This window comes from Pandoraea pneumonica, from assembly GCF_049918595.1.
Taxonomy (GTDB): domain Bacteria; phylum Pseudomonadota; class Gammaproteobacteria; order Burkholderiales; family Burkholderiaceae; genus Pandoraea; species Pandoraea pneumonica_A.
This window is the reverse complement of record NZ_JBNCRZ010000004.1, coordinates 684,948-775,698: the sequence shown is the minus strand read 5'-3', so window position 1 is coordinate 775,698 and position 90,751 is coordinate 684,948. Positions and strand designations below refer to the sequence as shown.

General features: G+C 62.4%; 80 protein-coding genes, 2 tRNA genes and 1 pseudogene (1 of these 83 running past the window's edge). 38 read left to right on the top strand and 45 right to left on the bottom strand.

All coding sequences use genetic code 11. The annotated features are described in order from the left end of the window. Positions 1-244 precede the first annotated feature (244 nt). Entirely contained in the window at positions 245-1,255 is a 1,011-nt protein-coding gene (locus ACPWR9_RS20095; protein ID WP_426330740.1) for a serine/threonine protein kinase, read from the top strand. Positions 1,256-1,323: 68 nt separating this feature from the next. Here the strand turns inward: ACPWR9_RS20095 and ACPWR9_RS20090 are convergent, their stop codons facing one another. Continuing rightward, entirely contained in the window at positions 1,324-1,782 is a 459-nt protein-coding gene (locus tag ACPWR9_RS20090) for a metal-dependent hydrolase (protein ID WP_426330741.1), read from the bottom strand. A gap of 397 nt (positions 1,783-2,179) precedes the next feature. On the opposite strand from ACPWR9_RS20090, the gene ACPWR9_RS20085 reads away from it, so the two are divergent. After that, positions 2,180-2,908 carry a transporter gene (locus tag ACPWR9_RS20085; protein WP_426330742.1) on the top strand — a complete coding sequence of 243 codons (729 nt, stop codon included), beginning with the start codon at positions 2,180-2,182 and terminating at the stop codon, positions 2,906-2,908. A gap of 160 nt (positions 2,909-3,068) precedes the next feature. Then, a tRNA-Met gene (locus tag ACPWR9_RS20080) sits at positions 3,069-3,145 on the top strand. Between the two features lie 116 nt (positions 3,146-3,261). Here the strand turns inward: ACPWR9_RS20080 and ACPWR9_RS20075 are convergent. Then, positions 3,262-3,657, bottom strand: coding sequence for a VOC family protein (locus ACPWR9_RS20075; protein WP_426330743.1), 396 nt, complete (start codon positions 3,655-3,657; stop codon positions 3,262-3,264). Between the two features lie 160 nt (positions 3,658-3,817). Between ACPWR9_RS20075 and ACPWR9_RS20070 the strand changes: the two genes are divergently transcribed. From ACPWR9_RS20070 to ACPWR9_RS20060, 3 genes are all read left to right on the top strand, one after another. Further along, positions 3,818-4,159, top strand: a complete 342-nt coding sequence (locus ACPWR9_RS20070; RefSeq protein ID WP_426330744.1) for a zinc ribbon domain-containing protein YjdM — start codon at positions 3,818-3,820, stop codon at positions 4,157-4,159. A 188-nt stretch (positions 4,160-4,347) separates the two neighbouring features. Then, positions 4,348-5,895: an FAD-dependent monooxygenase gene (locus ACPWR9_RS20065; RefSeq protein WP_426330745.1), complete on the top strand. Its 1,548-nt coding sequence runs from the start codon at positions 4,348-4,350 to the stop codon at positions 5,893-5,895. Next, positions 5,892-7,661, top strand: a complete 1,770-nt coding sequence (locus tag ACPWR9_RS20060; protein ID WP_426330746.1) for an ATP-binding cassette domain-containing protein — start codon at positions 5,892-5,894, stop codon at positions 7,659-7,661. The genes ACPWR9_RS20065 and ACPWR9_RS20060 overlap by 4 nt, the downstream gene beginning before the upstream one ends. Positions 7,662-7,721: 60 nt before the next feature. On the opposite strand, the gene ACPWR9_RS20055 is transcribed toward ACPWR9_RS20060, so the two are convergent. Beyond that, on the bottom strand, positions 7,722-8,513 hold the full coding sequence (locus ACPWR9_RS20055) for an HAD-IIB family hydrolase (protein ID WP_426330747.1): 792 nt from the start codon (positions 8,511-8,513) through the stop codon (positions 7,722-7,724). A gap of 107 nt (positions 8,514-8,620) precedes the next feature. On the opposite strand from ACPWR9_RS20055, the gene ACPWR9_RS20050 reads away from it, so the two are divergent. From ACPWR9_RS20050 to ACPWR9_RS20035, 4 genes are all read left to right on the top strand, one after another. Continuing rightward, positions 8,621-8,998: a nuclear transport factor 2 family protein gene (locus ACPWR9_RS20050; protein WP_426330748.1), complete on the top strand. Its 378-nt coding sequence runs from the start codon at positions 8,621-8,623 to the stop codon at positions 8,996-8,998. Positions 8,999-9,028: 30 nt separating this feature from the next. Next, complete coding sequence (locus ACPWR9_RS20045; RefSeq protein WP_426330749.1) at positions 9,029-9,850, top strand: AraC family transcriptional regulator; 822 nt, start codon at positions 9,029-9,031, stop codon at positions 9,848-9,850. A 122-nt stretch (positions 9,851-9,972) separates the two neighbouring features. After that, a complete protein-coding gene (locus ACPWR9_RS20040; RefSeq protein WP_426330750.1) occupies positions 9,973-10,398 on the top strand; it encodes a cupin domain-containing protein in 426 nt (141 codons plus the stop codon). A 232-nt stretch (positions 10,399-10,630) separates the two neighbouring features. Continuing rightward, on the top strand, positions 10,631-10,879 hold the full coding sequence (locus ACPWR9_RS20035; protein WP_426330752.1) for a hypothetical protein: 249 nt from the start codon (positions 10,631-10,633) through the stop codon (positions 10,877-10,879). A 15-nt stretch (positions 10,880-10,894) separates the two neighbouring features. Here ACPWR9_RS20035 and ACPWR9_RS20030 read toward each other — a convergent pair whose 3' ends face one another. From ACPWR9_RS20030 to badH, 12 genes are all read right to left on the bottom strand, one after another. After that, positions 10,895-12,103: a CmpA/NrtA family ABC transporter substrate-binding protein gene (locus ACPWR9_RS20030; protein ID WP_426330754.1), complete on the bottom strand. Its 1,209-nt coding sequence runs from the start codon at positions 12,101-12,103 to the stop codon at positions 10,895-10,897. 9 nt (positions 12,104-12,112) lie between these two features. Further along, entirely contained in the window at positions 12,113-12,688 is a 576-nt protein-coding gene (locus ACPWR9_RS20025; protein ID WP_150681075.1) for an ANTAR domain-containing response regulator, read from the bottom strand. A 53-nt stretch (positions 12,689-12,741) separates the two neighbouring features. Continuing rightward, entirely contained in the window at positions 12,742-13,506 is a 765-nt protein-coding gene (gene cobA, locus ACPWR9_RS20020) for a uroporphyrinogen-III C-methyltransferase (RefSeq protein ID WP_426330755.1), read from the bottom strand. A 52-nt stretch (positions 13,507-13,558) separates the two neighbouring features. Then, a complete protein-coding gene (locus ACPWR9_RS20015) occupies positions 13,559-16,333 on the bottom strand; it encodes a molybdopterin-dependent oxidoreductase (protein ID WP_426330757.1) in 2,775 nt (924 codons plus the stop codon). Continuing rightward, a complete protein-coding gene (nirD, locus tag ACPWR9_RS20010) occupies positions 16,330-16,671 on the bottom strand; it encodes a nitrite reductase small subunit NirD (RefSeq protein WP_426330759.1) in 342 nt (113 codons plus the stop codon). The genes ACPWR9_RS20015 and nirD overlap by 4 nt, the downstream gene beginning before the upstream one ends. 10 nt (positions 16,672-16,681) lie before the next feature. After that, positions 16,682-19,177, bottom strand: a complete 2,496-nt coding sequence (nirB, locus tag ACPWR9_RS20005) for a nitrite reductase large subunit NirB (RefSeq protein WP_426330760.1) — start codon at positions 19,175-19,177, stop codon at positions 16,682-16,684. Positions 19,178-19,518: 341 nt separating this feature from the next. Further along, on the bottom strand, positions 19,519-20,973 hold the full coding sequence (locus ACPWR9_RS20000; protein WP_426330761.1) for an MFS transporter: 1,455 nt from the start codon (positions 20,971-20,973) through the stop codon (positions 19,519-19,521). A 47-nt stretch (positions 20,974-21,020) separates the two neighbouring features. Beyond that, positions 21,021-22,190 (bottom strand): acyl-CoA dehydrogenase family protein, encoded by a 1,170-nt coding sequence (locus ACPWR9_RS19995; protein WP_426330762.1) that lies wholly within the window; start codon positions 22,188-22,190, stop codon positions 21,021-21,023. A 53-nt stretch (positions 22,191-22,243) separates the two neighbouring features. Further along, the gene (gene aliA / locus ACPWR9_RS19990; protein ID WP_426330763.1) at positions 22,244-23,887 is read right to left on the bottom strand and encodes a cyclohexanecarboxylate-CoA ligase; all 1,644 of its coding nucleotides are present in this window, start codon (positions 23,885-23,887) and stop codon (positions 22,244-22,246) included. 67 nt (positions 23,888-23,954) lie between these two features. After that, complete coding sequence (gene aliB, locus ACPWR9_RS19985; RefSeq protein ID WP_426330764.1) at positions 23,955-25,109, bottom strand: cyclohexanecarboxyl-CoA dehydrogenase; 1,155 nt, start codon at positions 25,107-25,109, stop codon at positions 23,955-23,957. 29 nt (positions 25,110-25,138) lie between these two features. After that, positions 25,139-25,921, bottom strand: a complete 783-nt coding sequence (gene badI, locus ACPWR9_RS19980; RefSeq protein WP_426330765.1) for a 2-ketocyclohexanecarboxyl-CoA hydrolase — start codon at positions 25,919-25,921, stop codon at positions 25,139-25,141. 69 nt (positions 25,922-25,990) lie between these two features. Then, entirely contained in the window at positions 25,991-26,758 is a 768-nt protein-coding gene (gene badH, locus ACPWR9_RS19975) for a 2-hydroxycyclohexanecarboxyl-CoA dehydrogenase (protein ID WP_426330766.1), read from the bottom strand. Positions 26,759-26,903: 145 nt separating this feature from the next. On the opposite strand from badH, the gene ACPWR9_RS19970 reads away from it, so the two are divergent. The 6 genes from ACPWR9_RS19970 (at position 26,904) to ACPWR9_RS19945 (ending at position 32,789) form a co-directional block, all read left to right on the top strand. After that, positions 26,904-27,440, top strand: coding sequence for a MarR family winged helix-turn-helix transcriptional regulator (locus ACPWR9_RS19970; RefSeq protein ID WP_426330767.1), 537 nt, complete (start codon positions 26,904-26,906; stop codon positions 27,438-27,440). 162 nt (positions 27,441-27,602) lie between these two features. Next, complete coding sequence (locus tag ACPWR9_RS19965; protein WP_150680473.1) at positions 27,603-28,076, top strand: MarR family winged helix-turn-helix transcriptional regulator; 474 nt, start codon at positions 27,603-27,605, stop codon at positions 28,074-28,076. 3 nt (positions 28,077-28,079) lie between these two features. After that, positions 28,080-30,089, top strand: a complete 2,010-nt coding sequence (locus ACPWR9_RS19960; RefSeq protein ID WP_426330768.1) for an FUSC family protein — start codon at positions 28,080-28,082, stop codon at positions 30,087-30,089. Continuing rightward, positions 30,086-30,295 carry a DUF1656 domain-containing protein gene (locus tag ACPWR9_RS19955; protein ID WP_150686086.1) on the top strand — a complete coding sequence of 70 codons (210 nt, stop codon included), beginning with the start codon at positions 30,086-30,088 and terminating at the stop codon, positions 30,293-30,295. Before ACPWR9_RS19960 ends, ACPWR9_RS19955 begins: the two co-directional genes overlap by 4 nt. Beyond that, a complete protein-coding gene (locus ACPWR9_RS19950) occupies positions 30,292-31,275 on the top strand; it encodes an efflux RND transporter periplasmic adaptor subunit (RefSeq protein WP_426330769.1) in 984 nt (327 codons plus the stop codon). The genes ACPWR9_RS19955 and ACPWR9_RS19950 overlap by 4 nt, the downstream gene beginning before the upstream one ends. 17 nt (positions 31,276-31,292) lie before the next feature. Then, entirely contained in the window at positions 31,293-32,789 is a 1,497-nt protein-coding gene (locus ACPWR9_RS19945) for an efflux transporter outer membrane subunit (RefSeq protein WP_426331092.1), read from the top strand. 288 nt (positions 32,790-33,077) lie between these two features. Here the strand turns inward: ACPWR9_RS19945 and ACPWR9_RS19940 are convergent, their stop codons facing one another. The 3 genes from ACPWR9_RS19940 to ACPWR9_RS19930 all read right to left on the bottom strand — a co-directional run bounded on the left by ACPWR9_RS19940 (position 33,078) and on the right by ACPWR9_RS19930 (position 35,415). Next, complete coding sequence (locus ACPWR9_RS19940) at positions 33,078-33,341, bottom strand: DUF4148 domain-containing protein (protein ID WP_426330771.1); 264 nt, start codon at positions 33,339-33,341, stop codon at positions 33,078-33,080. 278 nt (positions 33,342-33,619) lie between these two features. After that, positions 33,620-34,387, bottom strand: a complete 768-nt coding sequence (locus ACPWR9_RS19935) for an autoinducer binding domain-containing protein (protein WP_426330772.1) — start codon at positions 34,385-34,387, stop codon at positions 33,620-33,622. 134 nt (positions 34,388-34,521) lie between these two features. Continuing rightward, entirely contained in the window at positions 34,522-35,415 is an 894-nt protein-coding gene (locus ACPWR9_RS19930) for a LysR family transcriptional regulator (RefSeq protein ID WP_426330773.1), read from the bottom strand. Positions 35,416-35,540: 125 nt separating this feature from the next. On the opposite strand from ACPWR9_RS19930, the gene ACPWR9_RS19925 reads away from it, so the two are divergent. Further along, positions 35,541-36,716, top strand: a complete 1,176-nt coding sequence (locus ACPWR9_RS19925; RefSeq protein WP_426330774.1) for an MFS transporter — start codon at positions 35,541-35,543, stop codon at positions 36,714-36,716. Here ACPWR9_RS19925 and ACPWR9_RS19920 read toward each other — a convergent pair. Continuing rightward, positions 36,628-37,569: a LysR family transcriptional regulator gene (locus tag ACPWR9_RS19920; RefSeq protein ID WP_426330775.1), complete on the bottom strand. Its 942-nt coding sequence runs from the start codon at positions 37,567-37,569 to the stop codon at positions 36,628-36,630. The two genes, ACPWR9_RS19925 and ACPWR9_RS19920, sit on opposite strands and share 89 nt — an antisense overlap. A gap of 134 nt (positions 37,570-37,703) precedes the next feature. Here ACPWR9_RS19920 and ACPWR9_RS19915 point away from each other — a divergent pair, with 134 nt between their 5' ends. Beyond that, positions 37,704-38,300 carry a nitroreductase family protein gene (locus ACPWR9_RS19915; protein WP_426330776.1) on the top strand — a complete coding sequence of 199 codons (597 nt, stop codon included), beginning with the start codon at positions 37,704-37,706 and terminating at the stop codon, positions 38,298-38,300. 104 nt (positions 38,301-38,404) lie between these two features. On the opposite strand, the gene ACPWR9_RS19910 is transcribed toward ACPWR9_RS19915, so the two are convergent. The 3 genes from ACPWR9_RS19910 to ACPWR9_RS19900 are packed head-to-tail and all read right to left on the bottom strand — an operon-like array spanning position 38,405 to position 44,291. Further along, positions 38,405-39,898, bottom strand: coding sequence for an efflux transporter outer membrane subunit (locus ACPWR9_RS19910; protein ID WP_426330778.1), 1,494 nt, complete (start codon positions 39,896-39,898; stop codon positions 38,405-38,407). Continuing rightward, positions 39,895-43,041 (bottom strand): multidrug efflux RND transporter permease subunit, encoded by a 3,147-nt coding sequence (locus tag ACPWR9_RS19905; RefSeq protein ID WP_426330780.1) that lies wholly within the window; start codon positions 43,039-43,041, stop codon positions 39,895-39,897. The genes ACPWR9_RS19910 and ACPWR9_RS19905 overlap by 4 nt, the downstream gene beginning before the upstream one ends. 2 nt (positions 43,042-43,043) lie before the next feature. Then, positions 43,044-44,291 (bottom strand): efflux RND transporter periplasmic adaptor subunit, encoded by a 1,248-nt coding sequence (locus tag ACPWR9_RS19900; protein ID WP_426330781.1) that lies wholly within the window; start codon positions 44,289-44,291, stop codon positions 43,044-43,046. Between the two features lie 304 nt (positions 44,292-44,595). On the opposite strand from ACPWR9_RS19900, the gene ACPWR9_RS19895 reads away from it, so the two are divergent. Beyond that, positions 44,596-45,468 (top strand): LysR family transcriptional regulator, encoded by an 873-nt coding sequence (locus ACPWR9_RS19895; protein WP_426330782.1) that lies wholly within the window; start codon positions 44,596-44,598, stop codon positions 45,466-45,468. Positions 45,469-45,523: 55 nt separating this feature from the next. Here the strand turns inward: ACPWR9_RS19895 and ACPWR9_RS19890 are convergent, their stop codons facing one another. From ACPWR9_RS19890 to cfa, 13 genes are all read right to left on the bottom strand, one after another. Further along, the gene (locus tag ACPWR9_RS19890) at positions 45,524-46,924 is read right to left on the bottom strand and encodes a histidine-type phosphatase (RefSeq protein WP_426330783.1); all 1,401 of its coding nucleotides are present in this window, start codon (positions 46,922-46,924) and stop codon (positions 45,524-45,526) included. 17 nt (positions 46,925-46,941) lie between these two features. Beyond that, positions 46,942-49,095 carry a TonB-dependent siderophore receptor gene (locus ACPWR9_RS19885; RefSeq protein ID WP_426330784.1) on the bottom strand — a complete coding sequence of 718 codons (2,154 nt, stop codon included), beginning with the start codon at positions 49,093-49,095 and terminating at the stop codon, positions 46,942-46,944. Between the two features lie 254 nt (positions 49,096-49,349). Continuing rightward, positions 49,350-49,766, bottom strand: a complete 417-nt coding sequence (locus ACPWR9_RS19880) for an ExbD/TolR family protein (protein ID WP_426330785.1) — start codon at positions 49,764-49,766, stop codon at positions 49,350-49,352. After that, positions 49,767-50,543: a MotA/TolQ/ExbB proton channel family protein gene (locus ACPWR9_RS19875; protein ID WP_426330786.1), complete on the bottom strand. Its 777-nt coding sequence runs from the start codon at positions 50,541-50,543 to the stop codon at positions 49,767-49,769. A 33-nt stretch (positions 50,544-50,576) separates the two neighbouring features. Continuing rightward, positions 50,577-51,383, bottom strand: coding sequence for an energy transducer TonB (locus ACPWR9_RS19870; protein WP_426330787.1), 807 nt, complete (start codon positions 51,381-51,383; stop codon positions 50,577-50,579). Between the two features lie 291 nt (positions 51,384-51,674). Further along, the gene (locus tag ACPWR9_RS19865) at positions 51,675-52,619 is read right to left on the bottom strand and encodes an inositol monophosphatase family protein (protein ID WP_426330788.1); all 945 of its coding nucleotides are present in this window, start codon (positions 52,617-52,619) and stop codon (positions 51,675-51,677) included. Continuing rightward, positions 52,616-53,740, bottom strand: coding sequence for an ABC transporter ATP-binding protein (locus ACPWR9_RS19860; RefSeq protein ID WP_426330789.1), 1,125 nt, complete (start codon positions 53,738-53,740; stop codon positions 52,616-52,618). Before ACPWR9_RS19860 ends, ACPWR9_RS19865 begins: the two co-directional genes overlap by 4 nt. Then, on the bottom strand, positions 53,737-55,557 hold the full coding sequence (locus ACPWR9_RS19855) for an ABC transporter permease (protein WP_426330790.1): 1,821 nt from the start codon (positions 55,555-55,557) through the stop codon (positions 53,737-53,739). The genes ACPWR9_RS19860 and ACPWR9_RS19855 overlap by 4 nt, the downstream gene beginning before the upstream one ends. Continuing rightward, the gene (locus ACPWR9_RS19850; protein WP_426330792.1) at positions 55,541-56,725 is read right to left on the bottom strand and encodes an ABC transporter substrate-binding protein; all 1,185 of its coding nucleotides are present in this window, start codon (positions 56,723-56,725) and stop codon (positions 55,541-55,543) included. The genes ACPWR9_RS19855 and ACPWR9_RS19850 overlap by 17 nt, the downstream gene beginning before the upstream one ends. Before the next feature lie 33 nt (positions 56,726-56,758). Further along, the gene (locus ACPWR9_RS19845; RefSeq protein WP_426330793.1) at positions 56,759-57,778 is read right to left on the bottom strand and encodes a LacI family DNA-binding transcriptional regulator; all 1,020 of its coding nucleotides are present in this window, start codon (positions 57,776-57,778) and stop codon (positions 56,759-56,761) included. 182 nt (positions 57,779-57,960) lie between these two features. Then, complete coding sequence (locus tag ACPWR9_RS19840; RefSeq protein ID WP_426330794.1) at positions 57,961-58,536, bottom strand: acetate uptake transporter; 576 nt, start codon at positions 58,534-58,536, stop codon at positions 57,961-57,963. Continuing rightward, complete coding sequence (locus ACPWR9_RS19835; protein ID WP_426330795.1) at positions 58,536-58,730, bottom strand: hypothetical protein; 195 nt, start codon at positions 58,728-58,730, stop codon at positions 58,536-58,538. Before ACPWR9_RS19835 ends, ACPWR9_RS19840 begins: the two co-directional genes overlap by 1 nt. Continuing rightward, positions 58,731-59,873, bottom strand: coding sequence for a cyclopropane fatty acyl phospholipid synthase (gene cfa / locus ACPWR9_RS19830; RefSeq protein WP_426331094.1), 1,143 nt, complete (start codon positions 59,871-59,873; stop codon positions 58,731-58,733). Between the two features lie 331 nt (positions 59,874-60,204). On the opposite strand from cfa, the gene ACPWR9_RS19825 reads away from it, so the two are divergent. Both ACPWR9_RS19825 and ACPWR9_RS19820 read left to right on the top strand, forming a co-directional pair. Then, complete coding sequence (locus ACPWR9_RS19825; RefSeq protein ID WP_426330796.1) at positions 60,205-60,846, top strand: HD domain-containing protein; 642 nt, start codon at positions 60,205-60,207, stop codon at positions 60,844-60,846. Between the two features lie 51 nt (positions 60,847-60,897). Continuing rightward, positions 60,898-62,358: a catalase gene (locus tag ACPWR9_RS19820; RefSeq protein WP_426330797.1), complete on the top strand. Its 1,461-nt coding sequence runs from the start codon at positions 60,898-60,900 to the stop codon at positions 62,356-62,358. 108 nt (positions 62,359-62,466) lie between these two features. Here the strand turns inward: ACPWR9_RS19820 and ACPWR9_RS19815 are convergent, their stop codons facing one another. Further along, entirely contained in the window at positions 62,467-63,396 is a 930-nt protein-coding gene (locus ACPWR9_RS19815; protein ID WP_426330798.1) for a LysR family transcriptional regulator, read from the bottom strand. A 160-nt stretch (positions 63,397-63,556) separates the two neighbouring features. Here ACPWR9_RS19815 and ACPWR9_RS19810 point away from each other — a divergent pair, with 160 nt between their 5' ends. The 9 genes from ACPWR9_RS19810 (at position 63,557) to ACPWR9_RS19770 (ending at position 72,521) form a co-directional block, all read left to right on the top strand. Continuing rightward, entirely contained in the window at positions 63,557-64,690 is a 1,134-nt protein-coding gene (locus tag ACPWR9_RS19810) for an iron-containing alcohol dehydrogenase (protein WP_426331095.1), read from the top strand. Between the two features lie 71 nt (positions 64,691-64,761). Continuing rightward, positions 64,762-66,279 (top strand): aldehyde dehydrogenase (NADP(+)), encoded by a 1,518-nt coding sequence (locus ACPWR9_RS19805; RefSeq protein ID WP_426331096.1) that lies wholly within the window; start codon positions 64,762-64,764, stop codon positions 66,277-66,279. A 78-nt stretch (positions 66,280-66,357) separates the two neighbouring features. After that, positions 66,358-66,816, top strand: a complete 459-nt coding sequence (locus ACPWR9_RS19800; RefSeq protein ID WP_426330799.1) for a cupin domain-containing protein — start codon at positions 66,358-66,360, stop codon at positions 66,814-66,816. Positions 66,817-67,040: 224 nt separating this feature from the next. Beyond that, entirely contained in the window at positions 67,041-68,381 is a 1,341-nt protein-coding gene (locus tag ACPWR9_RS19795; RefSeq protein WP_426330800.1) for an MFS transporter, read from the top strand. 273 nt (positions 68,382-68,654) lie between these two features. Then, entirely contained in the window at positions 68,655-69,629 is a 975-nt protein-coding gene (locus ACPWR9_RS19790) for a CobW family GTP-binding protein (protein ID WP_426330801.1), read from the top strand. A 76-nt stretch (positions 69,630-69,705) separates the two neighbouring features. Continuing rightward, complete coding sequence (gene nthB / locus ACPWR9_RS19785; RefSeq protein WP_426330802.1) at positions 69,706-70,446, top strand: nitrile hydratase subunit beta; 741 nt, start codon at positions 69,706-69,708, stop codon at positions 70,444-70,446. Between the two features lie 26 nt (positions 70,447-70,472). Continuing rightward, positions 70,473-71,096, top strand: a complete 624-nt coding sequence (gene nthA / locus ACPWR9_RS19780; protein WP_426330803.1) for a nitrile hydratase subunit alpha — start codon at positions 70,473-70,475, stop codon at positions 71,094-71,096. An 8-nt stretch (positions 71,097-71,104) separates the two neighbouring features. Continuing rightward, positions 71,105-71,488 (top strand): nitrile hydratase accessory protein, encoded by a 384-nt coding sequence (locus tag ACPWR9_RS19775; protein WP_426330804.1) that lies wholly within the window; start codon positions 71,105-71,107, stop codon positions 71,486-71,488. Then, the gene (locus ACPWR9_RS19770) at positions 71,463-72,521 is read left to right on the top strand and encodes a HoxN/HupN/NixA family nickel/cobalt transporter (RefSeq protein ID WP_426330805.1); all 1,059 of its coding nucleotides are present in this window, start codon (positions 71,463-71,465) and stop codon (positions 72,519-72,521) included. Before ACPWR9_RS19775 ends, ACPWR9_RS19770 begins: the two co-directional genes overlap by 26 nt. Before the next feature lie 63 nt (positions 72,522-72,584). Here ACPWR9_RS19770 and ACPWR9_RS19765 read toward each other — a convergent pair. After that, positions 72,585-72,661, bottom strand: a tRNA-Arg gene (locus ACPWR9_RS19765). 228 nt (positions 72,662-72,889) lie between these two features. On the opposite strand from ACPWR9_RS19765, the gene rocD reads away from it, so the two are divergent. Then, a complete protein-coding gene (rocD, locus tag ACPWR9_RS19760) occupies positions 72,890-74,104 on the top strand; it encodes an ornithine--oxo-acid transaminase (protein ID WP_426330806.1) in 1,215 nt (404 codons plus the stop codon). A gap of 20 nt (positions 74,105-74,124) precedes the next feature. On the opposite strand, the gene ACPWR9_RS19755 is transcribed toward rocD, so the two are convergent. Beyond that, entirely contained in the window at positions 74,125-74,454 is a 330-nt protein-coding gene (locus ACPWR9_RS19755; RefSeq protein WP_150680495.1) for a DMT family transporter, read from the bottom strand. A 158-nt stretch (positions 74,455-74,612) separates the two neighbouring features. Here ACPWR9_RS19755 and alaC point away from each other — a divergent pair, with 158 nt between their 5' ends. After that, entirely contained in the window at positions 74,613-75,830 is a 1,218-nt protein-coding gene (alaC, locus tag ACPWR9_RS19750; RefSeq protein WP_426330807.1) for an alanine transaminase, read from the top strand. Positions 75,831-75,875: 45 nt separating this feature from the next. Here alaC and ACPWR9_RS19745 read toward each other — a convergent pair whose 3' ends face one another. Beyond that, positions 75,876-76,667, bottom strand: coding sequence for an AraC family transcriptional regulator (locus ACPWR9_RS19745; RefSeq protein WP_426330808.1), 792 nt, complete (start codon positions 76,665-76,667; stop codon positions 75,876-75,878). A 98-nt stretch (positions 76,668-76,765) separates the two neighbouring features. Between ACPWR9_RS19745 and ACPWR9_RS19740 the strand changes: the two genes are divergently transcribed. After that, entirely contained in the window at positions 76,766-77,545 is a 780-nt protein-coding gene (locus tag ACPWR9_RS19740) for an alpha/beta fold hydrolase (protein ID WP_426330809.1), read from the top strand. Here ACPWR9_RS19740 and ACPWR9_RS19735 read toward each other — a convergent pair. From ACPWR9_RS19735 to ACPWR9_RS19720, 4 genes and pseudogenes are all read right to left on the bottom strand, one after another. Then, the gene (locus ACPWR9_RS19735) at positions 77,514-77,930 is read right to left on the bottom strand and encodes a PPC domain-containing DNA-binding protein (RefSeq protein ID WP_426330810.1); all 417 of its coding nucleotides are present in this window, start codon (positions 77,928-77,930) and stop codon (positions 77,514-77,516) included. The genes ACPWR9_RS19740 and ACPWR9_RS19735 overlap by 32 nt on opposite strands. Next, positions 77,927-78,463 (bottom strand): hypothetical protein, encoded by a 537-nt coding sequence (locus ACPWR9_RS19730; protein ID WP_426330811.1) that lies wholly within the window; start codon positions 78,461-78,463, stop codon positions 77,927-77,929. The genes ACPWR9_RS19735 and ACPWR9_RS19730 overlap by 4 nt, the downstream gene beginning before the upstream one ends. Next, a pseudogene (locus tag ACPWR9_RS19725) lies at positions 78,460-80,061 on the bottom strand (acyl-CoA synthetase); the annotation flags it as partial. The pseudogene ACPWR9_RS19725 and the gene ACPWR9_RS19730, both read right to left, overlap by 4 nt. A 64-nt stretch (positions 80,062-80,125) precedes the next feature. After that, positions 80,126-81,292 carry an acetyl-CoA acetyltransferase gene (locus ACPWR9_RS19720; protein ID WP_150680501.1) on the bottom strand — a complete coding sequence of 389 codons (1,167 nt, stop codon included), beginning with the start codon at positions 81,290-81,292 and terminating at the stop codon, positions 80,126-80,128. A gap of 643 nt (positions 81,293-81,935) precedes the next feature. Between ACPWR9_RS19720 and ACPWR9_RS19715 the strand changes: the two genes are divergently transcribed. The 3 genes from ACPWR9_RS19715 (at position 81,936) to ACPWR9_RS19705 (ending at position 85,692) form a co-directional block, all read left to right on the top strand. Continuing rightward, entirely contained in the window at positions 81,936-82,955 is a 1,020-nt protein-coding gene (locus ACPWR9_RS19715; RefSeq protein ID WP_426330812.1) for a TRAP transporter substrate-binding protein, read from the top strand. A 15-nt stretch (positions 82,956-82,970) separates the two neighbouring features. Further along, the gene (locus ACPWR9_RS19710) at positions 82,971-84,833 is read left to right on the top strand and encodes a TRAP transporter large permease subunit (protein WP_426331098.1); all 1,863 of its coding nucleotides are present in this window, start codon (positions 82,971-82,973) and stop codon (positions 84,831-84,833) included. A gap of 103 nt (positions 84,834-84,936) precedes the next feature. After that, a complete protein-coding gene (locus ACPWR9_RS19705) occupies positions 84,937-85,692 on the top strand; it encodes an SDR family NAD(P)-dependent oxidoreductase (RefSeq protein ID WP_426330814.1) in 756 nt (251 codons plus the stop codon). 12 nt (positions 85,693-85,704) lie between these two features. On the opposite strand, the gene ACPWR9_RS19700 is transcribed toward ACPWR9_RS19705, so the two are convergent. Continuing rightward, complete coding sequence (locus tag ACPWR9_RS19700; protein WP_426330815.1) at positions 85,705-86,649, bottom strand: LysR family transcriptional regulator; 945 nt, start codon at positions 86,647-86,649, stop codon at positions 85,705-85,707. Positions 86,650-87,040: 391 nt separating this feature from the next. On the opposite strand from ACPWR9_RS19700, the gene ACPWR9_RS19695 reads away from it, so the two are divergent. Further along, positions 87,041-88,081, top strand: coding sequence for a sigma-54-dependent Fis family transcriptional regulator (locus ACPWR9_RS19695; RefSeq protein WP_426331100.1), 1,041 nt, complete (start codon positions 87,041-87,043; stop codon positions 88,079-88,081). 902 nt (positions 88,082-88,983) lie between these two features. After that, a complete protein-coding gene (locus tag ACPWR9_RS19690) occupies positions 88,984-90,147 on the top strand; it encodes a porin (RefSeq protein WP_426330816.1) in 1,164 nt (387 codons plus the stop codon). A gap of 118 nt (positions 90,148-90,265) precedes the next feature. Here ACPWR9_RS19690 and ACPWR9_RS19685 read toward each other — a convergent pair whose 3' ends face one another. Beyond that, positions 90,266-90,751: the final stretch of a gamma-glutamyl-gamma-aminobutyrate hydrolase family protein gene (locus ACPWR9_RS19685; protein ID WP_426330817.1), read on the bottom strand. It continues 945 nt past the right edge of the window; only the last 486 of its 1,431 coding nucleotides appear in the window; its start codon lies beyond the right edge, outside the window; it ends in the stop codon at positions 90,266-90,268.

Below are 90,751 nucleotides of genomic sequence, written 5' to 3'. Positions count from 1 at the left end.
CTAACCACCGGGCTTTCCAGCCCGTCGCATCTTCCTGCTTCGCCGCTTTCGCTGCGTCGCTGTCGTTGCGAGAGACGAGATATTAGTCACCTTCTTCGATGCGCGCAAGGGGTTTGTGAAATTATTTTGAAAATGCCGGAATTCGAGTGCATTTCCCATCCCCATCGCTGGGTCACTCGCCCACTCTCTCTATATAGAAGAGCCAACACGCCCCGGCATCGATGCCTTTGGCACAATAGCGGGCATGAACTCCGACCTCTCGCAGCAAGCCCCTGGGTACACCCATCCGTTCTCGGCACTTCTCCCCGATACGGTGATTACCGCCGTGGAACATCTCGGCAGCTATAGTGATGGGCGACTGCTCGCACTCAATAGTTATGAGAACCGCGTCTACCAAGTCGGCATGGAAGACGGCCCGCCACTCATCGCGAAGTTCTACCGCCCCGCCCGCTGGACCGACGCCGCCATTCTGGAAGAACACGCTTTTACGCAAGAACTCGAACAGCGTGAAATTCCGGTCGTGGCGCCGCTCGCTATCGACGGCAAAACACTGCATCACTTCGATGGTTTTCGTTTTGCCGTCTTCCCCCGGCGCGGCGGTCGTGCGCCGGAGCTTCAAGATCCGGATACGCTCAATTGGCTCGGCCGCTTTCTAGGCCGCATCCACGCGGTCGGTGCGACGCAGCCGTTCGCGCATCGCCTGACACTCGATATCGACACGTACGGCCGCGCGCCCGTCGACTATCTCTGGACAAGCAACTTCATCCCAACCGACCTGCGCGACGCTTGGCGCAGCATCGTTGATCTGGCGCTGGCAGGCATCGCGCGTGCCTACGACCGGGCGGGAGACATCAAACTGCTGCGCGTTCACGGCGACTGTCACGGTGGCAACGTGTTGTGGACCGATGCCGGCCCGCACTTCGTCGACTTCGACGACACCTGCATGGCGCCCGCGATGCAGGATCTGTGGATGCTGCTCTCTGGCACGCGCAGCGAGATGACGATGCAGCTCGACGAGGTGCTGAGCGGCTACGAAGACTTCGCCGAGTTCAACCCGCGCGAACTCCACCTGACCGAAGCCCTGCGAACCCTGCGCCTGCTCCACTACAGCGCCTGGCTGGCACGTCGCTGGGATGACCCCGCGTTCCCCGCGGCATTTCCGTGGTTCAACACGCAGCGCTACTGGCAAGACCGCATTTTGGAGTTACGCGAACAAGTCGCCTTAATGGATGAGCCACCACTCGTCTGGCGCTAGGCGCAATGCGGCGAGCCCCAAGCCGCCACCCAAGACGCACCCGACGTCCATGACTTACATCGTCGCGCTCACCACCACCGCCACATGGCGACGGCGAGCGCGGCGGCGACGCACCACTCGGCAGACGATCCCGTCGTGACATAGAGCGGCGAACGAAACCGCGTTCGCAGCGGCCAGCAAAGCGGCACGCCCGAGGGCGTCAGCCAGTCGGCAAGCAAGTGGGACAGATATCCCGCGCAAAGCGCCAACGCCCACGGCGGCACGTGCCCCCATCCGTAAACGCACGCAGCGACGAACAGCATCAACGGCAACAGCGAATGCGTCATGCCGCGATGGCCGAACACGCTGGAAATCGCCAACGACACGGGAGCCAGCCGCTTTCCCAACATACTCTTGGGATGATCGATATCGGGCAACAGCGCACCGACAAGCGTCAAAGGCCACGCGTGAACACTGGCGGCCCAACCGGTGCGGTGCATCAGCCACGTCGCGCCGATACCGAAAATAAGATGACTTCTGGCTTGCATGAGGAAAGAAAGAGGGGGAAGACGCGACGCCCATCGTCAATGCGCCCCATTTTGGAAATGGATTGCGATGACAGCGCCAACGCGCACGAGCGATTGCCTCGCGCGAAGGGCCGCGGAGTCTACCACCGCCCCGAGCGGCTTCCTACGACGTTTTCACCGTGACGCAAGTTCCGAAGACACATTGGGATGACATCTTCGTGACTCGCGCAACAGCGGCATGCAAGGAATCGCTCATGTCATTTAAACGCGGTTGACGCTGCCCAGCGCCGCCACGTACGATCCGCCCGATCATTTTGTTTTCCAATATCTGATCCCCAGCGCCACGCCGAGCCAGCCCCGGTCGTGTCGACGCCAAAAATCCAACGTCTGGCCGCCCGACGACCAGCCGGAGTTTTCGATGAAGAAGCTTCTGATCCTTGCCGCTGCCCTCACTCCGCTTGCTGCGAACGCGATGAATCCGCTCGTGACGGACGACACGGGCACGCAGGACACCGGTAACTGGCAGTTGGAGCTCAGCAGCGAGTGGACGTCGCTCGTCAACGCGCGCCAACAGCAATGGAATTCCACGCTGACCTATGGCGTGCTGCCGAATCTCGACATTGCCGTGCAGGCGCCGTATCAACGCAATCGTCCTGACGGTGCCAGTTGGACGAACGGATTCGGCGACCCGCAACTGCAAGCCAAGTGGCGTTTTCTGGAGGGCGAGAACTGGAGTCTCGGCCTGAAGCCGTTCGTGACGCTGCCGACGGCAAGCCACGATCGCGGCCTTGGCAATGGTCGCGTAACAAGCGGCGCGAACCTCCTGATGCAGTACGACCTCGATCGTTGGACGTTTCTTGGCAACTTGGGCTACACCTGGAACGACAATCGGGACGGGAATCGAAAGAGCTTGTGGAACGCGTCCGCTGCCGTGTTGTTCAACGTGACGGACAAACTTCGCCTGGCGCTGGATATCGGCAACCAAACGAATGCCGATACCTCATCGACGACGAGGCCGGCGTACGCGCTGGTCGGTGCGATCTACAGCCCGACCAAGGATCTCGATATCGACGCCGGTTACAAACGCGGCCTGAATCCGGTATCGATCGGGCACTCGGTGCAGGCTGGGGTGACGATTCGCTGGTAACGCCTAGGCGCGATCGGCGGCTCATTTTTACCGCAGCGCGACATGCGCGAAATGCGCGAGAAATGCGAACGTCGCGCACGAATTTACGGGTGTCCTTAAAATAAATTTCATAAACGTTTGACAGGATGCGCGTTATTCCCGTATTATTCTTCTTCTCAGACGCGGGGTGGAGCAGTCTGGCAGCTCGTCGGGCTCATAACCCGAAGGTCACAGGTTCAAATCCTGTCCCCGCAACCAAATACGAAAAGCCCGTTGATCGCAAGATCAACGGGCTTTTGTTATTCCGCGGACGACATTGCGCTCGCTAGCCTTCACTCGCGAACGTATTGCCCCGCCGGACGGGACAACGGCCATCATTCACCGGTATCGTCCGCCCCAATCTCCTGCGCCACGACAAATCGATGCCCGTCGGGGGTCGCTACGACGAATTCCCGCATGCGGTAGGGCCGGTCCGTTGGCGGCGAGAGCAAGATCGCGTCCTTGAGCGCAAACGCCTTGTACAACGCGTCGACGTCGTCCACTTCCAGATAGGCGAAATAGCTGTGATCGCCGATCTGCGATGCCGGTGGCGTGTCGGGGCAAGCGCCCAGCATGATGCGAACGCTGCCTCGCGAGACGAGACGCCAGTCCGACGCCTCCGTCCACGTCACCTGAAAACCAAGCACGTCGCGAAAGTACGCCGCGCTGCGGTCAATGTCCTGAACCGCAAGGACAGACGCAAACGGGCGCAGGGTATCGATGTCGGGCATGTTCACTCTCCTTCCTTGAGTCGAATCACATCACTGGCGGCGGGCAATCGAACCGCCTCGTCAAACGGCGCTGCGAGAATCGGCAGCCATACACAGCGTTATACTCTCGCGCTTCTGTTCACGCGCTGGTTCATCCCAGCGGCCAAAAGGATTACCTCCCATGAGCACATTGCCTCCCTGTCCGAAATGCAATTCCGAATTCACGTATGAAGACGGCGGCCAGTACATCTGCCCGGAGTGTGCGCACGAATGGTCGGCACAGGCTGTCGCAACGAGCGAACCCACTGAGAAGGTCTACCGCGATTCGACCGGCACCGTCTTGCAAAACGGCGACACCGTGACCGTCATTAAAGATCTGAAATTGAAAGGCTCGGGCGGTGTCATCAAGATGGGCACCAAAGTGAAAAATATCCGCCTGGTCGACAGCGACCACGACATCGATTGCAAGATCGACGGCTTCGGTGCCATGAGCCTGAAAACAGAGTTCGTCAAAAAGGTTTAACCAACCAATTCACGTGCGTGGCCATCGTGTCTGCCACCGCATCAAACCCCAGCCAGACATAAACACCCGCGGCGGCCTCAAGCGCATAGCGTAACGCTGACCAGGTGGACTTCACGCAACACGGGATGCCTATAATCGCCGAAACGATCGATCACAGCGTCACAAGATAACGCAACGAAGGACTCCTCTTGATCTACGACGTCATCATCGCTGGCGCTGGCCCCGTCGGCTTATTTCTCGCCTGCGAGTTGCGCCTGGCGGGGGTTTCGGTGCTCGTGCTGGAACAAGCCGCCACGCCGGACTCGCCATTGAAGCGGCTGCCGTTCGGATTGCGCGGCCTGTCGATGCCGACGCTCGATGCCTTCTACCGTCGCGGCCTGCTCGACGAGATCACCACCCCGCAGCGCACGAAAGACGGCGCCAAAGATGCGCCGAGCGCGCCGCATTGGATGCAGCAAGCGCGTCGCCCGGGTGGTCATTTCGCTGGCATCCAATTCTTCCAAGACAACATCGACACGTCGAAGTGGCAGTACTTTCTGCCCAACCCGGCGGGCACCAGCGTGGCCGTCGAGATGGAACACATCGAATCTGTATTGGCAGCACACGCCATCGCAGCAGGTGCCGACATCCAACGCGGCAACGGCGTCGATGGCTTCACTCAGACCACCAATGGCGTCACCGTGCACGCGGGCGGCAAGGCATTCGAAGCAAGATGGCTCGTCGGTTGCGACGGCGCACGCAGCGCGGTGCGCAAAGCGGCCGGTATCGAATTCGTCGGCACCGATCCCGAGTTCACCGGCTATTCGGTGCAGGTCGAGATGGTCGATCCCGACAAACTCACGCCGGGCCGTCACTACACGCCCGCGGGCATGTACACCTACCAAGCGCCGGGCACCGTCGCGATCGCCGACTTCGACGGTGGCGCCTTCCATCGCACGCAGCCGATCACCCTCGAGCATGTGCAAACGGTGCTGCGGCGCGTATCCGGCACCGACGTCACCGTAAGCAAGCTGCGGCTCGCAACCACGTGGACCGATCGCGCGCATCAAGCCGCGACCTACCGCAGCGCCCGCGTGCTGCTCGCAGGCGACGCGGCACACATCCACTCTCCGCTCGGTGGCCAAGGTCTCAATCTGGGACTGGGCGACGCCATGAACCTCGCATGGAAACTGGCCGCAACCCTGCGCGGCCACGCACCTGCCGATCTGCTCGACACCTATACGAACGAACGTCACCCGGTCGGCGCGCAGGTGCTCGACTGGTCGCGCGCGCAAGTCGGCATCATGCGGCCAAGCCGGAGTTCGCGCGCGCTCGAAGCGATCCTGCGCGATCTCATCGACACACGCGACGGCGCGACCTACTTCGCCGAGCGGGTGTGGGGCGCGTTGCTGCGCTACGACCTCGACAGCGACCATCCGCTAGTGGGCCGCAGCGCCCCGGACTTTGCCCTCGTCGACGGAACGAAACTTGGCGCACGGCTCGCAACAGGCAAAGGCTTGCTGCTGGACTTCGACGCGCACGCTTCGACACAAGCCCTGATAAGCCGCTGGCGGGACCGAATCCACTACGTCGGCATCGACGCGCAGGACCGCATGGGATTGCGCGCACTACTGATACGGCCCGACGGCTTCGTCGCTTGGGCCGGTGACACATCTCCCGCGTACGATCACGCCCTCGACCACGACGCCATCGCCCAAGCGGCTACGCGATGGTTCGGCACCCCGGACGACGCATGACAGCCCCCGACGCAAAAGACACCCCGGACACCCCGCCCCCCCAAACCACCGCCCCGGCCATCGGCCTGGGCAGCGCCGCCCGCGATCTCTATCGCGCGCTGTGGCATCACGCCGCGGGCGTGCGCCCGCAAATGCTCGGTGCCGCCGCCCTGCTGTCGGCGGCCCAGCTCTTGCGACTGACCATGCCCTGGCTAGCTGCACAGGCCATCAACGCGCTCCAGCAGGACAACATGTCGCTGGCGGGCCGCTGGATTCTCTATCTCGTCGGGATCTATCTGCTCTCTTGGCTGCTGCACGGCCCGGGCCGCGTGCTGGAGCGCAACGTCGGCGTACGCGTGCGCTTGCGGCTGGCCGATCAGCTCTACGCGCGCATCGCCGCCGCCCCTCTGGTCTGGCGTGACGGCAGACATTCGGGCGAACTACAACACCGCGTGGTGCAATCGAGCCGCGCGCTGTCCGACTTTGCCCAGAACCAGTTTGGTTACCTGCAAAGCGCGTTCAACTTCGTCGGACCGCTGGTCGCACTCGCCCTGCTCTCTAACACCAGCGGCGTCATTGCGATCACCGGCTACGTCATCATCGCGATCATCATCCTTCGATTCGACCGCGTGTTGATGCAGCTTGCCCGCGCCGAGAACGATGCCGAGCGTCGCTACGCCGCCGCGTTGCTCGATTTCGTCGGCAATGCCGGCACCGTCATCGGCTTACGCTTGCAGGCCGCCTCACGCAAAGTGCTCGGCCGCCGCATGGACGCCGTGATGGTGCCGCTACGTCGCACGGTGCTCGTCAACGAGGGCAAATGGTTCGCCGTCGACCTGCTCGGCATGGGGCTTACGTGGATTCTGGTCGTCGTGTACGTGCTGCAATCGCGCCAGCCGGGCCAGGCGATTCTGCTCGGTACCGTGTTCATGATTTACCAGTACGCGCAGCAGGCGGCGACGGTGGTCGGTGCGATGGCGTCGAACTTCCAGAGCTTTGCGCGCATGCATACCGACTACGGCAGCGCCGAGCCGATCTGGCAGGCGCCTAGCGACCCCGATGCCGCCGTGCCCGCCGTCGACCCCGGCGCGACATGGCAGACGCTCTCGTTGCACGGTGCCACATGGCACTACGCCAACAATGCGCGCGGCGGGCTGCATGACATCGATCTCGTACTGCAACGTGGCTCACGTGTGGCCCTGATCGGCCCGAGCGGCGGTGGCAAGAGCACGCTGCTGCGCATGCTTGCAGGCCTCTATCCACCGCAGCAAGGCGAATTGCGCAGCGATGGCACGCTCATCGAATGGCCGGAACTGCGCACGCTGGCCACGCTGATCCCGCAAGAGGCCGATGTCTTCGAAGCCAGCGTGAACGAGAACCTGACCTTCGGCGAGCCTGCCGACGAGACCGCCGTGCAGTCGGCCGTCCATACCGGTGCTTTCGACGACGTCTTGCAACGCTTGCCCGACGGGCTCAATAGCGCGCTAAGCGAGCGCGGTGGCAACCTCTCCGGCGGACAGCGTCAACGACTGGCCTTGGCGCGCGGCGCGTTGGCGGCGCAGGGAAGTTCGTTGCTGCTGCTCGACGAGCCGACCAGTGCGCTCGACCCGCAGGCCGAAGCCCGCGTCTTCGACCGCATGGACGCGGCTTTCCCGTCGGCCTGCATCGTGGCCTCGGTGCACCGGCCGAGTCTGCTCAGCCGCTTCGACACGATTGTCGTGATGGAAGCTGGCCGCGTGGTTGATGTAGGTCCACGCGATGAAGTGCTGGCTCGGCGCGGCCACTAAACACGCCGCGGGCCGAAGCGGAGCGCGACGTCGGTCTGTCATCGACGCATCGAGCCCGCGTCAGTCCGCCGCTGACTCTCGCGCTCGCAAAATCGCGTCGGCAAACTCCACGAACCCCGCCCCGCCCGGCCCCTGCGTCACCCACGCGGGCGGCACGGGCAGTTGCGGCAGATAGTCGACGACGGTGCTCACCCCGGCCGTGTGTTTGAAATACGCGAACATTGGCGCGTCGTTGGTGGAGTCGCCGGAATAAGCGACGACGTCGCTGGCCGCTTCGGCATCGACGCCGAACACCTCGACCAGCACCCGCTTCGACATCGATAGCTTGTCGTAGCCGCCCAGCCAGCCCAAGACCCACAGGTTGTTGATCGTGGCATCGGCCCCGGCATTTAACAACGCGCTGACAATCTGCTGATCTTGTTCCGTCCCCGAGCGCCGATACGCCAGACTGGTCAGCCGGAACGCCTGATCGTCGGCCCGTCGTGCCTCGGGAATCGCCGCCTCAATCGTCGCGGCGATGGCCTGAAGTCGACGCTGAACATCGACCACCCGCTCATCGGCATGCCAATACGTCCGCGTCACACTATGCCCATCCGGCCCTCGCGTAAGAAACAGACCGCCATTCTCGGCAATCACGCCGTCAACGGGCCACATGCGCGCCATCTGATCGCACCACCCGGCAGGCGCGGCGGTCACCGGAATCACGCGGATTCCGCTATCCTGCAAGCGCTCGAGCGCCGAATAGGTGGCGGCCGCCAGCCGCCCTTGGTAAGTCAGGGTCTCGTCCATATCGGTCAGCACGAATTGGACAGTGGAAAACTGATGGCGCGGCGCTAACGACAATGTCTGCATGATGCAATTCATCCGAGGTAGTCCCTGGGATTATGCAGGCCGATGCCAAACGCGTTCTTCCCGCCGCGGGAATCGTTATCAGCGAAACGACTAAAGGACACCCGACCATGGACGACGACCAGACCATTGCCGCCATCACCGCGCTGGAAGCCAAGCTGCGGGCGGCCATGCTCACAAGCGATGTCGACGCGTTGAACGAATTGCTCGACGACGATCTGGTCTTCACCACCCCGGACGGGTACGTGCTCTCCAAGGCGGAGGATTTGTCTGCGCATCGCGACGGGCAGCTACGTCTGAAGCAACTGGACGTCTTCGACACGCAGATCCGCCGAATCGACGCCCTGTTTCTGACCACAACCAAAGCGACGCTGGCAGGCCAGTACGGCACGATGGCATTCGACGGCACCTACGCCTACACACGCTTGTGGCGCCCACATGGGTCGACGTGGCGGGTGGTGGCTGGGCAAGCCGCGAAGATCGGCTAATTGGCTATTCGGCAGATAGGCACGCTCCTCATGCAAAAACCGTCCAAACCCGCCGACTGGGTCAAGCGCGCCACGCCGATCGACGGCGTCGAGCGCATCGAAGCGTGGTTCCAAGGCAATGCCTACGCGATGCATCGCCACGACACCTACGCCATCGGCCGCACGCTAGCGGGTGTACAAAGCTTCAATTACCGGCGCGACCGGCGCGACAGTCTGCCGGGACACACGATGGTGTTGCACCCTGACGAAGCCCACGATGGACAGGCGGGCACGGACGAGGGTTTCCGGTATCGCATGCTCTACGTGCAGCCGTCGGTCTTCCAAGAGGTGCTCGGCGGACAGGCGCTACCTTTCGTCGAAGGCGGATTGTCGACCGACCCGCGTCTGGCAGCAGCGACCGAAACATTACTCTTGCAAGTCGGCGACACGCTCGAGCCGTTGGAACAAAGCGACGCGCTCGCGGAACTCGCCCATGCACTCGCCATCGCAGCAGGCACGCCCCACACCGGGGGCAAGGGCGATTATTTCGCCGCCCGTCGCGCGCTCGACTATCTGCACGAAAACTGCACGCAGGCCGTCACACTCGACGCGCTGGAAACGGCGACCGGTCGGGACCGCTGGAGCTTGTCGCGCGATTTCCGCCAGTTTTACGGCACCAGCCCGTATCGCTATCTGACGATGCGCCGACTCGACGTGGTGCGGCGGCTGCTGATGGCTGGGCAACCGCTGGCGAATGCCGCCGCCGACGCGGGTTTCGCCGATCAAAGCCACATGTCGCGGCACTTTCTCAAGACGTTCGGCCTGACACCGGGCCGCTGGCTTCAGGCCGCCCACCGCAAAGCGGGCAGCTAAAGCCAACGCCGCCGCGCCGCCCGCCGCACCCGCCAAAACATCCCCACCCCGCACAAACGTTCAATACGGTCGCTGCCCGGGCGCGTACGCTCGGCATTTCCCCCTCACGACCGGAGACAACGATGTCCGCCCCACAAGACAACCTCTCGGCCGCCCCGACGCAGCGCGGGCAGTCGCAGGCTATCGACCCGATAGCCAAAATCTCGCGTATCGACGGCCACTGGCAGCCCCGCGTCGTCGCCGAGATGAACGACTACCAGTTCAAGGTCGTGAAGGTGATTGGCGACTTTGTTTGGCACGCCCATGCCGATACCGACGAAACCTTCATCGTGCTGGACGGCGAACTCCACATCGACGTGCGTGACGCCGACGGCGAACGCACGATTGTCGTGCCCGCCGGCCAGATGGTGGTGGTGCCGAAGGGGATGGAGCACAAGCCTTTCGCGCCCAGCGAGGCAAAGCTAATGCTGATCGAGCCGCGTGGCGTCGTGAATACGGGCGATGGCGATGCCGGTGAACGGACGGTGGCGAACGACCAGTGGATTTGACGCCATCGCATTTTGTTCAGATTTCACAACAGATGTTTTCCAATCTGCGTATTTATCCGTCGCGCGTGGTCTCTTAAACTTGCAGTCATGTTGCGAGACGGGAGGAGGCGCCCGGGCTTGCATGACTTCCGGCGTACTAACTAGCAGCTAGTGCGCCGGTTTTAGTTGAACCCCCTGCCGTCTCCATGGCGCGTGCCGCGAGTGCGGTGCGCCCGCACCACACACGACGGTCATGACAAGAAAAATTGCATTAGCGGCCTTCCTTGCAATCCCGGGGTCCTTCGCCATCCTCGCGATTGCCTTGCTGCATCCCACGCTCCGGCGCGAACTTGCCCGCGCGGCTGGCCTCGAGCCGGTGTTCGCGAACCTCTCGCGTCAATTGGTGCTGTTCGCACTGGTTTGCCATTTGCACCTGCATCATCGCCAAGGCATGCGCGCCCTCTGCACGCAAGGTGCCGATTGCGACGCTTTCGCGCGCTGAATTACGTCGCACGAATTAGGTCGACCGAATCGGAAACCCATCAACGTAGCCGCGCAAGTCACCGTCCGGCCCCCAGACGGTTTCGTCCCACACTCGGCCATCGCATAACACTTCCTGCATCGGCGCTGACGCCACCGGAACCCCTTCGGCTCGCGCCGCCGCCTCATAAAGCGCAATCTGGTTGACCTGCGCTGCGGTGCGGGCCGCCGACGCGAGCGCCTCGTCACCTGCCATCCCCCAGCGGCGATATTGCGAGATGAACCACATGCCATCCGACAAACGCGGATAAGTGACCGAGCCGTCATCGAAGAAGCTCACCGGCAACAGCGCATGGCGTCCCTGCAAGCGCCCGAAATCCCCCAGCAGACGCGCAGCGATCAGGTCGCGCGGCGCACCGACCCACGCCGGTTCAGCCAGCCACCCGGCCGCCTCTTCACGATGCCCCGGCATATCGAGCCAACGGCACGCACTGAGTAGCGTGCGCACCAGCGCCAACGCCGTCTTCGGATACCGGGTCACAAAATCTCTGCGGCAAGCGAGTACCTTCTCGGGGTGGTTCGGCCAGATGTCGCTCGACACCGCTACCGTCCGCCCGAGCCCACGCGCTTGCGCCACCGCATGCCACGGTTCGCCGCAGCAAAAACCGTCTAGCCCGCCCTCTTCCATCGCCGCCACCATATGGGCGGGCGGAATGACGATGCGCGCAATCTCCGAGAGCGGATCGATCCCCTGCGCGGCAAACCAGTAGTTGAGGAACATCGCGTGCGTGCCCGTCGGGAACGTCTGCGCGAATACAGGCGTGTGATCTAGCGTCGCGAGCGCATCGCGCAAACTACCGGTCTGCGCCATCGCGTCGGCCAGCGACGGCGTCACCGTCACCGCTTGCCCGTTCCGGTTGAGCACCATCAGCACCGCCATGTCCTCACGCGGTCCGCCAATGCCCAACTGCACCCCGTACACAAGGCCGTACAGCGAATGCGCGGCATCGAGCTCGCCCGTGAGCAACTTGTCGCGCACGGCGGCCCACGACGATTCGCGGCTTAGCTCCAGCGTGAGTCCATGCTCGTGCCCAAGCTCCAGTCGCTTGGCGACCACGAGCGGCGCGGCGTCCGAGAGCGCCACGAAGCCCACGCGCAGGTGGCGCTTTTCCGGCGCAGTGCCTGATGTCGCACCTAGCGTGTCGGCGCGCCCTGCGCCGAAATCCATCCATGATGACGTCGACATGAGCAGTGTCTATCCCAGTAATTCGGCGATCGAGACGAGTTGGCGCGCCACTTCGACAAGTTTCTCGCCCTGATCCATCGCCCGTTTGCGCAGAAGGGCGTACGCCTCCTGCTCGGAAATCCTGCGCCGGTCCATCAGCAGACGTTTGGCCCGGTCAATGAGTTTGCGGTCGGCCAGTTCGCTCTCGGCCTTGGCCAGCCGCGCACGCAACTTCTCTTCGTGCGCGAAGCGGGCGAGCGCCACTTCGAGAATCGGTGCCAGCCGGTCAGCGGCGAGCCCTTCCACCGAATATGCCGTTACGCCAGCATCGACAGCCGCGCGAATGAGCGACTGATCGCCGTCGGCTGAGAACATCAATACCGTGCGAGGCGCGGCAGCGTTCATCACGGCGAGTTGTTCGAGCGTGTCGCGCGACGGCGATTCGGTATCGATGATGACCACGTCCGGGCGTTCGCTCTCGACCACACGCGGCAACGCCTGCGGCTTGGCCACCTCGGCGAGCATCTCGCAGCCCAGACGTGCGAGCGCCGCCCGCAAGTCGCCAATGGGCTTGTCGGTATCGGTCACCAACAGCACGCGCAGCATGCTGGGCGACGCACCCGGTGGAATATCCGTAGCGTCAGTCACGATGTAGTACTTTAGGCCGCTTGAGCGATAAACGAAGTGGTGCAGGCACCCGCCTCCGGCACGGCGACCGCCTCACCGACCGCGCCGCCAACGAGCAATATAGCCGGACTGGCGAAATCGCCCGCCCTCACGTCCTGTGCCAGCCGCCCGAGCGTCGTCACCAACCGGCGCTCGTGTGCCGTGCCCGCCCACTGTACGGCGGCGGCCGGTGTTGCGGCATCGAGATGCGCGAGCAACGTTTCGCTCAGCGTTTCCACGCGGTGCACGCCCATGTAGATCGCCAGTGTCGTGCCCGTCGCGGCGAGCGCCGCCCAGTTGGGCGCCGTGCCGTCCTGCCGGTGCGCAGTCACGAACGTCACCCCCGCGCAGTGATCGCGATGCGTGAGCGACATGCCAAGCCCGGCGGCCGCCGCGAACGCTGCCGACACGCCGTTGACGATCTCCACCGCCACCCCAGCGAGCCGCAGCGCGCGCATCTCCTCGCCAGCACGGCCAAACATCAGCGCGTCGCCGCCTTTGACCCGCACCACATGCGCGCCGCGCCGGGCCAGCCGACACATCAACCGCTCGATGAACGCTTGCGGTGTCGAGCGGCAGCCGCCGCGCTTGCCCACGGCAATCACGCGCGCCTGCGGGGCGAGCGTGGCGATGTCCGGGTTGGCCAAATCGTCGACCAACAGCACGTCGGCCTCGCTCAGCACTCGCGCGGCGCGCAGCGTGAGCAGATCGAGCGCGCCGGGGCCCGCACTGAGCAGGGTCACTTTGCCGAGTTTCATGATCGTTCTCCGTCAATTCTGCTAAGTCCTGTGGGTAATGAACGGCCGTCGCTTACACGGCACCGGCAGTCGCCGGATGCTCGGGGACGACCGGTAACGCCTTGGCGCTCACGCACATGCGCTGCAATTCCGGCACGCACGATCCGCAAACCGTGCCGCAGCCGAGGGTTGTTTTGAGTTGTGTTACGTCGGCACCGGCCCCAATCGCCGCGGCGATGCTCGATGCCTTAACTTGTTTGCATTGGCACACCGTGCGGTCGCGCGATGCGCTGAGCGTTGCGGCACTGTCCGCCACGAAGACGGCATGCCGTGCGCGTGTCCACGGCGTGCCCTCGCGCACCCGTGCGAGCAACGATGTCGATCCGGCGATATCCGCTTCGCTGCCCGCCACGAGCACGCCCTCGATCACCGCACCCTGCCACGCCACGCGCTTGGTCATCGCGCGGCGCGCATCGCGGTATTCGAGCAACGCGTCGTCGCGCGGCAATCCCAACGCCGTATGCAAGCGTTCGAGCCAGTCGGCATCGGCCTGATCGTCGGCCGCCGACACGACCAAGCGGTCGTCGCCCTCAAGACGCACCGTCGCGAAGCGCCGCTCGGCAAGCAACGGCTGCACGGCCGCGTGCAATTGCAGTGCATCACCACGACATACCGCCGACACCCGCCACGGCAGCGTAAGCGGATCGACACGCACGGCCGCGTGCTTCAGTTCCGGTTGTTTCGAATACTTGTCGACGGCGCCCGTCGTCGTGTCGTTGACACCGCCGCCGCCGAGGAACTGGCCGCTCCAATGCATCGGCACGAAGACCGTGCCCGAGGCCACGTCGTCGCTCACCGCGAGCAGCAATACGCGTTCGCCGCGACGGCTCGACAGCCGCACAAAGTCCCCAGCACGCAGACTCCGCCGCGTTGCATCGGTCGGATGCATCGTCAGCGTCGGCTCGGGCGCATGGTCGAACAACTGCCCCACGCGCCCCGTGCGGCTCATGCCGTGCCACTGATCGCGCAGCCGTCCGGTAATCAGGCGGAACGGATGACGCGCGTTGATGGGTTCTGCGACCGGTTGATATTCGAATGCGTGAAAACGCGCGCGGCCATCTCCCGTGGCAAACACGCCGTCTTCATAGCGACGAGCCTGCCCCTGCGACGCGCCTGCTGGATACGGCCACTGCTGCGGGCCACGTTGCTCAAGCAATGCGTAGTCGAGTCCACCGATATCGAGATCGCGCCCGAGCGTGAGTTGTCGATGCTCATCGAAGATCGCTTCCGTCGAATCGAAGACGAACGGCTCGACCGGCGCGTCGAGCTTCGGTGCGAGACGCCGCGCCACTTCGCTCGCAATCCACCAGTCGGCACGTGCGGCACCGGGCGCATTGACGGCTGCACGCACGCGCGAAATACGTCGCTCCGAGTTGGTCACCGTACCGGTTTTCTCGCCCCAGCTCGACGCGGGCAGTAGCACGTCGGCAAAAGGCACGGTGTCGGTCTGACGAAACGCTTCTTGCACGACGACGAATTCCGCAGCATCGAGCGCCTCGCGCACGCGAGCGCTGTCGGGCATCGAATGCACAGGGTTCGTGCAGGCGATCCAGATCGCTTTGATGCGGCCGTCGCGCACGGCGTCGAACATCTCGACCGCAGGCAGGCCCGGGCGGTCCGACAGCCCTTGCACGCCCCACAATTGTTCGACTTCGGCACGATGCACCGCATTGCCAATCTCGCGATGGGCGGCGAGCATCGTCGCCAGACCGCCCACCTCCCGGCCACCCATGGCGTTGGGCTGTCCGGTGAGCGAAAACGGCCCTGCCCCAGCACGCCCGATTTGCCCGGTTGCCAGATGCAGATGAATCAACGCGAGATTCTTCTCCGTGCCGTGGCTCGACTGATTGAGCCCCATGCAATAGAGCGTGAGCGCCGCCGGGCTCTCGCCAAACCAGTCGGCGGCCTGACGCAGCGCCGACTCCTCGATGCCGCACACATCCGCCACGAGTTGCGGCGCATAGGCGCGCAGCACTTGCTTGAGCGCATCGAAGCCCTCGGTGTGCGCGTCGATGTAGCGGCGGTCGATGCGGCCTTCCCAAATCAGGTGATGCAACATGCCGTGGAACAGCGCAACATCGGTGCCCGGCACGATGGGCAGATGCAGGTCGGCCATCGCTGCCGTATCGGTGCGGCGCGGGTCGACGACAATCCAGCGAATCGACGGATCGGCGGCGCGGGCCGCTTCCAACCGGCGGAACAGCACCGGATGCGCGTAGGCCATGTTGCTGCCGGCGAAGATCACCGTCTTTGCCGCTTCGAGATCGTCGTAGCAGGTGGGCGGGCCGTCGGCGCCAAGCGCCATCTTGTAAGCACTCACGGCGCTCGACATGCACAGCCGCGAATTCGTATCGATGTTGTTGGTGCGCACCAGCCCTTTCGCGAGCTTGTTGAAGACGTAGTAGTCCTCGGTGAGCAGTTGACCCGACACGTAGAACGCGACGGCGTCCGGCCCGTGCTGCCGGATGATCTCGGCAAAGCGCGTGGCGACGGTACTCAATGCATCATCCCAAGTGGCAGGGAGACGATCGCCCTTGCGCGACGCGCGCATCTCGGGCATCAGCACGCGTCCGGCCAACGACTGGGCAGTGAGCGGCAACGTCATGCCTTTGCTGCACAAGCGCCCATAGTTCGCCGGATGTTCCGGATCGCCCTGCACGCCGACGATGCGCTCGCCGTCGCTCTCGACCAGCATGCCGCAGCCCACGCCGCAATAGCAGCAGGTCGTCTTCGTCACCGTCGTCGCAGGTGCCGGGATGGACGCGGAAGCCGGGGGCAGGCGGTTCATGTTTCGCAAACCGCTTCGTCGAACGACAACAACACGCCGTTGCCGTCGAGCCGCACGGCAAATCGCTGCGCGCAGCCCACATCGGGCGCACACGCCTCACCGGTCGCCAGATCGATATTCCAAGCGTGCAGCGGACATGTCACACGCTCACCGTGCACGATGCCCTGCGAGAGCGCGCCGCCCTTGTGCGGGCATTGATCGCGTAGCGCGAAAACCTTGTCGCTCTCAGTGCGAAAGAGCGCAATGTTGCCGTCGGGATGCGGCAACACACGCGTGCCCAGACGCGGAATCGCGTCGATGTCGCACACGTGCAGCCAGATCGGTTGAGACATTTCCATGGCGTTGTCCTCAGACGGTGGCGGGAGTGGCGGCCGCGACAGGAGCGGCGATGGCAGGCAGCGACGCAATCGGTGCAAGCGGCTGATACTCGCTCGCCTGCTTGCCATCGATACGGGCTTGCCACGGGTCGGGCAGCCCATCGAGTGCGTAAAGCAAGCGTTCGTAAAGCGCGCGACGATTGGCGGCGTCCTGCACCACGCGCTGCTTCACGTAGTCGAGTCCCACGCGCGCAAGGTAATGCACCGTGCGATCGAGGTAGTACGCTTCTTCGCGATAAAGCTGAAGGAACGCGCCGGTGTATTCCTTGACCTCTTCGGCGGTCTTCACCTTGACGAGGAACTGCGCGACTTCAGTCTTGATGCCGCCGTTGCCGCCCACGTACAGTTCCCAACCGGAATCGACAGCGATCACGCCGACGTCTTTGATGCCAGCCTCGGCGCAATTACGCGGGCAGCCCGACACGGCCAGCTTCACCTTGTGCGGCGACCACATGTTCGCGAGCATCGTTTCGAGATCGATCCCCATCTGCGTGCTGTTTTGCGTGCCGAAGCGGCAGAACTCGCTGCCGACGCAAGTCTTCACCGTGCGAATCGATTTGCCGTAGGCGTGCCCGGATGGCATGCCAAGATCGCGCCACACGCTCACGAGGTCTTCCTTCTTCACGCCGAGCAAGTCGATGCGCTGCCCGCCCGTGACTTTCACCATCGGAATCTGATACTTGTCGGCGACGTCGGCAATGCGGCGCAGTTCGCTCGCGTTCGTCACGCCGCCTTTCATCTGCGGCACGACCGAGAACGTGTTGTCCTTCTGGATGTTCGCGTGCACACGTTCGTTGACGAAGCGGCTTTGCGGATCGTCAACGGCCTCTTTCGGCCACGTGCTGAGCATGTAGTAGTTCAGCGCCGGGCGGCAGGTGGCACAGCCGTTGGGCGTGCGCCATTCGAGGAAGTCGTACGCGGCGCGATGCGACGTCAGACGATGCTCGCGCACGGCACGGCGCACGTCGGCGTGCGACAAGTCGGTGCAGCCGCAGATCGCCTTTTCTTTCGGCGTGGCGTCGTAGGTCGAGCCCAGCGTGCTCATCAGAATCTGTTCGCATAGGCCAGCGCACGAGCCGCAGGAGCTGGCCGCTTTCGTGTGCTTTTTCACCTCGTCGAGCGTGAACAACCCTTTCTCGGTGATCGCCTTGACGATGGTGCCTTTGCACACGCCGTTGCAGCCGCACACCTCGTCGGTGTCGGCCATGGCGGCCGCGCGGCTTTGCCCTTGCGTGCCAACGTCGCCCACACTCGATTCGCCGAACATGATGCTGTTGCGCAACTCACCCAACGCACGCCCTTCGCGCAACAGCTTGAAGTACCACGCGCCGTCTGCGGTGTCGCCGTACAGGCAGGCACCTACGAGCTTGTCGTCACGAATCACGAGTTTCTTGTAGACGCCGCCCGCGGGGTCGGACAACACGATTTCTTCGGTGCCTTCGCCGCCGAGAAAATCGCCCGCCGAAAACAGATCGATGCCGGTGACCTTGAGTTTGGTCGAGAGTACCGAGCCGCGATAGCTGCCGATGCCCATGAGCGCGAGGTGATTCGCGCAGACTTTGGCTTGTTCGAACAATGGCGCGACAAGGCCATACGCCACACCGCGATGGCTCACGCATTCACCGACGGCATAGATGCGAGGGTCGTAAGTCTGAAGCGTGTCCGAGACCACGATGCCGCGCGAGCAATACAAGCCCGCCGCCTCGGCGAGCGTCGTGTTGGGACGGATACCGGCGGCCATCACCACAAGGTCCGCAGCGATTTCGTCGCCGTTCGCGAAGCGGACCGCACGCACTGCGCCGGACGTATCGTCTTCACCATCGCCCAAAATCGCCGCTGTCTGATGCGACAGGCGGAAACTCAGCCCGCGTTCTTCCAACGACTGCTGCAACAGCTTGCCTGCCGTGGCATCGAGTTGTCGCTCCAGCAACGTCTCGGCCAGATGCACCACGGTGACGTCCATGCCGCGCAGCTTCAAACCGTTGGCGGCTTCCAACCCGAGTAGCCCGCCGCCGATCACCACCGCGTGGCGCTTGACCCGCGCCGTCTCGATCATCGTTTCGGTATCGCGGATGTCGCGATAGCTGATCACGCCGTCCAGATCCTTACCCGGCACGGGCAGGATGAATGGGCTGGAGCCGGTCGCGATCAGCAGCCGGTCGTAAGGCGCTTCGGTGCCATCGGCACAGCGCACCACGCGGCGCGGGCGGTCGATTTGCGTGACCTCTTTGCCCAGATGCAGCGTGATGCCTTTTTCCGCATACCAATCGAGCGGATTGAGCACGATGTCGGCAAACGACTGTTCGCCGGCGAGCACGGGCGAGAGCAGGATGCGGTTGTAGTTCGGATGCGGCTCGGCACCGAACACGGTGATGTCGTATTGATGCGGTGCGATTTCCAGCAGCTCCTCGAGCGTGCGGATTCCGGCCATGCCGTTGCCGATGACGACCAGACGAGGCTTGCGCATGTTGATTGCTCCTGTGGCAGCGCCCGAAAAACAAAACGGCGTCCGTCCGTGCCGCAGCACGGAGGGACGCCGTTGTCCTGTGGGTACAACGCAGGCTTGCCCCTGACGTCGCACCGGTATCGATGCCGGCGACGCCTTTGCCGCTGGCGTTAGTGCTTACGCAACAAGCATGCCAGCGAGCTCAGAACTATCGGCAAAGCGTTGCCGAATAAGGCGAAGGAGGGAGAACAGAGCAGACGACATGCTCGCCAGCGCGGTCTCGGTGCTGCACCGCAGCAGTGCATGATGCACGACATCCGCACCACGATGACGCGACTGGCCCACGATCCGGCATACGCCGATCAGCGCGTCATCCGTGGCGAATGTCCGCTCACTTGTGCGCCCGCGTTCGCAGGCAAGCGCGCACCGTCGATCAGACCGAGCAACGCCAGCGCGCCCATCGCGACGAAGGTCCAGCGAAAGCTCGCCGCGCTGTAGGGGCTGGCGCCGGCCACTTCGGTCATCTTGAGCACGAGTGCGCCGAGCGCGATGCCAAGACCGGAGGTCATCTGTTGCAATGCCGAGAACAGCGTGGAGGCGCCGCTCATGTCGTCGGGCGGCACGTCGGCAAAGCCCATCGTCGCCAGCGTGGTGAACTGCACCGAGCGGCAGATGCCGCCGAAGAGCAAAACGAGCGAGGTGATCCAAAACGGCGTCGTCGCGGTGAGCAACGCACACATCGCAAAACCGATCGCCACGAGTACGCCATTGCCGAGCAGCACGCCGCGAAACCCGAAGCGTCGCATGATCGGCGTGGTCGCGGGCTTGATGCCGAGATTGCCCGCGAACAGCGCCAGCATCAACAAGCCGGAGGTGACCGCGCTCATGCCGAACGCCAACTGGAACATGAGCGGCAACAGAAACGGCGCACTGCCGATGGCGATCCGGAACAGCGAGCCGCCCCACACCACCACCGCGAATGTCTGAACACGCATCGCGCCCAGATTGAGCAGCGGGTGCGGCGTGCGCAGAAAGTGTCGCACCGACCACGCCATCGCGACGCCCCCGATGACGAGGCACGCAATGACCATCGGCCAATCGGCGGGTGTGCGGCTGGCTAGCTCCACGCCGAACATCAACGCGCTGGCGCCGACACCGCTCGCGACAAAGCCCGCGAAGTCGAACGGCTTACGTTGCCCCGGTGACGGTTTGACCAACCAAAGCGCCGCCGCAAACGCAGCGATGCCCAGCGGCACGTTAATCAGGAAGATCCAATGCCAGCTCCATGTCGACGAGATGAAGCCGCCCAAGGCGGGCCCCAGCACTGGCGCGGCAAGACCTGGCCAAGTAATGGTGGCGATGGCGCGAACGAGCGCCGGTTTGGGGGTATTGCGCAAGACGACGAGCCGCCCGACAGGCACCATCATTGCCCCGGCCAGCCCCTGCAAGACGCGGCAGATCGTGAACATGCCAAGACTGGTGCTCATCGCGCAAAGCACCGACGCGATCGTGAACAACGCAATGGCCGACGGAAACACGCGGCGCGGCCCGAGCCGGTCGGCGAGCCAGCCACTCGCGGGAATAAACGCCGCGAGGGCCACCAGATACGCGGATAACCCGATGGAGAGCGCGGAAGGTGCGACGCCGAAGTCGTGCGCCATCGCGGGCAACGACGTCGTGATGATCGTCGCGTCGAGGTTCTCCATAAAGAAGGTCGACGCGACGAGCAACGGCAATGCCGTTTGCGAAACGGTCCGGGCGGGCTGCGCCGGTGGCAGGGATGACGATTGCGGGCCTTGCGATGACGAATCGGACACGACGGCAGCTCTTGGGGGCAGCGAACGCCAGCGAGTGTATTACAAGCTCAATCGTCCTGCATCAGCGCCCGGCCGATGATCAGTTGCTGAATCTGCGTCGTGCCTTCGTACAAACGCAGCAGGCGCACGTCGCGATAGAAGCGCTCGACCTTGTACTCGTTGATGTAGCCCGCGCCGCCGTGCACCTGCACGCCGCGATCGGCCACGCGCCCGACCATCTCCGTACAGAACAACTTCGCGCACGACGCCAGCATGCTCACTTCAGCATCACGCTTGCCTGCCGGTTTGGCGTCGTAGCGCTGCGCACAGTCCTGCACCATCGACCAGCCCGCATAAAGCTCGGCCTGACTGTCGGCGAGCATGGCCTGCACCAGTTGAAAGTCGCCGATGCGTTGCCCGAACTGCTTGCGCTCGCGCGCATAGGCAACCGCTTCATCGAGAATGCGTTTCGCCATGCCGCACGAGAGCGCGGCCACATGCAAGCGGCCACGGTCGAGCACCTTCATTGCTGTTTTGAAGCCCTTGCCCGCCTCGCCACCGATGATATTGGCGGCAGGTACGCGCACACCATCGAGCACGACGTCACAGGTTTTCGTGCCGCGCTGGCCCATCTTCTTGTCGGGTTTGCCGAGCGAAAGCCCCGGCGTATCGGCCGGAACGATGAACGCCGAGATGCCCCCCGCCCCTTCGCCGCCGGTGCGCGCCATCAGCGTGAACGCCCCGGCGCGCGGCGCATTCGTAATGAAACGCTTGGTGCCATCGATCACATAGTGCTCGCCGTCGAGCACGGCACGCGTCTTGAGCGCCGCCGGGTCGGACCCGGCATCTGGCTCGGTGAGCGCGAACGACATGATCAGATCGCCACTGGCCACGCGCGGCAGCAACTCGCTTTTCTGCGCTTCGGTGCCGTCCATCAGAATGCCCTGCGAGCCGATGCCGACGTTCGTGCCGAACACCGAACGGAACGCCAGCGACGTTTGCCCGAACTCGTACGCGACACGCACTTCCTGCGCCATCGACAGACCGATACCGCCGTATTCCTCGGGGATCGACAGGCCGAACAGGCCCATCTCCTTCATGTCGTCGACCAGCGCTGCCGGGACTTCGTCGTGTTCTTCGACGTCGTTCTCGGCGGGCATGAGCCGCTCGCGAATGAAACGTTGCACGCTCGCGAGCAGCAGCTCGAACGATTCGCTATCCAGTCCTTTCGATGTCATAAGCCGTATTTCCTCGATGCCTGTCCCGGCGACGATGCGTAGCGCACGGGCTCTCAGGTGCCCGCTTGCAGCATCTCGCGCAATTTGAATTTCTGTATCTTACCCGTGGGCGTGGTCGGCAGTGCATCACGCACTTCGAGCCGCTCGGGCCAGTACTGCCGCGCCACTTTATGCGACGCCAGAAATGCCGTGAGGTCGGTCAGATCGATGGCCTGCCCCGCGCGCGGCACCACCATCGCGCACGCGCGCTCGCCCAACCGTTCGTCCGGGTACGCGACGATGGCCACGGTCGCGACAGCCGGATGCCGGTACAGCAACGCTTCGATCTCGACCACCGGAATATTCTCGCCGCCGCGAATGATGACGTCCTTGCTGCGCCCGGCGATGCGCACGTAGCCCGTGGCATCGAGATAGGCGAGATCGCCAGTGTCGAACCAGCCCTGCGCATCGGTGCCGTTCCACTGTGCGCGTTTCAAATACCCGCCGAAGTTCGAACACGAGCGCACGAGCAGGCGTCCCGTCTCCCCCATGGGAACGTCTTGATCCTGCGCGTCGACCACGCGCAGTTCGACGCCGGGTAGCGGGCATCCGTCCGTGGTAGACGCGCGGGTATCGTCATCGTCGAGCCGCGTGAGCGTGACCGCGCCGTTCTCCGTCATGCCCCAGGCGGAGACGATCTTCGCCCCGAGTACGTTGCGCGCCTGCTCGACCACCGGCCCCGGAATCGGTGCCCCAGCGCACAAAAATGCGCGCAGGCTCGGCACCGGCTCGCCGCTCGCGGCAACGGCTTTGGTCAGGTCGGCCAAAAACGGCGTCGACGCCATCGTGAACGTCACGCCGTATTCACGGATTAACCGCACGGCGTGGTTCGGGTCCCATACATCGAGCATGACAGCGCTCGCGCCCAGCAAGACCGGCATCATCAGCCCGTACATGAAGCCGGTTTGATGGGCCAGCGGCGAGCCCATCAGAATGACGTCGTCTCGCCCCAGCCGCATGCGATCGGCGTAAGCCACGATATTCGAGAACGTGGTGTTCGCGCTGTGCATCACACCCTTCGGTTCGCCCGTCGTGCCCGACGTGTACATCAACTGCATCACGTCGTCGGGCCGCGCCCGGGCGGCTCGCAGGGTGGCGCGTTCGGCGTCGTTTGCCGCAGGTTCGCCCGACATCATCAGCGCGTTAAAGCTGTCGTCGCTATCGGTGTCGCCCACGACGATCACCTGCGCGAGCGACGGCAAGTCACGCTGTAATGCGCGCGCCATCGCCGCGTGATCGAAACCCCGGAATTGCTGCGGCACGATGAAGACCTTCGCCTCACCATGACGCAGCATGAACGACAGCTCTCGCTCGCGGAAGATGTGCATCAACGGGTTGAGTACCGCACCGAGTCGTGCGCACGCGAGATACGCCACCGCAAACACCCAGCCGTTCGGCAACTGACACGCCACGACATCGCCGCGCCCGACACCTCGTCGCAGCAGGCCGAGGGCAAGACGTTCGGCCGCATCGGCCAATGCGGCGTAAGTGAGCTGCGTGGTCTCGCCGGTGGCGGTGGACACTGCCGTGAGCGCCACCTTGTCGGGAAACGCCGCGAGCGCAGCGTCGAGGGCATCGTTAATCGTCCGCTCGGGCCACCAGCAGCGCGCCACGCTTTGCTCGCGCCGAGGGGGTAGCAACACCGCATCAAATTCCATCGCTTCGTCTCCTGTCTGTCTCTCGTTCTCGTTTTCGATGATGCTGGATGATGCTGGGCAATACGGCTTAGATCGGCACAGCCTCCCGCCCGGCTCGGGCGCGCGCGATGATCGTCTTCATGATCTGTGCCGTGCCGTCGCCAATCTGAAAGCCCAGCACGTCGCGCAGACGCTGCTCCAGCACGCCACGGTCGTAACCGCCGTGTCCGAACATCAACAGACATTGGTGAATGGCGTCGTAGGCGAGCTTCGGCCCCCACCACTTGCACATGGCCGCTTCTGCGCTGTGCGGCAACCCGCGATCCTTGAGCCAGAGCGTTTGCAGACACAGCAGGCGCGCGGCTTCCACCTGCGTGTCGAAGTCGGCGAGCGGATGCGATACGCCCTGAAACGCCGAGAGCGGTTTGCCGAACGCTTCGCGTTGCGCGACGTAATCCCACGTCTCGTCGAGCGACGCGCGGGCCACGGCCAACACTTGCAATCCGATAAGCGCGCGAGAGAAGTCGAAGCCCTGCATCACTTGAACGAAGCCCTCGCCGGGCGCGCCAAGCACGTGGTCGGTGTCGACGACGACGTTTTCGAAGAAGAGCGACCCGCGCCCGATCGCGCGCTGGCCATGACAATCGAAGCGTTGCCGCGTGATACCCGGCTGATCGAGCGGCACAAGAAATGCCGAGACGCCACGCGCGCCTGCCGAGATTTCGCCGGTGCGGGCGAAGACCACGGCAGCATCCGCCTGATCGGCGGCGGAGATCGACGTCTTCTCGCCGTTGAGCACATAGTGCGTGCCGTTGAAATCGGCGCGCATGCGCAGGCTTGCGGCGTCCGACCCACCACGGGGCTCGGTGAGCGCAATGGCGAGCAGCGTCTCGCCGCGCGTGAGCTTCGTGAGCCACGGCGTGACGACCTCCGGCTTGCCGTGGTCGGCCAGAATCTGCCCGTTGAGCGACGCGAGCAAATTGATGTACGACATGCTCAGGTCGGCACGCGCAATCGACTCATGAATCACACCGGCGGCGAGTCGCCCCATCCCCTGCCCGCCATAGGCTTCAGGCAATTCAGGCGCGATGAGACCCATCTCACCCATCTCGCGCATCAGTGCGCGGTCGAGCACTCGGGTTTTGTCGCGCTCGAGAAAACCGGGTGCGATGCGGTCCTGCGCGAAACGCTGGGTGTGTTCGGCTAACGCCATCAGGTCGTCGTCGAGATACGGGTTGTGCATAGCCCTGCTCCTTCTTTCGATGACGGCGCTTACTTGGCGTACTTGCGGAAGTCGGGTTTGCGCTTTTCTTGAAACGCACGCACGCCCTCGCGCGACTCTTCCGTCTCGTAATAGAGCTTGAGCGCGTACATCCCCATGCCTGCGATACCCGCCTGCTGCGCGGTGTCCATATTGAAAGAGCGCTTCGCGATGGCAATGGCCGTGGGGCTGCGCTCCATGATTTCGTCGCACCACTTCTGCACTTCGGCATCGAGTTGCTCGTGCGGCACCACGGTGTTGACGAGCCCCATGTCGAGCGCTTCGGCGGCGGTATAGCGGCGGCACAGATACCAAATTTCGCGGGCTTTCTTCTCGCCGACCACGCGTGCGAGAAACGCCGTGCCGAAGCCCGGGTCGACTGAGCCGACTTTCGGACCGACTTGCCCGAACACCGCTTTCTCCGAGGCGATAGTGAAGTCGCACAGCGTGCAGATCACGTTGCCGCCGCCAATGGCGTAGCCCTGCACGCGGGCGATCACCGGCTTCGGGACGTCGCGAATGGCGTTATGCAGTTCTTCCATCGGCAGGCCGATGGTGCCCCGTCCGTCGTACTGCCCTTCGTGTGCGGATTGATCGCCGCCCGTGCAAAACGCCTTCTCGCCAGCGCCCGCCAACACGATGCTGCCGATCTCGCGGTCGTAGCCCGCTTTGTTGATCGCGTGAATCAGTTCGTCGCAGGTCCGCCCGCGAAACGCATTCATCTTGTCGGGGCGGTTGATCGTGATCCATGCAGCGCCATTACGCACTTCGTAGCGAATGTCTTCGTAGTTCATCGTCTTGCTCCACGCCGGGGCGCGACGGCCTCGGCAGATGTCAGTGACTTGATGGAAATGAGGGCCAGGTCAGCCGTTCATCGTCAGACCGCCGGACACGCTCAACACCTGACCGGTAATGAACGCCGCGTCGTCGCAGGCGAAGAAGGCAATCGCGCCGGGGAGATCGTCCGGCTGGCCGATACGGCCGAGGGGAATCGCCTTGGTGAAGGCTTCGACGAGTTTTTCGGGATTGCCCGCGCCTTCCTTGTAATCGGCGAAGAGCGCCGTATCTGTCGGCCCCGGACACACCACATTGACCGTGATGCCGTGACGCGCATGCTCGCGGGCGAGCGTTTTCGAGAAGGCGACGATCCCGCCTTTACACGCGGCGTACACCGCTTCCCCCGACGAGCCGACCCGGGCCGCATCGGAGGCGATATTCACGATGCGTCCGCTGCGACGGGCGATCATTGCAGGCAATACCGCGTGATGCATATGCAGGGCACCCACCAGATTGATGGCGATCAGGCGCTCCCACTCTTGCGGCACCGTCTTGGTAAAAGGCTTGAAGATGTCCCACCCGGCGTTATTAACCAGCACGTCGATCGGGCCGAGTGCCTCCGCAGTCGCCGCAACAGCGGCGTCGACTTGCTCGCGCACGGTGATGTCGCAGGCAAACGCGTGCGCCCGGCCGCCCGCTGCCACAATCTCGCCCGCCACGCGCTCGGCAGCGCTCAGATCGCGGTCGAACACCGCCACCCCCGCCCCCTCCCGCGCCAACCGGTGCGACGTCGCCCCGCCGATACCGCCCCCACCGCCCGTCACAATGACGGTCTTGCCTTCGAAGCGCTGCATATCTCGTCTCCAGAGTTGCCAGCGGGCACGGTATCCTTGCTGACCTCGCAGGTATCACGCCCGCCCATCAAATTACGTCAACATATTGACGTATACTAGACATCACTTTGGCGATACGCAAGCGCTCGGCAGCGGAGTCTTTGATATGGATAACCCTAAGAATAAACTGGATATCACGCGCATGGAGCTGGCCAATCGGCTCTTCTTCCGGCTCTACCAATGCGCAAACATGTTGCATAAAACTGGTACGCGCGCGGTGGAGGATCTGGGTTTGACGACCCAGCAATGGGCCGTACTCGGCGCGCTCTCCCGCCCGGAGGTCCCGGACGGCATGAGCGTGGGCGATCTCGCGCGCTATTTGATGGTGAGCCGACAAAATCTGTCCGGACTGATTAGCCGAATGGAACGCGACGGCCACGTCGCCAGCGCGCCGGATGGACGGGATCGTCGCTCTCGGCTCGTCACGATGACGGAACACGGTCACGCGGTTTGGCACCGCGAGGCCGTGCCCCGCATTCACGACTATTACGGGCAAGCGCTCGACGAATTCTCGACCGGCGACATCACCCACACGCTCCACTACCTGCTCAAGCTCCTCGACAACATGAAGCAGATCGACGAGGCGGCAGGCTCGGAAAATGGGACGAGCGAGGACGGTGAAATCACCCGTCCGCAAAAATAAAACAGCCCCGCAGCGCGAAATATACGCGCTGCGGGGCTGTTTCTTTAGCCTACTCATCGGCTGAAAACCCAATGCTGGAAAGGACTTACGGGCATTCCTTCGTCTTGAGCAATACCGTATTAACTAGCATCCTAATTATTAGTTAACATATAATCTTTCTCCATGACCTCCCTAGAATCGCTCCGCTTCGCTTTCACCAGCCACTTGTTGCTGGCCGGTAAGCAGTGGCGCCAGTTATCGCAAAGCGCAATCGTCGAGTACGGCATTTCTGCCGCCAGCGCCGGGCCGCTGCTGTTCATCCGCCGTCTTGGCCAGGGTGTGCGTCAGGTCGAGCTTGCCGAATATGTCGGGCTCGAAGGCGCCTCGCTGGTTCGGCTGCTCGATCAGTTGTGCGCCGCCGGGCTCGTGCTGCGCGAAGTCGATGCCAGCGACCGGCGCGCCAACGCGCTGCGGCTGACGGAGGCTGGCGAAGCGCTCGCCGAAAAGCTCGAAATCGAACTCAGTCAGTTGCGCGCGAAGGTGTTTGCCAACGTGCCGCGCGAAGATTTCGAAGCGGTGCTGCGCGTGTTCGAAATTCTCTCCAGCGCGACCGGTCCCGACGCGACCATTCTCGCGATGGAGCCCCCAAAGAAGTAAACCGTGCTCAATTGGCCATCCTCACGCGACTGGATTTTCTCGATCAAGGCGTTTATCGCCTCGATGCTGGTGCTGTACATCGCCCTTGCGCTCGGTTTGCCGCGCCCCTACTGGGCGATGGCCACGGTGTATATCGTGTCGCATCCGCTCACTGGCGCGACGCGCTCCAAGGCGCTGTACCGGGTGCTTGGCACGCTGTTGGGCGCCGCAGCGTCGATCGTCTTCGTCCCGGCGCTGGTCAACACGCCTGAATTGTTGATGGCTGCGGTCGGTCTGTGGACCGGCACACTGCTCTATATCTCGTTGCTCCATCGCTCGCCGCGCAGCTATGTGTTTCTGCTCGCGTCGTACACGTTGCCGCTGATTGCCCTGCCCGCTGTCGGCACGCCCGATGGCATTTTCGATATTGCCGTCGCGCGCTCGGAAGAGATCATTCTCGGCATCGTCTGCGCGAGCGTGGTCGGTGCCATCGTCTTGCCCACGAGCGTGGCGAAGGTGTTGCACGACCGCTCGGGACGCTGGCTCGTCGACGCTGCACGCTGGACCATGGACATGCTCTCGGCCGACCCCGACGGCAAAGCCGCGCGCCACATGAGCCGCCATCGCATGGCCGCCGACATTCTGGCGCTCGATCAGTTGATCAGTCAGCTTTCGTACGATGCCGACACCTCGGCGCGTGTGCGCGATGCGCAGGAACTGCGCGGGCGCATGACGATGATGATGCCAGTGCTCTCGACCGTCGCGTCGCTCGTGCAGACGCTTCGTCAGCATCCGCAAGGTGCCCCCGAAGCGCTCGAAGCCAAGATGGCCGACGTGGTGGCCTGGCTGCGCGAAGGCGCGCCGTCGCCCGCCCCCGCGCATTTGCTTCAGCCAGTGCAAGCCGTGCAACCGGCGGGCGAAGCCTCCGATTGGTATAGCGCGCTCGTCTCCGCGACCGAAGACCGCCTGCGCTCGCTGGTGCAACTCTGGCAAGACTGCGTCGCGCTGCAACGCCGTTTCGGTCAGGCCGACGATGCGCCGGAATGGAAGCCAGCTTTCCCTTATTGGGAACTAGGCGGCGCCCGTCACTACGACCACGGTCTGCTGCTGTTCTCGACGATCTCTGCGGCGCTGTGCACGTTCTTGATGGGCATGGCGTGGATCTATACCGGCTGGAACGACGGTGCCGCTGGCGTCTCGCTCGGTGCTGTGGCCTGCTGTTTCTTCGCCGCCATGGACGAACCCGCGCCGTTCATCCGCTCGTTCTTTTGGGCGACGGCCGTGTGCGTGGTGTTTGCCGCCGTGTACGTGTTCTTCATCCTGACGAACGCCCACGACTTCGGTCTGCTCGTCGCGATGTTTGCCGTGCCGTATCTGCTGCTCGGCACATTCATTCCGCAGCCGCGCTTCACGATGGTGGCGATGCTCGTGGCGGTGAATACCGCGAGCTTCGTCGGCATTCAGGGCGGTTACAGCGCCGACTTTTCGGCGTTCTTCAACAGCAACCTGGCAGGTCTCGCCGGGGTGTTGTTCGCATTGCTCTGGACGTTACAGACGCGCCCCTTCGGCACGCGCGTCGCCATGCGGCGGCTGATTCATTCGAGCTGGCGCGACATCGCGAAGAACGCGGTGGGCCGCTCGGTCGCCGAACACGGCCGTCTGCGTGCTCGCCTGCTCGACCGCCTCGGTCAGTTGGTGCCGCGACTGGCCGCCAGCGAGAGCGAAACGTCGAGCGACGGCTTTACCGAAGTGCGCGTCGAACTCTCGGCGCTGGCGTTGCAGCGCGAGCTGCCGCATTTGAATTCCTCGCAGCGCGATGCCGTACAGGCCGTGCTCACCGACGTGGCGCGCTTTTATCAGTCGCGACTCGACGAACAAGTGAGCGAGCCCGACGTCACGCTGCACGACAAACTGCTGGGCGCGGTGCGCTCGTTGGTGGCTCATAGCGATCAGGCTGCGCGCAGTGCGCGCGCCTCGCTCATGGACATCCACGTTGCGCTGTTCCCGACCACACGACCTGAGAGTGCCCAATGAGCGGAGAGATCGACATCTACGGCGTTTTTGTGCCGATGCTGCTGGCCCTGATGATCGTGGCCTTCGTGCTGACAGGTGCGCTGCGCTTCGTGCTCGCGCGCATCGGCTTTTACAAGCTGGTCTGGCACCGTTCGTTATTCAACCTTGCTGTGTACATCATTGCGCTGGGCGGCATTGTCGCTATCGTGCGCGCCTGTCAATCATGAAACTGAAACTTCGCTCTCTTGGCCCCGTCGTTTTGACGCTTGGCGTCTCCGTCGTTGCGGTCTTCGTGCTCCTGCATTTGTGGGACTACTACACCGTCGCCCCGTGGACACGTGACGGCCGCATTCGCGCCGACATCGTGCAGGTCGCCCCCGACGTCTCCGGCCTCATCACCGACGTGGAAGTCAAAGACAACCAGCCCGTGCATCGCGGCGACCTCCTCTTCGTGATCGACCGCGACCGCTACACGCTGGCGCTGCAACAAGCCGAAGCCAACGCCGCCGCACTGCGCGCCACGCTGGCACAATCGCGCCGCGAGAACGCCCGGAATCATCAACTGACCGAAGTTGTCGCGAAGGAAGTCGTCGAAGCCGGTCAGGCGAAGGTGGAATCGGGTGAGGCCGCGCTGGCCCAAGCCACAGCCGCCGTGCAGCTCGCCAAGCTCAATCTCGAACGCACCCGCGTGCTGGCACCGGCCGACGGCTACCTGAACGACCGCCTGCCGCGCGTGGGCGACTATGTGAGCACGGGCCGCCCGGTGCTCTCGATGGTCGATGCCAACTCGCTGCATGTGGAAGGCTATTTCGAAGAAACGAAGATGCGCGGCATTCACATCGGCGACAAGGTCGAAGTGCGCCTGATGGGCGAGCGTCATGTGCTGCGCGGTCACGTGCAGAGCATCGTCGCGGGCATTGAAGATCGCGACCGCACCAGCGGCGCGTCGATGCTGCCGAACATCAACCCGACATTCAACTGGGTGCGTCTTGCCCAGCGCATTCCGGTGCGCATTGCACTCGACGATGTGCCCAAGGACATGCGGCTCGTCGCCGGCCGCACCGCGACGGTGACCGTCGTGGAAGATCAGCGCGGCAAATCTAAGGAAGGCAATCCGTCGAAGGCTGCTGAGGCCACCACCAGCGCTGCGCAGACGCAAGTCGCTGCCGCGCGCACGACCGGTTCCCTTCAGGGAGCTCAGCAGTGAAAACGAGATTTTTGTTGATGAGTGCGGTGGCCGCTGCCGCTGCACTCGTCGCCGGATGTACCACCGTCGGCCCCGACTACCATCTGCCGGAAAACTCGGTGATGCGCTCGGCGCAAGCCAACGGCCCGATTGCCACGGCGAATCAACGCGCCGTGTCGATCGGCGAGGTGCCCGACGACTGGTGGCAACTCTATGACGACGCGAAACTCGACGCGCTCGTGAAGCACGCGCTGGCCGCCAATACCAATGTGCGCGTCGCGGTCGCTAACGTGCAGCGCGCCATTGCGATGTATCACGAAGTCGAATCGGAAAACCTGCCGCAAGGCGGTGTGGAAGCCAACGCGGCGCGTGCACAGCTCTCGGGCGAGAGTTTCCTTCAGGAAGAGAAGCTGCCGGTCATCAACCTGGCCGCCGCCGCACTGTCGATCTCGTATCAGATCGACTTCTTCGGCAAGCTCGCACGAGCCGATGAAGCCGCCCTCGCTGCGGCCGAAGCCAGCCATGCGGCCCTCGATGTGGCCCGCGTGAGCGTGGCCGCCGAAACAGTGCGCGCTTACGTGCAAAGCTGCGCGGCCAATCACGAATACGACATCGCGAACGATCAACTGAAGTTGCAGGAAAAGAGCGTGGCGATCACGCGCAAGCTGGTCGACGTCGGCCGCGATCAGCCGACCGATCTGCTGCGTGCACAGGCACAAGCCGACACGCTGCGTGCTGCCCTGCCCCACTTCAAAGCACAGCACGAAGCGGCCACGTACCGGCTCGCCGTGATGCTCGGCAAGGTGCCCGGCTCGCTCGATGCGAGCGTGACCGAGTGCCGTCAGATTCCGCAACTCAAGCAAGCATTGCCGGTTGGCGACGGCACGGCGCTACTCAAGCGCCGCCCCGACGTGCGTCAGGCCGAGCGCGAATTGGCCTCGGCCACTGCGAAGATCGGTGTTGCCACCGCGGACCTGTATCCGTCGATTCGCATCGGCGCATCGGTAGGCGCAAGCGGCATGCTCGAACACTTCGGACAAGGCCGTACGGAGCAGTGGAGCGTCGGCCCGATGATTACGTGGTCGTTGCCGACCAACGGCGTGCGCGCCCACATCAAGGGCATGGAAGCGGGCGCCGATGCCGCACTGGCTCACTTCGACGGTGTGGTGCTCAAGGCGCTGCAAGAAACGCAGACGTCGCTCTCGGCGTACACCCACGAACTGGAGCGCGACGACGCGTTGCGCGACGCACGCGACAAGTCGCGGCAGGCCGCCGATCAGAACCGCCAGTTGTATCAGGCCGGACGCGCGCCTTACCTCACGAGTCTCGACGCGGATCGCACGCACGCGAGCACGGAAGCGGCGCTGGCCGCCTCGCAAACTCAGGTGGCGATGGATCAGATCAACCTGTTCCTCGCGCTTGGCGGCGGCTGGCAATCGAGCGCTGCTGCCGATGCCACGTCGCTAGCCGAGTCGCATGCAAAGCAAAACGCGGCGAAGGGCACGTCTGAAGCCTCGGAAGTGAAAACGAACTAAACCTGCTGCGCCCATGCGGCGCTGGATGCGAAGTCCAAATACCGAAAAGCGGATGCTGTCGAAAGACGCATCCGCTTTTTGTTTCGTCGCGATCACGAGAAAGGGAATTGGTGCCCCAGAAACACACAAGCCCCGTCGGGAACGAATCCTCGGGCGGGGCTGTGGTAATTGACGCGGTACGGCGTCGGGGCGATTCGCGCGGCGCGGGCGGGACCGTCGTGGTCAGGCGGGCCGTCGGCGAATCAGGTACAGCGTTTACAACACATCAAACTGACAACGTGCGCTGGCTTAGTTGGTCATCGGTTGCGTTGCGACACCTTGCTGCGCTGCTTCAATTTCGGCCGTACGTTTTTGCAATTGCACCGATTGTTCGTAGGTGTACGGGAAGTTGAATTCCGTCACCGGCGAAAGACCGAGTTCACGCGCCGCTTGCAGTTCAGCGCGCACATGCGCACGTGTGACACCACCGGTTTGTGTCTGATCGGCGAATGCCGAGCCGGCAGCCATGGCAAAGCCAACGAGCGCGACGGCAGTCAACAGGTTCTTTTTCATGGAAAACTCCTTTTATCGTTAATTTGTCGCTCAGGAACCGAAAACCGCATGCGAATCAGCTTTCGTCCTGAGTAAATTATAGTTTTCCCCTAGCAATGAGCCAGCCCGAATGCGACAACACACTGTTTCGCAAAAGCTGTTAAATCGCGTGGAATTGGGAACTAAATGGCGCGGAAATGGCGCCCAAATTGCAGATCATCGACCGCGAGATGGCATCGATCTCTCGAAGATCGAGCCATCTCGTCATGCGGGAATTGAAGGGGCAGTTTTCCGGAAAATCAGGGGGCGATTAAACCGCTGCTAATTGCAGCAGCAATCGCCTGATGCCGGTTCACAGCGCCGAGTTTGCGCTTGGCGTTATTGATGTGGAAAGTCACGGTGTGCTCGGAGATCTTCAGAATCAGGCCGATCTCCCACGCCGTTTTCCCGCGCGCAGCCCACAGCAAGCTTTCGACTTCGCGCGGGCTCAGCTTGCCCGCGCTGCGACTCGCCACCCACTGCATGTCGAGTTGTTGCACGGCCTGATGGAAATACAGCGCGCTCAGATAAATGTCGCCCATCATCCGCCCTTCATGCTCGGCGCACTCCTCGGGCGATTGTGGTGTCGCTGCGGTGAAAATCGCACGCTCGCCCGCCGCCCCATAGAGCGGAATCGTCACGCCACACCCCAGCCCATGCTCGCGAGCATCCGCGAAAATCGGATGTGGCCGTTTCTGTGTGAGAAACGAGCGCCAGAGAATGGGCAACGGGGAGAGGTTTGCCGCGATGAGCACCGGGTCGACTTCCGCGTATCCCGCGACCTGGTAACGCTCGATCCACGCGCCTGGAAATGTCGTGAAGATGTGGCGGCTCGGCATGCCCTCGGCGGTAATGCGCTCGTCGCCTGCGTGGAACGCCGCCGCCTCGCGCTCGCGGCGCGGCAGCAACGGTGCATAGAACAACGAGTGATAACCCAGTGCGTGCGTCAGTTGCTGAAATTCCGCGTCAAGCGCCTCGACCGAGCGGGCGCTGAGGAGCCCCTCATATCGGTAAAGATTGTGATGCATTTCGAATTGCACGTTCTTGTTAGATGCCGATGTTCGCGCATTGTAGTCCGAGCTTCGCATTTTGCGGATAGTTATTTTGGGCAGTAAAACAACACGCCTTGTTGACGTGGACTGCCAATTATTAACATGCGACATCATGTCGCGCTGCCCAGACCTTCAAGCGCTTGCAACACACGGCGAAGTCCCGGGGCCAGCGGTTTATCTTGACGTACCACGATCGCCAGCGTGCGGGCGAGATCCGGCGTCAATGCAGCAATGCGCAAACCTCGCCGATGGTGCGCGGCACTCACTGCCATACGCGGCACGATGCTATAGCCCAGTCCGGCCGCCACCATCTCTTTGATGGCTTCGATACTCCCCAATGCCATCACCGGACGAATGCGCAATCCCGCCTGCAAAAACCACTCGTCGATCAACAGGCGCGTGCTGCTCCCCGACTCGAACGCCACCATGGGGGCCGCGGCAAGCGCATGCGGTGTGATTTCCTCCGGCCACGCTTGTTCGCTCAGCGGCGCGATGGCGACAAACTCGTCGCGCAGCACCGGCGTGATATGCAAGCTGCGCCCGGCGGCAGGCAACGTGACGAGTCCCACGTCGAGACGGTTTTCCGTCACCGCTGCCACCACGTCGTCGGTGTTGCCGGTGCTCACGCGAATGTCGAGTGCCGGATGCCGCTTGCGCATCGTGCGCAGCATCGGCGGCAACAAGTGGATGCAGGCGGTCGCGCCGGTGCCAATGGCGACTTCGCCTGCAATGCCTTGTGCATGTGTGGAGAGCGCCTGCAAAGCCTCTTCGACGGCCGCGTCGATCCGGTGTGCATGTTCGAGCAATGTCAGCCCGGCGGACGACGGCTTGAGCCGCTTGCCCACGCGCTCGATCAAGCGCACGTTCAGGCGCTGTTCCAACTGCCGCACCTGAAGGCTCACGGCGGGTTGCGACAGATCGAGACGATCGGCCGCAGCGGAGAAGCTGCCCGCGTCGATGACCTCGGCAAAGGTATGCAGTTGATCCAGATTCAGGCGTCGCATCTCAAAGTTTCCCTTATGGATCGAATAAGATGCCAAGACTTTACCAAGAGATGGCCTGCGCGCACTATGACAAGCCTCCGCCTCTCATTCGTTGCCGCCCATCCCGGCATGCTCCGGACATCGCCATGCCCACCGTCGTCACGCTAGGTCTCGCACAGCTCATCAACTGGGGCGTGAGCTTTTATCTGCCCGGTGCATTCGCGTGGCGTATCGTGCACGCCACCGGCTGGGCGCAGACGGTCGTATTTGCCGGGCCGTCGCTCGCCATGCTCGTGATGGCGGCCGTCTCGCCGTACTCTGGTCGCTGGCTCGAACGCTTCGGCGGCCGGCGCGTGATGTGCGCGGGCACGCTCATCTGCTCGGCGGGTTGTGCGGTGCTTGCCACCAGCACGACGCTCGTACAGTTCTTTGCCGCGTGGTGTTTGCTCGGCGTTGGCATGCGGCTATCGCTCTACGACGCGGCCTTCGCGACGCTCGCCACGCTCTACGGTGCAGCCGCCCGCCGCCCCATGACGCAGATCACGCTAATGGGTGGATTTGCCACGACGGTTTTCTGGCCGCTGGGGAATTGGCTGGGCGACGCATGGGGTTGGCGCGCAGGCGTGTGGGTCTTTGGCGGGTTCGGTCTGATCGCATGGGGCTTGTTGCGCAGCCTGCCGCCGACGCCCCCGCGCGGGGTCACCGCAGGCGAGCGCCCCGCAGCGGCCACCGCCTTGCCGTGGCGTCCTGCCCTGCTCTACGGCGGCGTGATGGCGCTGGTCTCGATCTTGTCGTCGGGTCTGGCTGCGCATTTGACGTCCTTGCTCGGCGCCTACGGCTTGCCTGTCGGCCTCGCGGCGCTATGGGGTGTGGGGCAGGTTTGTGCCCGCATGTTGGAATGGCTGCAACCGCGTCAGGCAAGCGCGGTGAAGCTCAACGTCGTGGTCGGATGTGGCTTGCCGCTGTGCTTTGCGTTGGGGATCGCGGGAATGTCGTCGCTGATGGCGGCCGCCGCATTCATCTTTTTGTACGGCGCACTCAACGGTCTGGCGACCCTGTTGCGCGCCAGCTTGCCGCTCGAACTCTTCGCCCACGGGGCCTATGCCCGTGCGTTAGGTACGCTGTTGACACCGGCATTCGCCTTCGCAGCGCTCTCGCCATGGGGTTACGCGCTGGCGAGACAGCAATGGGGCGACCTCGCGATTCTCTGGGTGTCGCTCGCCATCGGCCTGCTTATCGCGTGTGCGGCGCTAGCGCTGCTGCGTCTGGCGCAGCAAGTGCCTGTTCCACAAACGCCCGCAGAAACTCGATCCACGACTTGACCTTCGCGTCGAGATACAGCCGCGACGCGTACACGGCATACACGTACGTGCCCTGCAATTCGTAGTCGGGCAGCACGCGCACCAGCGCGCCACTTTGCAGTGCGGGCAATGCCGAGAGCAACGGCACCGGCCCCACGCCGCATCCGCTGATAAGCGCCGCCGCCAGCGAATCGGCGGTATTCACACGCAGACGGCCCGTAGGCACAGCGACTTTCACGCGGCCATCCGGGCCTTCGAAATGCCAGTGATCGACCGAATAGTGCGGCGCGACGAGCCGCACTTGCGTGTGCTGCGCCAGTTCGTCCAGTGAGCCGGGCGCGCCGTGCATTTCAAGGTAGAGCGGCGCAGCGCACAGCACCGATGCCATGCGGCAGATACGCGTGGAGACGAGGCCGGAGTCTGGCAATTGCGATGTGGCCAGTCGCAGCGACACGTCGATATTCTCTTCAAGCAGGTCGGGCACACGCGACGACAGCAGCAGGTCGGCCTGCACGTCGGGGTATTGCTCAAGAAAACGCGCCAGCGCGGGGATAACGAACACTTGTCCGAAGCTTGCCGGGGCGTGCAGGCGCAGCGTGCCACTTGGCGCGGCCGAGGCGGCCCCTGCTTCCGCCTCGGAGACGTCGACCATCGCGATGATGTCGCGGCAGCGCGCCAGATAGCGATGACCGGCGTCGGTCAGTGCCAGCTTGCGTGTCGTGCGATGCAATAGCCGCGTGCGCAGGTGCGCTTCAAGCTCCGAGACGGCCTTCGATGCCTGTGCCGTGGTCATGTCGAGCGCGCGCGCCGCACCGGCAAAGCTCGCCGCATCGGCCACGCGCACGAAGATCCGCATGTTCTTGAGAGTGTTCATGGAGCGTCATGATATATGCACGTGCCGCGATATTGGTTGGGATCGTGGCGTCGGCTTGGTATGCTTGCGGCCCGTTGCACTGTCTTCATCCTGCTCCACCCAATTTCACCCACTTCGCTTACGAGACGCTCCGTATGACCGATACGACACCCCGCCAAGCCGACCATCCGATCGATCCACAATTCGTGGCCCGCTGGTCGCCGCGCGCGTTCACCGACGAAACGCTGCCCGAAGCCACCCTGAACACGTTCTTCGAAGCCGCCCGCTGGGCCCCCTCGGCGTATAACGCGCAGCCGTGGCGCTTCGTCTATGCGCGCCGTGGCACGCCGCGCTGGGTGCAGTTCGTTGGTTTCCTCAACGAATTCAACCAAAGCTGGGCCAAGCACGCGGCCGCCATCGTCATCGTGATCTCCAAGTCGACACTGACGCCGCCGGGCTCGCAGCAAGAAGTCCCGGCAACGACGCATGCGCTGGACACCGGCGCGGCGTGGGGCTACCTCGCACTGCAAGCCTCGCTCTCGGGCTGGGCCACGCACGCAATGGCCGGTATCGAACACGACAAGATCCGCAACGAACTCGATCTGTCGTCGAAGTACACCATCGAGGCCGCTATCGCCATCGGCCGCCCGGGCGACCCCGCCACGCTGCCGGAAGGCCTGCGTTCGCGCGAAGTGCCGAGCCCGCGCGAGCCGCTCGCCAAGATCGCCGCAGAAGGCCGCTTCGCGTTCTGATGCGTCGACCGGCGGCGTGAAATTCGCCGCCCGCCAGATGTGAAAAACCCCGCCGGGTCTGTCGAACCGGCGGGGTTTTGCTTTCACAACGCACTAGCCATCGATCACGACGCCGATGGCTCAGGCTCCCAGCCTCCACCCAGCGCGCGATACAGCGCCACATGATTGACCAGCACCCGCTGCTTCACGTCGATCAACTGTTGCGCCGCCTGGAACTCGCTGCGCTGCGCGTCGAGCAATTCGAGATAGCTCGCCACACCGTTCATGTAGCGGCGCTTGGCGAGCCGCAACCGCTCACGCTCGCCGTCCGACACCCGCTTCTGCGCCTGAAACTGACGCGCCAGTTGCGACTGTGCCGCCAGCGCATCGTCGACTTCGGCGAAGGCCGTCTGAATGGTCTGCTCATAAGTCACCACCGCCATTTCCTTGCGCACTTCCGCAAGGTTCAGGCCTTGAATATTGCGGCCACCGTCGAAGATCGGCACGGTGATTTGCGGCACGAACGACCAGACGCCGGAGCCCGCCCCGAACAGATCGGCAAAGCGCGTGCTGGCCGTGCCGATGTCCGTGGTGAGCTTGATCGACGGGAAGAACGCTGCACGTGCTGCGCCGATATTCGCATTGGTGGCGCGCAACTGCGCTTCCGCACGGCGAATGTCCGGACGACGCATCAGCAACGACGACGGCAACCCGGCGGCTACCGGCACCACGAAGGCATCGTCGAGCGTGGCGGCCGACACCGGACGCGTGCTGACATCGCCCGTGAGCACCTGCAATGCATGCACAACCTGACTGCGCTGACGCTCGCGCTCGGCAAGCGCCGCGCGGGCGACTTCGACTTGCGTCGTTTCGGTGTTCAGATCGAGGTCGTCGACCAGCCCGCGTTCGGCCCGCAAGCGAATCACGCGAATCCCTTCCTCGCGCGCCGCCAACACTTCGCGGGCGTAGTTGATCTGCTCGCTCAATGCCACCAGACCGATGTACGACGTGGCGACTTCGGCGACCAGACTGACCTGCGCCGCGCGCTGCGCCTCCTCGCTGGCGAGGTACTCGTTGAGCGCCGCATCCTTCAGACTGCGCACACGCCCGAAAAAGTCGAGCTCGAACGCGCTCACGCCGAGCGTCGCGCGCAGATCGTTGGCGACATAGTTGCCGGTCGTGCCACCGTTGCCGTCGGACGTGCCCGCATAGCGCTGACGCCCGAACGTACCGCCCGCTTGCACGCTCGGCAGCAGGTTGGCGGCTTCGATGCCATACAGGGCGCGCGCTTCCTGCACGCGCAGCGAGGCCAGCCGCAAGTCACGATTCTGCGAGAGCGCCTTGCGAATCAGGCCTTGCAGGCCCGGGTCGGTGAACACTTCCGCCCAATCGGCGTCGGCGCTCGGCGCAGGCGTGAGCGCTGTTAGCGAACTGAGCGCCGGCGACGCTACGCCAGCACCCTCCGGCGCGGCCTCGAAAGTCGTCGGCATCGGCGCCGCCGGACGCTCGTACGTCGGTGCTAGCGTGCAACCGGCCAGCATCGCAAACAAGGCGAGCGATGCCAGCATGCCCGTGCGGTTCAAGGTCATCCCGCTAGTGCGGGGTCGAAACTTCGTCATACATTCCCCTCGGCGGCCGACGTGACATCACGCGATGCATCCGCCTGATTCGGATTCGGGCGGCGCACGAAGCGGCCGACCCACAGGAAAAACAATGGCACGAGGAAGATCGCGAGCACCGTGGCCGACATGATCCCGCCCAGCACCGCCACGCCGATAGCACGTTGCGCACCAGAGGCGGGGCCCGTTGCAATGGCCAGCGGGATTACGCCGAAGCCGAAGGCGAGCGAAGTCATCACAATCGGGCGCAAGCGCAGACGGGCCGCTTCGATCGCCGCCTCGACCCAGCCCATGCCGTGCTTCACCAAGTCGTTGGCGACTTCCACGATCAGAATCGCGTTCTTCGCCGACAGCCCGATGGTCGCGATCAAACCGACCTTGAAGTAGATGTCGTTCGGCATGCCGAGCAGACTTACCGCCCCCAAGGCGCCGATCACGCCCAGCGGCACCACCATGATGACGGCGGCCGGAATCGCCCAACTCTCGTAGAGCGCCGCAAGCGCGAGGAACACCACCAGCACCGACAACGCGAACAACATCGGTGCCTGTGCGCCGGAAATGCGCTCTTCGCGCGACTGACCGCTCCACTCGTGACCGATGCCCTTCGGCAAGTCGGCCATCAACTGCTCCATGCGCGCCATGGCTTCACCACTGCTCTTGCCCGGAGCCGATTCGCCCTGAATCGTGAACGACGGGTAGCCGTTGTAACGCTTGAACTGCGGCGCACCGAGCTTCCACTTCAGCGAGACAAACGCCGAGAGCGGCACCATCTCGCCATTGGCATTGCGCACGCGCAAGTTGCCGACGTTCTCCGGCGACACGCGCTGACGACCGTCGGCCTGCACGATCACGCGGCGGTTCTCGGCACCGAGCATGAAGTCGCCCACGTAGTCCGAGCTGAACATCGTCGCGAGCGTGGTGTTCACTTCGTCCATGCTCACTTTCAGCGCTTCCATCTTGCGACGGTCGAGCGTGACGTCGATCTGCGGCACATCGCCCTGACCGGCAAAGATCACGTTCTTGAGCACCGGGTCTTCCACTGCCTGCTTGAGCAATTGGTCGCGTGCAGCGATGAGCGTTTCGTTGCCGACACCCGCGCGATCTTGCAAGCGCAGGCTGAAGCCGTTCGACGACCCCAGTTCCGGCAGCGCCGGGCTGTTCATCGCCAGCACCATGCGATCGGGCTGACCGCCGAACTTGGCGTTCACGCGATCGACGATGGCATTCACACCGTCGTGCTTCGACGTGCGCTCATGCCAATCTTTGAGCGTGACGAACAACATGCCGCCGCCCGGACCCGCGCCGAACTCGTTCCAGCCACCCAGCACGAAGACGTGTTTGACCGGCTCGTCCTTCATCAGGTAGCTCTCGATACGCTTGAGCGCCGTCATCGCTTCCGGCAACGTCGCGCCTTGCGGCTCGGAAGCCATCACCATGAAGCTGCCCGTGTCTTCCTCAGGAATAAAGGCCGACGGCAGTCGCATGAACGCCAGCGGCACGGCGATGAGCACAATGCCGTAGACCACAACGGCACGCCACGGACGACGCAGCGTGTTGCTGACCGTGCGCGTGTAGCGCTCGGTGCCTAGTGCGAACGTGCGATTGAACCAGCCGAAGAAACCGCGCTTCTCGTGGTGATCGGCCGAAATCGGGCGCAACAACGTGGCGCACAGTGCAGGCGTCAACGAGAGCGCGAGGAACGCCGAGAAGCTGATAGACACCGCGAGCGTCACCGCAAACTGACGATAGATGTTGCCCACGGCGCCCGAGAAGAACGCCATCGGCACGAACACCGTCACCAGCACGACCGTAATACCCACGATGGCGCCACTGATCTGCCGCATGGCTTTGACCGTCGCGGCGTACGGTGGCAGCCCTTCCTCGACCATGATCCGCTCGGTGTTCTCGACCACGACGATGGCGTCGTCGACCAAAATGCCGATGGCAAGCACCATGCCGAACATCGTGAGCGTGTTGATCGAATAGCCCAAACCGAGCAGCACGCCGCACGTGCCGAGCAATGCAACCGGCACGACGAGCGTCGGAATCAACGTGGCCCGCAGGTTCTGCATGAACAAGTACATCACCAGGAACACGAGCACGACCGCTTCGAGCAAGGTCTTGAAAACCTTCTGGATCGATACCTTCACGAACGACGCCGTCTCGTACGGAATCTGATACGACACGCCTGCCGGGAACAGGCTCGCCTGCTCATCCATCACTGCGCGCACAGCCTTCATCACCTCGATGGCATTCGACCCGGCGGCGAGCTTGATACCCATGGCCGTGGCGGGTAAGCCGTCGACGCGCGACGAGTAGTTGTAATCCGACGCGCCCAACTCCACCCGCGCCACATCGCCCAGCCGGATGGCCGAGCCATCGGCACGCACGCGCAGCGGAATATTGGCGAACTCCTCGGGCGTAGACAGCGCGCTGTCGGAGACCACATTCGCGTTGATCGGCGCAGCGGTAGGCGTAGCGCCTGCGCCGAGATCGCCGATGGTCACGCGCGCGTTATAGGCGCGCACTTTCGAAACGATGTCGGAAGCCGTCAGATCGAGGGCGACCAGCTTGGACGGATCGGGCCAGATGCGAATGGCCTTTTCCGTGCCCCAGAACTGCACCTGCCCGACACCGGGCACGCGCTTGAGCTGGTTCATGACCTGCGCAGCGGCGATCTCGCCTAGGTCGAACTCGTCGACCGACGGATTGCTCGACGAGAGCGTGACCACCATCTGCACGTTGTCCGCCGCACGCTCGACCTTCACGCCGTAGCGACGCACAACTTCCGGCAGACGCGACTCGATGGTCTTCAACCGGTTCTGCACTTCGACGGCGGCCAGATCGAGACTGGTGCCCTGCTTGAACGACAGGCTGATCGAGGATTCGCCGTTGCCGCTCGATGCACTCATGTACATCAGGCCCGGCGCGCCATTCATCTGACGCTCGATCACGGCCGTCACCGAGTCTTCGACAACTTTGGCCGACGCGCCCGGATAGCTGCTCCAGATACTGACGATCGGCGGCGCGATGTCGGGGTATTGCGCGACCGGGAGTGCCCGGATCGACAGCAGCCCGACCAGCGTAATGATCAAGGCGATCACCCAGGCAAAGACCGGGCGATCGATAAAGAAACGAGCCATGATTAATGCGTCTCCGCTTGGGAGGCCGGTCCGGCGGCATTGGCGCCGGACGCGGATTCAGGTTTGGCTGGCGAGGCCGCGGGCGCGGCGGCAACCTTCTGCGCGCCGTCGGCCTTCACCTTGACTTGCATGCCGTCGGCAAACTGGGCCACGTTGTGCACGATCACTTGTTCCCCGCCCTTGAGACCGTCGGTCACTAGCCAGTCGCGACCTTCGATCGCCTCGGCGCGCACCTTCGTGTCGTGCACCTTGCCCTGCGCATCGACCACGCGCACGACGGCACCGTCGGCGGTGCGCAGCAGCGACTCGCGCGGCACGCGCACGATGTTCGGATTAACCGCGCCTTGCATGCGCACTTGCACGAACGCGCCGGGCAGCAATACGCCGTCCGGGTTCGGCAGCAATGCACGCATGGCGATGGTGTCCGTGCCCGGATCGACCGCCAGATCGGTGAACAGGAGCTTGCCCGGCAAGTCGTATTCGCGGCCGTCGGGCAGCGTGACATGCACCTTCGGTGCCGCCGCTTCGTTGCCGTTTTGCAACTTGCCCGCGCGCAGATCGCGCGTCATGGCGTACACCTCGGCAGCTGGCTGCGAGAAGTTCACGTAGATCGGATCGATCTGCTCCACTCGCGTGAGCAAGGTAGGCGAATCGAGACCGACCAGCGCGCCTTCCGTCACCTCGGCACGGCGCACACGCCCTGCGATCGGCGAAACGACATTCGTGTAACCCAGATTGAGTTCGGCGCGACGGACTTCCGCACGGGCGGCAAGCACGTCGGCCCGGGTGCGGGCTTCGGCAGCGCGCGACTCGGCGTCTTCACGCGCACTGATGGCGCGCTCTTCGAGCAGGCCGCGATAGCGCTCGATCTTGTCTTTCGCGGAATCGTGTTCAGCCTGCGCCTTGGCAAGCGCGCCACGTGCGGCATCGAGCGCGGCCGAGAGCGGCTGCGGGTCGATGCGGAACAGCACGTCGCCACGCGCGACCTTCTGCCCTTCCTGATAGCGGCGCTCCATGACGACGCCACCCGCGCGAGCGCGCACGTCGGCACTGCGGAAGGCCTCCAGGCGTCCCGGCTGTTGCGTCGTGAGTGGCTCGGCACGGCGCTCGACCGTGCGCACCACGGCTTCGGGTGTGGCGTCGGCCTTCTCTTCTTTGCCGCGGTCAGTACAAGCTGCGAGGGCGAGTAGACCCACGAGTGCGCCCGTTAGCATTCCGAAACGGGCTCGGTATTCGATTTTTGATGACATGTAAAAACGTTGGATTTACGACATCCGGTCGGGGGGGTGCCGACACCGCGTTGGGAGCGCGCCGTCGGCCCGGGAGCAGGGCCGGTGATGGGGAACCGGGTACCTGCGTCTCTTCATGGGTCGCCGTGGATGGCAGGTGCGCGTCGCGCGAAGAGGTCTGAACTGAAGACCGCCGGACCGGGGATCCGGTCGTCTGCCGCCTCGCCTGTTTCGGCGTTTCAAATTGGCGTTTCACTAGGAGAACCGCGATTCTGACGTGAAATCGATGTTAGAAAAAGTTGGAACCTATCTATAGAATGGATGGATGAACTGGACAATTGAACAATTGCGCTATTTTGTGGCGGCAGCCGAAGAGGGATCGATATCGGCTGCCGCGCGTCGTTTGGGTAAAGCGCAATCGGCCGTTAGCACCGCCATCGCACTGCTAGAAGCCGATCTGGGGTTCGAGCTATTCGACCGCAGCCGCCGCAACGCCCGCCTGACCGATCAGGGCGACGTGATGCTGCTCGAAGCCAAGGAGTTGTTGCGTCAGGCCGAGGGCTTGAACCATCGGGCCAATGCGCTGGCGTATGGCGAGCAGCCCCAGTTGTCGCTCGCCATCGACGAAGCGCTGCCCTATCAGGCGGTGAGCGAGCTCATTCGCGATCTCGCACATCAGTTCGCCTACCTGGAGCTGACGCTGCTCAACGGCACGTCCACCGAAGTGGCGGAATACGTGGAGAAGCAGCGCGCGGATATCGGCTTTCACGTCGACCGTGGCGCGATTTCGTCCGCGCTCGGGCACAAGTACGTGGGTTCCGCCGTGCAGGGCGTGTTCGTCGCGGGCGACCATCCGCTCGCTTTTCGCGATCAGGTATCGCGTGGCGATTTGGCGAGATACCGGCAAATTCTGTTGCAAATGGACGACATCACGCCGTTGCAGCTCAGCCCGTCGATCTGGCGGGCGGATAGCTCGTACGTGATCGCCAGCATGGTCGTCGACAAGCTCGGCTGGGCCGTGCTGCCCATCGACATCGCGAAGTACGAAGACCTGCACGAATTGCGCTGCGACGATTTGGGATTGCCGCAATTGCCGGTGCGCATGGTGTGGCGTTTTGGGCGCGAACCCAATGACGTCATGCGCTGGTGCGAAGGGCGCTTTGGGGAATTGCTGCGGGCAAGTGCGGGCGCGCAGTGATGCCTGCATCGGAAAAACGGGCGACACGCATCGTGCCGCCCGTTCATGCACCGATTTACTTTGCGTCGACGTAAGCCTCGGGCGCGATGGCCGTGCGGTCAATGACGCCATTCGTCAGCGACTTGAACTGCCCTAACGTCATCCATTCGCTGCCGGCGGACTTCGGTTGATACACCGCCCGCAACGGCGGATTGCCTGCATCGAGTGGCGCGAGATTGCGCGTCTGATCGAGACTCTGCGCAACATACGACACGCGCACGAGACGCTTACCGTCGCGCTGACGAACGAAGCGTTCGAACATCAGCATGCCGCCCGGCACCACGTCGTTATCGCGATACGCGCCCAGTTTCCAGTCGAAGCCGAGCATCGCCCGCACCTGCGAGATGTTGGTGTCATGCGCCACAAACACCGTCAGCCGCGCGGGCGGCGGTGCGCCTTTCACGGGTTTAGCCGTCGCTGCGGCCGGTGCCGCCTCAATCGCCATCGCCACCTGACTTAGCAACTGCGATCCGCCCCGGCGCGCGAGATACGGCGTGTGATTGACCAGATCGTATTTGGCGCTGCGCAGGCCCATCAAGCGGATGACATCGACCTCGCCTTTCACATGCCCGAAGGCGATGCGTTCAAGCGGCCACCCGTCCGCGTACTGCATGCGAATGGTCTCGCTCATGCTCGCACCGACCGACACCGGACCGGTGAGGCCGATCTTCCCGCTGTCCTTCACGCCCCACGCCTTCGCATACAGACCGCATGCCTCCGCACCGCGCTTAGCCGCGCAATCGGCCGGTACACCAACCGCCTCGACCATTGCCGCCACATCGGCGTCGTACTTCTTGCGCGCCAGCTCAGGATCGCCGCCCATTGCACGCAGGATGGCGTCATGCGCAAGCTTGGGGTCGGGCGTACCTAGCCCGATCTCGCCGCCGTGGAACAGCGTGTCGGCGGCGTTCGTGGTGTGCTTCACCGGCACACCACAACCGGGGAACATGCCGTCGAGCAAGGCTTTCGCGGTCGCCTGAGTCCGTGCGGACGGGCTGGTCCAAACAAAGGTTTCGCTCGCCCCGGCGCAGGCGCCTTCGCTCAGCAGCCCTGCACGGTTAAGCGTGCCGCGCTCCCATGCGCCCAGCAACGTCACCGCCTTGTAACCGTGCGGCGTCAGTTGTCCGTCGGCGACTTCGAACGCGGGCCATGGTTGTGCGGAAGCCGCGTCCATCTTCGGCGTGTCCGTGGCCGCGCGCACCCCGTGACGCATCACGATTACCGCGCGCTCCAATTGCATGCCCGAAGGCGCCCACGCAGTGCCCGGCGCAGCGGTTTGCGCCGATCCAACGGAAGCCGCTGACGTCGTCGACGCAGCGCCCGCCCCCAGAGGCACGAACGCCACCGCCAACCCACCGGCGATGACCCACGCCATCGCCCCCCACCCTGCACCGTTCACACGGCAAGTTGCTTGCATGGCGTTCTGTCTCCCGATCAGAAGTCGATACGTGCGTTGAGGCTAAGCGTGCGCGGTGCACCGACCTGGAGGTAGTTCCCCTGGTAGTACGACCAGTAGCGGCGATCGGTCAGGTTGGTCACGTTGGCGCGCAGCGTCACGAGCTTGCCATAGACACGCGTGCGATAACCCACACCGGCGTCGAGCAGTGCCGACGGGTTGATGTAGTTGACGTTACCCGAGTCGATCGCCATGCCGCCGAGGTAGCGAACGCCGAACTGGAAGTACAGGCCTTGCACCGCGGGAACACGCCACGTGGCCTGGAACGCCGCCTGCCAGTTCGGGGCACCGACGGCACGCTTGCCGTTCACGCCTGCCGCCGCGTTCACGTACTTCGAATCGAGGCCCATCACGCTTGCATCGAGCGTCAGACTGCGCAGCACGTCGACCGAGCCGCCCAGTTCAAAGCCTTGATAGCGCACCTTGCCGTCCTGCACGAAGTAGTTCGCGCTGTTGACGTACTCTGCCCCGCGCTCCACACGGAACAGTGCGGCCGTGGCACGCCAGCGGCCTTGATCCGTCTTCACACCCACTTCGTACTGATGGCTCTTGATCGGGGCCATTTGCTGATTGGCGTTCTTCGTCGTGCTGTCGGCGGTGCCGCCCTGCTCCAGCGATTCGACATAGCTGGTGTAGAACGTCAGGTCGCTGCGCGGCGAATACATCAGCGCTACCGTGGGCGTGACCGGCGACGCGTGGTAGGTCGTCGCCGCTGCGGTTGCCGACGCATGCGCGATTTCGTCATACGTCTGGTAACGCACACCGGCGAGCAACGACCACGAACCATACGAGATACGGTCGCTCGCGAAGATCGCGCGTTGCGTCAGCTTGTCGTCGCCGTACGTGCCGCCGCTGAAGTTGATGTTGTTGGCCGAGTAGATCGTCGGCGAGTAGAGATTGCCGTTGCCGACCACGACCTTCGGCGTGTTCACCGACTTGTTCGACAGCAGCACGAGGTTGCTCGCGCCGAGCACCACCTCATGCGTAAGCGGCCCGGTCTTGAACTTGCCTTCGACCGTCGCCTGCACTTCGTCGAACTCGTAGCTGTGATACTCGGCGCTAATGCGGTCCGAGTAGTCGCCCTTGTTGCTCGAAATGTAGTACTGATCCTTCTTGTACTGACGCACCGAATCCGAATAGCGATACGCCACCTTGGCGACCCACTCCGGCGCGATTTTGTACTGCACGCCGAGCGTGGCCATTTTGTAGGTCACGTCGGTGTAGGAGCCGTTGCTGTACAGCTTCGAGCGGCCCGAGATCGGGTCGGGCACCGAGTACTTCGGGCTGGTGATGATGTCGACGCCGCCCGACGTGCGACGTTCTTGCCACATCGTATCGAGCGTGACGGTCAGGTCGTTGGTCAGTCGCGCGTCGAGACCGAGGCCGACCGACGTGCGGTTGATCTTCGCGCTATCGGCAGCGGCATTGCCTTCTTCGTGCACCGCGTTGAAACGGTAGCCGAAGCGGTCGTCCTTACCGAAGCGTCCGCCCGTGTCGATGTGCTCCTTCCACACGCCGTCTTCACTCCAGCCCTGGTCGTAGCTCAGCGTGAACTGTTCCGTTGCGCGCTTGGTGACGTAGTTGACGATGCCGCCCGGGCTGCCGAAGCCGTACATGAAGCCTGTCAGGCCCTTGAGCACTTCGATGCGGTCGAACATTTCCAGCGGCATTTCCACGCCACGGTTTACGCTCGCGAGGCCGTCGATCTTGTAGCCGTTGAGGTCGTCGAGCGGCAGACCGCGCACGGCGAGCGTAGCCGGGTGCGTGCTGTAGCTAGTACTAATCGACGTGACGGATGCGTCGTACTTCACCGCTTCCGAGAGGATGTTGGCCTGACGGTCTTCGATCTCTTCACCGGACACCGACTTGATCGAAAACGGCGTGTCGATTTCGGCGTGATCGCCGAGCGCACCGGCGCTGGCACTGCGCTTGAGGCTCGTGGGCGACGTGATCTGTGCGGCAGAAACGTTCACTTCCGGCAGCGTGGCTTCACTGCCTGCTGCGGCCACCACCGTCGTAGCCGCCGCGTCGGCTTTGGCCTGCGCTTGGGCAGCGAGCGGCAACAAGCCAGCCAGACAGAGCCCGGCGGCGACGAGGCGCGCGTACAGCGTGGAAGTATGGGGAGACATCATGGAAGCGCTCGCGGCAGCGGGCTGGCGATGCGTCAGGCGTTGCAATAGGTCGTGGCGCATGGTGATCGAAGTGGGTGTGCGTAAGGTTGTGGTCATCTGGCAACCGGCGACGTTTAGCTCGCTGTCGGCACCGGCGCGGGCGTGCAAACGCCCTCACCGGTGCCGCAGCAGCGGCCGGTATGCCTTATCGAAATGGGGAAACAGGTGACTGCTAGTCGCTCGGCGGCGAGGGGCGAATTCCGGCCGTCGGGCCTTCAGCGTTTGGCCGCCTCGCTGACGAAACCGATCTTCGCAAGACCGCCCGATTGCGCCGCCGACATCACTTGCATGACGTCCTCGTACGGCGTCTTGCGATCCGCCCGAAGATGCAACTCCGGTTGCGGTTGGGCACGAGCGGCGTCGGCGATCAAGACGCGCATGCCATCGACATCGACAACGCGGTCATTCCAGTGAATGGCCCCGGTTGCATCGATGGCCACATCGATCGTCTGCGGCTTCACCTCGGCGGGTGCCGATGCAGCGCGCGGCAGATCGATCTTCACGGCGTGTTGCAAGGCGGGCATCGTGATGATGAAGATCACGAGCAGTACCAGCATCACGTCCACGAGCGGCGTGGTGTTGATCTCGGGATTGAAGTCGTCTTCGACTTCGCCGGGCATGGTGCCAGCCATTTACGCGGCCTCCGGCATCGCTTCGCGACGGCGGGCTTCCTTGGCCGTCGCAAGCGTGGTGGTGTCGGCACCGGCGTCGATTCGCTCGCCGCCTTCCGGCAAACGCTGTCCGACGACGATCATGTCGTGCAGTTCGTACGTGAAGGCCGACAACGCTGCCACCGACGTCTTGTTGCCGCGCAGTAAGGCGTTGTATGCCAGCGATGCGGGAATGGCGACAGCCAGACCGAGCGCGGTCATCACCAACGTCTCGCCGACCGGCCCGGCGACTTCGCCGATGCTGGCTTGCCCCGACGCGCCGATGGTCATCAACGCGTGATAAATGCCCCACACCGTGCCAAACAAGCCAATGAACGGCGCGCTGGAGCCGACCGTTGCCAACACCGGCATGCCGCTTTGCATGCGCACCTGACGGCGGGCAATACGTTCGCGCAATGCACGGGTCAACCAATCCGACAGCACCGGCGGCGTGCGCCCCGCAGCGGTGGCTTGATGGTGTTGCAACGTGGCGTCGAGGCTGGTGTGGGCGAGTTCGACGAAGGGGTTGCCGCGGGCATCGCCGTCGAGGGCGGCGACACCATCACGCAACGAGCCTGCTTTCCAGAACGCCCCGTTGGCCTGATCGGCCATGCGGCGCAGACGCCAGTTCGCAAACGCTTTGGTCACGATGACGTACCACGACGCCACCGACATCACGAACAGCATCAGGGCGACGCCCTTGATCACGCCGTCGGCTTGCGCCCACAACGTGTCGAAACCGATTTGAGGAATTGCCATAAGAGCCTCGGGAGAAATAAGCGGGTGAGCGGGTCAGGTGTCGAGCGAGAAACGCAGCGGCACGATCACATAGACGGCTTGCGGTTTGCCGTCCTCGGTATAGGGTTTGAACACGGCTTGTTGCACAGCGCGCACGCCTGCGGTGTCGAGCGCGACGGAGCCGGACGACTGGCGCACCGTGATCTCGCGCGGCAGACCATCGGCGCCGACCAGCACACGCACGGTCACCACGCCCTCCTCTGCCATGCGTCGCGACGACTCCGGATACGTGAGCACCGGCGCGCGTAAGTACTGCACGCCGTGCGCGATGGTGCGGGGTGTTGAAGGGACGACCGGCGACGGCGTCGGCGTGGGTGCCGTTGCGGCGCTCGGGGCAGCCGATGCCGAAGGTGCCGGTGTCGGGTCGGCCGTCGGGGCACTCGGTGCAGGCGCACTTTGCGACGACGGTGCGACAGGGCGCGGCGTCGTCTTAGGCGTGATGTGCGGCTTCGGCGGTGTCTGGGGCTTCGGTGGTTGCGGTGTCTGCGGTTGAGGTTGCGCGACGGCAGGTGTCGGCGTCTCTTGCACGAGCGTGGCGTAGATCGGCGCCGGCGGGGTGACCACGGTCGGATCGCTATGCCATTGCAATGCCATCACGAAGGCTACGCCGTGCAACGCGAGCACGCCCGCGAGCCACAAGGTCTGCGAAGCGCGTCGCGATACGGCTTGCGACACGCCTGCCGCCGCCGGGCTATCCGATACGGCATTGGCGCGCGGGCGCATAGCTTGCGCGGACCCCGTCAACCAACTTGGCAACGCCGGGACTTGCAGCGGCGGCATCACGCCATTCGCTCCAGACATCGAACTCTCCTTGTGCGTCTTTGCAAACGCAGGTCATCAACGGCATCGAATGGCACGCGGTGTTTTTTGCAATCTGTTTGCACACGTGTGCAAAACGACGCAGACAACATGCGATTCGGACAACGACACGAATTGTAGAAATTCCTTATGACCTCACCGTGACAGGACTGGCCGTGCGCGGTGAATTTTTCGTGTTGTCCGACGAGGCTTCGCTAGGGGTCTGTCGTCGTGTTGCAGACGTGGAAATTGCAATCGTATGCAATACCAGTGAAACAAATGCCGTGACGGCGCTTATTCGGGAGCTGGCGCGCTGCGTTGGATCGATGCACTCACCACGTCATTCAGCGTGCTGTAGAGCGGTTTGCTGGACGCGAGAATCGGATTGCCGCGCGTTAGCCCATCGTCGGCAAGAAAATCGCTCACACGACCACCGGCTTCCTGCACGAGCACTACACCTGCCAAACAATCCCATGCGTGAATATGCGGCTCGTAATAACCGATGAGTCGCCCTGCTGCGGTGTACGCCATCATCAGCGCGCCCGAGCCGATGCGCACGAACATGCCGCCGCGTGCGAGCCAGCCATCGAGAAACGCCAGGAAGTCAGCGCGGTCGACGCGATGCGATACCCCCACGCCGAGCACCCCTTGGGTCGGTGCGTCGACGTCTGCCACGTGCAATGGCGTACTCACGCGTGCGACGTGCGCTTCACCGCCGTCCGGTGTGCGCGGCGTCGAAGGACTCGCGAGGACGGCGTTGTCGACGAACGCGCCGCGTCCGGCAGCGCCGTGAAAGAGTTCATCCGCATTCGGGTCGTAGATCGCGCCGATCACGGGAACACCGTCGACGATCACCGCAATCGACACGCACCACGCATGCATGCCATGCAGAAAGCACGCCGTGCCGTCGATCGGATCGACCACCCACATCACACGTGAGGACGCGGGCACTCGCCCGGCAGCGGCACTCTCTTCGCCGAGGAAGGCGTCGCTCGGAAATGCTGCCGCAACACGATCGCGCACCAGTTGTTCGATGGCGCGGTCGGCCACGCTCACGACGTCCTGCACGCCTTTGTATTCCACAGTCAGCGCATCGCGTGTTCGGAACATGGCGAGTGCGCGCAGTCCGGCCTCGCGAGCGACGGATTGTGAGAGTCGATAGCGGGTATCGAGTGCGTCGTCGGCACTGGCGTTGCCAGCGCTTGCTGGCGGCATCGTTTGACGTTCGGTTCCGGTCATTGAGCGGCTCCTACGATGGCTGCGCCACGCGCATGCAAACCGACGGCGACGCGCGTGCCGACGGGGAACGGAGTTTCGAATTGATGTGACAAGACCACGAGGTCTCCTGCGGAGGTTTGAACGAAGTACTGCGTGGCGCGCCCCAGATAGGTGGCGCGCCGGATTTCACCGACAGGACCGCGCAGCGCGTCGGCGCGGTCCTCGGGAACGGGGGCGGTAGCGGGAACGGCATGCAGCGTCAGCGCTTCGGGCCGGATGGCGACGCGGGCGTGCTTCAACGCAGGTCCGGCGTAAGGCAGTGTGAGCGGCAGACCGTGGAAATCGCATTGCGCGTGTCCATCGCGCTGCGCGATCACGGGCAAGTCGATCAGATTGGCGTTACTGATGAATGTCGCGACGAACGCGTCGGCAGGCTGTTCGACCAGCGTGCGCGGTGCATCTTGCTGCGCGATGCGGCCCTCGTGCATGACGATGACCTGATCGCTGATCGCCAACGCTTCTTCCTGATCGTGCGTGACGTAGACCACCGTCAAACCGAGCTGCGTCTGAAGATCGCGAATGTCTTCTCGGACGCGCACACGCAAGCGCGCGTCGAGATTCGACAGTGGCTCGTCGAACAGCATGACTTCAGGTTCCAGCACCAAGGCACGCGCGACGGCCACACGCTGCTGCTGTCCGCCGGATAACTCGGCAGGCATGCGTTGCGCCATCGCAGCGAGGCCGACGCGCGTGAGCGATTCGGCCACGCGTTCGCGTAGTTCCTGCTGCGGCACGCGCGTGACGGTGAGGCCGTAAGCCACGTTCTCAAACACACTCATGTGCGGGAACAGCGCATACGACTGGAACACCATGCTCACGTCGCGATGTTGCGCGCCAAGGCGTGTCACGTCGCGGTTGCCGAGCGTGATGCGCCCGGCATCGGGGAGTTCAAGTCCGGCGATCAAACGAAGCGTCGTCGTCTTGCCGCAGCCGCTCGGGCCGAGCAACGTCGTCAATGTGCCCGGCGCTACCGTGAACGACAGATCGGGGATCGCGACGTGGTTGCCCCACGCCTTGCGGACGTTCTCGAAAGCCAGCGCGCCGCGTGTCGTCGGTTCTGGGGGGATTTGCGCTGCGTTCATGCGAGGGATTTCCTGCGGATGGGTGGCGTGTCGCCGAGCGCTTCGGGCGTCGGCGCTGTGATCGCACGGGTCAAACGAGCGCGTTTGGTTTCGCTCGCGCGCAATGCCGCCTCTAGCGATACGACGATGCTGAACAGCACCACGACCAGCACACCGGCATACGCCAGCGCCGGGCCGTAGCTGCCGTTCGAGATGAGTCCGATGAGATAGGTCGTCGCCAGATCGTGATCGGCGCTGACGAGGAACACCACGGCACTCACTGCCGTCGCGGCGCGCACAAAGCCGTAGATCAGCGCCGCCGCACATGCCGGGCGCAATAACGGCAGCAAGATACGGCGCAGCGTGGTCCAACTGCCTGCGCGTAAGGTGGCCGACGCCTCATCCAGACTCGGATCGATCTGTGCCAGCGCACCCACGGTCGTGCGAAGCCCCATCGGCATATTCCGGAACAGGAACGACAGCCCGAGAATCGCCCCGGTGCCGGTCAGCGCCAACGGCGCGGCGTTGAACGTCTGCGCGTAAGCAAGCCCGATGACCGTGCCCGGAATGGCGAACGCGGCGACGAGTGCGCCTTCCAGCCAGCGCCGTCCGGCAAACTGACGGCGTGCGATCAGCCAGCCGCCGAGAACGGCAGCGATGGCGGTCAGCGGTGCGGCAATGGCAGCCAGACGCAACGTTTCCAGCGCCGAGGGCCACGCTTGTCCGGTGAGCGTCAACGCGCCGCCTTCTATCGCGATACCGAATACGTCGGTCAGATGCGCCAACGTCCAATGAAAATCGACGCCCCACAACGTGACGAAGCCACCCGCCAGCAACGTGCCGTAGACCGCCAGCGTCAGCACGCACCACGGTGTCACAAGTGCGGTCAGCGACCATGAAAGGCGCACATCGAGTGGTGCAGCGCGCCCTCCACCGCCTTTGCCATTCACAGCAACATAGCTGCGTTCTCCGAGCCAGCGGCGTTGTAGCGCAAACGCGCCCAGCGCCAGCAACAGCAACCAGACCGCGAGTGCAGCAGCGCGGCCCGGGTCTTGTTCTGCGCCGACGACGGCAAAGTACAGGTCCGAGGACAGCACGCGGAAGTTGCCGCCCAGCACCAGCGGATTGCCGAAGTCGGCAAGGCTTTCGATGAAACACAGAAGCCACGCGTTCGCGAGACCCGGGCGCATCATCGGCCACGTCACAGTGCGAAACGTCTGCCAATGTGTGGCGCGCAGCGTAGCGGCGGCTTCCTCAAGCACGGCGGGTAAGCGTTGAACCACGCCAAGCACCGTCAGAAATGCAACTGGCGTGAATGCCAAGCATTGCGCTAGCCAGAGGCCCAGCGGGCCGTATAACCAGCGCCCCGGGGCAATACCCAACCAGTTGGCGATGGCTTGGGTGATCGCACCGTTGCGTCCGAGTAGAAGAATCAGCGCGAGTCCTACGGCGAACGGCGGTGTGATCGCGGGCAGCAGGGCCACGCCGCGCAGCAACGCCGCACCCGCACGAGAACGTGTAAGCGCGCCGCGCGTGGCGAGAAGTGCGAGCGCTGCGCCGAGCACCGTCGACGCCACTGCGGAGGCGACGCCGAGCGCAATGCTGTGCCAGCCGCTGCCGCAGGCGCCAGCATCGCGCAAGCAGCCGAACCGCCAAACGTCAGGCGCAAGCGTGGTCCACGCGGCGGAAAGATCACCGCCTGCGTTTTGCCACGCTGGCACCAGCGAGAAGAGGCTATTGGCGAGCGGCCACGCGACGAAAACGCCCAGCGCCAGCACGGTGGCGATCAGCACACCGCGCGTGAACACGTCGTGCGGCAGCTTAGCGGGCGTGGGCATAGATTTCGCTGTTCCAGCGCTGCAACAGGCGCTTGCGCGTTGCCGGGTCGCCGAAGCGGGCGGCGTCGTAGTCGATCAGTTTGATGCTGGCGGGAAGCGGCGCGTCCTTCGGAATCGCGGCGTCGCGGTTCGACGGCAACTGGTAGGCGTGTGCCTGTTCGGCGAGCGATTGCACGTCGGCACGCAATGCGAATTCGTAGAACTGCTTTGCGAGCGCGGGATGTGCTGCCCCTGCGATCAGGCTCATGCCGCCGATCTCGAATCCGGTGCCTTCGCATGGCGCGACGGTGGCGATATCGAAGCCTGCGACACGTTGTTTGACGAGGTCGTGCAGAAATTCGATGGCAATACTCGCTTCGCCGCGTGACGCCGCTTCGCCAGGGGCGACGCCGGTCGCGGTGTATTGGCTGACGTTGGCATTCAGCGCGCGCAGGTAGCGGAAGGCTTCGTCCTCGCCCATCAGTTGCACGAGAGTGGCGAGTGCTACGTAAGCGGTGCCAGAGGCGTTGGGGTTGGCGATCTGTATCTCGCCCTTCCACGTGGGTGCGAGCAGGTCACGCCAACATTTTGGCGGATCGAGGTGGCGTTTGCGCAATTCCGTCGCGTTGTAGCCGATGCCGAGCAAACCTTGATAAACGCCAACGGTGCGATCCCGCCCGGTCTGTGCGAAGCGCTGCGCCCATGGCTGCAACTGCGGCAATGACGGCGAGCGGTATGCCTCGGTCAGCCCTTCGAAGGCGGCCTGCAAATGCGAGTCGCCGGAGCCGGCCCACCACACGTCGAACTGCGGACGCGCCCGTTGCGCGGTGAGCAGCGCGAGGGCTTCGCCCGCGCTCTTGCGAATCATCGCCACGCCAATGCCGGTGTCTTTCTCGAAGCGCTTCTTCATCAGTTGGCACCATTCGAGGTCCGCCGAACACAGCAGACTCAGGCGGTCGGCGGCGTGCGCGGTCGATGGTGGGAGCACTGCTGCGGCGGCTACGGTCATCAAAGCGCTCATCGCGACGGCGACGGTGCGGCGTGCGGTGTGCAGCAGGCGGGCCGCGAGGCTGGAGCGTGCGGGAGGGTCGGAGCGTGTGGGTGGCGCGAGCAGCGCAGCACGTGCCGCCACATTGCACTCGTTTGCAATGTTGGACGCAATGATCGGAGGTTTGGGCTTCGTCAGCATGGGAAGGGTCGGGGGCGGTCCGTGATGGGCGCGTCAGCCAGTGGTGGAGCGGCGCACGAAGGTGACGGGGGCGATGCGGACTTCTGCGGCACGCGAGAAGTCGGTGATGCGGTGCGAGAGCATGTCGACCACGCTATGGGCGAGCGTGTCGGTGTTCTGTGCGATGGTCGACAGGCGATAGCTGTCGAGCGCGGCGTGTTGAATGTCGTCGAAACCGACGATGCGCATGTCTTCCGGGAAGCGGCGGCCGAATGCGCGGCGGGCTTCATCCATGAACCCGAGCGCGACCATGTCGGTAGCGCAGAAGATGCCGTCGGGGGCCTGTGCGGCGTCGGCTAACACTTCACGCGCCGCCAGTTGCCCGGCTTCATACGACGAGATCGTGGAGTTGCACAGCGTGATCCGGTTCTTGCGCACACCCAGACGCGTGAGCGCGTCGACGTAGCCTTCGCAACGCTGACGGCCGCTGAAGTGGGTGGTGTGCGGGCCGACGAAAGCGAAGCGTGTCGCGCCGGAGTTGAACAGTTCACGCGCGGCGAGTTCGCCACCGGCGTGGTTGTCGCTGTTGATGACGTCCGCGCCTTCGAGTTCGGGGGCGCGGTTGATCATGGCGACCGGCACTTTGCGCTCGATGTATTCGCGTGCGAGTGAGAGCGGCGGTGCACCCGAAGTCATGATGACGCCAGCAATGCGATAGCTCAGCAGACGCTGCAAGGCGTAGCTGGTCTGATCGGGATCGTCGGCATTCATGAGAATGGGCAGCAGGCCGCGCGCACCGAGGTGGTGGGCGATGGGGGCGAGCAGTTGGGCGCGGAAAGGGCTGACCAGCGCGGAGGTGACGACGCCGACGAAGGTGCTACGGCCCTGAATCATGTTCCGGGCGTTGATGTCGACGTGGTAGTTCAGCGTCTTCGCGGCTTCGAGCACACGGGCGCGCGTCTTAGGCGAGACGCTGGCACCGGGCGTGAAGGTGCGCGAAACGGCGGAGCGAGACACCCCGGCCATGCGCGCCACATCCTCGGCAATCGCCCAGCTCTTTTCTTTGTCGGTCATCGAAACAATGGGAGCGGGTACGCGAAAGAGGCCAGCACGGAAGTGGTCGCGCCAGCACGATGACCGCGTAGCTTAAAGGCGGGGTGTGTCGGATGTGTGACAGGGGTACGGCACTGCTCTTACGCGGCTTCGCGAGCAACCCTATTCGGAATCAGAGCTTCAATCAACATGCCCGAGCAGCATCATTTGAACTCCCCGATCGGTAGTATTACCCGTTCATGGGCGTCATTGATCACGATGGCCGCTGAATAATAGAGTGCGGCGGCCGCTGTGCATAACCCTACATAGCCGGACACCATCACTAGAATTCTTGCGCCAATCCATTCACCCGAAGCGGCGAAAAAAAGCGTTATCCACAGCAATAGAAAGACCGTCTGCAACGCGCGCGGAGATCGTAACGTCGCGATCCACATGTATAGCGCGAAAATTCCCCAAAGACAAAAGTACCAACCAACAAATGCCGGTGGGGCGCTGCTGTCGAAGAAACGGAAGAAGATCACATAAGAGATCCAGAAGCACCCGAAGCTCAGCGAAGCGGTGCCTCCAAAAGTATTTCCCCTAAAAAATTCAACCATTCCGGCGAGAACCTGCCCACCACCGCCATAGGCCAGTGCCATCGCAAAAACCAGGCTATTGGATTCAATCGAGAACCACCCCGCATTGATCATGCTGGACAGCCACGTGGTCATCGCGAACCCTGCCAGCCCCACTGCCGCTGGGTTACCTAGTTCTTTCGGCTTTTGATTATCGTTCCACATTACTTTCGGGATAACTGATCCATTGCTGTCGAGAGCATTTTGACCAGTTCAACGATTTCTCTCCACACAACAGACCCGCCCTTGTCCGCCAACGTTGCGATCTTTGCCGCCATTTCTACGTCGGCAAGCATCTCGTAGCCCGAGGCTCGCTCGGCATCGATTGGGGGGAACTTCGTGCCCGCCATCGGTGGCACTCACTTTTCCGCGGTGTTAAACCGAAACGACCGGTACGTCCCCATATGGTGAGGATGCGTGAGCACTAATTGCCATAGTTGCCCATGTCGCGAGCGGAAGAATCCCGCGCAACTCAGCAGATAGTATTTCCACATACGGTAAAACCGCACGTCGTAGCGCGACTGCAAACTTGGCCAGGCGGCTTGAAATCGATCCCACCACGCCATGAGCGTCCGGTCATAGTCCGCCCCGAAGTTATGCCAGTCCTCGACGACAAAACGTCCCTCTACGGCTCGTGAAATTTCGCCGGCAGAGGGTAGTTTTCCGTTAGGGAAAATGTATTTCTCGATCCACGGGTCAGTCCCCTCGCTTGTCTGCGCAATACCGATCGAGTGCAGAAGAAAGAGTCCGTTCGGGGCTAAGAGCCGACTGACGGTGTCGAAGTAAGTTTCATAGTTCTTGGGCCCCACGTGCTCGAACATCCCCACCGATACGATTTTGTCGAATCTGCCGTCCAGTTCTCGATAGTCTTGCAGCAAGAACGTCACAGGAAGGTGCTGACACCTAGTTCTGGCAAAGGACAATTGCTCTCTCGAAATGGTGACGCCGGTAACTCTAGCGCCGTAGTGTTCCGCGGCAAACTGCGCGAGCCCACCCCAGCCACAGCCGATGTCCAGCAGCGTCTCGCCCGGTCTCAGATCTAGCTTCCGGCAAATCATGTCCAACTTGTCGAACTGGGCCTCCTCCAGATCGGAGGCTCGCTGCCAGTAGCCGCATGAGTAAATCATCCGGCTGTCGAGCATGGCCTCAAAAATATCGTTGCCCGCATCATAGTGTTGCTCCCCGACCTGAAACGCACGCCCTATTGATTGCAAATTGAACCACCGGTGGCGCATGTGTGAAAGCATGAGGTGGAGCTTCGCAATGCCCACAGCCGCAGAATCGATGTCCGTTCGAAGCAATCGAGTGAAGAATTCATCCAGGCGATCGCACTCCCACTGCCCCTCCATGTAGGACTCCCCCAGCCCAAGCGACCACCGCGAAAGTACTTTCCGGTAAACGCCCGGATCGCGCACGCGAATATCCCATTCACGGGAACCATTGATCGAAATATTCGCTGCCTTCAGGAGCGCTTCCAATCCTCTCGGTGGTTCAATTCCCATGACGCTATTTTTATATTCAGTATTCCTATATTTCTCTTCGGTATAGCTCATAACGGATTCATCGAATGGGATAGAGAAAATCTTATTCACAGGCGGAAAATTGCTTGATTCCGGCAAGACTATGGCGCGAAAACCCCGTAGATGAACAATTCAAAATGGCTATCGCCGTCATAGGCTTCCCGTAGATTTTCGGCATTCAGCACGTGTTCATCGAGAGCAAGCTTCATGTGGCCGACATGCACACCGATCTGGCTGGATAGGGCACCGTGCATCGATAGCGGTCAATCACCTCGCTGTCCAGAATGGAAAGTGTTTTCCACGGAGGTCATCAATGAGTGCAAATATTGCTGGTATCGCTGTTCCCGACAGCACGTTCGCTCGCGAGGTCACTGAGATCGTTCGCGACACCGAGTCGCCGCTGCTGTTCGATCACTCGAGCCGTGTCTTTTACTTCGCCGCACTCGCGGGTAAGCATCGCGGTTTGAAGTTCGACCCTGAACTTCTGTACTGCGGATGCATGTTCCACGACATGGGACTGACGCACGAACACAGCAGCGCCTGCGAGCGATTCGAAGTTGATGGCGCCAATGCCGCCAGCGATTTCTTGAAGCGCAAAGGCATCACGCAATCGGATATCGACGTGGTGTGGACCGCAATTGCGCTTCACACGACACCGGGCATTCCCCAACACATGCATCCGGTGATCGCGCTGGTAACGGCCGGCGTCGAGATGGACGTGCTTGGTTTGACTTACGACCAGTACACCGACATCGAGCGAGAAGCTGTGGTGGCTGCGCATCCGCGTACGCCGCATTTCAAGGAAGACATCATTCAGGCCTTCTACGACGGCATCAAAAACAAGCCCGACACCACATTCGGCAACGTGAAGGCGGATGTCATCGCAGACAAAACGCCACATTTCCATGCCGGCAACTTCTGCAGCGTGATTCGCGCTTCCGCCTGGAAGGGCTGATCGACGCAGCGGCCGGATCCGCAAAGCCAAACTGTCAAGGAGAGTCCCCTCATGGCTAAGCAACCCACCCCCTCCAAGTTGTCTCGTGCCACCGGTGCCCCAGTGAGCGACAACGTCAACATCGAGACAGCCGGCCCACGCGGGCCGGCCCTGCTTCAAGACGTATGGTTGATCGAGAAACTCGCACACTTCGACCGCGAGGTGATACCCGAACGGCGCATGCACGCTAAAGGCGCCGGCGCTCACGGCACGTTCACGGTGACGCATGACATCACCCGCTACACCAAAGCGCGGATATTTTCAGAAATCGGCAAGAAGACGCCCGTGTTCGCGCGTTTCTCGACGGTCGCGGGCGAGCGCGGCGCTGCCGATGCCGAGCGCGACATTCGGGGATTCGCGTTGAAGTTCTATACCGAAGAAGGCAATTGGGACCTTGTCGGCAACAACACCCCGGTATTCTTCTTCCGTGATCCGTTGCGTTTCCCCGATCTCAATCACGCGATTAAGCGCGATCCGCGCACCGGGCTACGCAGTGCGGAGAGCAACTGGGACTTTTGGTCGCTGCTGCCGGAGGCTCTGCATCAAGTGACCATCGTCATGAGCGAACGAGGCATTCCGCGATCATTTCGCCACATGCATGGCTTTGGTAGTCACACGTTCAGCTTTATCAGCCAGGACAACGAGCGAACCTGGGTGAAATTCCACTTTCGAACGCAACAAGGCATTGAGAACCTAACCGACGATCAAGCCGAGGCGGTCATCGCCAAGGACCGCGAAACGCACCAACGCGACCTTTACGAGAGCATCGAGAAAGGCGACTTCCCTCGCTGGACATTGTTCATTCAGGTGATGACGGACGCCCAGGCTAAAGCCCTTGCGTTCAATCCATTCGATGTCACGAAGGTCTGGCCGAAGGGCGAGTTTGCCCTTCATGAGGTCGGCTACTTCGAGCTGAACCGGAATCCCGAAAACTTCTTCGCAGAAACGGAGCAAGCAGCGTTCTCGCCTGCGAACGTCGTGCCCGGCATCGGCTTCTCGCCGGACAAGATGCTACAGGCGCGTTTGTTCTCCTATGGCGATGCGCAACGGTACCGGCTCGGCGTGAATTTCAACCACATCCCCGTGAATGCGCCGCAATGTCCCTTCCAGAGCTATCACCGCGACGGCGGCATGCGTACCGACGGCAATCTGGGCGGCACGCCCTCCTATTGGCCGAACAGCAAGGGGTATTGGGTCGACCAGCCTTTGCTCAACGAACCGCCGCTGGCGCTCGATGGCGCGGCAGCGCATTGGGATCATCGTGTCGACGATGACCACTACCTGCAACCAGGCAACCTCTTCCGAAAGATGAGCGCCGCACAACGCGAATTGCTATTCGAGAACACCGCTCGGCAGTTGGCAGGGGTTTCCCCACCCATCGCGCAACGTCACATAGAAAACTGCACGAAAGCCGATCGGGCTTACGGTGCGGGTGTGGCGGCAGCGCTCGAGCAGATGCGTTCATCTAAATGAGATAGGCGCTCGAGTGCGCCACACATAGGCCTGAGTTGTGGCGGCATGTGGGAGCTGACTTCCTGCATGCCGCTTCAGTGCTTCAGAGAGGCAAACGCCACCGTCGCCTTATGTGTCGGGGCTTTCGACGAGTTGTTTGACCAGTAATTGTGCTGCGGGCGACAGGGGAAGCCCCTTGCGCGTGACCAATTCGTATGGCTCGCTGCGAGACGACAGCTTCACCGGCAAGATGCAGGCCATGCCGTGATCGGCCACGAACCGGGCAACGTCGATGGAGACCAGCGCCACCAGCGAGAGATTCTTTTGAAGCAGGCTCAGAGTCGCGAGCGCCGAAGTGGTCTCCAGCAAATGTTGGGGAAACCGCAGACCCGCCTCGTGAAACTCCCGCTCAAGCAGGAGACGCATTGGCATGTTCGCGCGATAGACAAGCCAGCGATGGTCGGACAACGCGGCCAGAGTCAACGCGCCAGCACCAGCCAGCGGATGATCGACGTTAGCAATCACCGCCAGCGTTTCCTCCTGCAACACCAGGCTGTCGTAGAAATGCGGGGTCTGACTGACGGTGGTACGGCATATGGCAACGTCGACTCGTCCTTCGTCCATTAGGCCTAGCAGCGTGGTACTCGTGTCCTCGACGATCTCGATAGACATGTCGCCATGCTTGGCCACTAGGGCTGTGATCGCGCCGGTCAATAACGGAACGGCCCCCATGATGACGCCGACGGAAACCCGGCCACCCCGCCCTCGGGAGATACCGACAAGCTCCTCTCGCAAATGTGTGAGATCCGTATGAATCAGACGCGCATACCGAACGACGCAATGCCCCATTTCATTCGGCTCGAGACCTCGATTCGTACGGGTAAACAACGGCGCACCGAAGGCCGTCTCGATTTCATGTAGGGCGCGACTTGCCCCCGGTTGCGTCAGAGACACCTGACGCGCCGCGCCGAGCAGCGAGCCGTGCTCATACAGAGCAATGAGCAGGCGCAGTTGCCGCAGATGCAGGCGCGAAATGATCGAATCGAGCGAAGGCGTCATTGGATTAACAAAAAGTCATACCTGTATCAGAACCTCTCAATATCTTGTTACGGACGCGATGCCTATACTAAATCAAACCGGTAGGCATTTAGAAGCTCAATTACATGAGTTGGACCAGAAGCCACCGTCATCGATCAGGTATAACAATTATTCAATAACAATGGCCCTCATCCAATACATCACTCGCATTCAGTTTGACTTTGGCGCAATTCGACTCCTCGCTGAGGAATGCGCGCAAATCGGAATTCGCCGCCCACTCGTCGTGACCGACAAAGGAGTGCGAAACGCAGGCATTGCAGACCAGGTCATCGATGCTATTGGACTGGCGTGCATCGTGTTCGACGACACTCCGCCGAACCCAAACGAGACTGCAGTACGAAGCGCCGTTTCGACCTATCTCGCCAATGAGTGCGATGGCATCATCGCCGTCGGCGGTGGTTCATCGATCGATCTGGCGAAAGGCGTTGCTGTCTGTGCAACGCACACGGGGCCGCTTCGGCAGTTCGCGGTCACGGAGGGTGGACTGCAACGTATCACGTCGGCAACTGCACCTTTGATCGCCATTCCGACGACGGCGGGTACGGGCAGCGAAGTCGGCCGCGGTGCCATTCTGATTCTCGATGATGGCCGAAAGGTGGGTGTCATCTCGCCTTACGTCGTCCCAAGGGTCGCGATTTGCGATCCGGCGCTGACGATGCGACTGCCCCCAACGCTCACCGCGGCGACCGGCATGGACGCCATCGCCCACTGCATCGAGACCTTCATGTCGCCGACGTTCAACCCTGCCGCTGACGGCATTGCGCTCGACGGTCTGTGGCGCGCGTGGCGACACATCGAACAGGCCACGCATTGCGCCGATGACCGCAACGCACGGATGAACATGATGTCGGCATCCATGCAAGGCGCACTCGCATTCCAGAAAGGGTTGGGGTGCGTGCACAGCCTCAGCCATTCGTTGGGCGGTATCAATCCCAAATTGCATCACGGCACGTTGAACGCGATTTTTCTTCCCGCGGTAATTCGATTCAACGAAGTCGACGAGACAGTTCGTCAGGAAGAAAAACTGCGGCGCTTATCACAGGCGATGGGGATCGGCGATTCGATGGACGTTGCATCGGCCGTACAAGACATGACGGCACGGCTTGGCCTGCCAACAAAGCTCTCGCAGGTCGATGTGCCGCAGGACTGGTTCCCGGCCATCGTTAGCGGAGCCCTCAAAGATCACAGCCACAAGACCAACCCGCGTGAGGCGTCCGAGACGGACTACGTGAATCTGCTGGCAGCGTCGTGGTGATTCAACCTCTGGGCAGATCGATCAAGCCCGATCAAGGAGAAGCAAGCGTGTTGACTAGCATTACCGGCGACATGATTATCGGACGGCGCAACGTGCGTGGCACGCAGCCAAATACCTTCGCGTTCGACCCCGTGCGCAACGTTCACCTTCAGCCGCCTTTCGGGTCTGCCGACATTGCACAGATCGACGAAGCATGCGAACTGGCCAGCCACGCGTTCGACACGTTCCGCAGTCTTCCCGCAGACGAACGCGCTCGATTTCTGGAGCGTATCGCCGAGAATATCCTCGATTTAGGCGAGGACCTCATCGAGCGCGCCCGGGCCGAGACCGGCCTGTCCCAGGCTCGCTTAGTCGGCGAACGCGCACGCACGGTCGGGCAACTACGGCTCTTTGCATCGGTCGTGCGAGATGGGCGTTGGCTGGATGTCGCCGTCGATCCAGCCATGCCGAATCGGCAGCCGAATCCGCGTGCCGATCTGCGGCGCCGGAATGTACCGCTAGGCTCCGTGGCCGTGTTCGGAGCAAGCAACTTCCCGCTCGCGTTTTCGGTGGCTGGCGGCGATACGGCGTCGGCCTTCGCCGCTGGTTGTCCGGTAGTGGTCAAGGCACATCCGGCACATCCGGGCACGTCTGAGTTGGTGGCCAAGGCAGTTCGGAGAGCGGCCATCGAATGCGGCATGCCCGACGGTGTCTTCTCCATGATCTCCGGAGCGGCGCACGAAATCGGGAGGGCTTTGGTAATGCATCCGGCTATCAAGGCGGTCGGGTTCACCGGGTCGCGTCAGGGCGGGCTGGCGCTCGCGGCCTTGGCTGCGACTCGCAAAGCGCCGATTCCCGTGTTCGCCGAAATGAGCAGCATCAACCCAGTCTTCGTGTTGCCTGAAGCCCTTGCGACGCGCGCGTCGCTACTGGCACAGGGACTAATGCAGTCGATCAATCTTGGCGTGGGGCAGTTCTGCACGAATCCCGGCGTGATTGTGTTGATCAACGGACAACCCGCACAAGCGTTCGTTGCCGAGTTGACCGGCTTGATGCGTGAGCAGGGAAAACAGGCGATGCTGGCACCGAATATCGCCAAGTCGTACCGTCGATCGACGCACCTTCGTGCTGACGCACCGGGCGTCAGCACCCTGACCTCAATGTCCTCGCCTGACGAAACATGCATCGCTGAACCGGCGCTGTTCGCGGTTTCGGCGAAGGCTTTTCTCGCCGACGACTCGTTGCAGAGCGAGATCTTCGGCCCCGCGTCGCTGGTGGTGTACTGCGACAGCGCGGACGAAATGCTCGTAGTAGCTGAACATCTCGAAGGCCAGCTCACCTGCACAATTCAAATGGGCAACGGAGATCAGGCGTTGGCTCGAGAACTCCTGCCGACGCTTGAACGAAAGTGCGGCCGCATCCTTGCCAACGACTATCCGACCGGCGTGGACGTCTGCCACGCGATGGTTCACGGAGGGCCGTTCCCCGCCACGACCGACTCGCGCTTCACTTCCGTCGGCACCGCTGCGATCGCGAGATTCCTTCGCCCCGTGTGCTATCAAAATTTCCCGCAGGCACTACTGCCGAAGCCGTTGCAGGACGCAGATTAAAAATGTTCATCCCGCATCCGCCGCGATGCATGGATCTTGATTCCACACGATGATTGACCGCAAGAAAAGGAGAGTGCTATGAAAATCGAAACACAAAACACTGCGAATCCGGTAACGAAAACGGACGATCTCCCACCCCGCATCCTGCACATCGACGACATGGAATGGGAGACCATCCGGTGGCCCGGTGAGACCGGCAAGATGCTTGTGCACCCAACGCTCGAAGATCCGACCTTGCCCAACGCTGGCCTTCTGCGTCTTGAACCTGGCGCACATCACCCGTGGCATCGCCACGATTTCGCCCAGATCTGGTACATCCTCGAAGGCGAATTCGTGATTGGCGGCCACAAATGCGGTCCCGGTACTGTGCTGCAGCACGGGGACCCCCACTGCGAAGAAGAATTGACGACCGAGACCGGTGGCCTGATGTTCATCGTCCAGTATCCCGGCCCGACCACTGGCGGGCGCGTCGTCTACGACAAGCGCTTCAACATGGCAGCGCGGAAATCGGTTCAAGAGGAACGCATCGACGTCTGATTCGCCAGCATCGATATCTCGGAAGTGCCCCGAAGGCGCTTCCGAGATATTCGTGAGCGCCACCTCGTCTGGCAAACGCGGACGAACTGGGCGACATCGGAAGCTCTCGGAATTGCCGCGAAGACAGGCGCCAGATTAATTAGCAATGCTATATAAATAACGCAATTCTCAATTCGTCGGAGATTGACTCCTGACGCAGAGAATCGATAGGCTCAGGAGACAAAATGAGTTCGACACCAGGAAATCACGCGACTACCGGCTCAGGCGCGATTAGTCGCAAAGACGCAAGAACGCTCTTTCTGACGTCATTGGGCGGTGCACTGGAATACTACGACTTCATCGTCGCCGTGTTCTTTACCAAGCTGCTAGTGACTGTATTCTTCCCGCCGGAGATGCCAGGCTGGCTCGCGGAACTGCAAGTTTTCTGTATTTTTGCGGCAGGCTATTTGGTTCGTCCGATTGGCGGCGTTTTCTTCGCCCACTTCGGCGACAAGATCGGACGCAAGCAGATGTTCGCCCTGACGCTCTTTCTCATGGCCGCACCGACCTTGTTGATTGGGTTGCTCCCCACCTACCACGCGATTGGTCTTGCGGCCCCGCTGTTGTTCCTGTTCTGTCGCGTACTGCAAGGGCTGTCGGTTGGGGGTGAAGTGCCCGGCGCTTGGATTTTTTGCGCGGAACACGTGCGCAGCGGACGTGCCGGGCTTGCCTGCGGGATTCTGATGTCCGGCCTCTGCTCGGGGATGCTGCTTGGCTCGCTCAGCGCGAAGTTCCTGTTCGTCTACTTCGACACGGCAACACTTGAATCCTGGGCATGGCGGCTGCCGTTCATTCTGGGCGGAGTATTCGGCCTCATCTCCGTGTACCTGCGTCGATACCTTCGCGAGACGCCAGTTTTCGAAGCCATTCGTGCACGACGTGAGGCGGACAGCCGCCCGCCGCTGGCCGTGGTGCTCGCTGACCATCGCCGCAGCATTCTGATGTCGGTACTCCTGACGTGGGTCTATTCGGGAATTTTCGTCCTCTATTTCCTGTATACGCCGACCTTCATTCAGTCGCACTTCGGCATATCCGCCACGCAAGCGTTCTCATACAACTCGTGGTCGATCCTGCTGTTGATCATCGGCGCGACGTTCATGGGCTGGCTGGCAGATCGAATTGGGGTTGGCAGGGCCTATGTGATGGGATGCATTGCCATGCTCATCGTCTCGGTGGCGTTCTTCTATTCGCTGATAACGGGAGGCAGTTCGACGTGGAGCATCTACGTCATCGGCGGCTTCTTCATCGCGACGATCAGCCTCGGACCCTACATGATCATTCAGAGCTTCCCGCCGCAAGTTCGCTTCACCGGCTTTGCACTGTCGTACAACACCGCATACGCCATTTTCGGCGGCACTGCTCCGGCGCTGATGGCGCTCTTTGCAGCCGAAAACATGCTGATGGCACCCGCCTGGTATATCGCGGCACTGTGTGTGTTGGGCGTCATTCTGGGGATCGTCTGGCGAGCTCGGGCAACGGTTGGCAGTACGGCAACATCGGAGCTTTCCGTTGGCGCGGTCACCTGATTGATCGTTGCACCGAAAAAATCCCGCCGGGTCAGCTCACATCCCCGGCGGGACGCTTCTTTGGTGACTCGTTCCCATAGGCGTTCAAATCCCGACCTCGGGTTTCGAGAAGAACGAACGGGCAGTGGACCATCGTTGCGACGCCCCCAGCGCAGGGGCATGGGTCAAATCGAGCCAAAGTAAGGAGGAAAACGGACAACAGGATTTGTTTGCCACACAAGCCTCACCCCTCACAGATATATTAAATATCATCAACAGAGGGGAGGAACGGCTATGACCATCCGACGCGTTCCCGCAACCGTCGTCACTGGATTTCTCGGCGCTGGGAAGACGACATTCGTCAATCATCTTTTGAACTGCAGCCGGGAGAGGCGCATCGGCATCGTCGTCAACGAATTCGGTGATATCGGCATCGATGGCGAACTGATTGTCGCCGAAGAGAACGCCATCGTAGAGATCAGCAACGGCTGTGTGTGCTGCACCGTGCGCGGTGATCTTGTAACGAGCATCGTCACCCTGCTCGATCGCTATGGCAACGATCTCGACCATTTGATCGTCGAGACTTCCGGCCTCGCCGATCCGGCACCAGTTCTGCAAACGTTTCTAGCCGACGCCGGTCTACGCGAACGAGTCGAGTTGAATTCGGTTGTCGTCTTGGTCGACGCGCTTCACGCGCAAGAGCAACTCAACGACGACATCGCTTCCGAACAGGTTGCGGTGGGTGACCGAATTGTCCTCAACAAAACCCGCGAGGCCTCGCCAGAGGCCGTTGATGCTTTGTGCACAAGGCTGCGCCAACTCAATCCCGCCGCGACAATCGATCTGACAAATCACGCCAAGGTCGACGCCGACAGTCTGTTCTCTCGCCGCACCTTTTCAATCGACCATCTCCTGAGTGTCGAGCCAGATCTGCTCACCGGAGACGATCATGACCACGAACACGACACACGTGTTCAGTCATGCGGATTCAGGTTTCCCGAACCACTCGATGCGGCTCGCTTCGAGCGGTGGGCCAACCAGTTGGTGCAACGCAGAGGTGCCTCGCTCCTGCGCATGAAAGGGGTGCTCAACCTCAATGGAGAGGGACGTCGCGTGATTTTCCACAGTGTTCACATGCTGATGGAAACCCGTTTCGACCGGCCCTGGAACCGCGATGTCTTGCGTGAGACCCGATTCGTCGTGATTGGTCGTGACCTGGATGTCGGCGAGATTGGTGAAGGGTTGCGAGCGTGCGCGGCGGCGATTTGAACATCGGCGCTGTGCGTTCTAACCGACATGCGGGCGCATGCGGTCAAGGGATACAAACACAGAGGGGAAACAAGCGATGAAGCTGCAACATCATATTGGCGGCATCGAAAATCTCGGGCCAATCAATCTCGACACGCGAGTGTTCGCCGAAGCATGGGAGCGCCGCATCTTCGGCATTCACACGTCGATGATGGCGCAAAGCGCGCACCTAGCCCACGCCAAGACTGCTTATCCCATTCGCGACCTTGAGACAACCTTTCATAGCGATTGGACGTGGGCATCCTTGCGAACGGGGGCCGAAGGAATGCAACCCTTCGACTACTTTAAATATCGCTACTACGAAAAATGGCTCGGCGGCATTGCCCAGTTCTTTATCGATGCTGGCTATATCACCGAGCAGGAGCTGTCCGAAAAGACCACTCTCTATCGCCATCAACCCGACGCTGCATTGCCCGAGCGGGAAAACGTTGCCATCGATGATCAGATCAGCACGTATCTCCGGCATGGCGATTCCGGCCATCACATTACCGAGCACGCAGCGCGATTCAAGCTCGGCGATTCGGTACGCATCGCGGATCCGGACGCTGTCGAGCACACACGCCTGCCGGGCTATCTGCGCAACAAACACGGTGTCGTCGATTTCGTGTATCCAGGTCTGTTTTCGTATTTCGTGTCGACCGGTGTCGACGGCATTGGGGCACCCATGACCGTCTATCGGATTGCGTTCAACCCGGAGGACATTTGGGGAAAGGAGCCGCGCGAAACCAACACCTTACTGTATGCCGACCTATACGAAGCCTACGTCACGCAAGCTTGAACTCAACAGATCGTCCGGACGCCATCATGAACGAAATATTCGGTTACCCCAGCGATAGGGAGTTGTCGAACGCCGCGAAGGTTCGCGCGCTAGAGGCGCTGCTGATAGAGAAGGGCATTATCAGCAGCGATTCTGTCGACACAGTGTTGCAACATTTCGAGTCCATTGCTGGACCGTTCAACGGCGCGAAGATCGTCGCGCGCGCATGGGTCGATCCCGACTACAAGCGCCGTCTGATCGACGACACGCCAGCCGCGATTGCGGAACTGGATTTACCACTCGGTATGACGGGTGCGGAAGGGGAGCACATGGCGGCCGTCGCCAATGACGCTGATGTGCACAACCTTGTCATTTGCACGTTGTGCTCGTGTTACCCGTGGCCGGTTCTGGGCCTTCCCCCTTACTGGTACAAAGATCCGATATTCCGAGCACGTGGCGTTCGTGAACCGAGAAACGTCCTACGTGAATTCGGTGTGGACGTACCGTCGTCAAAGGAGGTGAAGGTATGGGACAGCAGCGCGCAGATTCGCTGGTTCGTCATACCGGAACGCCCAGAGAACACCGACGGGATGAGTGAAGCAGATCTGAGCTCACTCGTCACTCCGGAATCGATGATGGGTGTGGCGCTCGCACGCCTGCCCGTTGCCTAGGACGCGGCATGTTTACCCGCTTCGAGGAATATGCGACGGCTGCCATGCTGGGCCATGTGGACTCGCCCCCGCGCGTCGAAGGGCGATTGCTATTTACCCATCGCTGGGAGCACGACGTATTTGGCCTCGCCCTGTCGTTGTCGAAAGCCGGCTGTTTCGAATGGGAGGATTTTCGCCAGCGCCTGATTACCGCTATCGGCCAGTGGGAAGCCGGTGGTTGCGCCGATCAACCGCCCTGGGACTATTACGAGCGATTCCTCGAAGCGCTCCTGAGCGTCATCGAAGCCAGCGGCACGCTCGAGCCCCAGGAACTCGTGGCTGCGTTCTCGCTGCGGGCACCACAACACACGTCCAATGGAGACAAGGATGCGACAGACGAACGCGGCGATTAAGCCCGCTTGGCGGGACATGCCGACCAGGCGACGGATCGTCGCGATGTACGGGGTGCTTGCTCTGGTCAATATCGTTGCCTGGACTTGGGCGTATCTGGTGCTACGCGCCTCCCCTGCATTGATCGGGACAGCGTTTCTTGCCTACAGTTTCGGCTTAAGACATGCGATGGACGCCGATCACATCGCTGCGATCGACAACGTGACTCGCAAGCTGATGAACGACGGCAAACGTCCGATATCGATCGGGTTCTACTTTGCGCTGGGCCATTCGATGACTGTCATGCTGGGGTCCCTCTTCGTGGCGATCGCAACAGAGGCTCTCGTCCATCACTTCGACTCGCTGCGGCAGACTGGTGCCGTAATCGGCACGATGGTGTCTGCGCTTTTTTTGCTGGGCATCGGCGGTATCAACCTGGTGCTTCTTTTCGATCTGGTCCGAACGTTCCGCCGCGTGCGCAGCGGCCGGACCGACGAAGCGGGTCACGCGGCCGATCACGGTATCCAGGGCAATTTGCTGGCCCGACTGTTCAGACCGCTCTTTCGTCTGGTCCGCGACAGTTGGCTCATGCTCCCGCTTGGGTTGCTATTTGGGCTTGGCTTCGAGACCGCGACCGAGATTGCATTGCTGGGCACATCCGCCTCGCAGGCCTCGGCCGGCTTCTCACTTTGGACCATCCTAGTGTTCCCGTGCCTTTTCGCCGCGGGGATGCTCACCATCGACACGACGGATGGGATCATCATGATCGGTGCTTACGGCTGGGCGTTTGTGAAGCCGTTGCGAAAGCTTTACTACAACCTGACGATTACCCTCTTATCCACCGTCGTTGCACTCCTCATCGGGGGAATCGAGGTCATTGGATTGATCGGGAAAACCATGCAATTCTCGGGCGACTTCTGGCATTACATCGATCTTCTGAACAACAATTTCGGGCTGCTCGGCTATGGCATCGTCGCAATATTCGCCATTGGGTGGATCTGCTCTGCGCTACTTTATCGATGGAAGGGATACGATCGCGAAATCTCGCTCACCTGATCTTTGAATAGGCGATCAGCGCAATCGGAATGACGGCTAAGTCTTAGATTTTCTTGCAGATGCTGGCCTGCCCAGAGGGATTCGAACCCCCGACCGTCGGCTTAGAAGGCCGATGCTCTATCCAACTGAGCTATGGGCAGTGCGTGTTGGCGGCGACCGAGTGTCGCTGCCGGAAGGTTCCAGGGCGTTAAGCGCTTTGCGGTAGATGATTCGCAATCGCAAACCGCACGCAAATTGCACGTAAACGCCCGAGGAATCGGCGATTATAGCGCACGCGCATGCCAATTTCATCAGCGCTGCCTCGGGAGATGTCCTCTTTACGTGCCACTCCCTTCCCATCTAGACTGCTGATGTGGAGGGACGCGCTCATGAACGAGATCGAACGCGAACAACGCTACGGCGCACATAATTACGCCCCGCTCCCCGTCGTGCTCTCGCACGCCAAGGGCGTCTGGGTCTGGGATGTCGAAGGCACCCGCTATCTCGACATGATGAGCGCTTACTCCGCCGTCAGTCACGGCCACGCCCACCCTCGCCTTGTCGCCGCCCTCACCGCCCAAGCACAACGGCTCGCCATCGTCTCGCGTGCCTTCTATTCCGACAAGCTCGGCGCCTTCCTCGAACGCCTGTGCGACCTCACCACCCTCGGCGGCGCCCTGCCAATGAACACCGGTGCCGAAGCCGTCGAAACCGCCATCAAAGCCGCCCGCCGATGGGGCTACAGCGTCAAACGCATTCCCGCCGAAAAAGCCGAAATCATCGTCGCCGACGGCAATTTCCACGGCCGCACCACCACCATCGTCGGCTTCTCGTCTGAGCCCGCCTATCGCGCCGATTTCGGCCCGTTCGCTCCCGGATTCGTGCGCGTGCCCTTCGGAGACATCGACGCCGTACGCGCCGCCATTACCCCCAACACCTGCGCCGTCCTCTTCGAAACGATTCAAGGCGAAGGCGGTGTCGTCGTGCCACCCGACGGTTTCCTGCGCGCGCTGCGCGATCTATGCACCGAGCAGAACGTGCTCATGCTGCTCGATGAAATTCAATCCGGGCTCGGGCGCACCGGGCGATGGTTCGCCTATCAGCACGAAGGCATCGTGCCGGATGGGGTGATGCTGGGCAAGGCGCTGGGTGGTGGATTACTGCCAGTCTCGGCATTTGTCGCGCGACACGACGTTATCGACCTGTTCGAGCCCGGCAGCCACGGCTCGACCTTCGGCGGTAATGCGCTGGCCGCTACCGTCGCGCTCGAAGCACTCGACGTCATGGCTGATGAAGACCTACCCGGTAGAAGCGCGGAAATGGGGGAATATTTGCTCTCTCGCCTGCGCGCGATTCATTCGCCGGTCATTCGAGAAGTGCGCGGTCGCGGCCTTTGGGTCGGCATCGAAATCGATCCCGCATTGGCCGACGCGCATGATCTGGCGATGCGTTTACTGCGCCGTCACATCCTCGCGAAAGAAACCCGCTCGACCGTGTTGCGTCTCGCACCGCCGCTCATCATCGAGCGCGCGGAAATCGATATGTGCGTGAGCGCACTCAAAGCGGTGCTAGCGGAGGCCGAAGCCGAGCAAATCACCGCTTAGTGCGGAGACCCGTGCGCAGCTCAATGCGCCGACGACTTCGACCACAGATTCATCACCAGCACACCGGCGATGATGAGCGCCATACCCAGCATCGCCGCCGCATCGAGCTTCTGCCCGAACAACACGCGCGACGCGATGGAGATCAGCACGATACCCAGCCCCGACCACATCGCATACGCGATGCCCACGGGAATGGTGCGCAGCGTGAGCGAGAGCATATAAAACGCCACGCCGTACCCCGCCACGACCAGCACCACCGGCCCCACGCGCGAGAATCCGTCCGACGCCTTGAGCGCCGACGTGGCAATCACCTCCGCCACAATCGCCACCAACAAGTACAGATACGCCATCGTTATCCTCCGGTTTTCAAGGCCGCTCATCATAACCGACAGCCCCCGAAAATTTGTCTTGCACAACCGCGCGCTGCCTTGCTAAAGTCGCCGTCACGGTGTGGCCAGCACACCGGCGTCGCTCGGACGGTTCCGGGCGCTTACGTTCCAGGATCAACATGTCAGGCTCCCAGAGCTCGCGCAGCTTTGCGCGCATCAATCGTCTTCCCCCGTACGTCTTCAACATCACCGCCGAACTCAAAATGGCGGCGCGCCGTCGTGGCGAAGACATCATCGATCTCTCGATGGGCAACCCTGACGGGGCCACCCCGCCCCACATCGTCAGCAAACTCGTCGAAGTGGCACAACGCCCCGATACGCACGGCTACTCGACTTCGCGTGGCATTCCGCGTCTGCGTCGCGCCATCACCCGCTGGTACAAAGACCGCTACGACGTCGAACTCGACCCCGAGCGCGAAGCCATCGTCACGATCGGTTCGAAGGAAGGTCTCGCCCACTTGATGCTCGCCACGCTCGACCAAGGCGACACGGTGCTCGTGCCCAACCCCTCGTACCCGATCCACATCTACGGCGCGGTCATCGCCGGTGCGAACATTCGCTCCGTGCCCATGACGCCCGGCATCGACTTCTTCACCGAACTCGAACGCGGCATTCGCGAAAGCCATCCGAAGCCCAAGATGGTGATTCTCGGCTTCCCGTCGAACCCCACGGCGCAGTGCGTCGAGCTTGAATTCTTCGAACGCGTCATCGAGCTCGCCCGTAAGCACGACATCCTCGTCGTGCACGATCTGGCCTACGCCGACATCGTCTATGACGGGTACAAGGCGCCCTCGATCATGCAGGTGCCGGGCGCACAAGACGTTGCCGTTGAATTCTTCACGCTCTCGAAGAGCTACAACATGGCCGGGTGGCGCATCGGTTTCATGGTCGGTAACTCGGAGTTGGTTGCGGCGCTCGCGCGCATCAAGAGCTATCACGACTACGGCACGTTCACGCCGGTGCAGGTCGCGGCTATTGCTGCGCTGGAAGGCGATCAGACATGTGTCGAAGAGATTCGCGCGCAATACCAGCGGCGTCGCGACGTGCTTTATAAGGGCTTGATCGAAGCGGGCTGGGCCGTCGATCTGCCGAAAGCCTCGATGTATATCTGGGCGCGCATTCCGGAGCCGTATCGCGCCCTCGGTTCATTGGAATTCGCGAAGAAACTGCTCGCACAAGCGAAGGTATCGGTCTCGCCCGGCATCGGTTTCGGCGAGTACGGCGACGAATACGTGCGCTTCGCACTCATCGAAAACGAATCGCGGATTCGTCAGGCAGTGCGCGGTATCAAGCACATGTTTCGTGAGGACGGACTCGTGACGCCGACAGTGGCGTAAGTCGTTACGACATAGCGCTAGATAGCAACACGCCGGGGCAGCCGATCATTCGGATGCCCCGGTTTGCGTTTCCAAATACCGGCTCGGCACATCGCCCAGCACACGGCGAAATGCCGAAGTAAAGGCGCTTGGGCTGCCGTAGCCCAAATCGAGCGCAACGCGCGTCACCGACTGTCCCTCGCTCAGGCGTGCAATCGCTGCCAACAAACATACCTGCTGTCGCCATTCGGCAAAACTCACACCCGTCTCGTCGCGGAATCGTCGGGTGAAAGTACGCCGACTCATCGCAGCTGCAACGGCCACATCATCGAGATCCGTCGCAATCGACGGCGCAGCAAAGATCGCACTACACACCTCCACCAGCCGCGCATCTCGCGGCAACGGCGCATGCAATGACAAGCGCGGCATCGCGGCAATCTCTGCGACCAACAAGGCCATGAGCTTACCGTCTCGCCCGTCGGCGTCGTACATGGCGGGCAAATCCACAGCGTCATCCATCAACTGCCGGAGCAACGGCGACACAGCGTAGACGCAGCAATGCGACGGCATCCCGGCCGCCGCACCAGCCTCACTAGCGATGAACGTGTTGAGCATGGTCACGGGGCCGCTCATGGTCATCTCGTGCTGCATGCCCGCAGGCACCCAGCAAGCGCGCTGCGGCGGCACGAACCATCGCCCTTGCGGTGTGGCAACCGTAATCATGCCGCGCGACGCGAACGCGAACTGCCCTCGGCCGTGCGCATGTTCAGGGTAGGTCGACCCGGCCGGATAGTCGTTAGCCGTCACAACCACGCTGCGCGGCAAGGTTTCGTAGGGATCGAGCAGGGTATTTCGCATGGCCCGAATTCTACAGCGATTGACCTAATGTTGACGGCGGGCAGCGGCACCGACACCTACGATTCCCCGTGTCGAAACGATTCATACCTGGAGTTGTGATGCCCAATACTTTTCATCGCGTGGGGACTGGCCCTCACGTTGTGCTCGTCCTGCACGGCTGGTTCGGCGACGCCCACTCGTTCGACGCCATCGAAGCATGGCTCTCGCGCGACGAATTCAGCTACGTCTTCATGGACTACCGCGGTTACGGCGGCATGCGCGAAGTCGCAGGCGCCTACACCATCGACGAGATTGCCGACGACGCGCTCGCGTCAGCCGACGCCATCGACGCGCCGAGCTTCAGCCTCATCGGTCACTCCATGGGCGCCATGGCCATCGAAAAAATCGCCGTCCGCGCGCCTGAGCGCGTTCGCGCGTTGATACCGCTTACGCCAGTGCCATGCGGCGGCGTGCCGTTCGACGCGGCGAGTCGCGCGATGTTCGAAAACGCGGCGCACGACATAGCGCTTCGCAAGGCGATCATCGACCGCAGCACCGGCAACCGGCTGCCATCGCCATGGATCGAATGGAAGGCGGCTTACTCGGCATCGCACTCGACGCCGGAAGCCTTCGCCGCTTACTTCGCCGCGTGGGCCGATACCGACTTCAGCCACGAGATAACAGGCGTGCACCCGATGAAAGTGCTCGTCGGCGAACATGACCCGACGTTCAACGCAACGCTCGTGCGCGAGACGTATCTGCAACGATATCCCCACGCCACGCTCGAGGTCTTGCCGAACGCCGGTCACTATCCGATGAACGAAACGCCACTCGCACTCGTCACCGCCATCGAGTCCTTCCTGCGCATCACGACACCGGCAACCACTCTTGCAACGTGACTTCGATGGTGATGAACGACAGGTTGCCGCCGCGCACGAAGCGACCGGCGAACATGCGCCCTTCGGTGTCGGCCACCATGCCGTGCAGCATCGGCAGCGCGTTCGCCGGGTCGGTGCGCACATCGACTTCGCCAAACACGTTAAGGATTTCCACGCCCGGGCCCTGCACGAGTTGCTCGCGCCAGCCCTCTCCCGCGCGAAACGCGAGGCGTGCATCGATCAGACTGCCGACCGCCCCACGCACGATGGCGCGCGAGATCGCATGCTCCGCGCACAGCGCTTCGATGCTTTCGGTCAGGTCCTGATTCGGTTTGAGACGGGCCACCACCAGCCGGCCCAGCGTGCCATTCTCGATGGCGACGGGAACATCGAGCGCTGCGCTCATGAGCGATCTCCGGCAACGGGATGGAGCAGGTGAAAGCGCGTTTCCTCATCGTCTGCGGTCACATAGCCGCCATGCTCGAACAAGCACAGGCGGATCACCACGGGCTCGTCGCCGGCCCACGTGTGATCGAGAATCAGATGGCCGCCGTGCAATGTGCCCGACGGGTCGGAAAACCCCGCATGGCAATGCAGCAGCGTCGCACCGTCCGCTGTGCGGCCCACCGTGATGGCGCCGCCGATCAGGTCCACTTCCCGGGTTTCGTCGACCGGCGCCCCGTACCCGAAGGGGCGCTCTGCATCTGCGGTGTTCTCGATCATGTGATACCGCAGACCTCGCGCGGTCCCCGCGCAAAAACGGCCGACGCCGCCGCCGTACGCATAGCGGGATAACGCCGCGCGTAACGACTCGCCAAGATTCGCACCAGACCGGATCGTCACGCGCAGTTCGTGCTGCCCGCTCAACACGCAGTCTTCCACACGGGGTAACGTGGGGGCGCCTGCATGCCGATAGATCCGTGAAAGCGCAGGTTTCATAGTCGATAGTCTCCTTGCTCTTCGAGCATCGTCTTGATTTGCTTCTTCACGATCTTGCCGTAGCCCGACTTGGGCATGGCATTCCAGAACACGAAACGGCGCGGCCACTTGTAGCGGGCAATGCGCGCTTCGAGATGTCCCAGCAACTCGTCGGCTTGCGCGGCCATGCCCTCACGGGCCACCACGACCGCCAGCCCGCTCTCACCCCACTTGGGGTCGGGCACGCCGAGCACTGCGCACTCGGACACGGCCGGGTGCGTGAGCAACGCTTCCTCGATCTCGCGCGGATACACGTTCGAGCCGCCCGAGATGTACATGTCCGACGCGCGTCCGGTGATGTACAGGAACCCCTGCTCATCGACGTGGCCGAGATCGCCGGTGTGGAACCAGTCGTCCTTGAACGCCTTGGCGTTCGCGTCGGGGTTGTTGTGATACCCCATGAACACCGCCGGACCACGCACGCAAATCTCCCCCGAACCGAACGGCGGCTGACGCACGCCATGCTCGTCGAGAATCGCGACCTCCATGCCGGTGCGCGGCAATCCGCAGGTGCCCACGCGCGCATCGGGCGCGTCGTCGTCATCGCCATGCAGCCACGGCGGCAGCACCGTGATGTTGCCCGTCACTTCGCCCAGACCGTAGTACTGCACGAGCACGCGGCCCAGCTTTTGCAGCGCGTACTTCTGATCGGCGCGATACATCGGCGCGCCTGCATAAATCACGAAGCGCAACGAGCTGTGATCGTATTCATCGACCGCCGGGTCTTCGACCAGCATCTTCACGATGGTCGGCACGGTGAACATGTTGTCGACACGATGTCGCTCGATCGCCTGCCAAACTTGCGCCGCATCCATCTTTTCGCCGGGCAGCAACACGCTCGCTGCACCACGTGCCGTATTCACGATGGCGTGAATACCTGCGCCGTGCGAGAGCGGTGCCACCACCATGGAACGGCTGCGATAGGTGATGCCCGGCATCAGGTCGGCGAGATGGTTGGTGACGACGAACGCCATTTGCCCATGCGAGAGCACGCCCGCCTTCGGATGCCCCGTCGTGCCCGAGGTGTAGAAGAACCACAGCGGGTCTTCGTACTCCACTTCTTCCTCGAACTCCGGCGCGCCCATGTGCTCGGCGACCAGCGTCTCGTAGTGCAGTTCGCCCGCGCGCGGCGTGCCCAGCGCGATCACGTGGCGCAAGGCGGGTGAGGCGGCCTTCACCGCGTCGACGTGTCCTTCGAAACCCGCGTCGTAGATCATTGCGCACGCGCCGCTCGACTGGCCGAGATACGCCGCTTCCGGCGCGGTAATACGGAAATTCGTGGGCACCCAGATCGCACCGAGCTTGAACGCGACCCACGCGCTCTCGAAGATCGGCAGATTGTTGCGCGAGTGCACCAGCAGCTTGTCGCCCTTGCCCACACCGAGCTTGCGTAACGCATCGACGGCGGCATTCACGCGAGCGTCGATTTCGCCCCACGTCGCCACCTTGTCGCCGATGATCACACCCGCCTCATTCGGATGGCGCCGGGCAACGTCGGCCAACAGGCGGCCGAGATTCATGACCTTCTTGAGCATCTTGCTCGTCTCCTCTGCTTTGCGCTTTGTCTGCTTTGCACGGCCGTGCCCTGCGCATCGAACACGGCCGCTGGTCCATTCATGCCGATCAACGCGCTTCGAGAATGCTCACGTAGTTGGCCACCGCCGCGCCGCCCATGTTGAACACACCGGCGAGCTTGGCGTTCGGAATCTGCATCTCGCCCGCCGTGCCCGTGAGTTGCATCGCGGCCATGACGTGCATCGATACCCCCGTCGCCCCCACCGGATGCCCCTTCGCCTTCAGACCGCCCGACGGGTTGACCGGCAGCAAGCCGTCTTTCTCCGTCAGCCCCTCGGCGACGACACTGGCACCCTGCCCAGGCTTAGCCAGCCCCATGGCCTCGTATTCGATGAGCTCGGCGATGGTGAAGCAGTCGTGCGTCTCGACCAGCGACAAGTCTTTGAGCGATAACCCGGCAACGCCCAGCGCCTGACGCCACGCGTGTTGTCCGCCTTCGAACGCGAGGGCGTCACGGCGCGAGAGCGGCAGATAGTCGTTGACCTGCACAGCTGCGCGAAAACCCACGGCCTTCGGCATGGTGCGAGCGACATCGGCCTTCGAGATCACGAGTGCGGCGGCACCGTCGGAAACCATGGAGCAATCGGTGCGCTTGAGCGGACCGGCGACGAACGGGTTCTTCTCGGAGACGTTGCGGCAGAAGTCGTAACCGAAGTCGCGGCGCATGTGAGCGTACGGGTTGACCGTGCCGTTGCGATGGTTCTTCGCCGCGATGCGCGCGAGCGCGTCGGACTGATCGCCGTAGCGATCGAAGTACTGCTGCGCAATGGTGCCGAACACCCCGGCGAAACCGCCCGGAATACCGGCTTCTTCGCGGGCATAAGAACACTTGAGCAGCACTTCGCCGACTTGCGGGTTAGCAAGCTCGGTCATCTTCTCGAAACCGATCACGAGCACGTGCGTGGCCTTGCCCGCTTCGATAGATTGCAGCCCGCCATGCACGGCTGCAGAACCGGTGGCACACGCGTTTTCGTAGCGCGTTGCGGGTTTGAAGCGTAGACCGGGAATGTTGTTGAAGACGAGCGACGACGGGAAATCCTGATACAGGAAGCCGCCGTTGAAAGTGCCGACATGAATCGAGTCGATCTGCTCGGGCGCGAGGCCCGCATCGTCGAGCGCGGCTTGCGCCACCTGGGCCAGCAGAACTTCGGCGTCGACGTTATCGAGTTTGCCGAACTGGGAGTGGGCCCAGCCCGTAAGGCATGCAGCAACCATGAAGTATCTCCGGAAAATTGGGGTGATCCAGACTCCGGTGAGCAATTTCGATGCCAGTTTTGCGCGGCTCATGAACGCCACGACATCGAACGCCGCTTGCGCAACCAGACGGCAGGCGATTCGTGCCCTCGTCCGGACACACGCTTGTGGCGTGCGCGCAATTGACGTAAGCGTAAAGCCGGATTCCCAAGCGCATCAAGTGAATTCGAATGCCCCGCGAGTGAGGCGAATTTGCTGTGATGCAGCAATGCTTTCCGAGTCGAATCACGGGTGTCTCACGTGCGACAGGTGTCGCACCGACTGTCGCACTCACGCGAGACACCTGTCTCAATCGGCGCCCCCGATGCGACAGGTGTCGCATGCCCGCGCACGGCCCAGTTGATCCCCATGCAGGCCCGTCTTGCCTCGTCCCCCGCTTGTTCCACCTGACAAAAGCCACTGCGCCGTGGGTTGGCGATCGCGTGGATGCTTAACAACGTAAGGGTTTTCCCGTCAGGACGTCGAACTGGCATTCGATTTGCGTAAGATAGCCAAGCCACTTGCGAGCCCGCTTTCCGAGTTGGCAGGAAGGTTGCAGGGCAACATGCCCGCACCTTCCCGCTTCAGACGCAGTCACCAAACCTAAAACAAGGAGACATGCAGTATGAGCACCATGGATCGTCGCCACTTCATCAAAGTTGTGGCCGCCACATCGGCAGCCGCCGCCACGGGGTTGTATCAGACGCAGGCACACGCCGCCGAGATCACGCTGAAGTTCGCCAACAACCTGCCGATCAGCCATCCGATGAATATCCGCGCCAAGGAGATGGCGCAGAAGATCGCGGAGCAATCGAAGGGCCGCATCGACTTCCAGATCTACCCGAATAACCAGCTCGGCACCGATAGCGACATGCTGAGTCAGATTCGCTCGGGCGCAATCGACTTCTTCACGCTCTCGCCGCTGATTCTCGGCACGCTGGTGCCCTCGGCGCAGATCTCGGGCGTGGGCTTCGCGTTCAAGGACTACAGCCAAGTCTGGGCCGCCATGGACGGCGATCTCGGCGCGCACGTGCGCGGTCAAATCGCGAAGACCACGGTGTTCGCTTTCGACAAGATTTGGGAGAACGGGTACCGCCAGATCACCACGAGCAATCGCCCGATCAACTCCCCGGCCGACCTCAAGGGCCTGAAGATTCGCGTGCCGACGAGCCCGCTGTGGACGTCGATGTTCCGCGCGTTCGATTCGTCGCCGACGTCGATCAACTTCTCGGAAGTCTATTCGGCGTTGCAGACGAAGATCGTCGAAGCGCAGGAGAACCCGCTCGCCCTACTCACGACGGCCAAACTGTACGAAGTGCAGAAGTACGTCTCGATGACGAACCACATGTGGGACGGCTTCTGGTTCCTAGCCAACAAGCAGAAGTGGGACAAGATTCCGAAGGACTTGCAAGACATCATCACCGCCAACGTGAATGCTGCCGCACTGGTGCAGCGCGACGACGTGAAGAAGCTCAACGACGGCGTGATGGTCGAGCTCAAGCAGAAGGGTCTCGTGTTCAACGCACCGAACAACGAGCAGTTCCGCGACAAGTTGCGCTCGGCAGGCTTCTACACCGAATGGCATAAGAAGTTCGGTGACGAGGCTTGGGCGATGCTGGAAAAGTACACCGGGAAGCTCGCGTAAATGGAAACGTTGACGATGACGGCCGAGCCCACGCACGCGCTCGCCCGCCTCTTCTGCCACGTCAACCGCGCGGTGATGAAAGTCACCGAAGCGGTTGCCGTGCTGCTGGTCGTGGCGGAGACTCTCATCCTGCTCGCGGGCGTGATCTCGCGGTACGGGTTCGACAATCCACTCACCTGGTCGGATGAACTGGCGCAAATCCTGTTCATCTGGCTATCGATGCTCGGCGCGGTGATCGCGCTCGATCGCGGTGAGCACATGCGTTTGTCCGCCATCGTCAACAAGCTTCCTCCGGCGTGGCGCGACTGGTTCCAGACGATGGCCGCGCTCACCGTGTGCGTGTTCGTGGCGCTCATCATCATGCCGGCCTACACGCATGCCATCGAACAGATGGACATCACCACGCCTGCGCTCGAAATTCCCGATGGCTTGCGTGCCGCCGCATTGCCGGTAGGTGCCGCCCTCATGCTGCTCGCCGCCATCTCTCGCATGGCGCGTTGCTCCACGGTGCGCCAGTTCGGGTTGGGCGTGTTGGTCGTCGCCGCACTCGGCGCAGCGCTTTGGCTAGGTCGCCCGGCGCTGATCGCGATGGGCAACTACAACCTGCTGGTGTTCTTCGTGCTGATCGTCGGCGTGTGTGTGGCGGGCGGCATTCCGATTGCGTTTGCCTTCGGCACGGCAACGCTCGCCTATCTCGCGCTTGTGACGGACGCCCCCTTGCAGATCGTCGTGAGCCGCATGGACGAGGGCATGTCGGGCCTGATCCTGCTCTCGGTGCCGCTCTTCGTGCTGCTGGGTGCCCTGATTGAAATGAGCGGGCTGGCACGCAGCCTGATCGAATTCATGGCCTCGCTGCTCGGCCACGTGCGCGGCGGCCTGCAATACGTTTTGCTCGGCGCCATGTTCCTTGTCTCGGGTATCTCGGGCTCGAAAGCTGCCGACATGGCCGCTGTAGCCCCGGCACTGTTCCCGGAGATGCAACGCCGCGGCTCGAAGCCGGAAGACCTCGTCGCGCTGCTCGCCTCGACGGGTGCGATGACGGAGACGATTCCGCCGAGTCTGGTGCTGATTACGATCGGTGCGGTGTGCGGTGTGTCGATTACCGCGCTCTTTGTCGGCGGCCTGCTGCCCGCCGTGATCGCCACGCTCGCCATCGTGGTGGTGTGCTTCACGCGCTCGCGCAAGGAAGCCGCCAGCGCCGCGCGTCGTGCGCCGTGGAGCGTGATCGGCAAGACGTTCATCATCGCGCTGCCAGCGCTCGCACTGCCGATCCTGATCCGTACGGCTGTGATCGAAGGCGCCGCGACGGCGACGGAAGTCTCGACGGTGGGCATCGCCTACACCATCGTGATCGGCCTGATCGTGCACGCGTTCAAGAAGCATCTGAACTTCAAACGGCTTTACCCGCTGCTCACGGAAACTGCCGCGCTGTCGGGCGCGATTCTGCTGATTATCGGCATGGCCACCGCCATGGCTTGGGCGCTCACGCAGTCGGGCTTCTCAGCCAAGCTGGTTGGCCTGATGCACGGCGTGCCAGGCGGGCAGGTCGGGTTCTTGCTGATCTCGATGGTCGTGTTCATCGTGCTGGGCAGTGTGCTCGAAGGCATCCCCGCCATCGTGCTGTTCGGCCCGTTGCTGTTCCCGGTGGCGCGCTCCTTGGGAATTCACGACGTGCACTACGCCATGGTCGTTATTCTCTCGATGGGCATGGGGCTGTTTGCCCCGCCGCTCGGTGTCGGCTTCTACGCCGCGTGCGCCATCGGCAAAACGTCTCCCGACAAGGTGTTCAACCGCATGTGGACCTACATGGGCGCGCTGCTCGTTGCGCTGCTGATCGTGGTCTTCGTGCCGTGGATCTCGATCGGCTTCCTGAAGTAAGTGTGACTGGGGCCTGTGCCCCACTAGGTAACTGACGGGCTCCGCCGCTTTGCTGGCGGCGGAGCCCGAGCTGTAAATCGAAATAAATTTAGGAGTCCATAGCATGACCCAGAAAGTGGCAGTGGTGACAGGCGGCGGCATGGGTATCGGTGCGGCCATTTGCGAGCGGCTGGCCAGCGACGGCATGACGGTCGTGGTCGCCGATCTGAACGAGGCAGGCGCCAACGAGACGGCGGGCAAACTCCGGGAAGCGGGCCACGACGCGTGGGCGCTCGCGATGAACGTGGGCGACGAAGCGTCGATTGCCGACGGGTTCCGGCAAGTGGCGCAAAAGCACGGGCGCTGCGATGTGCTGGTCAATAACGCGGGTATCGCCAAGACGTTTCCGTTTCTCGACTATCCACTCGATCACTGGCATCAGGTGATGGCCGTCAATCTCACCGGCACGCTGCTGTGCGGCCAGCACGCCGCCCGGCTGATGCGCGAGCAACGCTGGGGACGCATCGTCAATCTCGCCTCAGTGGCCGGAATTCTCGCGAGCGCCGGGCGCACGGCGTATGGCACGTCGAAGGCCGCCGTGATCGGCCTGACGCGTCAGATGGCGATCGAACTGGCGCCGTTCGGCATTACGGCCAACGGCGTGGCACCGGGCCCCATCGATACGCCGCTCACGAAAGTGCTGCACTCGGATATCTCGCGCCAGCACTACACGGAAACCACACCCCTCGGCCGTTACGGCCTGCCGCAAGAGATCGCCGGGGCGGTGAGCTTTCTGGCGTCGGACGATGCGTCGTATGTGACTGGGCACATCTTGCCGGTCGACGGCGGCTTCGTCGCCGCCGGGATTCTGGAAATCTGAGTGGGAGTTTGATCAGCGCAGGCTGGTGTCCGGCAAATCGGGCACCACCCGCGCGCCCGGCACGCGCTGCATCTCGCGCCACGCGCGCTGGGCATTTTCCACAAACGTGGCAACACACGGGTTGTGATTGTCGCGACTCCACAGCAGGGCCACTTCTGCCACCGGGGCATTGCGCAGCGGCTTGAACACCGCGTTGCCCGACGCGCTCGCACTGCTCATCGACATCGGCACCATCGCCACGCCCAGCCCCTCGCCGACCAGATTGATAATCGTTTGCTGAAGGTTTGTCTCAAGCCGGATATGCGGCGCGAAACCTGCTCGACGGCAATGCGTGACGATCAGGTCGTAGACCAGCGGGGCAATCTCGCGCGGAATGCTCACAAACGACTCGTCGGATAGCTGTGTGGCGTCGAGCAATGTCACATCGGCCAACGCATGCGTGCGCGGGATCACGGCCACCATCTCTTCGCGGAACACTGTCGCCGTATCGAGCCCGGACAAGTCCTCCGGGCGGTACATGATGCCCACGTCTATCCGCCCGGCACGCACCGATTCGGCCAGCAAATTGGGCAGCGCCTCGGCGAGCTTCATGTCGACACGCGGATACGCGGCCGCATAAGTGCGTGTGAGCGCGGGCAGGATGTTGTAAGCCGAAGACATCATGAAGCCCACGGTAATCGCGCCATCCTCCCCCCGGCTTGCCGCGACGACGTTGCGCTTCGCCCGATCCACCGAGTTGAGAATTTCCACTGCGTCCTGATAAAACCGCGCCCCGGCCCGGGTCAGCCGCACGCTGCGGCGCGTGCGTTCGAATAGCTGCACCCCCAACTCGGCTTCCATCAACGCAATCTGCCGCGAGAGCGGCGGCTGCGAGATATGCAATTGCTGCGCCGCCCGGCCGAAATGCAAGGTCTCGGCCAGCGCGACGAAATACTGGAAATGGCGCAGCTCGATCATTTGATACCCCAAAGGTATTAATAGCGCATCAATATTGTATTGGATGTTATGACTGCGCGGTCGTATGCTCCATTGGCGGTCGCTACCCGAGCGAGACGCAACAATAAAGAGACGTGAAGGAAACGCCAGGCCAAAAGCCACCGACGGCGACCTTTCGTAACGATACGAGAAGGAGACAGTCATGCCCGCTCACCTTGCTGTAGCGAAAGCCCCCGCTCGACCCGTCAGTCCGCTTGGCTCCCTTGGCACCGTCACCCCGCTCGGCACGTCGGCCACCTTTGGCAACGTCGCCTCAATCACCCCCGTCGCCCCCGTCGCCCCTATTGCCTCCTTTGCACCGCTCGGCCAAGCCGCGATGGCACCAGCGCCCGCCACGGCCGCTCAGCGCCAGATGCGCCCCGACTATCTCGCCATCGACGATCTCAGCGGCACCGATGCCCGCATGCGCGACCTGCTCGCACGCGGCAAGCGCTTCGTCGATCGCGGCCTGCCGGTACTGATTCTCGGCGAGACCGGCACAGGTAAGGAGTTTCTCGCGCGCGCACTGCATGCTTATAGCGAACGGCGCGCGCAAGCATTCGTCGCGATCAACACCGCGTCGATTCCTGAACATCTGGTCGAGAGCGAATTGTTCGGCTATCAGCGCGGTGCATTCTCGGGCGCGCTCCCCGGCGGCATGAAAGGCAAATTGCAACAAGCCGATGGCGGCACGCTGTTTCTCGATGAAATTGGCGACATGCCGTATGCGCTGCAAACGCGGCTGCTGCGTGTGCTGTCGGAGCGAGAAGTCACACCGCTAGGTGCGAGCCGTGCCATTCCTGTCGACGTGCAGTTGATTTGCGCGACGCATCAGGATCTCGCTAGCGCGCTCGCGCAGGGCAAGTTTCGCGAAGACCTCTATTACCGTGTTGCTGTGGGTGTGCTGACGTTGCCCACGCTGCACGAACGCGACGACAAGCCTGAACTCATTGCGCGCATGCTCTGCGACGAGTGGCCCGGCCTGCGCATGGATCAAGCGCTCGCGCGCGTGTCGGCAGACGCGATGACGCATCTGCTCACCTATGCGTGGCCCGGCAACCTGCGACAGATGCGCGCGGCATTGCGCTACGCGTGCGCAGTGATGAACGGGAATGTGATGCGAGTGGAGGATTTGCCGCCAGCGGTGACGGCGGCGACTTCGATGACGCACGTGGCGCCGACGGCAGCCGTGGCGAACACAACCTCGGCCAACGTCGCCACGGAGCGCGATACCCCTCGCATGCAGGAGCGTGAGCGCATCTTGCAAGCACTTTCACAACATCGCTGGAATATTTCCGCTGCCGCTCGTACGTTGGGATTTTGTCGTGCGTCGCTGTATCGCAAGCTAAAGCAGTTGAGCATTCCGCACGTGCGCGATTGTGCCGACGCACTGACGTCGGGACACTACGCATGACAACAAAAGCAGACGAGAAACGCGGGCAAAAAACGCAGGCGAAAAAAAAGCGCGGCCGATGAGGCCGCGCCAAGGTTTGGAGACTTTTCACTCAACGCAAAAGTCTACTTCTCGCGGAACGTAGTATAGGTGCGCACCCGCGAAACATTCTCATCATTCGGCGCAATGATTTATTCGCCTGCTCGCAATAGTCTGTAAAACCCCATAAATAAAGGGATTTTTCGACGACGTGCGAAATCGCGCTCGCGAACAACTCGGAATTGCCACATGACTCGTGTTCGATTTCAGCCGCGTACGTTCATCGATGACGCGAAGATGACACAAGGCTGACGCGAACAAAACGATCACGCAATTCGCTGCGTCACATCGCGCTCGACAGCTATATAGAAGTGAGATGAATTCCGTCGATCGCTCACGCAAATCGTGAAGCGAATCTGCGACGACGTTCTCCCTGCAATTTCGTGCGATGCACCGCTCGCGCAAACGGCGAGTGCGACATGAAATCGCAGCGCGGGAACCAATTCAAATCATGCGTGTCGCGCGCAAATCCAGCGCTGGCAACGCTTCGCAGCCGCCTCGTCACTGTGCAAACACTGTGTCCCGAGCGCAACACACACCGCTTGCATCGCCATTTCTCGCCTAGGCTTAATCAAGCCAATCCCTTGTCACACAACGCTTTGCGACGCATCGACACGATTCTTTTCAGAAGTGAAATAGATTCTTGCGGATTCTGAAATAGGCGGGAGTGAAGGCCCCTCATACACTGCCCCCTGTCAGCAGAACAGTGCCGATACCTGATCGGGCCCGCGAATGACAAACCGTCACCTCGACATGTTCTGTTTCGCCGCGTTCTGTTTTCACGCGAATTCTGCGATTCGTGTCACGTTACTGGAGCTTAAACCATGAAAAAAACTCTTCTTGCCGCAGCCGTCGTCGGCGCGTTCTCGGCAACCGCCGCGCATGCACAAAGCAGCGTCACGCTGTACGGTTTGATCGATGCTGGCGTTGCTTACACGAGCAACTCCACCACGTCGGCAGCTTCGGGTTCGAAGAACTTCCGCGCAACGAGCGGCCTGATCAACGGCAGCCGTTGGGGCCTGAAGGGCTCGGAAGACCTGGGTGGCGGTAACAAGGCCATCTTCGTGTTGGAAAACGGTTTCTCGATCAACAACGGTCAATCGGGCCAAAACGGCCGCATGTTCGGTCGTCAAGCCTTCGTCGGCCTGCAGAACGACAAGTTCGGCACGGTGACGGTGGGTCGTCAGTACGACTCGCTGGTTGACTACCTGGCTCCGCTGACCCTGAACGGTTCGTCGTACGGCGGCACGATCGCTTCGCACCCGTATGACAACGACAACACGAACAACTCGTTCCGTGTGAACAACTCGGTCAAGTACTCGAGCGCCAACTACAACGGCCTGACCTTCGGCGGCCTGTATGGCTTCTCGAACAAGGCTGGTGACTTCGCCAACAACCGTGCATTCAGCGCCGGCGTGAACTACGCAAACGGCCCGCTGACGGTGGCTGCTGCTTACTTGGAACGCCAAGGCAACCCGGGTGCTAACAACACCGCAGGTGCAGTGGATACGTCGGCAGGCGGTGACTCGGTGTTCAACGCATCGAAGCAACGCGTGTGGGGTATCGGTGGTAACTACGCCTTCGGCCCGGCAACGGTCGGCCTGGTGTACACCCACACCCAACTGCAAGGTCTGTCGGGCCTGAACTACAACAGCACCGCTGTGTCGTTCAACAACGACGGTCTGAAGTTCGACAACTTCGAAATCAACGGTCGCTACATGCTGACCCCGGCAGTCTCGCTGTCGGCCGCGTACACGTACACGATGGCCAAGCAAGATTCGACCGACCAGAAGCCGAAGTTCCACACCGTTACGCTGCAAGCTGACTACCGTCTGTCGAAGCGCACGGACGTGTACCTGACCGGTTCGTACCAACACATCTCCGACAACCAAGGCACGGGCTTGCAAGCCGGTGTTGGCGCTGCCGGTGGTATGTCGTCGACCAGCTCGCAAACCGTTGTGGGCACGGGCATCCGTCACCGCTTCTAATCGACGCGGACAGAGCGCTGCTAGCAACATCACAGCGCTCTCGACATGAAAAAGGGCAGCCTCGGCTGCCCTTTTTCTTTGGCGATGACGCGAGGGTCATCGCATCAACAACATCACATCAGAAGCGCGTCTCGCGCGCGGCACGCAGGAAGTTATCGAGCACCGGCGTGCAATCCAGAAACTCCGGACCACCCGCGCGGTGAAACTCCGGATGCCATTGCAAGCCCATCACGAACGGCGCCTTGCGATAACGAATCGCCTCCACCACACCATCCTCCGCACACACGGCCTCGACGCTCAGGTCGCGCCCAAGCGTTTTCACCGACTGGTGGTGAATCGAGTTCACGATCGGCACATCGACCGGGCCAAGCATCTGCGCGAGCGACGAGCCTTCGGGGAACGTCAGCGTGTGGCGGTTGTGTTCATAGGTTTCGGTGACGTGAGGAATGGCCTCGGGCAGGTCGGTGGCGATGTCCTGATGCAACGTGCCACCAAATGCCACGTTGATGAGCTGGCAGCCACGGCACACGCCCAGAATCGGTTTGCCCTGCTCGACGAATTCGTGCAGCAGTTCCAGTTCGTACATGTCGCGCATGCGGTCGCC

Excerpts from the sequence above, each read along its gene's own strand:
- ACPWR9_RS20095 (WP_426330740.1), top strand. The coding sequence starts at position 245 with ATGAACTCCGACCTCTCGCAGCAAGCCCCTGGGTACACCCATCCGTTC.
- ACPWR9_RS20090 (WP_426330741.1), bottom strand. The coding sequence starts at position 1,782 with ATGCAAGCCAGAAGTCATCTTATTTTCGGTATCGGCGCGACGTGGCTG.
- ACPWR9_RS20085 (WP_426330742.1), top strand. The coding sequence starts at position 2,180 with ATGAAGAAGCTTCTGATCCTTGCCGCTGCCCTCACTCCGCTTGCTGCG.
- ACPWR9_RS20075 (WP_426330743.1), bottom strand. The coding sequence starts at position 3,657 with ATGCCCGACATCGATACCCTGCGCCCGTTTGCGTCTGTCCTTGCGGTT.
- ACPWR9_RS20070 (WP_426330744.1), top strand. The coding sequence starts at position 3,818 with ATGAGCACATTGCCTCCCTGTCCGAAATGCAATTCCGAATTCACGTAT.
- ACPWR9_RS20060 (WP_426330746.1), top strand. The coding sequence starts at position 5,892 with ATGACAGCCCCCGACGCAAAAGACACCCCGGACACCCCGCCCCCCCAA.
- ACPWR9_RS20055 (WP_426330747.1), bottom strand. The coding sequence starts at position 8,513 with ATGCAGACATTGTCGTTAGCGCCGCGCCATCAGTTTTCCACTGTCCAA.
- ACPWR9_RS20050 (WP_426330748.1), top strand. The coding sequence starts at position 8,621 with ATGGACGACGACCAGACCATTGCCGCCATCACCGCGCTGGAAGCCAAG.
- ACPWR9_RS20045 (WP_426330749.1), top strand. The coding sequence starts at position 9,029 with ATGCAAAAACCGTCCAAACCCGCCGACTGGGTCAAGCGCGCCACGCCG.
- ACPWR9_RS20040 (WP_426330750.1), top strand. The coding sequence starts at position 9,973 with ATGTCCGCCCCACAAGACAACCTCTCGGCCGCCCCGACGCAGCGCGGG.
- ACPWR9_RS20035 (WP_426330752.1), top strand. The coding sequence starts at position 10,631 with ATGACAAGAAAAATTGCATTAGCGGCCTTCCTTGCAATCCCGGGGTCC.
- ACPWR9_RS20030 (WP_426330754.1), bottom strand. The coding sequence starts at position 12,103 with ATGTCGACGTCATCATGGATGGATTTCGGCGCAGGGCGCGCCGACACG.
- ACPWR9_RS20025 (WP_150681075.1), bottom strand. The coding sequence starts at position 12,688 with ATGCTGCGCGTGCTGTTGGTGACCGATACCGACAAGCCCATTGGCGAC.
- cobA (WP_426330755.1), bottom strand. The coding sequence starts at position 13,506 with ATGAAACTCGGCAAAGTGACCCTGCTCAGTGCGGGCCCCGGCGCGCTC.
- ACPWR9_RS20015 (WP_426330757.1), bottom strand. The coding sequence starts at position 16,333 with ATGAACCGCCTGCCCCCGGCTTCCGCGTCCATCCCGGCACCTGCGACG.
- nirD (WP_426330759.1), bottom strand. The coding sequence starts at position 16,671 with ATGGAAATGTCTCAACCGATCTGGCTGCACGTGTGCGACATCGACGCG.
- nirB (WP_426330760.1), bottom strand. The coding sequence starts at position 19,177 with ATGCGCAAGCCTCGTCTGGTCGTCATCGGCAACGGCATGGCCGGAATC.
- ACPWR9_RS19995 (WP_426330762.1), bottom strand. The coding sequence starts at position 22,190 with ATGACATCGAAAGGACTGGATAGCGAATCGTTCGAGCTGCTGCTCGCG.
- aliA (WP_426330763.1), bottom strand. The coding sequence starts at position 23,887 with ATGGAATTTGATGCGGTGTTGCTACCCCCTCGGCGCGAGCAAAGCGTG.
- aliB (WP_426330764.1), bottom strand. The coding sequence starts at position 25,109 with ATGCACAACCCGTATCTCGACGACGACCTGATGGCGTTAGCCGAACAC.
- badI (WP_426330765.1), bottom strand. The coding sequence starts at position 25,921 with ATGAACTACGAAGACATTCGCTACGAAGTGCGTAATGGCGCTGCATGG.
- badH (WP_426330766.1), bottom strand. The coding sequence starts at position 26,758 with ATGCAGCGCTTCGAAGGCAAGACCGTCATTGTGACGGGCGGTGGGGGC.
- ACPWR9_RS19970 (WP_426330767.1), top strand. The coding sequence starts at position 26,904 with ATGGATAACCCTAAGAATAAACTGGATATCACGCGCATGGAGCTGGCC.
- ACPWR9_RS19965 (WP_150680473.1), top strand. The coding sequence starts at position 27,603 with ATGACCTCCCTAGAATCGCTCCGCTTCGCTTTCACCAGCCACTTGTTG.
- ACPWR9_RS19955 (WP_150686086.1), top strand. The coding sequence starts at position 30,086 with ATGAGCGGAGAGATCGACATCTACGGCGTTTTTGTGCCGATGCTGCTG.
- ACPWR9_RS19950 (WP_426330769.1), top strand. The coding sequence starts at position 30,292 with ATGAAACTGAAACTTCGCTCTCTTGGCCCCGTCGTTTTGACGCTTGGC.
- ACPWR9_RS19945 (WP_426331092.1), top strand. The coding sequence starts at position 31,293 with ATGAGTGCGGTGGCCGCTGCCGCTGCACTCGTCGCCGGATGTACCACC.
- ACPWR9_RS19940 (WP_426330771.1), bottom strand. The coding sequence starts at position 33,341 with ATGAAAAAGAACCTGTTGACTGCCGTCGCGCTCGTTGGCTTTGCCATG.
- ACPWR9_RS19935 (WP_426330772.1), bottom strand. The coding sequence starts at position 34,387 with ATGCATCACAATCTTTACCGATATGAGGGGCTCCTCAGCGCCCGCTCG.
- ACPWR9_RS19930 (WP_426330773.1), bottom strand. The coding sequence starts at position 35,415 with ATGCGACGCCTGAATCTGGATCAACTGCATACCTTTGCCGAGGTCATC.
- ACPWR9_RS19925 (WP_426330774.1), top strand. The coding sequence starts at position 35,541 with ATGCCCACCGTCGTCACGCTAGGTCTCGCACAGCTCATCAACTGGGGC.
- ACPWR9_RS19920 (WP_426330775.1), bottom strand. The coding sequence starts at position 37,569 with ATGAACACTCTCAAGAACATGCGGATCTTCGTGCGCGTGGCCGATGCG.
- ACPWR9_RS19915 (WP_426330776.1), top strand. The coding sequence starts at position 37,704 with ATGACCGATACGACACCCCGCCAAGCCGACCATCCGATCGATCCACAA.
- ACPWR9_RS19910 (WP_426330778.1), bottom strand. The coding sequence starts at position 39,898 with ATGACGAAGTTTCGACCCCGCACTAGCGGGATGACCTTGAACCGCACG.
- ACPWR9_RS19905 (WP_426330780.1), bottom strand. The coding sequence starts at position 43,041 with ATGGCTCGTTTCTTTATCGATCGCCCGGTCTTTGCCTGGGTGATCGCC.
- ACPWR9_RS19900 (WP_426330781.1), bottom strand. The coding sequence starts at position 44,291 with ATGTCATCAAAAATCGAATACCGAGCCCGTTTCGGAATGCTAACGGGC.
- ACPWR9_RS19895 (WP_426330782.1), top strand. The coding sequence starts at position 44,596 with ATGAACTGGACAATTGAACAATTGCGCTATTTTGTGGCGGCAGCCGAA.
- ACPWR9_RS19890 (WP_426330783.1), bottom strand. The coding sequence starts at position 46,924 with ATGCAAGCAACTTGCCGTGTGAACGGTGCAGGGTGGGGGGCGATGGCG.
- ACPWR9_RS19885 (WP_426330784.1), bottom strand. The coding sequence starts at position 49,095 with ATGATGTCTCCCCATACTTCCACGCTGTACGCGCGCCTCGTCGCCGCC.
- ACPWR9_RS19880 (WP_426330785.1), bottom strand. The coding sequence starts at position 49,766 with ATGGCTGGCACCATGCCCGGCGAAGTCGAAGACGACTTCAATCCCGAG.
- ACPWR9_RS19875 (WP_426330786.1), bottom strand. The coding sequence starts at position 50,543 with ATGGCAATTCCTCAAATCGGTTTCGACACGTTGTGGGCGCAAGCCGAC.
- ACPWR9_RS19870 (WP_426330787.1), bottom strand. The coding sequence starts at position 51,383 with ATGTCTGGAGCGAATGGCGTGATGCCGCCGCTGCAAGTCCCGGCGTTG.
- ACPWR9_RS19865 (WP_426330788.1), bottom strand. The coding sequence starts at position 52,619 with ATGACCGGAACCGAACGTCAAACGATGCCGCCAGCAAGCGCTGGCAAC.
- ACPWR9_RS19860 (WP_426330789.1), bottom strand. The coding sequence starts at position 53,740 with ATGAACGCAGCGCAAATCCCCCCAGAACCGACGACACGCGGCGCGCTG.
- ACPWR9_RS19855 (WP_426330790.1), bottom strand. The coding sequence starts at position 55,557 with ATGCCCACGCCCGCTAAGCTGCCGCACGACGTGTTCACGCGCGGTGTG.
- ACPWR9_RS19850 (WP_426330792.1), bottom strand. The coding sequence starts at position 56,725 with ATGCTGACGAAGCCCAAACCTCCGATCATTGCGTCCAACATTGCAAAC.
- ACPWR9_RS19845 (WP_426330793.1), bottom strand. The coding sequence starts at position 57,778 with ATGACCGACAAAGAAAAGAGCTGGGCGATTGCCGAGGATGTGGCGCGC.
- ACPWR9_RS19840 (WP_426330794.1), bottom strand. The coding sequence starts at position 58,536 with ATGTGGAACGATAATCAAAAGCCGAAAGAACTAGGTAACCCAGCGGCA.
- cfa (WP_426331094.1), bottom strand. The coding sequence starts at position 59,873 with ATGGGAATTGAACCACCGAGAGGATTGGAAGCGCTCCTGAAGGCAGCG.
- ACPWR9_RS19825 (WP_426330796.1), top strand. The coding sequence starts at position 60,205 with ATGAGTGCAAATATTGCTGGTATCGCTGTTCCCGACAGCACGTTCGCT.
- ACPWR9_RS19820 (WP_426330797.1), top strand. The coding sequence starts at position 60,898 with ATGGCTAAGCAACCCACCCCCTCCAAGTTGTCTCGTGCCACCGGTGCC.
- ACPWR9_RS19815 (WP_426330798.1), bottom strand. The coding sequence starts at position 63,396 with ATGACGCCTTCGCTCGATTCGATCATTTCGCGCCTGCATCTGCGGCAA.
- ACPWR9_RS19810 (WP_426331095.1), top strand. The coding sequence starts at position 63,557 with ATGGCCCTCATCCAATACATCACTCGCATTCAGTTTGACTTTGGCGCA.
- ACPWR9_RS19805 (WP_426331096.1), top strand. The coding sequence starts at position 64,762 with ATGATTATCGGACGGCGCAACGTGCGTGGCACGCAGCCAAATACCTTC.
- ACPWR9_RS19800 (WP_426330799.1), top strand. The coding sequence starts at position 66,358 with ATGAAAATCGAAACACAAAACACTGCGAATCCGGTAACGAAAACGGAC.
- ACPWR9_RS19795 (WP_426330800.1), top strand. The coding sequence starts at position 67,041 with ATGAGTTCGACACCAGGAAATCACGCGACTACCGGCTCAGGCGCGATT.
- ACPWR9_RS19790 (WP_426330801.1), top strand. The coding sequence starts at position 68,655 with ATGACCATCCGACGCGTTCCCGCAACCGTCGTCACTGGATTTCTCGGC.
- nthB (WP_426330802.1), top strand. The coding sequence starts at position 69,706 with ATGAAGCTGCAACATCATATTGGCGGCATCGAAAATCTCGGGCCAATC.
- nthA (WP_426330803.1), top strand. The coding sequence starts at position 70,473 with ATGAACGAAATATTCGGTTACCCCAGCGATAGGGAGTTGTCGAACGCC.
- ACPWR9_RS19775 (WP_426330804.1), top strand. The coding sequence starts at position 71,105 with ATGTTTACCCGCTTCGAGGAATATGCGACGGCTGCCATGCTGGGCCAT.
- ACPWR9_RS19770 (WP_426330805.1), top strand. The coding sequence starts at position 71,463 with ATGCGACAGACGAACGCGGCGATTAAGCCCGCTTGGCGGGACATGCCG.
- rocD (WP_426330806.1), top strand. The coding sequence starts at position 72,890 with ATGAACGAGATCGAACGCGAACAACGCTACGGCGCACATAATTACGCC.
- ACPWR9_RS19755 (WP_150680495.1), bottom strand. The coding sequence starts at position 74,454 with ATGGCGTATCTGTACTTGTTGGTGGCGATTGTGGCGGAGGTGATTGCC.
- alaC (WP_426330807.1), top strand. The coding sequence starts at position 74,613 with ATGTCAGGCTCCCAGAGCTCGCGCAGCTTTGCGCGCATCAATCGTCTT.
- ACPWR9_RS19745 (WP_426330808.1), bottom strand. The coding sequence starts at position 76,667 with ATGCGAAATACCCTGCTCGATCCCTACGAAACCTTGCCGCGCAGCGTG.
- ACPWR9_RS19740 (WP_426330809.1), top strand. The coding sequence starts at position 76,766 with ATGCCCAATACTTTTCATCGCGTGGGGACTGGCCCTCACGTTGTGCTC.
- ACPWR9_RS19735 (WP_426330810.1), bottom strand. The coding sequence starts at position 77,930 with ATGAGCGCAGCGCTCGATGTTCCCGTCGCCATCGAGAATGGCACGCTG.
- ACPWR9_RS19730 (WP_426330811.1), bottom strand. The coding sequence starts at position 78,463 with ATGAAACCTGCGCTTTCACGGATCTATCGGCATGCAGGCGCCCCCACG.
- ACPWR9_RS19720 (WP_150680501.1), bottom strand. The coding sequence starts at position 81,292 with ATGGTTGCTGCATGCCTTACGGGCTGGGCCCACTCCCAGTTCGGCAAA.
- ACPWR9_RS19715 (WP_426330812.1), top strand. The coding sequence starts at position 81,936 with ATGAGCACCATGGATCGTCGCCACTTCATCAAAGTTGTGGCCGCCACA.
- ACPWR9_RS19710 (WP_426331098.1), top strand. The coding sequence starts at position 82,971 with ATGACGGCCGAGCCCACGCACGCGCTCGCCCGCCTCTTCTGCCACGTC.
- ACPWR9_RS19705 (WP_426330814.1), top strand. The coding sequence starts at position 84,937 with ATGACCCAGAAAGTGGCAGTGGTGACAGGCGGCGGCATGGGTATCGGT.
- ACPWR9_RS19700 (WP_426330815.1), bottom strand. The coding sequence starts at position 86,649 with ATGATCGAGCTGCGCCATTTCCAGTATTTCGTCGCGCTGGCCGAGACC.
- ACPWR9_RS19695 (WP_426331100.1), top strand. The coding sequence starts at position 87,041 with ATGCGCCCCGACTATCTCGCCATCGACGATCTCAGCGGCACCGATGCC.
- ACPWR9_RS19690 (WP_426330816.1), top strand. The coding sequence starts at position 88,984 with ATGAAAAAAACTCTTCTTGCCGCAGCCGTCGTCGGCGCGTTCTCGGCA.